Origin of the sequence: Mesorhizobium sp. B3-1-9 (assembly GCF_006439595.1) — a bacterium.
Lineage (GTDB): Bacteria > Pseudomonadota > Alphaproteobacteria > Rhizobiales > Rhizobiaceae > Mesorhizobium.
In genome coordinates, this window is the sequence record NZ_VFTJ01000006.1 from 277568 (window position 1) to 373090 (window position 95523).

117 protein-coding genes, 2 tRNA genes and 2 pseudogenes (1 of these 121 running past the window's edge) are annotated in these 95523 nt (G+C 63.1%); 79 read left to right on the plus strand and 42 right to left on the minus strand.

Going from position 1 to position 95523, the window contains the following annotated elements; genetic code table 11:
• The 11 genes from FJW07_RS13945 to FJW07_RS13985 form a co-directional block, all read right to left on the minus strand.
• Positions 1–579, minus strand: the 5' portion of a protein-coding gene (locus FJW07_RS13945; protein WP_140857011.1) for a hypothetical protein. It extends 609 nt beyond the left edge of the window; the window shows 579 of its 1188 coding nt (coding positions 1–579); it begins with the start codon at positions 577–579; its stop codon lies off the left edge, out of view.
• Entirely contained in the window at positions 572–862 is a 291-nt protein-coding gene (locus FJW07_RS13950) for a hypothetical protein (protein WP_140711134.1), read from the minus strand. The genes FJW07_RS13945 and FJW07_RS13950 overlap by 8 nt, the downstream gene beginning before the upstream one ends.
• The gene (locus tag FJW07_RS13955; protein ID WP_140857013.1) at positions 859–1221 is read right to left on the minus strand and encodes a DUF4326 domain-containing protein; all 363 of its coding nucleotides are present in this window, start codon (positions 1219–1221) and stop codon (positions 859–861) included. The genes FJW07_RS13950 and FJW07_RS13955 overlap by 4 nt, the downstream gene beginning before the upstream one ends.
• Positions 1222–1314: 93 nt before the next feature.
• Positions 1315–1464 (minus strand): hypothetical protein, encoded by a 150-nt coding sequence (locus tag FJW07_RS31720; RefSeq protein WP_181182623.1) that lies wholly within the window; start codon positions 1462–1464, stop codon positions 1315–1317.
• A complete protein-coding gene (locus tag FJW07_RS13960) occupies positions 1464–2396 on the minus strand; it encodes a phage Gp37/Gp68 family protein (protein ID WP_140857015.1) in 933 nt (310 codons plus the stop codon). The genes FJW07_RS31720 and FJW07_RS13960 overlap by 1 nt, the downstream gene beginning before the upstream one ends.
• Positions 2389–2538, minus strand: a complete 150-nt coding sequence (locus tag FJW07_RS31725) for a hypothetical protein (protein ID WP_181182624.1) — start codon at positions 2536–2538, stop codon at positions 2389–2391. The genes FJW07_RS13960 and FJW07_RS31725 overlap by 8 nt, the downstream gene beginning before the upstream one ends.
• Positions 2538–2840, minus strand: a complete 303-nt coding sequence (locus FJW07_RS13965) for a hypothetical protein (protein WP_140857017.1) — start codon at positions 2838–2840, stop codon at positions 2538–2540. The genes FJW07_RS31725 and FJW07_RS13965 overlap by 1 nt, the downstream gene beginning before the upstream one ends.
• Entirely contained in the window at positions 2837–3076 is a 240-nt protein-coding gene (locus tag FJW07_RS13970; RefSeq protein ID WP_140857019.1) for a hypothetical protein, read from the minus strand. The genes FJW07_RS13965 and FJW07_RS13970 overlap by 4 nt, the downstream gene beginning before the upstream one ends.
• Positions 3077–3081: 5 nt before the next feature.
• Positions 3082–3315 (minus strand): hypothetical protein, encoded by a 234-nt coding sequence (locus FJW07_RS13975; RefSeq protein WP_140857021.1) that lies wholly within the window; start codon positions 3313–3315, stop codon positions 3082–3084.
• Between the two features lie 83 nt (positions 3316–3398).
• Positions 3399–3680 (minus strand): hypothetical protein, encoded by a 282-nt coding sequence (locus tag FJW07_RS13980; RefSeq protein ID WP_140711127.1) that lies wholly within the window; start codon positions 3678–3680, stop codon positions 3399–3401.
• A gap of 352 nt (positions 3681–4032) precedes the next feature.
• Complete coding sequence (locus FJW07_RS13985) at positions 4033–4488, minus strand: helix-turn-helix transcriptional regulator (protein ID WP_140857023.1); 456 nt, start codon at positions 4486–4488, stop codon at positions 4033–4035.
• A gap of 77 nt (positions 4489–4565) precedes the next feature.
• Here FJW07_RS13985 and FJW07_RS13990 point away from each other — a divergent pair, with 77 nt between their 5' ends.
• The 52 genes from FJW07_RS13990 (at position 4566) to FJW07_RS14225 (ending at position 43726) form a co-directional block, all read left to right on the plus strand.
• Entirely contained in the window at positions 4566–4757 is a 192-nt protein-coding gene (locus FJW07_RS13990) for a Cro/CI family transcriptional regulator (RefSeq protein WP_140857025.1), read from the plus strand.
• Positions 4754–5176 carry a hypothetical protein gene (locus FJW07_RS13995; protein ID WP_140857027.1) on the plus strand — a complete coding sequence of 141 codons (423 nt, stop codon included), beginning with the start codon at positions 4754–4756 and terminating at the stop codon, positions 5174–5176. Before FJW07_RS13990 ends, FJW07_RS13995 begins: the two co-directional genes overlap by 4 nt.
• A gap of 130 nt (positions 5177–5306) precedes the next feature.
• Positions 5307–5783: a phage regulatory CII family protein gene (locus FJW07_RS14000; RefSeq protein ID WP_140857029.1), complete on the plus strand. Its 477-nt coding sequence runs from the start codon at positions 5307–5309 to the stop codon at positions 5781–5783.
• Positions 5783–6226: a hypothetical protein gene (locus tag FJW07_RS14005; protein ID WP_140857030.1), complete on the plus strand. Its 444-nt coding sequence runs from the start codon at positions 5783–5785 to the stop codon at positions 6224–6226. Before FJW07_RS14000 ends, FJW07_RS14005 begins: the two co-directional genes overlap by 1 nt.
• A 92-nt stretch (positions 6227–6318) precedes the next feature.
• Positions 6319–6582, plus strand: a complete 264-nt coding sequence (locus FJW07_RS14010) for a DUF2312 domain-containing protein (protein WP_246680755.1) — start codon at positions 6319–6321, stop codon at positions 6580–6582.
• Entirely contained in the window at positions 6582–7895 is a 1314-nt protein-coding gene (locus tag FJW07_RS14015; RefSeq protein WP_140857034.1) for an MT-A70 family methyltransferase, read from the plus strand. The genes FJW07_RS14010 and FJW07_RS14015 overlap by 1 nt, the downstream gene beginning before the upstream one ends.
• Positions 7892–8269: a hypothetical protein gene (locus tag FJW07_RS14020; RefSeq protein ID WP_140857036.1), complete on the plus strand. Its 378-nt coding sequence runs from the start codon at positions 7892–7894 to the stop codon at positions 8267–8269. The genes FJW07_RS14015 and FJW07_RS14020 overlap by 4 nt, the downstream gene beginning before the upstream one ends.
• Entirely contained in the window at positions 8266–8658 is a 393-nt protein-coding gene (locus FJW07_RS14025; protein WP_140857038.1) for an HNH endonuclease signature motif containing protein, read from the plus strand. Before FJW07_RS14020 ends, FJW07_RS14025 begins: the two co-directional genes overlap by 4 nt.
• Entirely contained in the window at positions 8655–11555 is a 2901-nt protein-coding gene (locus tag FJW07_RS14030) for a DNA methyltransferase (protein WP_140857040.1), read from the plus strand. The genes FJW07_RS14025 and FJW07_RS14030 overlap by 4 nt, the downstream gene beginning before the upstream one ends.
• Positions 11552–11749, plus strand: coding sequence for a hypothetical protein (locus FJW07_RS14035; protein WP_210239875.1), 198 nt, complete (start codon positions 11552–11554; stop codon positions 11747–11749). The genes FJW07_RS14030 and FJW07_RS14035 overlap by 4 nt, the downstream gene beginning before the upstream one ends.
• Complete coding sequence (locus FJW07_RS14040) at positions 11742–12038, plus strand: hypothetical protein (RefSeq protein ID WP_140857044.1); 297 nt, start codon at positions 11742–11744, stop codon at positions 12036–12038. The genes FJW07_RS14035 and FJW07_RS14040 overlap by 8 nt, the downstream gene beginning before the upstream one ends.
• Entirely contained in the window at positions 12035–12328 is a 294-nt protein-coding gene (locus FJW07_RS14045) for a hypothetical protein (RefSeq protein WP_140711114.1), read from the plus strand. The genes FJW07_RS14040 and FJW07_RS14045 overlap by 4 nt, the downstream gene beginning before the upstream one ends.
• Positions 12325–12621 carry a hypothetical protein gene (locus tag FJW07_RS14050; protein WP_140857046.1) on the plus strand — a complete coding sequence of 99 codons (297 nt, stop codon included), beginning with the start codon at positions 12325–12327 and terminating at the stop codon, positions 12619–12621. The genes FJW07_RS14045 and FJW07_RS14050 overlap by 4 nt, the downstream gene beginning before the upstream one ends.
• Positions 12618–13169: a hypothetical protein gene (locus tag FJW07_RS14055; protein ID WP_140857048.1), complete on the plus strand. Its 552-nt coding sequence runs from the start codon at positions 12618–12620 to the stop codon at positions 13167–13169. Before FJW07_RS14050 ends, FJW07_RS14055 begins: the two co-directional genes overlap by 4 nt.
• Positions 13170–15368: a DNA cytosine methyltransferase gene (locus FJW07_RS14060; protein ID WP_140857050.1), complete on the plus strand. Its 2199-nt coding sequence runs from the start codon at positions 13170–13172 to the stop codon at positions 15366–15368.
• Positions 15365–16486: a helix-turn-helix domain-containing protein gene (locus FJW07_RS14065; protein ID WP_246680749.1), complete on the plus strand. Its 1122-nt coding sequence runs from the start codon at positions 15365–15367 to the stop codon at positions 16484–16486. Before FJW07_RS14060 ends, FJW07_RS14065 begins: the two co-directional genes overlap by 4 nt.
• Positions 16455–17138: a transcription termination/antitermination protein NusG gene (locus FJW07_RS14070; RefSeq protein ID WP_246680750.1), complete on the plus strand. Its 684-nt coding sequence runs from the start codon at positions 16455–16457 to the stop codon at positions 17136–17138. Before FJW07_RS14065 ends, FJW07_RS14070 begins: the two co-directional genes overlap by 32 nt.
• Positions 17139–17251: 113 nt before the next feature.
• A complete protein-coding gene (locus tag FJW07_RS14075; RefSeq protein WP_140857054.1) occupies positions 17252–17545 on the plus strand; it encodes an HNH endonuclease in 294 nt (97 codons plus the stop codon).
• An 84-nt stretch (positions 17546–17629) separates the two neighbouring features.
• Positions 17630–18109, plus strand: coding sequence for an AraC family transcriptional regulator (locus FJW07_RS14080; protein ID WP_140857056.1), 480 nt, complete (start codon positions 17630–17632; stop codon positions 18107–18109).
• Between the two features lie 61 nt (positions 18110–18170).
• Positions 18171–19802: a terminase TerL endonuclease subunit gene (locus FJW07_RS14085; protein WP_246680751.1), complete on the plus strand. Its 1632-nt coding sequence runs from the start codon at positions 18171–18173 to the stop codon at positions 19800–19802.
• A gap of 6 nt (positions 19803–19808) precedes the next feature.
• Positions 19809–21089: a phage portal protein gene (locus FJW07_RS14090; protein ID WP_140857060.1), complete on the plus strand. Its 1281-nt coding sequence runs from the start codon at positions 19809–19811 to the stop codon at positions 21087–21089.
• Positions 21067–21921, plus strand: coding sequence for a head maturation protease, ClpP-related (locus FJW07_RS14095; RefSeq protein ID WP_181182625.1), 855 nt, complete (start codon positions 21067–21069; stop codon positions 21919–21921). Before FJW07_RS14090 ends, FJW07_RS14095 begins: the two co-directional genes overlap by 23 nt.
• Before the next feature lie 10 nt (positions 21922–21931).
• Positions 21932–23167 carry a phage major capsid protein gene (locus FJW07_RS14100; RefSeq protein WP_210239877.1) on the plus strand — a complete coding sequence of 412 codons (1236 nt, stop codon included), beginning with the start codon at positions 21932–21934 and terminating at the stop codon, positions 23165–23167.
• Between the two features lie 69 nt (positions 23168–23236).
• Entirely contained in the window at positions 23237–23395 is a 159-nt protein-coding gene (locus tag FJW07_RS31730; protein WP_181182626.1) for a hypothetical protein, read from the plus strand.
• A gap of 10 nt (positions 23396–23405) precedes the next feature.
• Positions 23406–23996, plus strand: a complete 591-nt coding sequence (locus tag FJW07_RS14105) for a head-tail connector protein (protein WP_140857064.1) — start codon at positions 23406–23408, stop codon at positions 23994–23996.
• Positions 23997–24010: 14 nt separating this feature from the next.
• A complete protein-coding gene (locus tag FJW07_RS14110) occupies positions 24011–24421 on the plus strand; it encodes a hypothetical protein (protein WP_140857066.1) in 411 nt (136 codons plus the stop codon).
• Position 24422: 1 nt separating this feature from the next.
• Positions 24423–24596 (plus strand): hypothetical protein, encoded by a 174-nt coding sequence (locus FJW07_RS31735; RefSeq protein WP_181182627.1) that lies wholly within the window; start codon positions 24423–24425, stop codon positions 24594–24596.
• Positions 24583–24930 (plus strand): head-tail adaptor protein, encoded by a 348-nt coding sequence (locus FJW07_RS14115; RefSeq protein WP_140857068.1) that lies wholly within the window; start codon positions 24583–24585, stop codon positions 24928–24930. The genes FJW07_RS31735 and FJW07_RS14115 overlap by 14 nt, the downstream gene beginning before the upstream one ends.
• Positions 24927–25166: an HK97 gp10 family phage protein gene (locus FJW07_RS31740; protein ID WP_181182628.1), complete on the plus strand. Its 240-nt coding sequence runs from the start codon at positions 24927–24929 to the stop codon at positions 25164–25166. The genes FJW07_RS14115 and FJW07_RS31740 overlap by 4 nt, the downstream gene beginning before the upstream one ends.
• Complete coding sequence (locus tag FJW07_RS31745; RefSeq protein ID WP_181182629.1) at positions 25163–25411, plus strand: hypothetical protein; 249 nt, start codon at positions 25163–25165, stop codon at positions 25409–25411. Before FJW07_RS31740 ends, FJW07_RS31745 begins: the two co-directional genes overlap by 4 nt.
• Positions 25408–25812 (plus strand): DUF3168 domain-containing protein, encoded by a 405-nt coding sequence (locus FJW07_RS14125; protein ID WP_140857070.1) that lies wholly within the window; start codon positions 25408–25410, stop codon positions 25810–25812. The genes FJW07_RS31745 and FJW07_RS14125 overlap by 4 nt, the downstream gene beginning before the upstream one ends.
• A 78-nt stretch (positions 25813–25890) precedes the next feature.
• Positions 25891–26328 carry a phage tail tube protein gene (locus tag FJW07_RS14130; RefSeq protein WP_140857071.1) on the plus strand — a complete coding sequence of 146 codons (438 nt, stop codon included), beginning with the start codon at positions 25891–25893 and terminating at the stop codon, positions 26326–26328.
• The gene (locus FJW07_RS14135; protein WP_140857073.1) at positions 26325–26771 is read left to right on the plus strand and encodes a gene transfer agent family protein; all 447 of its coding nucleotides are present in this window, start codon (positions 26325–26327) and stop codon (positions 26769–26771) included. The genes FJW07_RS14130 and FJW07_RS14135 overlap by 4 nt, the downstream gene beginning before the upstream one ends.
• 122 nt (positions 26772–26893) lie before the next feature.
• Positions 26894–29374: a phage tail length tape measure family protein gene (locus FJW07_RS14140; protein ID WP_140857075.1), complete on the plus strand. Its 2481-nt coding sequence runs from the start codon at positions 26894–26896 to the stop codon at positions 29372–29374.
• Positions 29375–29383: 9 nt separating this feature from the next.
• Positions 29384–30052, plus strand: coding sequence for a hypothetical protein (locus tag FJW07_RS14145; RefSeq protein ID WP_140857077.1), 669 nt, complete (start codon positions 29384–29386; stop codon positions 30050–30052).
• On the plus strand, positions 30052–30648 hold the full coding sequence (locus FJW07_RS14150) for a hypothetical protein (RefSeq protein ID WP_140857079.1): 597 nt from the start codon (positions 30052–30054) through the stop codon (positions 30646–30648). The genes FJW07_RS14145 and FJW07_RS14150 overlap by 1 nt, the downstream gene beginning before the upstream one ends.
• A 12-nt stretch (positions 30649–30660) precedes the next feature.
• Positions 30661–31068 (plus strand): hypothetical protein, encoded by a 408-nt coding sequence (locus tag FJW07_RS14155; RefSeq protein ID WP_140857081.1) that lies wholly within the window; start codon positions 30661–30663, stop codon positions 31066–31068.
• Positions 31065–33203, plus strand: coding sequence for a fibronectin type III domain-containing protein (locus FJW07_RS14160; protein ID WP_246680752.1), 2139 nt, complete (start codon positions 31065–31067; stop codon positions 33201–33203). The genes FJW07_RS14155 and FJW07_RS14160 overlap by 4 nt, the downstream gene beginning before the upstream one ends.
• A 60-nt stretch (positions 33204–33263) precedes the next feature.
• The gene (locus tag FJW07_RS14165; protein ID WP_140857083.1) at positions 33264–36032 is read left to right on the plus strand and encodes a hypothetical protein; all 2769 of its coding nucleotides are present in this window, start codon (positions 33264–33266) and stop codon (positions 36030–36032) included.
• A 189-nt stretch (positions 36033–36221) separates the two neighbouring features.
• Positions 36222–37883 (plus strand): hypothetical protein, encoded by a 1662-nt coding sequence (locus FJW07_RS14170; protein ID WP_140857085.1) that lies wholly within the window; start codon positions 36222–36224, stop codon positions 37881–37883.
• Between the two features lie 54 nt (positions 37884–37937).
• Positions 37938–39134: an N-acetylmuramidase domain-containing protein gene (locus FJW07_RS31750; protein ID WP_181182630.1), complete on the plus strand. Its 1197-nt coding sequence runs from the start codon at positions 37938–37940 to the stop codon at positions 39132–39134.
• Complete coding sequence (locus FJW07_RS32275) at positions 39134–39268, plus strand: hypothetical protein (protein WP_281405334.1); 135 nt, start codon at positions 39134–39136, stop codon at positions 39266–39268. Before FJW07_RS31750 ends, FJW07_RS32275 begins: the two co-directional genes overlap by 1 nt.
• Positions 39265–39558 carry a hypothetical protein gene (locus FJW07_RS14180; RefSeq protein ID WP_140857087.1) on the plus strand — a complete coding sequence of 98 codons (294 nt, stop codon included), beginning with the start codon at positions 39265–39267 and terminating at the stop codon, positions 39556–39558. The genes FJW07_RS32275 and FJW07_RS14180 overlap by 4 nt, the downstream gene beginning before the upstream one ends.
• Complete coding sequence (locus FJW07_RS14185) at positions 39491–39712, plus strand: hypothetical protein (RefSeq protein WP_246680753.1); 222 nt, start codon at positions 39491–39493, stop codon at positions 39710–39712. The genes FJW07_RS14180 and FJW07_RS14185 overlap by 68 nt, the downstream gene beginning before the upstream one ends.
• Positions 39713–39731: 19 nt before the next feature.
• Positions 39732–40073 (plus strand): DUF1515 family protein, encoded by a 342-nt coding sequence (locus tag FJW07_RS14190; RefSeq protein WP_140857091.1) that lies wholly within the window; start codon positions 39732–39734, stop codon positions 40071–40073.
• Positions 40074–40121: 48 nt separating this feature from the next.
• A complete protein-coding gene (locus FJW07_RS14195) occupies positions 40122–40379 on the plus strand; it encodes a hypothetical protein (protein WP_140857093.1) in 258 nt (85 codons plus the stop codon).
• 311 nt (positions 40380–40690) lie between these two features.
• Complete coding sequence (locus FJW07_RS14205) at positions 40691–41575, plus strand: RNA ligase family protein (protein ID WP_140857095.1); 885 nt, start codon at positions 40691–40693, stop codon at positions 41573–41575.
• Entirely contained in the window at positions 41562–41786 is a 225-nt protein-coding gene (locus FJW07_RS14210) for a hypothetical protein (RefSeq protein ID WP_140857097.1), read from the plus strand. The genes FJW07_RS14205 and FJW07_RS14210 overlap by 14 nt, the downstream gene beginning before the upstream one ends.
• A 62-nt stretch (positions 41787–41848) precedes the next feature.
• Positions 41849–42112, plus strand: coding sequence for a hypothetical protein (locus FJW07_RS14215; RefSeq protein WP_140857099.1), 264 nt, complete (start codon positions 41849–41851; stop codon positions 42110–42112).
• An 8-nt stretch (positions 42113–42120) separates the two neighbouring features.
• Positions 42121–42399 carry a hypothetical protein gene (locus tag FJW07_RS14220; protein WP_140857101.1) on the plus strand — a complete coding sequence of 93 codons (279 nt, stop codon included), beginning with the start codon at positions 42121–42123 and terminating at the stop codon, positions 42397–42399.
• Between the two features lie 45 nt (positions 42400–42444).
• Positions 42445–42533 (plus strand) — tRNA-Asp (locus tag FJW07_RS31755).
• Between the two features lie 287 nt (positions 42534–42820).
• Complete coding sequence (locus FJW07_RS14225; RefSeq protein WP_181167124.1) at positions 42821–43726, plus strand: ankyrin repeat domain-containing protein; 906 nt, start codon at positions 42821–42823, stop codon at positions 43724–43726.
• 49 nt (positions 43727–43775) lie between these two features.
• On the opposite strand, the gene FJW07_RS14230 is transcribed toward FJW07_RS14225, so the two are convergent.
• Positions 43776–44732 (minus strand): phytanoyl-CoA dioxygenase family protein, encoded by a 957-nt coding sequence (locus FJW07_RS14230; protein WP_140857103.1) that lies wholly within the window; start codon positions 44730–44732, stop codon positions 43776–43778.
• A gap of 147 nt (positions 44733–44879) precedes the next feature.
• On the opposite strand from FJW07_RS14230, the gene FJW07_RS14235 reads away from it, so the two are divergent.
• Positions 44880–45740, plus strand: a complete 861-nt coding sequence (locus FJW07_RS14235) for an AraC family transcriptional regulator (RefSeq protein ID WP_140783280.1) — start codon at positions 44880–44882, stop codon at positions 45738–45740.
• A 66-nt stretch (positions 45741–45806) separates the two neighbouring features.
• Complete coding sequence (locus FJW07_RS14240; protein WP_140783279.1) at positions 45807–46010, plus strand: hypothetical protein; 204 nt, start codon at positions 45807–45809, stop codon at positions 46008–46010.
• A gap of 16 nt (positions 46011–46026) precedes the next feature.
• On the opposite strand, the gene FJW07_RS31910 is transcribed toward FJW07_RS14240, so the two are convergent.
• The 4 genes from FJW07_RS31910 to ugpC all read right to left on the minus strand — a co-directional run bounded on the left by FJW07_RS31910 (position 46027) and on the right by ugpC (position 48724).
• Positions 46027–46125: a putative RiPP precursor gene (locus FJW07_RS31910; protein WP_210239401.1), complete on the minus strand. Its 99-nt coding sequence runs from the start codon at positions 46123–46125 to the stop codon at positions 46027–46029.
• A gap of 111 nt (positions 46126–46236) precedes the next feature.
• Positions 46237–47181, minus strand: a complete 945-nt coding sequence (rbsK, locus tag FJW07_RS14245) for a ribokinase (protein WP_140783278.1) — start codon at positions 47179–47181, stop codon at positions 46237–46239.
• A gap of 4 nt (positions 47182–47185) precedes the next feature.
• On the minus strand, positions 47186–47638 hold the full coding sequence (locus tag FJW07_RS14250) for an RbsD/FucU family protein (protein WP_140783277.1): 453 nt from the start codon (positions 47636–47638) through the stop codon (positions 47186–47188).
• A gap of 27 nt (positions 47639–47665) precedes the next feature.
• A complete protein-coding gene (ugpC, locus tag FJW07_RS14255) occupies positions 47666–48724 on the minus strand; it encodes a sn-glycerol-3-phosphate ABC transporter ATP-binding protein UgpC (RefSeq protein ID WP_140783276.1) in 1059 nt (352 codons plus the stop codon).
• Positions 48725–49004: 280 nt separating this feature from the next.
• On the opposite strand from ugpC, the gene FJW07_RS14260 reads away from it, so the two are divergent.
• The 3 genes from FJW07_RS14260 to FJW07_RS14270 all read left to right on the plus strand — a co-directional run bounded on the left by FJW07_RS14260 (position 49005) and on the right by FJW07_RS14270 (position 52907).
• Positions 49005–50669, plus strand: coding sequence for a sugar ABC transporter substrate-binding protein (locus FJW07_RS14260; protein ID WP_140647812.1), 1665 nt, complete (start codon positions 49005–49007; stop codon positions 50667–50669).
• A gap of 195 nt (positions 50670–50864) precedes the next feature.
• Positions 50865–51980, plus strand: coding sequence for a sugar ABC transporter permease (locus FJW07_RS14265; protein WP_140646116.1), 1116 nt, complete (start codon positions 50865–50867; stop codon positions 51978–51980).
• Between the two features lie 9 nt (positions 51981–51989).
• Complete coding sequence (locus FJW07_RS14270) at positions 51990–52907, plus strand: carbohydrate ABC transporter permease (RefSeq protein WP_140857105.1); 918 nt, start codon at positions 51990–51992, stop codon at positions 52905–52907.
• A 47-nt stretch (positions 52908–52954) separates the two neighbouring features.
• On the opposite strand, the gene FJW07_RS14275 is transcribed toward FJW07_RS14270, so the two are convergent.
• On the minus strand, positions 52955–53698 hold the full coding sequence (locus tag FJW07_RS14275; protein WP_140709720.1) for a creatininase family protein: 744 nt from the start codon (positions 53696–53698) through the stop codon (positions 52955–52957).
• Positions 53699–53701: 3 nt separating this feature from the next.
• A pseudogene (locus tag FJW07_RS14280) lies at positions 53702–54267 on the minus strand (SIS domain-containing protein).
• A gap of 176 nt (positions 54268–54443) precedes the next feature.
• Here FJW07_RS14280 and FJW07_RS14285 point away from each other — a divergent pair.
• Complete coding sequence (locus FJW07_RS14285) at positions 54444–55466, plus strand: aldo/keto reductase (RefSeq protein ID WP_140857107.1); 1023 nt, start codon at positions 54444–54446, stop codon at positions 55464–55466.
• 69 nt (positions 55467–55535) lie between these two features.
• Here FJW07_RS14285 and hupB read toward each other — a convergent pair whose 3' ends face one another.
• The 4 genes from hupB to clpP all read right to left on the minus strand — a co-directional run bounded on the left by hupB (position 55536) and on the right by clpP (position 60892).
• Positions 55536–55808, minus strand: coding sequence for a DNA-binding protein HupB (hupB, locus tag FJW07_RS14290; protein WP_027166452.1), 273 nt, complete (start codon positions 55806–55808; stop codon positions 55536–55538).
• Positions 55809–56004: 196 nt separating this feature from the next.
• The gene (gene lon / locus FJW07_RS14295; protein ID WP_140646121.1) at positions 56005–58416 is read right to left on the minus strand and encodes an endopeptidase La; all 2412 of its coding nucleotides are present in this window, start codon (positions 58414–58416) and stop codon (positions 56005–56007) included.
• 274 nt (positions 58417–58690) lie between these two features.
• Positions 58691–59965, minus strand: coding sequence for an ATP-dependent Clp protease ATP-binding subunit ClpX (gene clpX / locus FJW07_RS14300; protein ID WP_140646122.1), 1275 nt, complete (start codon positions 59963–59965; stop codon positions 58691–58693).
• A gap of 291 nt (positions 59966–60256) precedes the next feature.
• Positions 60257–60892, minus strand: coding sequence for an ATP-dependent Clp endopeptidase proteolytic subunit ClpP (clpP, locus tag FJW07_RS14305; RefSeq protein WP_140646123.1), 636 nt, complete (start codon positions 60890–60892; stop codon positions 60257–60259).
• 344 nt (positions 60893–61236) lie between these two features.
• Between clpP and FJW07_RS14310 the strand changes: the two genes are divergently transcribed.
• Positions 61237–61824, plus strand: coding sequence for a hypothetical protein (locus FJW07_RS14310; RefSeq protein ID WP_140857108.1), 588 nt, complete (start codon positions 61237–61239; stop codon positions 61822–61824).
• Positions 61825–61959: 135 nt separating this feature from the next.
• On the opposite strand, the gene FJW07_RS14315 is transcribed toward FJW07_RS14310, so the two are convergent.
• Together FJW07_RS14315 and cysE are read right to left on the minus strand one after the other, a co-directional pair.
• Positions 61960–62163, minus strand: coding sequence for a DUF3126 family protein (locus FJW07_RS14315; RefSeq protein ID WP_027166457.1), 204 nt, complete (start codon positions 62161–62163; stop codon positions 61960–61962).
• Positions 62164–62313: 150 nt separating this feature from the next.
• On the minus strand, positions 62314–63162 hold the full coding sequence (cysE, locus tag FJW07_RS14320) for a serine O-acetyltransferase (RefSeq protein ID WP_140646125.1): 849 nt from the start codon (positions 63160–63162) through the stop codon (positions 62314–62316).
• Positions 63163–63283: 121 nt separating this feature from the next.
• On the opposite strand from cysE, the gene FJW07_RS14325 reads away from it, so the two are divergent.
• Together FJW07_RS14325 and speB are read left to right on the plus strand one after the other, a co-directional pair.
• On the plus strand, positions 63284–63889 hold the full coding sequence (locus FJW07_RS14325; RefSeq protein ID WP_140857110.1) for a hypothetical protein: 606 nt from the start codon (positions 63284–63286) through the stop codon (positions 63887–63889).
• 93 nt (positions 63890–63982) lie between these two features.
• Positions 63983–64948: an agmatinase gene (gene speB, locus FJW07_RS14330; RefSeq protein ID WP_140857112.1), complete on the plus strand. Its 966-nt coding sequence runs from the start codon at positions 63983–63985 to the stop codon at positions 64946–64948.
• Positions 64949–64982: 34 nt separating this feature from the next.
• Here the strand turns inward: speB and FJW07_RS14335 are convergent, their stop codons facing one another.
• The 4 genes from FJW07_RS14335 to FJW07_RS14350 all read right to left on the minus strand — a co-directional run bounded on the left by FJW07_RS14335 (position 64983) and on the right by FJW07_RS14350 (position 67492).
• Positions 64983–65483, minus strand: coding sequence for a GNAT family N-acetyltransferase (locus FJW07_RS14335; protein ID WP_140857114.1), 501 nt, complete (start codon positions 65481–65483; stop codon positions 64983–64985).
• A gap of 22 nt (positions 65484–65505) precedes the next feature.
• Positions 65506–66273 (minus strand): alpha/beta hydrolase, encoded by a 768-nt coding sequence (locus tag FJW07_RS14340; RefSeq protein ID WP_140783268.1) that lies wholly within the window; start codon positions 66271–66273, stop codon positions 65506–65508.
• A gap of 16 nt (positions 66274–66289) precedes the next feature.
• The gene (locus tag FJW07_RS14345) at positions 66290–66784 is read right to left on the minus strand and encodes a DUF192 domain-containing protein (RefSeq protein ID WP_140857115.1); all 495 of its coding nucleotides are present in this window, start codon (positions 66782–66784) and stop codon (positions 66290–66292) included.
• 114 nt (positions 66785–66898) lie between these two features.
• On the minus strand, positions 66899–67492 hold the full coding sequence (locus FJW07_RS14350; RefSeq protein WP_140646193.1) for a cold-shock protein: 594 nt from the start codon (positions 67490–67492) through the stop codon (positions 66899–66901).
• 259 nt (positions 67493–67751) lie between these two features.
• Between FJW07_RS14350 and gloA the strand changes: the two genes are divergently transcribed.
• The gene (gene gloA / locus FJW07_RS14355; RefSeq protein ID WP_140857117.1) at positions 67752–68192 is read left to right on the plus strand and encodes a lactoylglutathione lyase; all 441 of its coding nucleotides are present in this window, start codon (positions 67752–67754) and stop codon (positions 68190–68192) included.
• Positions 68193–68414: 222 nt separating this feature from the next.
• Positions 68415–68702, plus strand: a complete 288-nt coding sequence (locus FJW07_RS14360; protein ID WP_140646131.1) for a DUF2218 domain-containing protein — start codon at positions 68415–68417, stop codon at positions 68700–68702.
• 89 nt (positions 68703–68791) lie between these two features.
• Here the strand turns inward: FJW07_RS14360 and FJW07_RS14365 are convergent, their stop codons facing one another.
• Positions 68792–69349, minus strand: coding sequence for a DUF1697 domain-containing protein (locus tag FJW07_RS14365; RefSeq protein ID WP_140857119.1), 558 nt, complete (start codon positions 69347–69349; stop codon positions 68792–68794).
• Positions 69346–70602, minus strand: coding sequence for a threonine ammonia-lyase IlvA (gene ilvA / locus FJW07_RS14370; RefSeq protein ID WP_140857121.1), 1257 nt, complete (start codon positions 70600–70602; stop codon positions 69346–69348). The genes FJW07_RS14365 and ilvA overlap by 4 nt, the downstream gene beginning before the upstream one ends.
• A gap of 232 nt (positions 70603–70834) precedes the next feature.
• On the opposite strand from ilvA, the gene FJW07_RS14375 reads away from it, so the two are divergent.
• Positions 70835–71911, plus strand: a complete 1077-nt coding sequence (locus FJW07_RS14375) for an alpha/beta hydrolase (RefSeq protein ID WP_140646134.1) — start codon at positions 70835–70837, stop codon at positions 71909–71911.
• Positions 71912–72017: 106 nt separating this feature from the next.
• Positions 72018–73181 (plus strand): alpha/beta hydrolase, encoded by a 1164-nt coding sequence (locus tag FJW07_RS14380; protein ID WP_140857123.1) that lies wholly within the window; start codon positions 72018–72020, stop codon positions 73179–73181.
• 6 nt (positions 73182–73187) lie between these two features.
• Here the strand turns inward: FJW07_RS14380 and ade are convergent, their stop codons facing one another.
• Positions 73188–75005: an adenine deaminase gene (gene ade / locus FJW07_RS14385; protein ID WP_140857125.1), complete on the minus strand. Its 1818-nt coding sequence runs from the start codon at positions 75003–75005 to the stop codon at positions 73188–73190.
• Between the two features lie 158 nt (positions 75006–75163).
• Between ade and FJW07_RS14390 the strand changes: the two genes are divergently transcribed.
• On the plus strand, positions 75164–75832 hold the full coding sequence (locus FJW07_RS14390) for an outer membrane protein (RefSeq protein WP_140857127.1): 669 nt from the start codon (positions 75164–75166) through the stop codon (positions 75830–75832).
• Between the two features lie 244 nt (positions 75833–76076).
• Here FJW07_RS14390 and FJW07_RS14395 read toward each other — a convergent pair whose 3' ends face one another.
• Positions 76077–76304 carry a hypothetical protein gene (locus tag FJW07_RS14395; protein WP_140709685.1) on the minus strand — a complete coding sequence of 76 codons (228 nt, stop codon included), beginning with the start codon at positions 76302–76304 and terminating at the stop codon, positions 76077–76079.
• 180 nt (positions 76305–76484) lie between these two features.
• On the opposite strand from FJW07_RS14395, the gene FJW07_RS14400 reads away from it, so the two are divergent.
• Positions 76485–76570 (plus strand) — tRNA-Leu (locus FJW07_RS14400).
• A gap of 65 nt (positions 76571–76635) precedes the next feature.
• On the opposite strand, the gene FJW07_RS14405 is transcribed toward FJW07_RS14400, so the two are convergent.
• Positions 76636–77214 (minus strand): NUDIX domain-containing protein, encoded by a 579-nt coding sequence (locus tag FJW07_RS14405; RefSeq protein ID WP_140857129.1) that lies wholly within the window; start codon positions 77212–77214, stop codon positions 76636–76638.
• Between the two features lie 169 nt (positions 77215–77383).
• Between FJW07_RS14405 and FJW07_RS14410 the strand changes: the two genes are divergently transcribed.
• The 3 genes from FJW07_RS14410 to FJW07_RS14420 all read left to right on the plus strand — a co-directional run bounded on the left by FJW07_RS14410 (position 77384) and on the right by FJW07_RS14420 (position 79197).
• Positions 77384–78487 carry an NADH:flavin oxidoreductase/NADH oxidase gene (locus FJW07_RS14410; protein WP_140857131.1) on the plus strand — a complete coding sequence of 368 codons (1104 nt, stop codon included), beginning with the start codon at positions 77384–77386 and terminating at the stop codon, positions 78485–78487.
• A 166-nt stretch (positions 78488–78653) separates the two neighbouring features.
• Positions 78654–78932, plus strand: coding sequence for a DUF982 domain-containing protein (locus FJW07_RS14415; protein ID WP_140646141.1), 279 nt, complete (start codon positions 78654–78656; stop codon positions 78930–78932).
• 25 nt (positions 78933–78957) lie between these two features.
• Positions 78958–79197, plus strand: coding sequence for a DUF2188 domain-containing protein (locus FJW07_RS14420; protein ID WP_095765137.1), 240 nt, complete (start codon positions 78958–78960; stop codon positions 79195–79197).
• Positions 79198–79261: 64 nt separating this feature from the next.
• Here FJW07_RS14420 and FJW07_RS14425 read toward each other — a convergent pair whose 3' ends face one another.
• Both FJW07_RS14425 and FJW07_RS14430 read right to left on the minus strand, forming a co-directional pair.
• Entirely contained in the window at positions 79262–79534 is a 273-nt protein-coding gene (locus tag FJW07_RS14425) for a hypothetical protein (protein ID WP_140651124.1), read from the minus strand.
• Positions 79535–79715: 181 nt separating this feature from the next.
• Positions 79716–80690: an alpha/beta hydrolase gene (locus FJW07_RS14430; protein WP_140857133.1), complete on the minus strand. Its 975-nt coding sequence runs from the start codon at positions 80688–80690 to the stop codon at positions 79716–79718.
• A 130-nt stretch (positions 80691–80820) separates the two neighbouring features.
• On the opposite strand from FJW07_RS14430, the gene FJW07_RS14435 reads away from it, so the two are divergent.
• From FJW07_RS14435 to FJW07_RS14450, 4 genes are all read left to right on the plus strand, one after another.
• Complete coding sequence (locus tag FJW07_RS14435; protein WP_140857135.1) at positions 80821–81561, plus strand: competence/damage-inducible protein A; 741 nt, start codon at positions 80821–80823, stop codon at positions 81559–81561.
• Between the two features lie 86 nt (positions 81562–81647).
• A complete protein-coding gene (locus FJW07_RS14440) occupies positions 81648–82481 on the plus strand; it encodes a universal stress protein (protein ID WP_140651130.1) in 834 nt (277 codons plus the stop codon).
• Positions 82482–82605: 124 nt separating this feature from the next.
• Entirely contained in the window at positions 82606–83106 is a 501-nt protein-coding gene (gene gpt, locus FJW07_RS14445) for a xanthine phosphoribosyltransferase (RefSeq protein WP_095765134.1), read from the plus strand.
• A gap of 199 nt (positions 83107–83305) precedes the next feature.
• The gene (locus FJW07_RS14450) at positions 83306–83794 is read left to right on the plus strand and encodes an NUDIX hydrolase (RefSeq protein ID WP_140646146.1); all 489 of its coding nucleotides are present in this window, start codon (positions 83306–83308) and stop codon (positions 83792–83794) included.
• A 319-nt stretch (positions 83795–84113) separates the two neighbouring features.
• Here FJW07_RS14450 and FJW07_RS14455 read toward each other — a convergent pair whose 3' ends face one another.
• The 5 genes and pseudogenes from FJW07_RS14455 to FJW07_RS14475 all read right to left on the minus strand — a co-directional run bounded on the left by FJW07_RS14455 (position 84114) and on the right by FJW07_RS14475 (position 90652).
• Positions 84114–85265, minus strand: coding sequence for a hypothetical protein (locus tag FJW07_RS14455; RefSeq protein ID WP_140857171.1), 1152 nt, complete (start codon positions 85263–85265; stop codon positions 84114–84116).
• 311 nt (positions 85266–85576) lie between these two features.
• A pseudogene (locus tag FJW07_RS14460) lies at positions 85577–87383 on the minus strand (ABC transporter ATP-binding protein).
• Between the two features lie 366 nt (positions 87384–87749).
• Positions 87750–88157, minus strand: coding sequence for a GNAT family N-acetyltransferase (locus FJW07_RS14465; protein ID WP_140857137.1), 408 nt, complete (start codon positions 88155–88157; stop codon positions 87750–87752).
• 20 nt (positions 88158–88177) lie between these two features.
• Positions 88178–89857 (minus strand): NAD+ synthase, encoded by a 1680-nt coding sequence (locus tag FJW07_RS14470; RefSeq protein ID WP_140783255.1) that lies wholly within the window; start codon positions 89855–89857, stop codon positions 88178–88180.
• An 81-nt stretch (positions 89858–89938) separates the two neighbouring features.
• Positions 89939–90652, minus strand: a complete 714-nt coding sequence (locus tag FJW07_RS14475; RefSeq protein WP_140857139.1) for a DNA-3-methyladenine glycosylase I — start codon at positions 90650–90652, stop codon at positions 89939–89941.
• 91 nt (positions 90653–90743) lie between these two features.
• On the opposite strand from FJW07_RS14475, the gene FJW07_RS14480 reads away from it, so the two are divergent.
• A complete protein-coding gene (locus FJW07_RS14480; RefSeq protein WP_140857141.1) occupies positions 90744–91307 on the plus strand; it encodes a DUF1003 domain-containing protein in 564 nt (187 codons plus the stop codon).
• Positions 91304–91903 carry a DedA family protein gene (locus tag FJW07_RS14485; RefSeq protein WP_140857143.1) on the plus strand — a complete coding sequence of 200 codons (600 nt, stop codon included), beginning with the start codon at positions 91304–91306 and terminating at the stop codon, positions 91901–91903. Before FJW07_RS14480 ends, FJW07_RS14485 begins: the two co-directional genes overlap by 4 nt.
• 14 nt (positions 91904–91917) lie before the next feature.
• Here FJW07_RS14485 and FJW07_RS14490 read toward each other — a convergent pair whose 3' ends face one another.
• Positions 91918–92277 (minus strand): diacylglycerol kinase, encoded by a 360-nt coding sequence (locus tag FJW07_RS14490; RefSeq protein WP_140627450.1) that lies wholly within the window; start codon positions 92275–92277, stop codon positions 91918–91920.
• A 78-nt stretch (positions 92278–92355) separates the two neighbouring features.
• Positions 92356–92775 carry a GFA family protein gene (locus FJW07_RS14495; protein ID WP_140857145.1) on the minus strand — a complete coding sequence of 140 codons (420 nt, stop codon included), beginning with the start codon at positions 92773–92775 and terminating at the stop codon, positions 92356–92358.
• 323 nt (positions 92776–93098) lie between these two features.
• Between FJW07_RS14495 and FJW07_RS14500 the strand changes: the two genes are divergently transcribed.
• The 3 genes from FJW07_RS14500 (at position 93099) to FJW07_RS14510 (ending at position 95335) form a co-directional block, all read left to right on the plus strand.
• Entirely contained in the window at positions 93099–94169 is a 1071-nt protein-coding gene (locus FJW07_RS14500) for a diguanylate cyclase (RefSeq protein ID WP_140857147.1), read from the plus strand.
• Positions 94170–94233: 64 nt separating this feature from the next.
• Positions 94234–94611, plus strand: a complete 378-nt coding sequence (locus FJW07_RS14505; protein WP_140646156.1) for an MbcA/ParS/Xre antitoxin family protein — start codon at positions 94234–94236, stop codon at positions 94609–94611.
• On the plus strand, positions 94571–95335 hold the full coding sequence (locus FJW07_RS14510) for an RES family NAD+ phosphorylase (protein WP_140857149.1): 765 nt from the start codon (positions 94571–94573) through the stop codon (positions 95333–95335). Before FJW07_RS14505 ends, FJW07_RS14510 begins: the two co-directional genes overlap by 41 nt.
• Positions 95336–95523: the final 188 nt, after the last annotated feature.

A 95523-nucleotide genomic window follows, 5' to 3' on the forward strand; every position in this document is an offset into this window, starting at 1 on the left:
GCGCCAGGCGCCCTTCACCAGCCGCACGACCTCGCCGGCTGTCCAAATCTGGTTGCGGGCATTGGGCGTCTTGCGGCGGATCGCCAGCGACGGATCCGCCTTCGGCGCGCAGAGCTTCATGCCGGCCATGACATTGTAGAGCGCGCGCCACGTCTTCATGGCGCGGTAGGCGGTGTCGACGCCCTTGGCGCGCAGCAGGCGCGCATACCAGTCATCGAGCAGCTCGAGGGTGATGTCTCGCGGCGGCAGGTCGGCGAAGTACGGCTCGATGAAAGCCCAGCCCCGCTCCCAGTCCTCGCGTGTGCGCGGCGGCCGGCTCTTCCAGGCCTCCATGCGCCGGTAGCGCGCGAAGGCGTCGCCAATGGAATCCTTCGGCCAAGCGTCGAGCCGCGGCGGCTCCCTGCCCTTCCTGAAAGCCTGCCAGCGATCTTCCCATTCTTTTGCTATCGCCCATGCGTCGGGACCGTCCAGCCCGCAGGGAATGCATTCGAAGCCGGCTTTCATCATCTTCGGCGTCGGAAGCCAATAGCCGTATTTGCCCTTGCGGATGACGTAGTGCTTCAGCTTGATCTTAACCAAGGGTCGCCAGCCTCGCCTTTGCGATTTCGGCGCTAGACTGCGCGGTCGCGGGCTGCCCGGCAAGACCCGAGCGCCTGTCCTGCCAGGCGTCGATCGCCACCATGTCATAATTGCCGGTGATCGGACAGGCTTTCGGGAACCCCTGCAGCTGCAGCGCCGGCAGCAGCTCGAGGAATTCAGGCAGCGTCAGGTGCAGATAGCGCGCCGCCTTGGCCGGCGGCACCAGGCGCGGCTGCACGGGAAAGCGGACGGATGACGGCTGCGGCGCGTGAGCGTGGGTCACGGCTTGACCTCGCGATTGGCGATCGTGAGCAGAACATCCGCGTGACAGGGCGCGCCTGGCTTGCACCAGCAGGCGAGGTTTTTGCCGCGCAGCTCGCCGGCATTCTCGGCGACGAAGCGGCGCGTACGTTCCAGCGCCTCGACGTCGGGATCGGCGCCGACGCGCATCAGTCCGGCGAGCAGCGCCTTGTGAAGATCGACGCAATAGGCCGCATCGCCGTGCTTGCCGACGATGAATGGATTTCCCCATGGGCCCGGCCGGCCAACATGCACGGCCGGCAGTCCATTGGTCGCAAGCGATAGGGCCTGCAGGTCAAAGCCCTTGGCACGGGAGAGACGAAGGCGGACTGGCTTGGTCATGGCGTATGTCGATGCTTTGCCAGCTGCCGCACAGCGCGATGAAGGTGGCATGCCCATGCCCCTGTTCCTTTCCAGTACACGGCCATCGGGCCCTCATTCGCCGACGACCTTGGCGATCACAAAACCTTCGCTGCGCGCGTCGGACACCATCACGTCGAATTCGTCGGCCTGATAGGTGCGGCGCTGGGCGGCGCCGCATTCGCAGACGATCTGCTGAAGGCCGGCGTGTTTTTCGATGGCCATTAGCGCGCCTCCGGCATGCCGTCGTGCTCGATGCCGTCGAGCAGGCGGCCGGCGGCTTTCTTGCCGAGATGCTCGATGAATTCAGCCCCGGCTTCGGGATAGAGCTCTGCGCGGTGCGGCACGTGGGGATGTGCGGCAAGGCAGCGCCAGCCGGACCGGGGATTGCCTGCCGCTTTCTCCGGTGTTGACGGTGCCCACGCGCCCCATTGCTTGAAGAAAAAAGCTGTGCCAGCGCTGGCGCAATGGTCACGGATCCAGCGAGGCCACCGCGGATGCATTGGTCTGGCTTGATGACCGCTTTCGCCACCGACGATGATCTGGTCGAGCTTGGCGCAAGGCTCGGTCGCACTGTGAACGCCTTCTGGGGCATCGTGATACTTGAAGCCGCGCAGTGCGTCGATGAAGTAGTGGCCAGTGCAGATGCTGGTGAAATCGATCGGCCCGAGCAGCGGTTCGGCGGAGACGAAGCGGATGGCGGCGGGCGTCGACGGCGCAACCTTCGATACGCGCCGGCTGACGCCGCCGCCTCTGTTGTCGCAATACTCCCGCATGCGCCTGGCGCGCTTGGTCAGCACCTGGAATGTGTGATGCGGCGCCCGCGCCATCACGGCGAACACGCGGTCGATCCATGCGTCGGGCACGTCCTCGTGGAAAAGATCGCCCATGGAGTTGACGAAGATTCGGCGCGGCTCTTTCCAGCGCAGCGGCTGGGTCAGGATCCGCCCGGGCGCCAGCGCCAGCTTGCCGGTCCAGACGGCATTGCCGTTCACCTTCTTCGTGGTTCCGGCATAGTGTGGTGCGCCGCCCATCGCCTCGATGCGCGCCGCCATCCTCATGGCGTAGCAATTAGTGCAGCCCGGCGACAGGATCGAGCAGCCGACGATCGGGTTCCAGGTGGCATCGGTCCATTCGATGGGCGATTTGTCAGCCACGGTTCACATCCTTCGCGATCTTGATCTTGGTGACGATGCCGATGTGGCCGGCCTTGGCGGCCTTGCTGGCGGCGTCCTTCGGCGTCTCGGCATCGACGATGAGGCGCTTGCCGTCGGCGTAGTGAATGCGGAAGCTGGTCATCAGCGCAGCTCCGCATAGAGCAGGCCGATGGCGGCGACGGCGATCATCAAGCCGATCAGGATGCGGCGGGCGATCGGCGATTCCGCCGGCCGGTCGATGCAGTCCTCGCCGCACATGCATTCGGGGAAATTGCTGCAGCGGATGACGGTTCCGGCATCCGCCGGCGCGAGGGTGTAGCCCGTGGGCAGGTCGACGTGGCGCATGCCGGAAGACAGCATCGAAAAGACCCGGTCCTCTGGTGGGGGCGGCGGTGGCGGCGCCGCGAAATGCGATTCCGGATTGTAGAATTTCCGCTCGTTCATGGCAGCAGCCAGCCGAGCGCGAAGAAGGGCGTGGCGAAGGCGATCAGGCAGGCGAAGGCGAGGCCTGCCGGGCCGTCACCGCCGATCGCGGCGATAACCTCGGCCGGATCGGTGGCGCGCTGCAGGTCGGCCAGGATTTCGGACGGACGGCGCTGGGCCATGAGCTGGCGCGAAATCCATGCCGTGTGCTCCGGCGATTTCGCGGCCTCGGCGATGAGAAGATCGGCGTTGGTCATGGCCGTCACGCCACCCGGCGGACGGCGCGCGACTTCGCCAGGTCGGCAGCGTCGGCGCCGTGTTCCTTGATCTGGGCACGGGTGAAGCCGGAGTGCTCGGCCAGGCTGTCGGCCGTGACGGCGACGCCGTTCATGCCCATCTGCAGCATCTTGTCGGCCATCCGCTCGACGATGCTGCGCTCGACCAGAGCCGGGCCTTTGCGGGCGGGCATGGTTTCGTGAAGTCCGTAGGTGATCATGGGAATGCCTCCATCGCGGAAATGCGAGTGGCGGCAAACTTAAGTGTGGCTTAATTTTAAGTCAAGCTGAATATCAGTGTCACTTAAGTTTCGGGCGGTCGCCGCTTGGAACTCGGCTTGGCGGCGACAATGGCGAGCGCTGCTTCGGCGAGTTCCATCAGCTTTTCGCGCTGGTTGTCGTCGACCGCGACAAGGAAGGGCCGGAAGATTTCAGCCAGGCGAACGGCCGGGTCGAGACTGAAGGATCTCTCCAGCCGCTCGATGATCTCACGGTTGAGGCTGTTGCGTCCGCGTGCGGCTTCGAGCTGCGCCTTCAGGGCCGGCGGAATGCGGAGATGGAAACTTGGCGGCTCGGGCTGTGGCATCCCCGACTTATGGCCGAAAGCCGATGGTGCCGAAATGGTTCCAGAATGTTCAAATCCGGCACTACCTGTCCCCGCTATCCACAGGGCATTATTACAGGTTGAAACATTCTGTTAATCCGCTGCCAATGCATGTAATCGTACCAAATTGAGACAGGGGGTGTTCCTGCAACGTTCTTGACAGGCCAGAAGGAAATTGTTCCTATTCTGGATACCGCTCCGGGTGGGAATAGAGAAATGATCCAATATAGTCCGCGTGAAAAGACGCGGAGCGAGGAAACCTTACAGCAGCTCTTGAACCTTGGCTGGCCCTTGGACCCGGCGAAGACAATCCAGAAGGATGCCGCCTCGATCGCTAACGCGATGCGCTCGATTCACGGCGGGGATTGGCGAATTCAGATTGATCATCAGGGCGGGTTTGTGATGATCGTCCGGCATTAGCCTGACGGAACCCTTCGATTACCGAAAGCAGCACCGCGACGTTGTCAGGCAGCAAGCCATCGATCCGTTCCAGGCAGGATCGTATCTCGTTCGGCTGCCGGATCGGTCCGGTAGATGCCTCCGCAGCATCTGGCCCCCACAACAGAAGATCGCCCGGCCGGCAATCCAGCGCCTGGGCGAGCGCGGTCAGCGTCGAATCGGTGAAACCCTGCTTCCCGTTCTCAAGTTGCGAGATGGAGGAGGCCGTCAGCCCGATCATATCCGCCAGAGCCTCCTGATTGAGGCCGCGGTGCTTGCGCCATTCCTTGAAAAAATAGGTCTGCTGCACCTGCGCTGCGGGATTCTTCGCCATACTGAATGTATCGCTCATAGCTTAAATTCTCTCCATTCGGCCCGACTGAAAAAATAAGCTTGACTGAAATTCAGTGGGGCTTAAGTTGGCGCGCCATGGAAACGCTTCTGATTTGGCTCGACGAAGAACGTGGCCGGCGCCTATCGCTCGCCTCCCATCTTGGCATCTCGCCTTCCGCGATCTCGATGTGGAAGCAGGTCCCTGTCGAGCGCGTCACCAGGATCGAGCAGTTCACGGGCATTTCGCGCGGCGTCTTGCGGCCCGACATATACGGGGTCGCCGCATGAGCGCGCTCGCCTCCGCCGATTTCGAAGATCGTCTCGTTCCGCGCATGGTTCCCCAAGAGCCTGACCGCGCGGTTGCTGCCGCGCCGGCCGGAAGTTCCTCCCCGGTCGGCGCGGCTTTTTCACATTTCACACAAACCTGTGGCGATGCCCCGCAACAGGCGACGACCGCGCCGGGTGACGTCACCCCCGCATCCGGCGCGGTCCACCTCTCCGAAGCCTCGCGCTTCATCCTGTCGCTGATCGCCGCCCATGAAGGCCGGAGCGAACGCGACACGCTCGCCTGGATCATTGCCGAAGCCGGCAAGGCGATCGGCATTCCGGCGCTGCTTTCGCGCGGCGCCGAAGACATTGGAGATATCGCCGACCTGCCGGGCCATGCCCGAAAGGCGGCAAACCGATTCCGGAGCGGCGGACCATGAAGACATCGACTTGCGGGCCTCCTGTGAACTGACGCCCGCAACCTGAACCTTTCACATCAGTCCCGCCACGGGATTTTTCCCCGGTTTGTCCCGGGGCGGGATTTCTTTTGCCTTACGAGGAACATCGCCAATGACGACAGCTCGCGTGCTTCGCATCAAGTCGGCGCAAAATCAGCTCATCGCGGCCTGCGGCGGCCTCGACGATTCCGCCGACATCAGCCATTTCGGTCGCAGCACGGTCGGCCGATGGGCCGATCTCGGCGACCCGACGCTGATGCCGCTCGGTGCGCTGCTCGCGCTCGAGGCGCATTGCGGTCATCCGATCGTGACGGCTGCGCTGGCGGAAGTGAACAATCGGCGCTTGGCCGAACCGGAAGCGGAAGCCGTCAGCCAAGGCAACGTCATGGCGCGCCATGCCGACGCCATCATCCACGCCGGCGAGCTGATGGCCGCCGGCGCCGCCGCCTTCGCCGACGGAAAGGTGACGCCGAACGAAGCCGTCACCATCGATCGTGCCGCGGCACAGCTTGAGCGCGGCCTTTCCGAATACCGCAAGGCGCTCGCCGGCGTCCGCGCGGCCGGCGGCCTGAAAGTGGTGGGCGAGTGATGGGCGGCAATCTCTCCATGCCCGATCCGGTCGCTCGCCCGGATGCGTTCTACCGCTTCTCGGTCAAATGCGACCGGGCGATGAATGCGCGCCTCGAGACTGCTGCCCGCGAAGCCGGCGTCACCGTCACGACCTTCGTGCAGCGACATTTCGAGACGATCCTCGACGAGCCGGCCGACGGCACGGGGTTTTCGCCGGATGTCTTCGCCAGGAAGCACGGTATCTCGGTCCAGGCGGCGCGCATGTGGAGCGTCATGCGCAAGCAGGCGGACCCGGTCGGTGACGTGACCGGCGCTCTTCGCGATTTTGCCACCGCGGCCAGGATCGGCGCCGGCCAGGGTGGCGAATGCCTGTCCGAACTCGTCATTGCGAACCTGGCACGCATCATCGCGCGGCCCGGCCCAGGGCGCGTCGGCACCTTTCGGATTTCGAAGGTGGCGTGATGAGCGACGAATACGACCCCTACTCGCCGCGTCGCCGCGCGAAGAAAGACGGCAAGCCGAAGGGCGAGCGCCGCTTGGAGGCGACCGAAGAACTGCAGGCGGCTGAAACGACCAGCACGGCTCAGACCGTCGCGGCCGGGCAGCTTCGCACCATCATCGAGCGGATCGAGCTGCTCGAGGAGGAAAAGAAGGACGTCTCCGAAAGCATCAAGGAAGTCTATGCCGAAGCGAAGGGCACCGGCTTCGACACCAAGGCCATCCGCACCATCATCCGGCTGCGCAAGAAGGACCAGGCTGAACGGCAGGAGGAAGAGGCAATCCTCGACCTCTACAAGGCCGCGCTGGGGATGGTCTGATGAAGTATCAGCTGCTGCCCCGCCTGTCGGCCGAAGAATACGCTGCGCTCGAACGCTCGATCATCGCGCATGGCGTGCTGGTGCCGGTCGAATATGACGAGGAAGGCGAGATCATCGACGGCCATCACCGCGTCGAGATCTGCGAAAACCTCGGCCTGGTCGACTGGCCGCGCTTCGTTCGCAAGGGGCTTTCGGAGGTCGACAAGCGCACGCTGTCACGCGAACTGAACTTTGCCCGGCGCCACCTGACGACGGCGCAGAAACAGGCGGTGATCGCCGACCAGCTGCGCGACACGCCGTCGATCTCGTCGCGCGCTATCGCCGCGATGCTCGGCGTCGACCACAAGACGGTTTCTGCCGTGCGCGGCAAGCTCGTGAAGGGTGGGGAAATTCCCCACCATGACGAAGTCGAAGGCAAGGACGGCGTGCGCCAGCCGGCGACCAAGCCAATCAAGACTGCCTTCGTCCCCGACCAGCCGAATGTACGCGAATACATGAAGGGCGCGAAGATCATCCGCGCCGAAAAGCAGAAGCTGTCGCACACCGTGCGCCTGGCGCACATGGATATGGTCGCGGAAACCGGCCGCGCTTCGGCGCCGCAAAAGCTCTCGCGCGTATATCCGGTCTACTATGCCGATCCGCCCTGGCGCTTCGGCGTGCGCTCGGAAGTGACCGGTCGCGAGAAGAGCGCGGAAAACCATTATCCGACGCTGCCGACCGACGAGATTTGCGAGCTTCTTTCCGGCCTGATCGGCGGGGAGCATCCGGCCGTGTGCTTCCTGTGGGCCACCAACCCGATGCTGCTCGACGGCCTGCGCGTGCTTGAGGCCTGCGGCTTCGCCTACGTGCACCACTGGATATGGGACAAGGAAGTCGCAGGCACCGGGTATTGGGGCCGCGACAGGCATGAGCTGCTGCTGATCGGCCGCCGCGGCGACATCGCCGCGCCACTGCCCGGCACCCAGCCTGAAACCGTCTATCGCGAGCGCAAGGGCAAGCACTCGGCCAAGCCCGACTTCTTCGCCGAGCAGATCGAGAAGCTGTTTCCCGGCGTCGCCAGGCTGGAGCTGTTCGCGCGCACCGCGCGGCCCGGCTGGGACGCGTGGGGCTTCGAAGCCGATCCATCGAAAGGTCCAGTGGACCTTTCGTCGGCTGAGAAGGCCGGGAAGATTGCGGAGCAATCGGGGTCGCCGGCGGCGGCGCCTTCGTCGGATTGGAGCGCCGATCCCCGGCTCATCGAGATCGGCCGCAAGGCCTCTGAGGCAGCGGAAGGCAAGCCAAAGCGCCGCGCCAGAAAGGCGGTGCCAGCATGAACCTCACCTGGTCAAAGGGCGCGGTCAAGATTGCGCTGTCGCAGGGCGGTGGGATGACCGTCGACGCCGATATCATCGGCGGCCTTGCGGTGAGTAAAGCCGTCGATGCCGAATTGCTGGATGGAACACCGTGCTTCACCGTCACCCACCTCGCCACGGGCCGGCGAGCGACGCATCATTTCCGATTTGACAGCATGGCCGATGCGAGAGCCTGCGCCGAAGCACTCGCTCATCTTCCGGTCGACTGGGAAGAGGCCAATTCGCCAACGTTCAAGAAGCAGTGGCTTGTGGAGGCTGTCACGGCCATCTCAGCTTTGTGCGGCGGCTTCCTTGTCGAGTCTCCTATGGACGGACCAGCGGGAGGTCACGCATGAGCGACCGCCGCGCCCTTATCCGCGACCGGATATTCGCCTGCGTCGAGATCGTCGACATGGGCTACATCACGCCTTGCCACATCTGGCGCGGTCCCGATTCCGGAAGCGGTCGCGGTGGCGGCTACCCGCGCATGGCGCTCGATGGCCAGACGATGGCCGTCCACAAGGTCAACTGGACCAACGAAAACGGGATCATTCCCGGCAAGAAGCAGCTCGACCACAAATGCCGCGTGCGGCTTTGCATCCGCGAAGATCATCTGGAACTGGTCACGCATCTGCAGAACCAGAAGCGGCGCGACCTGGCCAAAGGCATCGCGCCGAAGCGTAAACGCCGCAAGCGCAGGGCGCTGCCCTCCTCTGCCACGGCTATGGAGGGCATGCCGGCATGAACGCGCCTCTCGCCCACCCGATCGCCGACGATCCTTATCTCGATTTCCTGCGCCGCAAGATGCAGCTCGCCAAGGCGGACGGCTTCGACGTCGCCCCGGAGGACATCAACCCGGCCGGCGCGCCACATTGCCGGGCCGTCGTGCGCTGGGCGCTGAAGGGCGGCAGCCGCGCCATCTTCGCGTCGTTCGGCCTGCACAAGACCTTCATGCAGATCGAGCTGATGCGCCTGGTTGGCCAGTTCGAGCCGGGCCTTCGGCTGATCGTCATCCCGCTCGGCGTGCGGCACGAGTTCTTCGCCGAGGCGGAAGAGCGGTTCCAGGGCGAGTCCGGCGTCACGCTGAAATTCATCAAGTCCAACGTCGAAATCGAAGGCGAGGACCTGATCTATCTCACCAACTACGAGAGCGTCCTCGCCGGCAAGATCGACGTGTCGCGCTTCGTCGCGGCCTCGCTCGACGAGGCGGCGGTGCTGCGCGGCTACGGCACCAAGACCTTCCAGACCTTCCTGCCGCTGTTCAAATCGGTGCGCTTCAAATTCGTCGCCACCGCGACGCCGTCGCCGAACCGCAGCAAGGAACTCATCCACTATGCCGGCTTCCTCGGCGTGATGGACACCGGCCAGGCGCTGACGCGCTTCTTCCAGCGCAACTCGGAATCGGCCGGCGATCTGACGCTCTTCCCACACAAGGAAGACGAGTTCTGGCTGTGGGTGCACAGCTGGGCGGTGTTCCTGCAATCGCCGGCCGACCTCGGCTTCGACGATGCCGGCTATGTGCTGCCGGCCGTGACGGTGAACTGGCACGAGGTGCCGATCGACCATTCGACGGCCGGCTACGGCCGCGACGGGCAAGGCCTGCTCATCCGCAACACGGCGCTCGGCGTCACCCAGGCGAGCGCGGCCAAGCGCGACAGCCTGCCCGCCCGCATCGCCAAGATGTCGGAACTGATCGCGCAGGATCCGGAAGCGCACAGCGTGCTGTGGCACGACCTCGAGGACGAGCGGCGCGCGATCGAGGCGGCGGTGCCGGACGTGCGCTCGATCTATGGCTCGCAGTCGATCGAGGCGAACGAAGAAAATGCCGTCGGCTTCAAGCATGGCCGGTTCCGGCATCTTGCCACCAAGCCGGAGATGTCGGGCGCTGGCAACAATTTCCAGAAGCATTGCCATTGGGCGATCTTCGTCGGCATCGGCTTCAAGTTCCACGATTTCATCCAGGCGGTGCACCGCATCGTGCGCTTCGGCCAGCGCCAAGAATGCCGCATCGACATCATCTATTCGGAAGCCGAGCGCGAGGTGCGCCGCAACCTCGAAGGCAAGTGGGCCGAGCATGAGCGGCTGATGGCGCGGATGGCGGAGATCATCCGCCGCTATGGCTTGGACGGGCTGCCGCTGGACGACGTGCTGCAGCGCTCGATCGGCGTGGCGCGGCGCGAGGAGCGCGGCGACGGTTTCATCATCGCGCACAATGACGCGGTGCTGGAGGCGCGGCGCACGGCCGACGCGTCGATCGGCGAGATCATCACCTCGATCCCCTTCGCCAATCATTATGAATACACGGCGAGCTACAACGATTTCGGCCACACCGACGACAATGCGCATTTCTGGGCACAGATGGACTTTTTGACGCCGGAGCTGCTGAGGATCCTGAAGCCCGGTCGGCTCGCCTGCATCCACGTCAAGGACCGCGTGCTGTTCGGATCGGTGACCGGCGAAGGCGTGCCGACCGTCTCGCCTTTCCATGCCGAGGCGATCTTCCACTACCTGAAGCACGGGTTCCAGTACATCGGCATGATCACCGTCGTCACCGACGTGGTGAAGGAGAACAACCAGACCTACCGGCTGACCTATTCCGAGATGATGAAGGACGCCACCAAGATGGGCGTCGGCTGTCCGGAATATGTGCTGCTCTTCCGCCGGCCGCAGAGCGATCTCTCGCGCGGCTATGCCGATGAGCCGGTGGTGCATGACAAGCCGCTGGTCTACGCGGACGGAACGAAAAGAAAAGGGCTCACCGGCACGCGGGAAGACCACGGCACCGAGCTGACAATGCGCTGGAGCGACGGCGACCGGCGCGCCCAGGTGCCGGGCAGCGGCTATACGCTGGCGCGCTGGCAGCTCGACGCGCACGCTTTCTGGCCGTCTTCCGGCGACCGGCTGATGACGACCGACGAGCTGGTGCGGCTCGGCCCGAAGCCGCTGCGCGAACTGTTCCAGCGCTCATTCGAGGGCGCGATCTACGATTTCGAGAAGCATGTGCAGCTCGGCGAGGAACTGGCCGCGCGCGATGCTTTGTCGAAGACCTACATGACGCTCGATCCGCGTTCCGGCGATCCGGGCGTCTGGCACGACGTCGTGCGCATGCGCACGCTGAATGGCGAGCAGGCTCACCGCAATCTCGAAAAGCATGTCTGCCCGCTGCAGTTCGACATCGTCGACCGGCTGATCGACCGCTACAGCAACGCCGGCGACATCGTCTATGACCCGTTCGGCGGGCTCATGACGGTGCCCTACCGCGCCATCCTGAAGGGGCGCCGCGGGCAGGCGTCCGAGCTTAGCGCGACCTATTTCAGCGACGGCCTGCGGTATTGCCAGGAGGCGGAGCGCAAGCGCGCCATCCCGACCATGTTCGACATGCTCGGCCTCGACGACATCGATGCCGCTATCGCGGCGGAGGCTGGCAAGAAATATCGACAGGCAATCGCGGAAACGATCGCGGAAGCTAAGGCAGGCGACAACCGACGCACGTTGCGTGCGCTTCGCGATCAGTTGTTGGCCTTGTCCGATTCCGACCTCGACCGCGAATGGAACGGTTTCGATGACGGCTTGCTATACGCCTACAGCGAGGACGGCGACGAGCTCGTGATCGGCGACGACATCGCGGAGGCGGCGGAGTGATGCGCGATCCGATCACCGCCTTCGGCCTGTTCGTGCTGGCGCTGTTTCGCCGTCCGCTGCCGTCATATGAGATCGTCACGACGCCGGCGGGGCCGATGATCGTGACTCCGGGCGCCGTGACGGCATCGGACATGGACGCGTTGCGCCAGGCGCTGCAGCGCCAGATCGCCAGCGACGAGGCCCGCCATGCCTGATCCCTTCGACCGCGTCCGCTTCGCCGCCACCGTGCGCCGCCGCCTCGACGGCATCTCGGGCCGGGCTGCCGTGGCGACCTGGCCGACGCTCAACGTCGCCATGATCAGCCGCGCCAGGAATGGCGAGAACCTGACCATCGGCAGCTTCCTGGCGCTCTGCAAGGCGCTGCGCCTTCGCCCGATGGACTTCCATGTCGACGGCGCGAAACGCCGCCGTGTGACTCGAAAAACCATTCTGCAACAGGCTGTTACAGCGTCTGTGCCATGTGAAACACGGAGCGCACCATGACCGACACCATGCTGCCGATGCTGCGCCAGCTCTACAATGCCGACGGCAACCAGGCGCGCGCCGACATCCTTTTGCGCATACCGGATTCTGTGCTGCTCAAATATCGCGGCTCGATCGTCGAAGCGTGCCGGCGGGCATCGTTTGAGGTCGGCTTGGCCTTCGTCGACATGCGTACATCCGCCCTTCTCGCGGTCCGCGATGCGACTGGCCAGGTGCCGCCAGAGCGAGCCGCGATGGTGGAGCGTTATCGGCGCGCGCTGGTGGGTTTCGTCAATGGAGGCGCGTCGTGACCGCGCCTGTCGAAAACCGGATCGAGGGCAAGCTTGCCCGCAAGCTGGCCCCTGTGGTGCGCGAAATGCTGCTTGCCGAGATCGAGCGGCTGGCGGCCTCGACCGTGGCGAAGCCGAAAGCCTCGAAGGCCGATGACGACATCATGGAGGCCTGCCGCATGGTGGCGAGCGCTGCCGACGGGCTGGCGCACGCGAAGTTCGGCCCCGGCGAGATCGCTGCGCGCAAATCGCTGGAGCGCGCCGCCACCGTTCTCGGACGCGCCATGCGCAAGCACGGGCGGATGCCCGGATGAACGCGCATGCGCTCTCGCCCGATGCCACCAGGCTCAAGGCCATCAAGGTCGCGATCGACGCGCTCGGCCCGTGCGACTGGACGCGCGCGCATGACGAGACCGGCGCGCTGATCGAGGCGCGCGGCGATTATGGCGAGCGCTATGTGCTTGCCCGCTTCGGCGATCATGCCAGCGTCGACGAGGTCGCCTTCGTCTGCGGGGCGCCGGACACGGTGCGCTTCCTGCTTCACCTTCTGGCGCGCGCGTTTTCCGAAATCCATGAACTGCGCGGCGAGCCTGTGCGCCGGAACAAGCCCGTGGGTGAGCCGGCAGCGGACAAGAACTTCGCGGCCGAGTGCGCCCTGAAATGCCAGGACGCGCGCTTCAAGGTCTACCTCGAAGAACGGCACGGGCTGGAACGGCCATTGACGGATGACCGCGTGGCGCAGCGCGTGCGCTCGATCCTCGGCGTCACCTCACGAAAACAACTCAACGACGGCGGAGCGCCGGCCGAAGCGTGGAAAGCGCTGCGCGCCGATTTCGCCGCATGGCTGAAGGCGGGACGATAGATGCTTCTGGATTTCGAACCGCGGCTCGCGCAAGCCGACTATCCGCCGCTGATTATGGACAGCTTCGCCGGCGGCGGCGGCGCCTCGACCGGAATCGAGATGGCGCTCGGCCGCTCGCCCGACATCGCCATCAACCACAATCCAGTGGCGCTTGCGCTGCATGCCGCAAACCACCCAGAAACGCTGCATCTGTCGGAAAACGTGTACAAGGTCGACCCGCTCGACCATGTCGCTGGAAGGCATGTCGGCCTCGCCTGGTTCTCGCCGGACTGCAAGCACTTCTCGAAGGCGAAGGGCGGCAAGCCGGTCGAGCGCAATATCCGCGATCTCGCCTGGATCATTCCGGGATGGGTCGATCGCATCCAGCAGAGTGGCGGTAACGTCGACGTGGTGATCCTCGAAAATGTGGAGGAGTTCCGCGACTGGGGCCCGCTGCGCGAGACGGAACGCGGCCTGATGCCGGATCCAGAAGCGCGCGGCGAGACCTTCCAGAAATGGTGCAAGGCGCTGCGCCGCCTTGGCGGCAAGATCGATTGGCGCGAGTTGCGCGCCTGCGACTATGGCGCGCCGACAATCCGAAAGCGGCTGTTCGTGATAGTCCGCTTCGACGGACAAAAGATTGTGTGGCCGAAGCCGACGCATGGCAAGCCTGACGATCCGGATGTGATTGCCGGCCGCAAGCAGCCGTGGCGAACGGCAGCGGAAGTCATCGACTGGTCACTGCCATGCCCTTCGATCTTCGACACCACGGAGGACGTGTTCGCCAAGTATGGCCTTCGCGCCGTGCGCCCGCTCGCCACCGCGACGATGAGCCGGGTCGCGCGCGGGGTAGATCGTTATGTGCTGAAGGCGACGCGACCGTTTCTGGTCGACGTCGCGCACGGCGAAGTATCACCATCCGGCGTGAAGCGCTGGGGTCATGGCTTTCGCTCTGTCGATGATCCGCTCTCGGTTGTGACGGCTGGCGGCATAAACCACGCTGTCGTGTCGCCGTCCGTCATCCGCTTCAACACTGGCGCGACCGGCCACGACGCGCGCGAGCCGATGGCGACCGTCACCGCCAACAGCTTCAAGAAACGGCCTGGCGGCGCGGCGCCGCTCGGCGTCGTCGCGCCCGTGCTGACTTATGGCCAGCAGGGTGGCGGCATTCGCAGCGTGGAAGATCCTGCGCATACCATCACCGCCAGCGCCAAGGATCAGAATGCGGTGATCGCGCCGACGCTGATCCAGACCGGCTATGGCGAGCGCGAAGGCCAGTCACCGCGTTCTCTCGATATCGACGCACCGCTCGGAACGGTCGTCGCAGGCGGCGTGAAGCATGCGCTTGCGGTTCCGACCTTGATCGGCTGCGGCGGACGCGCCGGGCAGAGCCGCCCACGCGGCGGCGACGAGCCGACGGCTACGGGAACGGCAAAGGCGGACGTCTGCCTCGCAACAGCGTTCCTGACCCAGAACAACTATCAGGAAACCGGCCACGACGCACGCGAGCCGGTCTCGACCATCGTCCAGAAGGGCTGCACGCAAAGCGTGGTCGCGGCCCATCTTCTCAACATGAAGGCCAGCGATCGGCGCGACGGGCCTCTCGATGCACCGCATCCGACAGTGACCGCCGGCGGAGGCAAGGGCGGCGGCACCGCCGTCGTCGCGCCGCACCTGATGACGATGCGCAATGCGCAGAAGGCCTATTCGTCCCCCGACGAGCCTGCGCATACGGTGACGGCCGGCGGCGCCGGGCTGACAGTCGTGGCGCCGTTCATGCAGAAATATTACGGCACCGGCGACGGCGCTCGCGTCGACGAGCCTTGCCATTCGGTCACCACGAAAGATCGCTTTGGCTTCGTCGAGGGCGAGATCGGCTGGCCGCCGTTTAGCGAAGCGCAATCGGCTCGCGCCCGTCAGGTCGCCGACTTCATGCGCGAGCAGGGTTTCTGGGACGAGCGCGAGTTCGTCACCGTCGAGATTGAGGGCGAAGTCTTCACCATCGTCGACATCGGCATGCGCATGCTGACGCCGCGCGAGCTGTTCTGCGCGCAAGGCTTCCCGGCCGATTACATCATCGACGTCGACTATGCGGGCAGGCCGCTGGCCAAGAGCGACCAGATCGCCTGCTGCGGCAACAGCGTGGCACCGCCGATCGCCGCCGCCCTCGTCGCTGCCAACTGCGGCCACCTGGCGCGCTACCGGGAGGCGGCGGAGTGACTGGCCCTCGCCTATCCATCATTCCAGCGCGCGCGGCGACCGACAGGTCGCTGAAACCGCGCGACCTGCAGGTGCTTTGCGTGCTTGGGCGCCATACCGACGATCTCGGCTGGTGCCGCAAGAGCCAGGTCAAGATGGCCGACGAGATGGGCTGCGCGCGCTCGACGGTGTTCGAGGCGATCGAGCGGCTGGTCAAGGCCGGCTATCTTGAGCGCTACGAGCAGGAGGAGGAAAACGGGCGCGACAGTCCGCATGTCTATCGCGTCATCCTCGATCCGAAGCATGCCGATCCGCGCAGCGTGAAAGAGGCCGATTGCGACCAGGATGACCCCTGCCGACAGCCCGGCACCCCTGCCGGTATATCGGCACCCCCTGCCGGTCCAGAACCGGCACCCCCTGCCGGCCCAGAGCCGGCACCTAAGAACGACCCTCTTAGAACGACCCACCAGAACGAATCCGAGAGAGAGCGCACGCGTGAGGAAGAAAAGGCAATCGAGCGCTGGCTGAAGAAAACGCATCCGGCCTGGCCGAGCTATATCAGCGACAGCGGGCCGAAGGCGCTGGCCGAGGCTCGAAAGCTGACCGACGCGGAGCGCGACGCCGCGGCCGACCGCATGGCCGATTACGTGGCCAGCGCCAAGGTCGGCGGCCGGACCGTGATCTGCACCTTCGCCGTCTACCTCGCCGAGAAGCGCTGGGAGAAGCTGCCGCCCAAGGCGCAGCCGGCAGCGGAGGCCGACGACTATGCGCCGCCATTCGGGCCGGTGTGGATGGCATGGGTGATGGCGCACATGCTCGACGGCCCGACCAATCCTGCGGCGACGGCGTTCGCTGAACGCTGGCCGCACCTGTTCAAGCTGTTCGGCATGGCGCGCAGCGGCAAGGGCTATCGCTTCGGCGAGCGCTGGCATGCGCTGAAAGGCCAGATGGTCGCGGTGCCGGTCGACATGCCGCAGTGGAACGACTGGAAGGCGCTGTTCCAGCAGCGCGGCTGGCCATGGCTGCCTGACCCTGGCCGCGTGGCCTACTTCCCGGTTGGCGGACCGGTCGGACTGGCAGCATTCGAACAGGCATTGCGAGGGAACCATGATGCGGGCGGACGTGCAGCGGCTGAGTGAGCGTGAACACGTCTTTGTCGATCGCTCGACGGGAGAGATCATCAATGTCGATCGCGCCTGGCAGAAGAGCGACAAGCGAATCGCATTGCGCCGGCGGGAGCAGGCGATGCTCGCGGCGGCGGGGATGGATGGCCCGGAAGCGCATTGGTATGTGCTGCAGGTGAAAAAGGGCCTCGACATTGCTGTGGATAAGTCGCTCGAAGATGCAAAGATCGAGCGATGGATGGCACAGGAAACCGTCGTGGTCCGTCGTCGTGGCCGCTACGGAATGATGCGTCCAAAGACCAAGACGGTGCCGTTCCTGCCCGGCTACATCTTCGTGAATGTGGTGTGGTGCCCGCCCTGCTGGCATGCGCTTTCCGGCATCAAAGGCGTTGAGGGCGTGCTCGGTGGCGCTGAACGTCCAGCTCCAGTTCCTGAGGCTAAGATGTTGAAACTTCGTGCTGATGTCGAACACGATCCAGAGGCCATCAAGGCGATGATCAGGTCGTTCGATGTTGGCGATCAGGTCAGCGTCGATGACGGTCCATTCGCCTCGTTCCCTGGCGTGGTGAAGTCGGTAGACGACAGAGGCCGAGCGCAGATCGAGGTAATGCTCTTCGGCCAATTTGTCTCGGTCGACCTCGACCTTGCGCAAATCAGCAAATCGTAATAGCGAGTCTGTCCCTAGGACGAGCTGAAAGTGTCGCACTCCCGAAAGGGCTGGAAGCGCCATCAGCCCCAGGCGAAGCACCCCAGCTTCGCCGCAATGGATAAGATTCCAGCATGAGCAGCAACGCAGCGCCTTGGCGGCGCTGGTATAAGACCGAGCGTTGGCAGCGGCTGCGCGAGCGCATCCTGGTGCGCGACCTCTACACCTGCCAAAAGACTGGCGTGCTGCTGATAGGCAAGCACCCCGCACCCAACAGCCCGGTCATCCACCACGACAAAGAGCATCGCGGCAACGAAGCGCTGTTCTGGGATGAGGCCAACCTGATCGCAGTCTCGAAGGAATGGCACGACAGCGAGGCGCAGAAGGCAGAGCAGGCCAGCTTGCAGCAACGCGGCGTCTGGCACTGACGGTCGACCGGAGGGGGTGGGTCGAAAGTCTGGGAGCCCCTCCCCGCCGGACCCGCGTCCCCCACATTCGGAGATTTTTTTTCGATGGAGCCGAATTTTGACCTGTTCGGTCATCCGGTTCGTGAGGGCTTCGGCAATCGCGGCCGTCCGCCGTATGAGCCGACCGAGAAAGATCGCAACAAAGTCAAGCTCTTGCTGGCTTTGGGCTGGGCAAACCAGCGGATTGCCAATGCGCTCGGCGTCTCCCCGGCGACTTTGAAGCGGTATTTTAGAGCCGACATGCGCGAGCGTGACGCCATGCGCGATCGGCTCGATGCTCGCCGCTTCGAGATCGCACTGGAGCAGGCGAACGCCGGCAACGTCACCGCCCTGCGCGAGCTTGGCGCGATGATCGACCGCAACGACCGCATGTCGATCGAGGCTTCCATGGGCAGGGGTCGCGACGAGGACAAGACGAGCGAGAAGGTCGGCAAGAAGATCGTCGACGAGCAGCGCGCCCATGCGGCCGACGCCGATCTGATGGCCGAGCTGGAAAGCGAAGCGGCGCAGAATGCCCGCCATTGAGGCGTTGCCGCGCTTTGCCTGTCCGGACTGGTGGGAGCGCATTCAAGCCGGACAGACGCCGATGGCAGACGTTCCGCTCAACCAGGAGAAGGCGGCCAAGGCGCTGGCTTTCTTCAACCGGCTGAAGCTACCGGATGTGCCGGGCACTCCGCCGCTTTGGCAGGCCTGCGGCGAGTGGTTTCGCGATATCCTCGTCGCCTTCCTCGCCAGCGAGGATCCGGAGACGAAACAGCGCCTGGTCTGGGAACTGCTCTGCATGGTTCCCAAGAAGAACTCGAAGACGACCTATGTGGCGGCGCTCGGACTGACCGCGCTGTTCATGGAGGAAGCGCCCAACCGGCAGATGCTGATCGTGGCGCCTAGCCAGAATATCTCGGAGCGCTGCTTCAACCAGGCGCAGGGTATGATCAGGTTGGACCCTCGCCTCGATGCGATCTTCAAGGTGCAGGATCACATCAAATGCATAACCCGGCGCAAGACCGGCACCGAACTGAACGTCAAGACTTTCGATACCTCGATCGTCACCGGCGAAATCCCGGTTTTGACGATCATCGACGAGTTGCACGAGCTGGGTAAGAAGGCGAAGGCCGCGGCCGTCATGCAGCAGATACGCGGCGGCGGCATCACCATGCAGGGCGGCCAGACCCTGATGATCACGACCCAGTCGGACGAGCAGCCGGCCGGCATCTGGAAGACGGAACTCGACAAAGCGCGCAGGATCCGTGACGGCAAGGGCGGCAGCGCGCCGATCATGCTACCGGTCCTCTACGAGTTCCCGGCCGAGTTGCAAAAGGATCAGTCCTACTGGCGCGACCAGCGGCACTGGAAATACCTATTGCCGAATATTGGCCGCTCGATCAGCCCGCAACGCCTGATCGAAGACTATGAAAACAACGGCTCGGCCACCAAGGAAACCGAGCAGATATGGGCAAGCCAGCATCTCAACATCGAGATCGGCGTCGGCCTCTCCGACGAGGGCTGGCGCGGCGCCGATTATTGGGAGCAGCGCGCCGATCCGTCGCTCACCCTGGAATCACTGATCGCCCGCTCCGAGGTCGCCGTTGTCGGTGCCGACGGTGGCGGCCTCGACGATCTGTTCGGCATCTGTGTCATCGGACGCGAGAAGGTCACGCGTCGATGGCTCGTCTGGGCGCACGCATTCGCGCACCCGAAAGTCCTCGAGGTGCGCAAGGAAATCGCGCCGCGGCTGCTCGACTTCGAAGCGGAACGTTCGCTGACGATCTGCGAGGTCTCGGTTTACATCGCGCGGATTGCGGAAATTGCAGCGCAGGTGCGCGACGCCGGTCTCCTGCCGGAGAAGAACGCCGTCGGCTTCGACCCTAACAACATCGCCGCCTTCGTCGACGCGCTTGCTCTGAAGAAGATCGAAGGCCTGATGCTCCATCGCTTGCGCCAAGGCCCGGCGCTATCGCCGGCGCTCTGGGGCCTCGAGCATAAGCTGAGCGACGACACGATCAGTCATGACGGATCCGACATGATGGCCTGGTCGGTCGGCAATGTGAAGATCGAGGTCAAGGGCAACGGCAACATGGCGACCAAGCAGGCCGCCGGCCGCACGAAGATCGACCCCGTAATCGCCATGCTGTGCGCGGCGATCCTGATGAGCTGGAACCCGGAAGCTCACGGCGGCCCGTCCGTCTACGAAGAGCGCGGCATCTTGATGGTGGGATGAGAGCGGATGAGCATTTTTGACTGGTTTCGCCGCTCCGGGCTGGCGCCGGAGGCCGCAAGCTCCGCCGTCCATGCCATGGCAGGCGAGGCCGCGCAGTTCTACGGCATGGACGATCCGCGCCTGCTGGAATTCATCCGCAATGGTGGCGAAGGGCTGACCGAGGCGGGCCTGTCGATCACTGCAAAGGCGGCAATGAAGAACCCGACGGTTCTCCGCTGCGTGTCGCTGATCTCGTTTTCCATCGGCATGCTGCCGCTGCATCTTCACCGCAAGGCGGACAGCACGATGGCCGACGACCATCCGCTGTTCCGGATCCTGCATCGGAGGCCGAATGCCTGGCAGACGGCCTTCGAGTTCCGGTCGCTGATGCAACAGAACGCGCTCGGCGCGAGCGGTTCCGGTCAGCGCGGCGACGCCTTCGCGCTGATCGTGCGGAGCGGCACCCGCATCATTCAGCTGGTCCCTCTGCCTACCGATCAGGTGACGACGCGGCAGAAAACCGACTGGTCGCTGGAATACGTGTACAACAAGCCGAACGGCGGCCAGGTCGTTCTGCCGCAGACGGATGTCTTTCATCTTCGCTACGGCCTGTCCGAGGACGGCATAAGCGGCCTTTCGCTGGTGAAACAGGCAGCCGAGGCGATTGCGCTGGCGATCCAGACGGAAAAGGCCGCAGCGCGGCTTTTCCGCAACGGCATGGTTGTCGGCGGCGCGCTGAAGCACAAGGATAAGCTCTCGCCGGAAGCCTACGAGCGGCTGAAATCGAGCATGGAAGCTCGCGAGGGCGCGGCCAACGCGCATAAGTGGCTAATCCTCGAAGAGGGCATGGATATAACTCCTGGCGGCACAAGCGGCCGTGACAGCCAGGCCATAGAGCAGCGCAAATATCAGGGGGAAGAGATTTCCCGCCCCTTCGGCGTACCGCGTCCCTTGCTCAATCTCGACGAGACGAATTGGGGCACGGGCGTCGACGTGCTTGGTCAGTTCTTCGTCCGGTTTGGCCTCAATCCATGGTTCGAGGCGTGGCAGCAGGCGATCGTGCGCTGCCTCCTCACCGAAAAGGAAGCAGAACTCTACGAGCCGAAATTCAACGCCGGCGCTCTTCTGCGCGGTTCGATGAAGGACCAGGCCGAGTTTTTCGCCAAGGGCCTTGGCGCCGGCGGCCAGCAGCCCTTCCTCGAGGTCGACGAGGTGCGCGGCTGGCTCGACCTCCCGCATAGCGACAATCTTCCACCGCCTCTTGGCCAATCGAATGGAGCGGCAAATGAGCCTGCGAAACCTGCCTGAGATTCAGGCCTTCCAGAAGCCGGCTTGGCTCAACTTCGAGGCGCCGGATCAGAACGTCGAGGCGTTCGATCCCGCCATCGTCGCGGCTGGGGAAGCCGACGACGGCGTCATCTCGATCTATGGCCAGATCGGCCTCGACCCGATCACCGGAACCGACAACAGCGAACGCCGGATCACCGCCGCGCTGCGTTCGATCGGAAAGCGTGACGTGACATTGAATATCAATTCGCCAGGCGGCAACTTCTTCTCCGGCCTTGCGATCTACAGCGTGCTGCGCGCGCATCCGGCAAAGGTAACCGTGAACGTGCTGAGCATGGCCGGCTCAGCCGCCTCCGTGATCGCCATGGCTGGCGACAAGGTGCTGATGGCCGACGGCTCCTTCATCATGGTCCACAACGCATCTGGCGTCGTCATCGGAAACAAGTTCGACGCGAAGGATGCGGCCGATCTGCTCGGCCAGGTCGATGACTCGATGGCCGAGATTTACGCCGCGCATGCAGGTGTCGAAAAGTCCGTTGCGGCCGGCTGGATGGACAGTCGCCGCGGCGACGGCACGATGTTCAATGCCGCCTCGGCAATCGAGAAAGGCCTCGCCGATGGCAAGCTTGCCGCCGGCGCCGTCAAGGTAAAGGCGGAACTTGCAAAGCCAGTGCCACGCGAGCGCATCGCGGAGAACGCGCTTATGGCAGCAACCAACATGTCTGCGCAGGAGGCAAAGGCCTTCATCGCAGAGCTGAAATCCGGGACGCGAGATGCTCCGGTAAACGTCACGCGCGACGCTGACGATCTCATGGCTGCCATCGAGCAGCTTCGATCCACAATCCGGTCATAGGAGACAGAGAATGACCAAACATTTTGCGATGCCGCGCCGCGGCATTGTCGCCGTGCGCGCGGATGCAAGCGGCGACGTCAAGGCTCTTATCGGTGAACTCAGCAAGGACTGGGAAACCTTCAAGGCCACGATGGCCGAGAAGGACAAGGAACTCGCCAAAAAGTTCGACGATGTGGTCACCACGGAAAAGCTCAACAAGATCAATTCGAGCGTGTCCGAGCTGCAGGCAGCGGTCGACCAGGCCAATGCCAAGCTGGCGGCAATCCAGGTCGGCGCCGGCAGCGGCGCGCGCGAGGTGAAGGACAAGGAATATTCCGACGCCTTCCGCGCGCATTTCCGCAAGGGCGATATCCAGGCATCGCTCAACAAGGGCGCCGATTCCGAGGGCGGCTTTCTCGCTCCGGTGGAGTGGGACCGCACCATCACCGACAAGCTCGTCGAAGTCTCTCCGATGCGCCAGATCGCTGCCAGCCAGACGATCTCGACGGCGGGGTTCAAGAAGCTGTTCAACCTTCGCGGCACCTCGTCCGGTTGGGTCGGCGAAACTGCGGCACGCCCGCAGACCAACACGCCGACTTTCGGCGAGATGACCTTCGCGCCGGGGGAAATCTACGCCAATCCGGCCGCGACCCAGCAGATGCTCGACGATGCCGAGGTCAACCTGGAAGCGTGGCTGGCGAATGAGGTAGAGACCGAGTTTTCCTACCAGGAGGGCCTCGCCTTCATTTCCGGCAACGGCGCCAACAAGCCCTATGGCCTGCTCACCTTCGTGACTGGTGGGGCCAACGCTGCGGTGAACCCGCTCGGCGCGATCGAGCTGAAGACCACGGCTGCCGCCGCGGCTATCGATTCCGACGAGCTGCTCGACCTGATCTATCTGCTGCCGTCGGGCTTCACCCAGAACGCTCGCTGGATCATGAACCGCACCACGCAGGGCGTGATCCGCAAGCTGAAGGACGGCGACGGCAATTATCTCTGGCAGCCGTCCTATGTTGCCGGCCAGCCGGCGACGATCGCCGGTTATCCGGTGACCGAAATGCCGGGCATGCCCGATATCGCTGCATCGGCGCTGCCGATCGCCTTCGGCGACTTCCGCCGGGGCTATCTGATCGTCGACCGCACCGGTGTCCGCGTGCTGCGCGACCCGTTCACCAACAAGCCCTACGTGATGTTCTACACCACGAAGCGCGTTGGCGGCGGCGTCCAGAACCCGGAGACCATCAAGGTCCTGAAGATGTCCGCCTGATCGAGTTCGGCTCGTCACGGGGAGCGGCCCAAGCCGGGCCGCTCTCTCAATGAACCGAAGGAGAGTGCCATGACTGAAAAGACCGACGAGACGAAAGACCAGAAGGCCTCGGCCAAATCCGAGACCTCCAAAAAGACGACGGTGAAAGCCGCCGGCAAGCAGAAGTTCACCCAGGAAGAGCTGAAGCAGAGAGGACTTGATCCTGCCTGCTACGGCTACGTGAAATAGAAGCAGACCGATGTACCGTCCAGTCCTCGTCACCGCGCCGGCCGCAACGCCAATCATCCTGGCGGAAGCCAAGGCGCAGCTGCGCGTCGATTTTCCTGACGACGACGCACTGATCGGGTCGTTGATTTCAGCCGTTACCGACCATCTTGACGGCTGGACGGGCATCCTCGGCCGCTGCCTGGTGGAACAGGAATGGCGGCAGGACTTCGACTGTTTCGCGCGGTGCCTTCCGCTGCCGCTTGGTCCGGTCACGTCCGTCCTCAGCGCGAAATGGCGCGATAGCGCTGCGGCGGAAAGCACAATCGACCAGGGCGAATACACCCTTCTGACGGATGCCGGAGGGCGGTCGCATGTACGGTTCAATGACGGCTTCACTGCGCCAAGCGATCTCGCCGAGAAGGCGGCGGTGAGCGTCACCTATAAGGCCGGCTATCCAACTGTTAACGGCGTGAGCACGGTTCCGGCAGCCATCAAGGCTGCGATCCTGCTGCACGTCGCGCATCTCTATCAAAATCGCGAGGCGGTCGCGGAGACCTCGCTCGCGGAACTGCCGATGGGCGTTGACGCCCTTCTGGCTCCCTATCGCGCAATGAGGATTTAACGGAGACCTCTCCCATGGCTGATCTTGTGATCACTCCCGAAAATGTCATCGCCGGCGCTGATGCCGGAACCGAAACCGGAGCCGCCGGCGAAACGATCATCGCTGGGCAGCAGCTTTATCGATCCAGCGCCACCAAGAAACTGATGAAGGCGGATAACAATGCCGCCAGCGTCGAGGCTCGGACGGCGATTGGCACCGCTCTCAACGGTGGAGCCCTCGATCAGCCGATCAAGTTCCAGAAAAGCGGCGACGTCAACGTGGGCGCTATTTTGACGCCTGGTGCCACCTATTTCCTGTCGGACACACCTGGTGGAATTTGCCCGGCTGCTGATCTCGGCGCCGGCGAATATGTGCAACTGATCGGCATTGCCAAATCGGCGTCAGTTTTGACGCTCGATTATAAGTACACCGGCGTTTCGAACTGACATGTGGGTCCGCTTCACCGCTGACTTCGACTGGAAGCCGACGCCGCAATCCATCATCGCCTACAAGGCGGGGATGGAGCAGAACGTCACGCGCGTCTGCGCGGCGGCGGCGCTTTCGGTCGAAAAGGCGGTGAAGTGCAAGCCGCGCAAGGGCACCGACGATGCCGAAGCCTAATGCCGGCTCCCTGCGCGAGCGCGTCGCCTTCGATGCGCGTGCCCAGATCGACGACGGATACGGCAACACCGTTGCCGGCGACTTCGAGGAGCGCTTCCAGTGCCGCGCCGAGTTCCGCAGCCGGGGCGGCTCGGAGGCTGTCATGGCGGCGCGGCTCGAAGGCCGCAACACTTTCGGCGTCTACGTGCGCTCTTCCTCGCAGTCGCGGCGGCTGACGACCGATTGGCGCATGCGCGATGTCAGGACCGGCACCGTCTACGCGGTCATCGCCGTCGACATCATCACCGATCCGGCCTGGGTCTATCTCACCGTGCAGTCGGGCGTGGCGGCATGAGACCTAAGGTGAAATGGCAGGGGCGCGAGGCGCTCTATCGCCGGCTCAACCAGCTTCTTCCGAATGTGGAAAAGGAGGTGGCGGTCGAGCAGCTGGAAGGTGCGAAGGAACTCGCCAACAGGATCCGGCCGCGCGCGCCGCGCGATACCGGACACTACGCCCATACCATCCAGGCGGATCGGGCGATCGGCGGGTTGGCGGCAAAGTCAAAGCGACTTCAACCGGCAAAGCTTTGAACGCGACCAAGGATCCGAATGCCACCGGCATCTTCGCTGAATTCATCTGGCGGTTCCTCGAATTCGGCACGGTCAAGATGGCGGCGCGCCCGCACATCTTCCCGACATACCGCGCATACCGCAAAAAGCTTCGCCGTCGCATTGCCGGTGCCGTCAATAGAGCCGTTCGCAAGGCAAAGGCCGATGAACAGCTTCTCATAGATCAGAATGATGAACTGATCGACGCTATTGAGAGGTCTAGATGACTTCGCCAAGCCTGGAATTGCAGGGCGCAATCGTGGCGCGGCTGAAAGAAGTCGCCGGCGTGACGTCGCTCATCGGCCAGCGGATCTACGACACCGTGCCGCCCAACCCGATCTTTCCCTATGTGACGTTCGTCCCGATGGACGAGCTGTCCGACGACGCCGACTGCATCAAGGGCTTCGCCATCACCTTCGACATCAACGTCTGGTCGCGCGCGGTCGGCTTCCCCGAAGCGGAAAAGATCGGTGACGCCGTCCGGATCGGCATCCTCGAACCTGAGCTGGCCCTGGCGGAAAACGCCCTGGTCTATCTGCAGCACCGGCAGACCGTCTTTTCCCGCGATCCGGACGGCCTGACCAACCGGGCTCGCATGAGCTTCGAGGCCTTCGCGGAACAGCCGTGAAGTAGGCCGCGATTTCAACAGCAGGTGGCGCGCCTGCCGGCATCCGCCGCGCCGTTCAAACGACATGGAGAAAATGCGATGGCATCCCCCACGACAATCAAGGGCGGCAAGGTCAAGGTCATGCTCGGCGACGGCGCGACCCCGGAGAACTTCGCCGTTCCCTGCGGCTTCACCTCCCGCTCGATGACGCTGACCAAGGCGCTCAATGAATTCCAGCTTCCGGACTGCGACGATCCCGATGCCGTCGACTGGCTTGGCCGCGATGCCACTTCGCTGTCGATGTCGATCAGCGGCGAAGGCGTGCTCGCCGCCGAATCGGTCGAGACCTGGCTCAATGCCTGGGAAAGCGTCGATTCCGTCCATGTGAAGGTCGTCTGGGAGTTCCCGGCGAAAACGATCACCTGGACCGGGTCGATGCATGTCGAGACCTTTGCCGCCACCGCGCCGAACGCACAGCGCGCCACGGCGAACGTCTCGCTGCAGTCCGACGGCGTCATGACCCGGGTTGTTTCGTGAGCCGAGACGCGTCGACCACACAGACCTTTGCGGATGACGACTATGTCTTCCGCATGGGCTGGGGCGAGCTGGAACAGCTGCAGGAAGCCTGCGATGCCGGGCCTTATGTGGTGCTCGACCGTTTGGTTTCCGGCCGCTGGCGCATGGGCGACATTTCCAATGTCATCCGCCTTGGGCTGATCGGCGGCGGCATTGAGCCGGTCAAGGCGCTGAAGCTGGTCCGCGCCTATGTGCAGGACCGGCCGCCGCTCGAAAATCTCGTGCTGGCGCAGCTCGTCCTTGGGGCCGCCGTCGCCGGCGCGCCGGAGGAGGAAGTCGGAAAAAAATCAGAGGCTCCGGGTCAGAACGATCCGACGAACTCCCCAACGGAAAATTCCGGTTCGGAGCCATCTACGGCAACGGAGCCGTCCTCGGCTTCACCCCCCAGCAGGTCCGGCGAATGAGCATGTGGCAGTACCTCGCCGCGCTCGAAGGCTACCAGAAGGCCAATGATCCGGACGGGGACAAGGCGCTCACCTCCAAGGAAGTCGACGAACTCTGGGACTGGATCAGGGAATAAAGTTTCATGGCCGGCGACACCGAAGACCTGATCCTGTCGATCTCTGCCGACACCAAGCAGATACAGCGCGCGCTGCAGCGCCTGACCGGCGACACGCGCGCCACAACGACTGCCATCCAGCAGCAGTTCGACGATCTCGGCAACCGCACGGCCGGCGCCTTCGACAACACCGCGACGCGCGCCAGGCAGTCGTTCCGGGTCATCCAGGGCGGCGCCAAGGACATTCAGACCGCCATGAAGGCCTCGTCATTTCAGACGGCCAATCTTGGTGCGCAGCTGCAGGATATCGCCGTGCAGCTGAAGGGCGGCGCGTCGCCGCTCACGATCGCGCTGCAGCAGGGCACTCAGATCAACCAGGTGATCGGGCAGGCTGGTGCCGCCGGCGCGGTCAAGGCGCTGGGCGGCGCCTTCACCTCGCTGATCAACCCGGTGTCGCTCGCCACCATCGCGACCATCGCCCTGGTCGGCTATGCGGTCGAATATTTTTCGGAGGTCGTCAGCGGCGGCGACAAGAGCGCCGAGACCCTGAAGCAAGAGGCCGAGCTGCTCGACAGGGTCGCACAGAAATGGGGCGACGCCCTGCCCGCCGTCAAAGCCTATGCCGACGAGCGCAAGCGCGCGCTCGAGGAAGGCGATATCCGGCAGGCCACACAGTTGACGATCGATGAGCAGTTCAAGGAAGCGCGAGAAACCGTCAAGGCGCTGACCGTCGATATCGCCGACCTGGTGAGCCAACTGCGGCTGGCCGGCGCGCCCAACGAAGAGATCGTTGCGGTCCAGCGCGCGTTCACTGCGCTGCAGAAGGCGGTGGAGGACGGCAAGGATTCGACGAAAGAGAACAAGGCGCTCCTCGAGGCGCTTTCGACCGCTTATTTCAATCGCGGCGTGCCGGCGGCCGATGCCTTCGCACGCAAGGTCCACGACATCGCGGATGGCTTCGCCGCGGTCGCCAAGCAGGCTGACGAGGCGCGCAAGGCGCAGGATGAGGCGCTGAACGCTGAACGATTTCGCGGCTTCAACGGGCCGCCAGGCGCGTTTGTCAATCCGCAAGGCATCCACCTTCCGACCACGGCTCCGACCCCGGACCAGCGTCCGTCGTCCGAGGATGTTGGCCAGTCGATCAACAGCCTCAATTCGGCGATCGATGCCTTTGTCCGGCGTGTCGATCGCGCCGAAGGCCGTGGCGACAATCCAAATTCGAGCGCGTCCGGCGTCGGTCAGTTCATCGAATCGACCTGGCTCAACCTGTTCAAGAAATACTATCCGCAGCAGGCGGACAGCATGTCCCGTGACGCCATCCTGGCGCTGCGCGACAATGCCGATGTCTCCTATGACCTCATCCGCAAATATGCCGCCGAGAACGCCAAGGTGCTGCAGGATGCCGGCGTGCATGTCGACGAGGCGGCGTTGCAGCTGGCGCACTTCCTCGGCGCCGGCGACGCCGCGAAGGTGCTCAATGCGGCGCCGGGCACGCCGCTTGCCGGGCTGATCTCGCCGGCGTCCATCAAGGCCAACCCGACCATTCTCGGAGGCGGACGGACGGTCGACGATGCCATCGCATACGCGCAACGCCGCGCCGGCGCCAGCACCAGTTCGGCAAAGACTCCGAGCGACATTTTCCAGGGCAGCATGGAGGATATCCAGCGCCGCATCGACCTGCTCAACGCCGAGGCGCAGGCGCAGGCCGGGCTCAATCCGCTGGTCAACGATTATGGCTTCGCGCTCGACAAGGCCAAGATCAAGCAGCAACTGCTCAACGACGCGGCGAAAGCCGGCGTCGAGGTCACGCCGGAACTGGCCGCCAAGATCGACGAGCTCGCCGGCAACTACGCCAAGGCATCGTCCAGCGCCGATCAATTCAAGGCCAGCCAGCAGAAGATCCTCGATCAGCAACGCGAGCTCAACGACTTCGGCCGCGGCGTGCTCGGCGGGATCATCGACGATCTGCGAGCGGGCAAGGATGCCGGCGAGATCTTCGCCAATGTTCTGAACAAGATCGCCGACAAGCTGGAAGACATGGCGCTGAACGCGCTGTTCCCGGCGGGGGGCGGTGGCTTGTTCAGCGGTCTTTTCGGCGGCGGCGGTGGCGGCCTGCTCGGCGGCTTGCTTATCCCTGGCATCCTCCATTCCGGCGGTGTCGCCGGCGTCGACGGCTACGGCCACGGTCGCGCCGTGGCGGCATCCACCTTCGCCGGCGCGCGCCGGATGCATGGCGGTGGCGTCGCCGGCGGCCTCCAGCCTGGCGAAGTTCCGGCAATCCTGCAGAAGGGCGAGGTGGTGCTGCCGCGCGGCGCTCGCGGCGCCGGGTCCAGCGACATGGTGCGCGTCGTGCTTCAGGACGATAGCGGGCGCATGTCCGACATCGCCGACCAGCGCATCAAGACGCATTCCGGCACGATCGTCGAAGTTGCCGTCCAACGCAGCACCAAGGCTGTCCGCAGGGGCATGCCCGGCTATCTCGCCGAAGCGCAAAGCCGGTCTTTGTAAGGGGCACCGATGACCATCCGTTGGCCGTGCGAGGTCCTGGTCCCGCGGGACGTCGCCTTCGATCTTGCGCCGCGTTCGCTGGCCGGCCCAGCGTCGGTCAGCGGCGCCACGCAGGTCGTGTCGAGCGATGCCGGCATCTGGAAGGCGACTTATGGGTCGATCGTCGTCAACAACCGCAACGCCGTCCTGGCGCACCGAGCTATCGCATCGCTCCTCGAGGGACGGCTTGGCTCCATCCTCGTCCCTCTGTGCCGCGGCTATCAGCCGGTTCCGGCCGGCGCTGTCGCGGCCGGCCTCTATGACCAGGTACCGCACAGCGACGCCGCCCTGTTCGATGACGGAACCGGCTATGTCGGCGAAGTCGTCGACGTCGTCGCGGCGGCTCCTGCCGCACTGCGCGCCACGACGATGACCGTCACCGTGAACTATGCCGGCGACATCCAGCCCGGCCAACATTTCTCGGTCGGCGAGAGGCTTTACCGGATCCGGACGTTCGATCAGGAAACTGGCACGATGACGTTCCGGCCGCCGCTGCGCGAAGCGGCAAGCGCAGGCGATAGGCTGGAATTCGACGATCCGGTCTGCCGCATGCGGCTTGCCAGCGATGACGGCATGGACCTGCAGCTCAGCCTGCGCCGCTTCGGCACGCCGACCGTGCAGTTCATAGAGGACGTCTGATGTCGGCCGATTTCTTCACGCCCGAGCAGCTTGCGCTGCTGACGGCTGGCCGGGTCTATGTGAGCATCCTGGTCAAGTTCGATTTCGCCTCCGGCGCGGAATATGCCTGGAACGGCAACACGAAGCTGACGGTCAACGGCAACACCTATCTTCCCATGCATGGCACGGCGCAGATCGAAGGCCTTGGGCTGTCCGGCAGCGGCGCCAGCGACAGCGTCACAGTCACGGTCGACGGCCTGCCTGACCAGGCGCTCGGTTTTCTGGCCAAGGCCCTCGAGGATACGCCGCTGATCGACCAGCAGCTGATGACCGTCTACCTGCAACTGTTCGATTCCGAATGGCAGACGGTCGGCAATCCGATCCCGATCTTCTGGGGCTTCATGCAGCCGCCAAAGGTCGGACGGACGGAGATGCAGGACGACCAGGGCGCCATCCAGTCGATCGCGATCGTCGCCGAGAACGCCTTCTTCAACCGGTCGCGCCCGCCCTATGGCCGGTACACCGACCGCGACCAGCAGGCGCGTTCGCCCGGCGACAAGTTCTTCGGCTTCGTCAGCTCGATCCTGATGAAGACAGTGACTTACCCCGACTATTGACGAGGTGGAGACGTGACCGAGGCCGAGCGCCTGCATGCGGTGCGCGACTACATCGCCGCCGAGATGCAGCGCCCTTACGAGAAGGGCGTCACCGATTGCGGCGGAACGATCGACCGCTGGGTCAGGCAGATCGCCGGCGTGTCGCCTGTCTCGGCGTTCGGCCGCCAGCTTCGCAATGCCGAGGATACTGCCGAGTGGGTTGCCGTGCCGCAAATGTTCGCGGTGCTCGTCAACCGGGCGGCGCGCGCCGGCGGCTTCAAGAAGACTAAGACGCCGATCGCCGGCGATGTCGGGCTTATCTTCACCGACAAAGGGGTGATGGCTCCGGCCATTCATGCCGGCGACAGCTGGTTCACGCGCCACGACACCGGGGCGATTGCCGTTCCAATCGACAGGTTCTGGAAGGCCTGGTCCGTATGAGAACCAGATACATCTCGAACACGCTCAATCAGGAAGACGACCGGTCGCTCTTCGGTCGTGCCAGGATGGGTCTGGAAAGCCTGGTCCTCCTGGCCGTCGTCTCGGCTGGCGTGAGCGGCGCGACGGCAATCGCCATCACCGTCGGCGCGATCGTCGGCACCATCCAGATCGGCGTCGCCGTCGGCCTGTCCTACCTCGCCAGCTCGTTGTTCCGGCCGGATCCGCCGAAGCCGCAGGACGTGCAGACCTCGGTCAAGAACCCGGTCGCGCCGCGCGTGCGCCACTATGGCCGCGTGAAGCCGTCGGGACCATGGGCCTTTGTCGAAAGCAAGAACGGCGATCTCTACAAGGTCATCGCGCTCGGCACCGGACAGCTCGACGCGATCGAGGAATACTGGGTCGACGACAACCTGGTCACCCTGGACGCCAATGGGCAGGTCCAGGAAGAGCCCTATCACTACAGCGACAAATACAAGGTACGCATCAGTTCGAGGCTCGGCCTGCCGACCGAAACCTCTTACGGCGAGCTCACCGCCGAGTTCCCGGAATGGGACGTCAACCATCGCGGCGACGGGGTCTCGTCGCTCTTCACCAGGCAATTGGCGACGCCATCGGATAAGGTGACGAAGCTGTTCCCCAATCTGACCAACACGCTTTATCGCGTGGTGGCGCGCGGTTCGATCGTCTACAGCCTTGGCACAAACACGTCGATCTGGTCGGAAAACGCCTCCGACATCATCCGCGATTATGTCCTTCATGCCGATGGCATGAGACTGCCGCAAAGCGTCATCAACACGCCACTCGCATCCGCCGGCTGGCTCGCCGCTTACAACCGCTGCAACGAGGCGGTGACGCTCAAGGCGGGTGGCACGGAAAAGCGCTACCGCATCTGGGGCTCCTATCAGCTCAACGAGCGTCCGGCTGACGTGCTTTCACGCATGACGGCCGTCTGCGACGGCCGGCTCGTGCCGACGCCGGATGGTGGTCTGACCCTCGATATCGGCACATGGGCCGATCCCGTCGTCACGCTCGATGCCGACGCGATCACCGGTTTTTCGGAAGTGGCGCGCGGCCGGGACGTTTTGACCACCGCCAATATCATTCGCGCCACCTACACGTCGCCGTTCCACGATTACCAGTCGACCGACGCCGATCAGTGGATCGATGAGGATGACGTCGCCCTGCGCGGCGAAATCGCGAAGGATGTTCCCTTCAACATGGCGCCTTCTCACAGCCAGGCGCGCCGGCTGATGAAGCTAGAAGCTTACCGGGCGAACCCGTCATGGGTGGGTGTATTCCAATGCAACCTGCGCGCCATGGCCGCCTTCGGCAAGCGCTTCGTGCGCATCACCTATCCATTGTTCGGCATCGACGAGGTGTTCGAGGTGCAGGATTTCCGCTTCAACGTCGCTGACGGCGGGATCCTGACCGGGGTCTCGCTGCAGGTGCAGTCCATGCCCTCGCAGGCCTATGACTGGAATGCCGCCGCCGAAGAGGGCACCGCGCCGATCTCGGAGGAGACGACGGTCGACAAGACTATCCCTTTGCCGACCGGCTTTTCCTTCGGCGTCTCCCGTATCACGGTCGGCGGCCAACAGGTGCCCTATGGCGTGCTCGCCTTCGATGCGTCGCCTTCCGATGCGCTGATCATCCAGGGCCAGTACAAGAAGGTCTCCGACGCTGACTGGCAGGTGGTGCCGATCAGCGACGATGCGACGACGGCCAACACCACCGCCTTGTCCGACGGCGTTCAATATGAGGCGCAGGTCCGTTTCATCACGCTCACGGGTCGCGAAGGCGCCTGGACGCCAAGCCAGTTCGTCACGCCGGTCGCCGATCCGACGGCGCCTGGCGTGGTGACAAACGTCACGAAAACCGGCGGAGCCGGCACGGTCGACCTCGGCTGGAAATCGCCGAACAGCGCCAATTACGTCGCCGCCAACATCCGCCGCAACACGGTGAACACCGAAGGGACGGCTGTGCTCGTGCGCACCGAATACGGGCCTCCATCGACCAATGATTCCTACCAGGACGGTGGCCTCGCCGCCGGCACCTATTACTACTGGATCAAGGCCGCCAACGCCTCCGGCGTCGAATCGGCCAGCGTCGCCACCGGCGCCGTGACCGTTACCTGACACCCTGCCGCATCCGTCGCGGCATTTCCCCTGAAAATCTGCGCATTCTGGAGAATTGGCATGGTCGATCTGGCCAACACAATCTTTCGCGACTTCGTGACGGACGGCGTTCCCGCAAGCGGAACAAACAAGCCGCGCAAGAGCAAGATTCGCGAATGGGGCACATGGCTTGAATCGATCGTGACGGCGTTCACGTCGAACGGCGGCCTGATCTACGGCTCGAAGGCGAGCATGGACGCCGATCTTGCACATGGCGCCAATTCGTCGGCGTGGGTCATCGGCGATGCCACGGTCGCCAACAATGGCGTTTATCAGAAGCTCGGGGCCAGCGGCGCCGGCTCGTGGTCGCGGATTGCGGATCTTCCCTACAGCTTCATCCGCGCAACCGACGCTGGTGCAGGGACGGCTAATGCGATCCAGGCCACGACCAGCCTTCCTTTGCCGGCAGCGGATGGCGTGGCGCTGATTGCGTTGAATATTTTTCGCAACAATACCGGTGCGGCGACGGTCTCGTTCAATGGTGCGGAGGCGCTCACGATAAAGACTGCGAACGGCAATGATGTGTCCGTTGATTATCTGGTGGCCGGCGCGATCATCTCTGGCTACGTCTCCGGCACGACCTTCAGATTGATCACCGAGGTTGGCACGGCCGCGGACAAGGCCGCAGCTGAGGCCGCGGCCGTTGCGGCCGAGAATGCGCAGGCCGCTGCCGAGGCGGCGGCGGCAAGCATTGTCAACGTGCCGATCTATGTTTCTGACCTGGCTGCGCTGGCACTTGTGGACCAGACTCTGCGCAAGGTTGCCATAGTCTATGACTCTGGCGGCAAGAACGGGCGTTTCGCTTGGGTTAGCGGCAACTTGTCGGCTTTTGTCGCTGCCGACACATTGAGGGCCATTTATGTGCCGCCGGCGAGCGCACCGACCGGGGCAAGCGGTTGCTGGGTCAGGCAAGGCGACTGGGCGGTTTATGGAGCCAACGCCGAATGGGGCGGATATACTACGGACTATAACGACGCCACTGGTGCCGGCACGGAAAATGGTTCGATCATTGCGGCGATGCTGGCGATATCGACAGTGCGGCATGTCAAATGCCCGGCCGGTTTTGCAAAGATGGACGGCCTGGTCATCCCGAAAAATAAGACGGTGTCCGGGGTTAAGCCGACGCTGCAAACGTTCCTCAACAGTACGGCTAAGCCTTCTACCTTCACAAGTGGAACCGTGTGGTGCAGCCGCGTCGCCGCTGTCATGGGCGTTTCTGTCGGGACCATAACGGCCTCCGGCTCCGGTGGCACGAACGGAACGGGCTTTTCACTTGCTTTCACTGGTGGCACTGGGGCTGGCGCGGCTGGCACCTTCGATGTCAGCGGCGGTGCAGTTACCGGCATCACCATCACCAACGGCGGCAATTACACGGTCGCGCCGTCTTTCTCTTTCGCCTCGAATGCGGGGCTGACCGGGGCGAATATCAGCACCGTGCTCCGCCCGACCAACGAGTTGGTGCGACTAAGCCAGCACAGCGGCCTCAAGGACGTAATGCTGTTCTGGGACAACCAGCCGACGCCCGCCGCGGCGTGGGCACCGAACAACACACCCTGGGCTGTTCGAGCCGGGCGCTTCACCGACAACGCCCGCACCGATCGCGCCGAGAAAGCCTGGATGGAAGGTGTAATCGCGCTGGCTTTCTCCTATGGAATAGAGTTCCAGCGAGGCGGGGAAGGCGGATACATCCGCGATTGTAAATGGCATGCCTTCAAAGTCGGGCTCTCGATCGATGGCGTCCACCATATCCTCATGCTCGACAACGTCGAGGCGTACCCATACTGGAGCGTCGACAGCAACGTCGTGCTGTACATGCTCGACAACTATATCGCCTATGAGTTTGGCCGCATCGACGGACTAAGGACAAAGGGCGGTCTGTTCTCGATCTACACAAATGTCGGGGTTGGTTTCATACCGTCTCGATCCTACGACTTCATGGGGCAACCGACATACTTTGCTGATATTGACGCCATATACTCGGACAGCTGCACCCATGGCCTCATGGTTTATCCCGGTATCGTCGCCGTTCCGGTCACTGGCAAGATCGGGCATCTGATCATCCACCGCACCAGTCAGGCGGGAATCGCGGTCGTTGCTGCATCTGATTATGGTTTCCGGCTCCGCGGCCTGTGTGACCTTTCCGTTGAAAAGTTCGAAGGATCCGGATCGGGGTTCGCTCGGCCCGGAGGGCACGGTGTTGCCACAGTTTCCGGCGCGCGAATGACCATCAACTACGCGCGCATCTGTCAGTGGGACACAGACGCGCAGAGCAAGCCCGCATTCTCTTTCGGTGTTGCCGGAACACATCTGACCGTCAAGCATGTCGAGTTCCATAACGGTGCGAGTTGGTGGGCGCCAGGCGTGCTGCGTGTCTTCCAGGGCGTGACGGCTTCCGGCGAAGACAATATCGATACCGGCAAGCGCATGTATATCGACGGCATTGGCAACGCCGCGAGCAAGGCCGTGACGATCAACAGCACCGGCCAGACCCTTGCAGCCTCGATCCCGGTGAAGATGGTTTCTGCAGGCTTCAGGGAATTCCGGGTTCGGATGCGCGTACAGGCGCATGCAACAGCGACAAGCTTTACGGTGCGGTCGGGGGGAAACGTCGGCACGATCACCGACGTCCAGACGCTCGCCATTGCAGCCGCCACCGTCGACGTGGATGGCAATTGGAAGACCATCAACCTGACACCAACAAGCGAGGCAGAATTCGGAGCGCTGGTCGCTGTTGGAACTCCGGGCGACGCTACCCTGACGTTCGAGCGGTTAGGGATGGAAGTCCGCTGAAAATTGTTGCGGTAGACAAACTGGGGTGAGCCCTTGCCCACCAATGCGACATGTGATTGATAGCGGCAATGGAAAACGCGTCGAAATGGAAGAAAGCCGTCGAATTCATGGTCTCCGTGGCCCTGATCGTGACGATAGCCTATTTCACCGCGGTGTGGCTTGGGTCCTTGGGGAACATGTGCGGGGCGGATGCTAACGGAATGCACATCGTCGACTGCTGAAGTACGGTGGTCGTGGATCGCGGTCTTCTCGATAGCTCTATTTGTTTTCCTGCGGTATGTTACCGAGAGCGCGGCTGTTCCGATCGTTCCTGACGAAGTAGGGTACCTTGCCATTGCCAAATACTTGGCGATTGGACAGGCGCTCAATCTAGCAGAGACGTCAAACTACAGCTTCGGACACCCGCTTCTGTTGATTCCGGCCTTCTGGTTCTCGCGCGATGCGTCGACCATCTATCAAATCGGGGTGGCAATCAGTTGTCTCGCCACGGCGCTGGTGCCATTGGCCATGGTTGGAATCGCCACCAATTCTGGGCTTCCGAGATCCTTGTTCCTGATCGCAAGTGCTTTCCTTGTTGCTGTGTTCCCGGCCTACATCTACCACAGCGCGCTGGTGTGGTCGGAGGCAACGTTCCGGCTGGCGTTTCTGCTTGTCCTTCTTGTTTTTGCATGGGCATGGCGCTCCGGCAAAACATGGCGGTGGCTCCTGTTCGCCGCATCGGTGATGGCGCTCTATGCCATTCATGCCCGCGCCTTGGGTGTTATCCCTGTTGCGGTCGTGACATTGATGGTGGCGCGAGCCATGCAGAAGGCCACATGGACCGGTGTCTTCGCGGCGGCGACATTGATGGCCGCGTGCTGGCTCGGTATTCATGAAATCAACAATCATTTGGAGGTGGCGATCTGGGGCGGCAGCGTTTCCGAGAGCGGCAAGATTGGCGACTTCCTCGGCGTTCTTACGACGCTCCCCGGGCTCAAATCCGCAGTCGCTGTTTCTCTCGGCCAATTCTGGTCGTTGCTGGCGTCGTCTCTCGGCTTCTTCGGCATTGGCCTCTACGCCGGATGGCAGATCACGAAAGTGAACCCGACCGTGCGCCCCTTGATAGCCTTTGCTACCATTGCATTACTGGCAGTCGGGGCAGCATCGGTCTTGCAGATGATGCAGCCGTCGCGCATCGATCATGTCATATACGGCCGGTATCTTGACGGAGCGTCGACCATCGTTGTCTGGCTGGGCTTGCTGTGGCTTGGCCAGCACGAAAAGAGAGCCGGCGCCGTAGCCTTAAACGCAAGCCTGATCGCGGTCTCGGCTCTGGCGACACTCAAGCCGTTTATCCATGCGCCTCTCTCGCCTGTCGTGACACCGAATATCTCAGGGCTGCTTTGGATCGATAACACCGGGATAGCGATCGGCACGGCATCCCTGCTTACCATCATGGTCATGGGGTCGCTGGTGGCGTTAGCGGTGTCTTCGTCGGCGCTGGCAATGTCTTCACGACCGTGGCTTGCTCTCTGCAGCGTGGCGACGATTGCGGCTGCCACGTCGGCGAGCGCTCTCTGGCAGCAGGACCAAGCGCACATGGGCCGCGCGGGGTATGTTCAGATATCGACGGCAGCCTATGCGAAAGCAGCCGGTCGCCCGGTTCATTGGGACGTTTCCGCGGCCAGCAACGGCAATACCATGATCGATCAGTTTGCGGCGGCGTCTGGCGCCATGCAGCCCTCGAATATCGCTGAAGAAGACATTCCGATCGATGATGCCGCCGTGGTGGCGGATACTTTCGAGAAGAATGGATATGCACTTCTGGGCGATCTACCCGACGAGACGAAGCTGGTAGTCAAGTCGCGTTAACCTGGCCGCCTCTGAGCGGGCCATTTCCTTCGCTATAACCCAAGAGGTCACCCCATGGACACCACGTTCAAGGGCGCCGGCGCGCGCCTGAAAGATATCGATATTCCGCGGATCGGCGCCGAGATTGGCGTGGGCGAAGACGAGCTGCACGCCTTCATGCAGGTCGAGGCGGCAGGATCCGGATTTGACACGGCCGGCCGGCCGAAGATGCTGTTCGAGCCGCACGTGTTCTACAGGCTGCTCGGCAAGGGCGCGAAGCGCGACGCCGCAGTCAAGGCAGGCCTCGCCTATCCGAAATGGGGCATGAAGCCCTATCCCAAGGATAGCTATCCGCGCCTAATCAAGGCCCTTGCGATCGACGAGACGGCAGCACTTATGTCGGCCTCTTGGGGTTTGACCCAGATCCTCGGCGAAAATCATCGCGACGCCGGCTACACCTCGCCGCAGGCGATGGTCGCGGCCTTCATGGCGTCGGAAGCCAATCACCTCGAGGCGACGGTCCGATTGCTCGTCGCGTGGAAGATCGACGACGATCTAAAGGCGCATCGCTGGCCTGTCATAGCCAGGACCTGGAATGGGCCGGGCTACAAGCAGAACGCCTATGACCGGAAGATGGCAGCCGCCTTCGCCAAATGGCAGAAGATCAAGGATACGCCGCTGTGGCCAATGGAGGCGCCGGATGCTGCTCAAGCCGCACCGGAACCGCAGCCGATGGCGGCTGAGCCTGTTGTCGCGGCGCCCGACAAGGCCACTGTCGAGCGCGTGCAGCAGCAGCTGAAGGATCTCGGCTATACCGAAGTCGGCGCCGTCGACTGCAAGATCGGCACGATGACCGCGACGGCCATCCGAGCCTTCCGCGCCGATAACGGCCTGCCGGCCGGCGACGGCATCGACGACGACATGCTGCTTGCCCTGCAGAAGGCCAAGCCGCGTGCCATCGCGCCAGAGCGCGCCAATGCGGCGCCGGAGGTCGTGCGCGACAAGGTGCCGGAGGTCAAGGCGAACTGGCTGACCAAGATGGGCGGCTATATCGTCGGCATTCCGGCCGCCGTCGGCGCCGGCGTCAAGGGCATCCTTGGCAACCTCGACGCTGCCAAGGGCTATGTCGAGCCGCTGACGTCGTTCGCCAGTGACGTGCCCGGCTGGGTCTGGCTCGCCGGCATCGCCGGCATCGCCGGCGTCCTGGTGCTCGTCTCGCGGCACGGTGAGGCCAAGGGCGTCCAGGCGTTCCAGACCGGGGCGCGGCGCTAATGGGCGGCGGCGGCAACAATCCCGATTTCTGGGCCGATCTGGCGCTCGACGTGCTGTGCAGAAGCAGGATCGTGCTTGCCGTCGTGTTCGGCCTCGGCTGCCTCGCCGGCTTCGCTGTCGGTCACCTGCTATGAGCGCGCTCATCACCATCATTGCGGGCCTCGTCGGCGGCAACCGATTGCTCGCCGGCGTCATCGCGTGGGGCGTCATCGCGCTCGCCGTCTCGGGCGCCGCCGTCGGCGTCTATGAACTGATCAAGCACCAAGGCGCCGACGAGGTCCGCGCCCAAATCGAAAAGGAGAACCAGGATGCCGTCAACAAGGGCATTGAGGCCAGCCGGTCTTTTCGCGATTGCAATGACGCTGGCGGGCTGTGGGACTTCCGGCGTCAGCGGTGTTCCCGCCCTGCGCTCGGCCATCGGTAGCAGCCTCGCCGGGGCGCAGGGCAAGACGCTTGTCGACCAGAACAAGATCGACGAGACGCTTGCCGCCGGCTGCGCCGTGAAGTTCTACACGCCGGCCGAATGCGACCGGCAAACGAAGGCCAGCGCCGAGCGGCGCGCCGAACTGAAATCCTAGCAGTGCATCGGGCGGGGACATGTCGACAACCAGCGTCGAGCGCACGCTCGGAATCCTTTTGGGAAAGCTTGAGGCGATCGAGGATCGGCTTGAGCGAGCCGACGAGAGCCGGGCAAGCATTCACCGGCGTCTCGATGAGGTCGTGATGCGCACAACGCATCTCGAGGCGGACGTGTCCTCGGTAAAGAACAAGACCGAAGCCATCCAATCCGTGACCGATGATGTCGTGACCCTGCGCAGCCAGGCGCAAGGGGCCGGCACGCTCGGCCGATGGCTGATCCGGATCGGCATAGGCGTGGTGACTGCCGCCGGCTGGCTGCTCGGCGCCTACACCTATCTCACCGGCCGACCGCCGCCTTAGCAATCCCGCGCCCGGCGGTTCCGGGCATATCACGAAAGGACCAGTCCAATGACCAGAATGCGCGCCAAGATGCGCATCACCGCCGTTACGCCCTATCCGGCCGAAGGCGATGCAAGCCAGGAAACGCTGCAGTTCTATGCCGTCGCCAAGGATGGCCCTTACCCCTCCGACGGCAGCGACGAGGACAACAGCTACGCCAAGTTCTCGCCGTCGGGCGAGCTGAAGCTGACGGTCGCCAATCCGGCGCTGATCGGCAAATACAAACAGGGCGATACGTTCTACGTCGACTTCACGCCGATCGGCTGATGGCCCTTCACAGGCTAGAGCCCGCCCGTCTTTGGACGCGCGGGCTTTTTGTTGCCCGGCGCCGACCATGGCCCGGTGTTTCGTGCAGCATGACCTGGCGAAGGTCGCGCATGTCGACCGGCATTCCGCATGTTGGACAAGCGTAGAAATGCCGGCGCTCGTCGCCGATGTCACTGCCTGCCGGCTTTCCCCTGATCGGCGGACCCAATGTGAAATCTCGTGCCATAACCATTCTCACATACAATTTCACTAAAATGCCCGGAACCGTATAGCAGCGCGCGGCTTCTAATCGCGGTTGTTGGGTGTTGTGCATGCGTAACGCCGTCGAGCGTCTGAAGTTCATCAAGCCGATGGAGCCGGAGCGGTTCGACAATCCGCCGGCCGGCGCGGAGTGGAGCCACGAAATCAAGTTCGATGGCTATCGGACGCAAGCGATCAAGGACGCCGAGGGTATCCGTCTCTACACGAAGAGCGGCATCGACTGGACGGCGAAATACCGGCCGCTCGCCACCGAAGCCGGGAAGCTGAACGCCGAAAGCTTCATCCTCGAGGGCGAGGTAATCGTGCTCAACGACAAGGGCCTGTCGGACTTCCATGCGTTGCGCTCGGCGATCACGCGCCGTCCTCAGGATCTCTACCTGGTCGCTTTCGATCTTCTCCACATCAACGGCCACGACCTCCGCGACATGGCGCTGAAGGACCGGCGCGAGGTGCTGCAGGCGCTCATCCCGGCCGGCGGGCACATCCAGTTCTCGGAGGCGCTGCCAGGCACTGGCGATGCCGTCTACCATCTGGCCTGCGAGGCGAACCTCGAAGGCATCGTGTCGAAACGGCTGGACAGCGTCTATCGCAGCGGCCCGACGATGATCTGGCGCAAGATCAAATGCTTTGACGAAAAGGTCATGGAGATCATCGGCGTGCAGCGCGAGCGCGGCAAGCCGGCGATGGTGCTGATGGCGGACAAGGGCCGCTACATGGGCGGCGCCTTCGTCACCTTCAAAGCGGACAAGCGGCAGCGGCTATGGGACAGGGTGCAGGGCAAGGTCGGTGCGCCGCCGCCCAAGGGGCTCAAAAAGGAAAAGGCAGAGTGGCTGAAGCCAGGCCTTTCGGGCAAAGTGCGGTTCCTGAAAGGCGAAGAGCAGCTTCGCCACGCGATGCTCAAGGATTTCTGGGAGGACGACGATGGCCGTGGCTAAGAAGGACCAGGAGCGCGTCACCTATGCCTGGATGTATGGCCAGCAGGCGCGCAAGGACGGCAAGGAACGTGTCGTACCCGAATATTGGGCCGAGCAGGCTGAAGCCTGGCTGCAGGGGTTCGACGGCGTGCCGCTGGGCAGCGCGCCGAAGCCGGTGAGCGAGACACTGGAAGCCGAGCTCGACGAGAGCGCGGTTGGCAAGCCGCGATAATCCCTTGACGGCACGGACAGGAATTTGTTCTTATTTCGTTCTACCGGAAAAGGAGAACGAAAATGCCGCGCCGCCGACGTCACGATGACATTTCCGAGGGCCAGCTCGCGCTGATCGAACGCCAGATGTTCAGCCTGGACAGGGCCTTGGACAGCGCACAGCTCTCACTGACGCCGTTCAAGCCTCACTATGATGCGATCAGCGGCCTGAAAAAACACATGCGCGAGGCGATGAACCTGCTCATGGACAGGCCGATAGACTATGAGCGGCCGCACGCCGCGCCCATGTCCGGAGCGGTGCCGCCGCCGAACTTCAAGAGAAGCTGACCGATGTCATGGCGATCGAGACGGTCAGGGACGTCTGGCAGGCGGGCGGACGTATCCATTTCCGCTGCACCTGGGGCCGGCGCGCCGGTCTGAAAACAATCCGCGAATGCGGCTTCCGCTACGATCTCGACCTGATGACCTTCATGATCACGCGCGGCCGGGCATGCCTGGTCTCCGACCTCAAGGACAAGGTCCGTTGCCCGATGTGCGGCTCGCGCGACGTGACTATCGGGATCACCCTGCCGGGTAGTGCGGATGCTGGTGCGATGGTGGCGTCTGACAGGTAAAGCGGTTTCAACTTTGCCTATTTTTGCCGGCAATTCGAAGGTGTCGCGAGTCGAAACCTTCGCCTGAACCTGTTCGGCTTTTCACTGGCCTGTCACGCCGGAGGTCGCGGGTTCGAGCCCCGTCACTCGCGCCATTCATTTCCCAAAATGGCTATATTCCAAAGTGACTCCTGACACTGGCGGGAGAAAGAACGGGACCTTGTAGGCAGCCGAACGAGAGCGCTTCGGCCGTCCGCTTGGCCTTTATATAAGCATCTGCTAAAGTTAATTTTTACAAGAGTCCGAGCCGCCGTGCGAGCCAACCTTCCGCGCTTTTCCCAGCAGTGGGTCGGCCGCGTGATTGCACGCCAGCCAATGCTGGCACTGCCGATTGATGCTGTCTCGCAGTTGGAGGGGCGCAAAACTCATCACGGAGGATGCGATGACCAGTCCAAGCATGTGGATAATATGGGCTTCGTGGTTTCTTTGGCTTTTTACCCTGCCCGTCCAAGCAAGCAGCTTGGGTGACCTTGTCAGACACGGCGACACCGCGAGGGTGGCTTCTGCCTTGGACAAAGGCGCCGCCGTCAACGAAGTTGACGGTGTTACGGCGCTCTATATCGCCTGTGAGGGCGGGAATGTCGAAATAGCAAAGCTTCTGATAGATCGTGGGGCGGACGTTAACATGCCCGTCAGCTGGCAAAGAACGCCCCTCTACGCTGCCAACAATGGTGGCTACCCAGACATCGTGAAGCTGTTACTGGATAACGGAGCCGACCCAAATCAGGTGGCGAAATCGCAATCCCCGCTGCACGTGGCTGCCGAGAAAGGCTGTCTTCGTTGCGTAATCCATCTCGTGGACGCTGGAGCAGACGTCAACGCGCTGACATCAAATGGAAATCCACCCATACACCTGGCCAAGCTCGGTGGTCACGAAGACGTCGTCGCCTACTTGCGGGATCACGGCGCCGGACGACCGGCCATTGCGCCGATTTCGGCGCGACTTGCATCGGCAAACGTTGAATCGGGCAAGGGGATTTTCGACCAAACATGCGGGGTCTGTCATCTTTCAGCGCCGGGCCTCAAGGTTCCCAAACGGGTCAATCTTTGGGGCGTTGTAGGGCGACCAAAAGCTTCACAAGGCGATGTCCCGTATTCATCGGCTCTAAAGGAAGCGGGCGGCACATGGACCTTTGAAGATCTCAATTCCTTCATCTCAAACCCGGCATTCGCATTGCCTGGAACAGACATGATTTTCCCGGGCCTGCGGGACGAGAACCAGCGAGCAAACCTGATTGCTTACCTGCGGACCCTGAGTGACAAGCCGTCGCCGCTTCCCGAGAATTGATTGCTCCTGCGGTGCTGCATGGTGGAGGAGCGGACCCCTAAAAACGCCATCATCCGTTCCAGCTGACCAGCCCCAGCAACCTTTCGCCGAGCGGCGTCAGCTTTGCCGTCTCGGCGTTTCTCTTCTCCCACCCGCGCGGATCGCCCGCAAAGCCGGCGCGCCGCGGCGCCTCGCGCTCGCGCCAGGATCGGATCCGCGCCTCGCGCTCGCCGAGATTGCCCTCATCGGCCGGGAACATGGAGATGTACTGCGCCATCCTCACCCTGCCGTCGGACGTGTTCGGCGCCACGCCATGCGCCAGGAGCGAATTGAAGATCATCAGGTCGCCCGGGAAAAGTTCGAGCTTCTCGATCCTGTCCTCGATCCCCCTCATGTCCGGGTGGTGCGGATCGCGGCCGGCTGGTTGGGTTTTGACCCATTCATCGAAATGCTCGAACAGATAGGGCACACATTGGAAACCGCCGATATCACCGCCGTCCTGGTGAACCAGCGAAAGCACACCCTGGACCGAGATCGGCTTGGGCTCGAGCGAGGTGTCGGCGTCCCAGTGGATGAAACCAGGGGATGCGCGTCTGCCCTTGTTGGGGGTGTTGAGGTTGGCGCGGTCGATCGCGACCCACAGATCCTCCATGTCCCAGATGTCGACAAAGGCGTCGTAGACGCGGCGCGCCATGCGATTGTCCCACAGGAACTGGTGGTTGTAGATCTCGACCATGCCGGCGTTGTTGATTTCCTTCAGGGCATAGTCGCGCCGCTGGGTGACGTCCCAGGTCGCCGGATCGCTGGGGTCCTTTTCCTCGAATTGCCAAAGCAACGCCTTGAGGCGCTCGACATTTGCCTGCGGCACGGCATTGCGCACGATCACGAAGCCCCGCTTTTGCCAGTGGGCGAAATCCTCATCTGAAAGCACGCGCAGCGGAAGCATTTTCTTGATCCTGGACAATTGGGTCGTTACCCGGCTGGACGTCGGGTGATCGTCCTTGGTGATGTCCTTCGCGTGGGCCATCGATTTCCTCCTCGATCTTGTCTTGTCGAACACGAGGCTAACCGAACGGCGGACCTGCATGTTGTCCCTGACAGGCCCTCAATGATACTATTCTGGCGTCCATCATTCTTTCTATGCCGTTCGAGGCAAATTCCTTAGTGGCACGCCATGAAGCCGTATCTTGAGAAAGTCACAATCGCCGATGACGCCTCATGGTCGATGGTAAGGGTCCCGCGCGACCCGACCATTCCCTTCGAATGGCACCATCATCCGGAGTATGAATTGACGTTCACCCTGAACTCGCGCGGGCGCCGCTTCGTCGGCGACCATGTCGGCAACTATGACGATGGCGATCTCGTGCTGCTCGGCCCGAACCTGCCGCACACCTGGTCTTCTTCGGACAAGATCGACGTGAGCAGGCCGCATCTGGTCATGGTCATCTGGTTCCGGCCCGAATGGGCACGTGGATTGACCGGGCTCCTGACGGAGCTGCGACCGGTCGGCGGCCTGCTGGAAAGATCGGCGCGCGGGCTGAAATTCTCGCAAGGCGCGACCGGGCGCGTCAGGGCGCGTATCGAAGCAATCTTCGACAAGCCGCCCGCGGAGCGGCTGCTCGACCTCATTTCGGTCCTGCTGACGCTTGCCGGGGATGACGAGGCCGAGCCACTGACTGCGCCGTCCCGCTCGCCCTCGCCCATCGCCTCGAGCGGATCGCGCATAGATCGCGTGCTGGACTATCTGCACGCGCACTACACCGACGATCTGAGCATCGACCGTCTCGCCCGCCTCGCCGCGCTCAGCCCGTCAGGCTTTCACCGCATGTTCACGCGGCACACGCGCTTGACCCTGGTCGAGTATGTGACACGGCTGCGCATCGGCGAAGCCTGCGCCCTTCTCACAGAAGAAGACAAGCCGATTGCCTACATCGCCGAGCTTGTCGGCTATCGCTCACTGGCCAATTTCGGCCGTCAATTCAAGGCGTTGAAAGGGCTTACGCCGCGCGAATATCGCGACAGCTTCGCCAGCTGAGGTCTTTCTCGGAACCATTCCAACCTTGTCCCGTTCAGCCCACGGGCGAAAAAACGGGAGATAAAGATGGCTGTGAGATGCCGGATTTCCATCGACGACGAGACGGATGTCGACGAGCTCGCCTTCCAGGAATTGCCGCGGGTGGGCGAAAGCGTGTCGATGCCGGTCGAAGGATCGAGCAGGGACCTGCGGGTGCTGCGCGTCGTGCATATGCCCGGCAGCGAGCAAGGTGCAACGACGATGCTGGAACTGACCAGCAGGATTCTGTAGCGCTGTCCTTGGAAAATCATTCGCCCAGGACAACCCCGGACGCGATAATCTGGGCCGTCCGTTCGGTGAGCTTCTGACGCTTCACCAGCGTGGGCTTTTCGTAAGGCTTTTTCATCCTACCGTTCCAAATCGGCGCCGCCGACAGGACGATGAACGCGCTCGCCTCAGTAGCGTTCCGGAATAAGCGGCCTCTAACAAAGCCGCGAAAAATGGACCGCGGAAGGTCTCAGGCCCTAGCGAGCAGCGCTTCGACCTCTTTGAGGGTCGGCATGGACGGCGCAGTGCCGGGGCGCGTCACCGAAATGCCGGCGACCGCGCAGGCAAAGCGGATGGCCTCCAGCGGCTCGACGCCTTTTGCCAGGGCCGCGGCCAAGCCGCCATTGAACGCGTCACCTGCCCCCGTGGTCTCGACCACCGGGCCGGCATTGACCGCGCCGACATGCTCGGATCGTTCCTTGGTGTGCAGCAAGGCACCCTTCTCGCCGAGCGTCACGATGACGGCGCCGACACCCTTGGCCAGCAGAGCGTCGGCGGCGCGGCGGGCGTCGTCGATCGACGAAACCTTGATGCCGGTCAGTCCTTCGGCTTCGGTCTCGTTGGGCGTGACATAGTCGCAGAACGCGTAGATGCGGTCGGGCAGGCTGGCGGCCGGCGCGGGATTGAGGATGGTCGTCACCCCTGCTCCACGCGCGATCTGCAGCGCCTTCAATGCCGCGTCGATCGGCTGTTCGAGTTGGGTGACGAAAACGCCGGCGGACCGGATGAGTTCGGCATGCGCTTCGATGTCGGCCGGGGAAATCAGCATTGCAGCGCCCGGGCTGACGATGATGGCGTTGTTGCCGCTGCCTTCCTCGACGAAGATGTAGGCAGCGCCCGTATAGCTGTCCGGCGTGTCGATGACGGCGCTTTTCACGCCCGCATCCTTCCAGGTCTGCTTGGCCATGTCGGCGAAAGCATCGACGCCGAGGCGCGTCAGGAAGGTGATGTCGGCGCCGAGCTTGCCGGCGGCCACGGCCTGGTTCGATCCCTTGCCGCCCGGGCCGAGCTTGAAGGAATTGCCGAGGATCGTCTCGCCCAGGCGCGGCTGGCGGTCGGCGCGATAGGCGGTATCGGCGACGAACACACCCAGGATCACAACGGGCTTCATGACAACAGGCTTGCCGGTGGCCATGTCCTTACTCCGCATCCGGCGGCACGACGCCCTTGCGGAAGGCAAAGCAGCCATAGAAGCGGCGCTCACCGGTCTGGATCACGCAATAGGCTTTCTTGGAGCGCTCGTAGAAGGCATAGCGCTCGATCGAGATCATCGGCCAGGGCTTGCCCTCGGCCGCGTCGATCTCCTTCTGCACCTCCCTCTGCACCGGCGGGATTTCGTTCGGCTTGCCGACGATCTCCATGCGCGCCGCCGCATCGTTGACGAAAGTATCCAGCGGCAAGACCGACAGCACCGCCTTCACCACTTCGGCCGCCGTCGCATCGATGCGCAACAGCTTGCCGAGCACGGTTTGCCGCGCCACCGAATCGGACGGGAAATTGGTGTCGGCGATGATCAGGTCGTCGCCATGGCCCATCGCCCGCAGTGCCTGGAGCACATCTGCATTGAGCAGCGGATTGATCCCTTTGAGCATGGTTTCCTCTTGAAGGGTTGTGTGCGGTCAGAGACGCTTGCCGGTCCCGGCGTCGAAGAGGTGGACCTGGTCGAGACGCGGCTTGAGCTTGAGCGTGTCGCCAGGCTTGAAGTCGTGGCGCTCGCGAAACAGCGCCACCATCTCGCCCTCGCCGAAGCGCACGAAGGCCAGCGTCTCGGAGCCTGTCGGTTCGACCACCGAGACGGTGGATGCGACGCCGTCCGGATGGATCTCCAGATGCTCCGGCCGCACGCCGTAGATAACGGGCTGGCCATCCTCGGCAGCAACTCCCGACGGCATCGGGAATGCCGTGCCCGCGATCTCGACGACCGGCTTCTCAGCCTTCTTCACGGTGCCCTTGAGCAGGTTCATCGAAGGCGAGCCGATGAAGCCGGCGACGAAAAGGTTCGCCGGCCGATCGAACAGCTCAAGCGGGGCGCCGACCTGCTCGATGCGGCCGTCGCGCATCACGACGATCTTGTCGGCCATGGTCATGGCCTCGATCTGGTCATGGGTGACGTAGATGGTGGTCGTCTTCAGCCGCTGGTGCAGCTCCTTGATCTCGGTGCGCATCTGCACGCGCAGCTTGGCGTCGAGGTTGGAAAGCGGCTCGTCGAACAGGAACACCTGCGGATTGCGCACGATGGCGCGGCCCATGGCGACGCGCTGGCGCTGGCCGCCGGAAAGCTGGCGCGGGTAGCGCTTGAGGTAGGGCGCGAGGTCGAGGATGTCGGCGGCGCGCTTGACGCGTTCGGCGACGACGGCCGGATCGGTGCCGCGCAGCTTCAGCGCGAAGGCCATGTTCTGCTCCACCGTCTTGTGCGGATAGAGCGCATAGTTCTGGAACACCATGGCGATGTCGCGCTTCGCCGGCGGCAGGTTGTTGACGACGCGGTCGCCGATCGAAATCGTACCGCCGGAAACGGTCTCCAGCCCGGCCACCATCCTCAAAAGCGTGGACTTGCCGCATCCTGACGGACCGACCAGAACGACGAACTGTCCGTCGGCAATATCGACGCTGACCTCATGCAGGACCTTGACGGTTCCGAACGCCTTGGCCACACTGCTGATCGCGACTTGAGCCATCGTCTCCCCTTTATCGTTTGCGGTGAAGCTAGCCATTGCCAACGGCGACGGCAAGTCGGTATCTTATAGATAAAAAGCCAATCTTGTTGACAAGGTAATCGATTACGCGAATAGTGGCGAGTGCCAATCCGAGAGCAGGCCTGTTACCCTGAAATCGGAGCTCCGGCGACGCAGGGTGGGGTCCCACGTCCGGTATGATCGAGGAGAACCGAGAGACGTTTCGACGTCCGAGAGATTGGCACTTCAATTCAATGGCTGTTGTTCTGGGAGGAACCTGTAGATGAGAGTCGATCTGTATGAAAAACTGATGCGCGCCGGAGCGAACCGCCGCGATCTGCTGAAGGGCGCGGCCAGCATGGCCGCGATCGCCGCCGCCTCCGGCGCCGGGCTCGGCGCGCTGACGAGGCCGGCCGCTGCCGATGACGACCTGCGCAAGAAGATCCTGCAGATCCCGGGCGTCGGCAAGGGCCAGCCCACTGACGCCGACTTCCAGAAGGTCGGCGAGCTCTGCCTCGAAGCGACCAAGGCCAATGTCAAGGAAGGCGAGTTCGCCGGTGTCGAGCTGACCTTCATGGGCCTCAACAACCAGAACCTGCACAATGTGCTGTTCCGCGGCTTCCTGAAGCCATGGGAGGCCTATACGGGCGCCAAGATCAGCTGGATCGACCTCGCCCAGGCCGACTACAACGCCCGCCTGCAGCAGTCGATCGCCACCGGCACCGTCGATTTCGACATCATCGAGATGGGTGCGCCCTTCGAAGGCGATGTCTGCGGCAAGGGCCTCACCTCCGAGATGCCCGACTGGGTCAAGAAGCAGATCGACTTCGACGACCTCGTCAACTACCTGAAGCCGCCGGTCGGCACCTGGGACGGCAAGCAGTATCGCGTGACCATCGACGGCGACACGCACAACTTCAACTACCGCACCGACGTGTTCGCCGATGCCGATCTCGCCAAGCAGTGGAAGGACAGCGGCGCCACCACCGAATGGGGGGTGCCGAAGACCTGGCAGGAAGTGCAGGCCGTCACCAAGTTCCTCAAGGGCAAGAAATTCAAGGGCCAGGACGTTTATGGCTATCTCGACGCGCCCAAGCCCTGGGGCGGTTTCGGCTTCTACTTCCTCGGCAGCCGCGCCACCGCCTACGCCAAGCATCCCGACGACAAGGCCTGGCTGTTCGATGCCGACACCATGAAGCCGCGCATCAACAATCCAGCCTGGGTGCGCGCCATCCAGGACGTGATCGACGCCCTGCCGTCCGAGCCCGCCGACCAGATCAACGCGGATCCCAACACCACGGCCTTCCAGCAGTTCCTGGCTGGCACCGGCTCGATGATCCCCTGGTGGGGCGACGTCGGCTCGAACGTCAAGACCAATGACTCCTCGGTCATCGGCGACGTCACCGGCTTCTCGATCCTGCCGGGCTCCGACGACGTCTACAACTCCAAGACCGGCAAGTGGGACAAGCTTGCCAGCGGCCCGAACTATGCGCCGAACTGCGCCTATCTCGGCTGGGGCGTCTATGTCATGGCCCGCGTCGACAAGGACGAAAAGAAGAAGAAGGCGGCATGGTCGGCCGCCGCGCATCTCGGCGGCAAGGACCTGTCGATCTGGACGGCGATGTATCCGTCGGGCTTCCAGCCCTACCGCAACTCCCATTTCAACATTCCGGAATGGGTGGCGGCCGGTTACGACGAGGCCTTCATCACCTCCTATCTCAAGTCGGAAGGCGATTCCTACAACCACCCGAACGCCGCGATCGAGCCGCGCATCCCCGGCATCTTCCAGTACTACTCCGCCGCCGAGGACATTCTGGCCAACACCTTCGCCGGCAAGATGAAGGCACAGGAAGGCGCCGACGCCATCGCCGCGGCCTGGGAAAAGCTGACCGACCAGATCGGCCGCGAAAACCAGGTCAAGCTCTACAAAGCCTCGCTCGGCATGTAGGCTGGCTTGTGAGACGTCGCGGCCCGGTGGCACATCGTCACCGGGCCGCGTCTTTACCGGCTTGGCCGGTTTGATGCGTTAGAGCAATTCCAGGAAAAGTGTGAGCGGTTTTCCGTCCGGAATTGCGTAAAAACAAAGAGATAGAGCGGTTCACCGTTTCCGTGAAACGGTGAAGCGCTCTAGAAGGCGAGAGGCGTGGCTGAGCAGATTTCGACCGCGAATGCGTGGCCGGCGAATCCGGCCGATCTGATCCCGGCAGGCCGCAAGCGCCTCGGCTGGGGCCTGCTGGCCCTCGCGACGCTTGGCCTGCTGGCGATCATCATCGTGCAGGTCCTCTACAAGACCGAAATGTCCACGGTCGGTTTCGACACCTGGCGACCGGTGATCTACGCTTACATCTTGTGGGGCGCAGCGCTCGGCGCCTGGCAGGTGCTGACGCGTGGCGAGGACGGGCAGCGCGCGCTGTTCCTTTTGCCGGCGCTGCTCTTCACCATCGCCATGGTGATCTTCCCGACCCTGTTCGGCTTCTACATCGCGCTCACCGACTGGAACCTCAGCTCGTTTACCGGACGCAGGTTCAACGGCCTCGACAATTTCTGGCAGATGCTGGCCGATCCCTACTACCGCAATGCGCTGTTCAACATGGTGCTCTACGTGCTCGCGGTGCTGGTCGAATATGTCATCGCCTTCGGCCTGGCGCTGCTGCTCAACGCGCAGATCCGCGCCCGCAAATTCTTCCGCGTCGTCTTCCTTTTGCCGCTGATGCTGTCGCCGGTCGCGGTGTCCTGGATGGTCGGCAAGTCGCTGATGGAATACCGGTTCGGACCGGCGGCGACGCTGGCGCGCCATCTCGGCTGGGACAATCCCGCCTTCTTCTCCGATCCGATCACCGCCCGCATCTCGATCATGATGCTCGACGCCTGGACCTTCATCCCGTTCATGATGATCATGCTGCTTGCCGGCCTGCAGGCGATGTCGCGCGAGGTTCTGGAAGCCGCCCGCGTCGACGGCGCAACCGCATGGCAGACCTTCTGGCAGGTCACCTTCCCGCTGATGCTGCCGGTGTCGGTGACGGCCGTGATCCTGCGCATCATCTTCAAGCTGAAGCTCGCCGACATCATCATCACCTTGACCTCCGGCGGCCCCGGCGGCGCCACCGATTCCGTGTCGAGCTTCATCTATCGCGAATATCGGGACCGCTCGAATGTCGGCTACGGCACCATGCTGGCCATGGCCTATCTCATCATCATCGTCGTGTTCGTGACCTGGCTGCTGAAATTCGCCAGTCGCTTCGTGCGCAACGTCAACTGAGCGGCCGTCATGAGCGTCCAGACCACCGACTACACCGTTTCCGAAATCCGCTCGCCGGCGGCCTTCATCGCCAGCCGCGTCTTCATCTATGGCGCGCTTATCTTCTGGGCTTTCGTCTGTCTGTTCCCGATCTACTGGACGATCACCACCTCGTTCAAATCGGCGGTCGACGTCACGCAAGGGCATCTCATTCCCTTCGTCGACTTCCAGCCGGACTGGAAAGGCTGGCGCTCGCTCGGCCTGTCGCCGGATTCGATCTTCCAGACATCGACCGTGCGCGACGAATTTCTGAAACGGTTCATGAATTCCGTCATCACCTCTGTCGGGGCATCGGGCCTCGCCATCATCATCGGCAGCCTCGCCGCTTATGGCCTCACCCGCTATCGCTACAAATTCGCCTGGTTCAAGAACGAGGACATCTCTTTCTTCTTCCTGTCGCAACTGATCCTGCCGCCGGTCGTGCTGGCGCTCCCCTTCCTGGTGCTCTACCGCGAAGTCGCCCTCCTCGATACGCGCATTGGGCTTGTGCTCCTCTACACGCTGATGGTGCTGCCGATCGTCATCTGGATCATGCGCGACCAGTTCAACTCTATTCCCGTCGAATTGGAGGAGGCCGCTTTGGTCGACGGACTGTCGATCTGGGGCGCCTTCTTCCGCATCGTCATGCCGATCGCCCTGCCCGGCATGGTCGCCGCATTCATCCTGGCGATGGTGCTGTGTTGGAACGAGTATTTCTTCGCCGCCCTTCTGACGTCGACGGACGCCAAGACAATCCCCGTCATGGTGGCGAGCCAGACCGGCTCGCAAGGCATCAACTGGTGGTCGATGGCGGCCTTGGCCACGGCCGCGATCACGCCGCTGGCGATCATCGGCATCGCGCTCGAGCGCTATCTGATCATGGGCATGACGGCCGGCTCGGTGAAATAGGCGCCTTCCCCTTCTCCCCTTGTGACCCCTTGTGGGAGAAGGGAGAGCTAGGCCTGCAGGATCGACCGCAAATGGTCGAGGATCATGGCGACGCCGATCTTGCCGAGACCCGCGGAGGCTTCCGCGGCGCCTTTAGTGTACCAGCCGGTGTTGTCGGCGAAATGCTTCTCGTCCACCGCCTCCGGGCATAGGGCTAGCATCAGCGATGTCTCGCCGATGCCGGCATGGTCGAACGGGTATTTGCCGTTCATCGCGGCTGGCATCAGCGGATGCACCTGCACCCAGTTGAAGACATTCTCGCCCTGGGCGTGGCCGGCATAGTAGTCGGCCATGGTGTTCGAGCCCCACCAGCCCTCGCCGCGCTCCTTTTCGAGGAAGCGAAAGATCGCCTGCCGGCCGGCGGTCTTGAAGGCGAGATCGGTCGGCATGCCGGCCGCGAAATTCTCGGTCTGATGATGGATGATGGCGTGGATGTTGCGGAAGCCGATGCGCAGCAGGCCGTAGAACAATTCCTCCGCGAAAGGCGAAAGCGCCGGACCGCCGACCTGCACCGAGCCGCTGCCTTCCGGCGGAGCCACCGCATAGCTTGCCGCGCCGTAGTAGAAGGGCGGCAAAATGACGATGTCCCTCTCCTGCTCGATCAGTTCCACCGTCTTGATGACGGCCAGCGTGTCCATGCCGACTGCCATGTGCTCGCCATGGTATTCGAGCACGCCGAGCGGCAGAACGACCGGCCAGTTCTCCTCGATCGCCTTGCGGATCTGGTGCGGCAGCATCAGCTCGTAGCGCATCCCCTACTCCATATTGGTGTGCCTGGCGCGCATCGCTTCCGGTGTCGCCCCGGTCAGCGCCTTGAGCTTCAGCACCATGATTTCGAACAAAAGGAACAATGCGCCTTCGAACAGCGAGCCCATCGGCAGCACCGAGGTTCGGGCGGCGCCCTGATCGCTGGCCATCGTCTGCGCGGGATGAGCAGCGTGAAGTCGGCAAACTTCGCGGCGCTGCCTTCCGGTTCTGCGGTCAAGAGCAGCACCTTTGCCCCAGCCGCGCGGGCAACCCGCATCAAGGTCAGCACCGTGGTGGTCTCGCCCGGCCCTGAACTCGCCAGGAAGACATCGCCCTGCCCCAATGGCGGCGTGGTCATGTCGCCGACGACCGAGACCGACAGGCCGAGATGGTAGAGCCGCATGGCGAAGCCCTTGACCTGCAGCGCCTCGCGGCCGCAGCCATGGACGGCGATCCTGCCGGCGCCGGCAAGCATTGCGCAGGCGGCGTCGATTTGGGCTTCATCCGTGCGCGCCAGCACCGCGCCAAGCTCATTCAGCGCGGTCGCGAACATACCTGATCCGGCTTTGGTCATGATGGCTCACCCTGCCTGCGGAGGTATCGCTTGGCTTTGTGATGTGCTGCCGCGAAAGGCTTGTTTTGTTTATGCTACCACCGCGAAAATCGCTGTCCAACGAGCCTCGGCACTTTTGCTGGGCCACGAGCGTGATAGTGTCAAGTCAGACAAATCGCTCCGGGACATCGTCAGACATGAAGACACGGCATTTCGACCGCATCGGCAATGGCGGCATCACCTTCACCGAGCTCGGTTTCGGCACGGCGCCGCTCGGCAATCTCTACCGCGCCATCTCCGACGAGGACGCCAACGCCACCCTGCAGGCGGCATGGGCGACCGGATGCCGCTACTATGATACGGCCCCGCTCTACGGCCTTGGCCTGTCTGAAACCCGCCTCAACCCGTTCCTGCGCGGCAGGAAGCGCGACGACTATGTCTTGTCGAGCAAGGTCGGCCGCATCATGCGCGTCTCTGCGCCTGACCAGCGCACCGGCATCGGCAAGTTCTTCGACACGCCGTCGCGCCGGGAAGTCTACGACTACAGCTATGACGGCGTCATGCGTTCCTTCGAGGCCTCGCTGGAGCGTCTGGGCGTCGACCGCATCGACATCCTCTTCGTCCACGACGTCGACGTCTTCACCCATGGCAGCAAGGAGGCCTCCGACGCCCGCATCGAGGAGTTCATGTCGTCGGGCTATTACGGGCTGCTTTCGCTGCGCGACCAGGGCGTCATCAAGGCCTTCGGTGGCGGCATCAACGAGTGGCAGGTCGCTCAAACCCTCGCCGAACGCGGCGACTTCGACCTGTTCCTGCTCGCCGGCCGTTACACGCTGCTCGAGCAGGAGGCGCTGCAATCCTTCCTGCCGCTTTGCCAGAAGCGCGGCATCGGTATCGTGCTGGGCGGCCCCTACAATTCCGGCGTGCTTGCGACCGGACCGAAGCTCGGAGCCTTCTACAATTACAGCGAGGCGCCGAAGGAGATCCTGGATCGCGTGGCGCGCATCGAAGCCGTCTGCAAGCGCCACGACGTGCGCCTGATCGAGGCGGCCCTGCAGTTCCCGCTGCAGCATCCTTCGGTGATGTCGGTAATCCCCGGGGGCCAGCGGCCAGCCGAGGTCGAAAGCAACCGGGCGCTGCTCAACACCAAAATACCTGCGGCGCTCTGGGTGGATTTGAAACAGGAAGGCCTGATGCGCGCCGACGCGCCGACTGCCTGAGCCGCTGCGAACAGCCGAAAAAAGAAAAGCCGGGCAAGCCCGGCTTTTCTGCTCTTAAAAGAAAAGGTCTTAGTTGACCGCGTCCTTGAGGCCCTTGCCAGCCGAGAACTTCGGCACGGTGCGGGCCGGAATCTTCACTTCCGCGCCGGTCTGCGGGTTGCGGCCGGTCGAAGCAGCGCGTTTTGACACGGTGAAATTTCCGAAGCCGACAAGCCGGACATCGCCGCCCTTCTTCAGTTCGCCAGTGATCACGGAGAACACCGCATCGACGGCTGACTGCGCATCAGCCTTCGAAATGCTTGCGGAGTCGGCGACGGCGGACACCAGTTCGTTCTTGTTCATAAAAATTCCCTTCCATGAGAAAACCGGAACTTACGACTCATCCGGCAGGAAACGGACTTTAGAAAGAAGCGCTCCGGAACCCAAGCCGAAAACCGCGGAATTCCGGGCTTTTTTCCATTTTTTCATGGCTTTTTCACATGAAAGAGCCGGGCTCAAGGCCCGGCTCTCTCTTTGTGCGCTGCAATGTTAGCAAATACTAATGAGCAAGCGACTTTCCGGCATCGTCGCCGCTGTCGACCGGAGCGGGCGCATTGACCGGCTCGACCCACTCGATCGGCTCCGGCATCCTGGTCAGCGCATGCGCGAGCACCTCGCCGACCCGCGAGACCGGGACGATCTCCATGCCGTTCTTCACATTGTCCGGAATGTCCGCCAGGTCCTTGACGTTCTCTTCCGGGATCAGGACCTTCTTGATGCCGCCGCGCAGTGCCGCGAGCAGCTTCTCCTTCAGGCCGCCGATCGGCAGGATACGGCCGCGCAGCGTGATCTCGCCGGTCATCGCCACATCGGCCCGCACCGGGATACCCGTCAGCACCGACACGATGGCCGTGGCCATCGCGGCACCGGCGGACGGGCCATCCTTCGGAGTCGCGCCTTCCGGCAAGTGGACGTGGATGTCGCGCTTGTCGAACAGCGGCGGCTCGATGCCGAAATCAATAGCGCGGGAGCGGACATAGGATGCCGCCGCCGAGATCGATTCCTTCATCACGTCGCGCAGATTGCCGGTCACCGTCATGCGGCCCTTGCCGGGCATCATGACGCCTTCGACCGTCAGCAGCTCGCCGCCGACTTCCGTCCAGGCAAGACCCGTGACCACGCCGACCTGATCGTCCGCCTCGACCTGACCGAAGCGGAAGCGCGGCACGCCGAGATAGTCGGCGAGGTTGTCCGCCGTGATCTTCACCGTCTTCTTCTTCGTCCGCAGGATCTCGGTCACCGCCTTGCGCCCGAGCTTCATCAGCTCGCGCTCCAGGCTGCGCACGCCGGCTTCCCGCGTGTAGGTCTGGATGATGCCGCGGATCGCGTCCTCGCCCACCGAGAATTCGTTCGGCTGCAGGGCATGGTCGCGGATCACCTTGGGCATCAGGTGCCGCTTGGCGATTTCGATCTTCTCGTCCTCGGTGTAGCCGGCGATACGGATGATCTCCATGCGGTCCATCAGGGGCGCAGGGATGTTCAGCGTGTTCGCCGTCGTCACGAACATCACGCTCGACAGGTCGTATTCGACCTCGAGGTAATGATCCATGAACGTCGAGTTCTGCTCGGGATCGAGCACCTCGAGCAGGGCCGAAGACGGATCGCCGCGGAAGTCCTGGCCCATCTTGTCGATCTCGTCGAGCAGGAAGAGCGGGTTGGACTTCTTGGCCTTCTTCATCGACTGGATGACCTTGCCGGGCATCGAGCCGATATAGGTCCGCCGGTGACCGCGGATCTCGGCCTCGTCACGCACGCCGCCGAGCGCCATGCGGATGAACTCGCGGCCGGTGGCCTTGGCGATCGACTTGCCGAGCGAGGTCTTGCCGACGCCGGGCGGACCGACGAGGCACAGGATCGGCCCCTTCAGCTTCTTCTGCCGGCTCTGCACGGCCAGATACTCGACGATGCGCTCCTTGACCTTGTCGAGGCCGAAATGATCGGTGTCGAGGACGTTCTGGGCGAAGGCCAGGTCCTGCTTGACCTTGGAATTCTTGCCCCACGGGATCGACAGCAGCCAGTCGAGATAGTTGCGCACGACCGTCGATTCAGCCGACATCGGCGACATCGAGCGCAGCTTCTTCAATTCGGCTTCCGCCTTTTCGCGGGCCTCCTTGGAGAGCTTGGTCTTCTTGATGCGCGCCTCGATCTCGGCGGCTTCGTCGCGGCCGTCCTCGCCCTCGCCGAGCTCCTTCTGGATCGCCTTCATCTGCTCGTTGAGGTAGTACTCGCGCTGCGTCTTCTCCATCTGGCGCTTGACGCGCGAACGGATGCGCTTTTCCACCTGGAGCACGGAGATTTCGGCTTCCATGAAGCCCATCGCCTTCTCCAGGCGCTCCTTGACGGAAAGTGTTGCGAGCATCTCCTGCTTCTCGGGGATCTTGATGGCGAGATGCGAGGCAACCGTATCGGCGAGCTTGGAATAGTCGTCGATCTGGCTGGCGGCGCCCACCACTTCGGGCGAGATCTTCTTGTTCAGCTTGACGTAATTCTCGAAGTCGGTGACGACCGAGCGGGCAAGCGCCTCGATCTCGACCTCTTCCTCTTCCGGTTCGGCGAGCGCGGTAGCGCGGGCTTCGTGGAAATCGGCGCGGTCGGTGAACGAGACGATCTTGGCGCGCGAGGCGCCCTCGACCAGAACCTTCACGGTGCCGTCGGGCAGCTTCAAGAGCTGCAGCACATTGGCGAGCGTGCCGATGTCGAAAATCGCATCGGGCTCAGGATCGTCGTCGGCTGCATTCATCTGGGTGGCGAGCAGGATCTGCTTTTCCTGACCCATCACCTCTTCCAGCGCCTTGATCGACTTTTCACGGCCCACGAAGAGCGGAACGATCATATGCGGGAACACGACGATATCGCGCAGTGGGAGGACTGCGAAAACGCCGTCGCCGGAAGCCTTGGATATCTTGGCCATTGTCCAACCTTTCATGTCGCGGCCGCTATTTTAGCCAACCGCGAATCTCATATTAACGACCGAGTGTCGTTCCGCCTACCACCGTTTGTGACGGGAGTTTTACAGCACAGAATTCGGCGCCTCGGCCTTCTGCTGTTAGGTGGATGCAGCCGAGGCAAAGATCAAGGGTTAACACGGTCACTCGACCTGTTCCATCGCATGCCTTCCCGCCTTTCACAGCAAAACGGCGCCACGCGGGCGCCGTTCCATGAAAATTATGGGGTCAAACGCCATTTCAGGCGCTGACATTGCCCTTCTTTTCCTTCTGCTCGGAATAGATGTAGAGCGGCCGGGCGTTGCCGGACACCACCTCTTCCGAGATCACCACTTCGCGCACGCCTTCCAGCGCCGGAAGCTCGAACATCGTGTCGAGCAGGATCGCTTCCATGATGGAGCGCAGGCCGCGGGCACCGGTCTTGCGCTCGATGGCGCGCTTGGCGATCGCCGACAGCGCGTTCTCGTGGAAGGTCAGGTCGACATTCTCCATCTCGAACAGCCGCTGATACTGCTTGACCAGTGCGTTCTTCGGCTCGGTCAGGATCTGGATCAGCGCCGGCTCGTCGAGGTCTTCCAGCGTCGCCAGGACCGGCAGGCGGCCGACGAATTCCGGGATCAGGCCGAATTTCAGCAGATCTTCCGGTTCGACCTGGCGGAACAGGTCGCCGGTGCGCCGATCCTCGGGCGAGGCGACGGTCGCGCCGAAGCCGATCGAGGTCTTGCGGCCGCGGTCCGAGATGATCTTGTCGAGACCCGCGAAGGCGCCGCCGCAGATGAACAGGATGTTGGCGGTATCGACCTGCAGGAATTCCTGCTGCGGATGCTTGCGGCCGCCCTGCGGCGGCACGGAAGCCACCGTGCCTTCCATGATCTTCAAGAGCGCCTGCTGCACGCCCTCGCCCGACACGTCGCGGGTGATCGAGGGATTGTCCGACTTGCGCGAGATCTTGTCGATTTCGTCGATATAGACGATGCCGCGCTGCGCCCGCTCAACATTGTAGTCGGCCGACTGCAACAGCTTCAGGATGATGTTCTCGACGTCCTCGCCGACGTAGCCGGCCTCGGTCAGTGTCGTGGCGTCGGCCATGGTGAACGGCACGTCGATGATGCGGGCGAGCGTCTGCGCCAACAGCGTCTTGCCGCAGCCGGTCGGACCGATCAGCAGGATGTTCGACTTGGCCAACTCGACGTCGTTGCTCTTGCCGGCATGCGCCAGGCGCTTGTAGTGGTTGTGAACCGCCACCGACAGCACGCGCTTGGCGTAGGGCTGGCCGATGACGTAGTCGTCGAGGACCTTGAGGATTTCCTGCGGTGTCGGCACGCCTTCGCGCGACTTCACCATCGAGGTCTTGTTCTCCTCGCGGATGATGTCCATGCACAGTTCGACGCACTCGTCGCAGATGAAGACCGTCGGCCCGGCGATCAGCTTGCGGACTTCGTGCTGGCTCTTGCCGCAAAACGAGCAGTAAAGCGTGTTCTTTGAATCACCGCCGCCGTTGCTGACCTTGCTCATTTTTCTGTCCTTTCACCAACGCCCGCCGGTGGTCTGGCTTTGAGTGACGTCTCACCAATCTATCGCGGGAATCCGCCACCGCCAGTGTCCCGGCTCACACAGCGCATTCCGTACGAAACACAAATCAGAAAACGCGGCAATGATTCGCAGCAACCCCACGCAAAGCTAAGCCGTCGAAAATCAACATAGCCTTAACGTAGGCAATCCCAACGCCTGTGGGAACAGCCAAATGTGGCCGAAATGCCGCAAGACGCGCCAAAACCGCGTTACGCTGCCATTTGCCGTCGATGCTCAGGCGGAAGCCGTGGCTGTCTCGACGGCTTCGCGGCTGGAAATGACCTTGTCGATCAGACCGAAGTCCTTGGCCTCGTCCGCGGTCATGAAATGGTCGCGGTCGAGCGTCTTCTCGATCTCGTCATAGCTCTTGCCGGTGTGCTTGACATAGACCTCGTTCAAGCGGCGCTTCAGCTTGATGATGTCCTGCGCATGACGTTCGATGTCCGAAGCCTGGCCCTGGAAGCCGCCGGACGGCTGATGGACCATGATCCGGGCGTTCGGCGTGGCAAAACGCATGTCCTTGTGGCCGGCGGTCAGGAGCAGCGAACCCATCGACGCGGCCTGGCCGATGCAGAGCGTCGACACCGCCGGCTTGATGAACTGCATGGTGTCGTAGATCGCCATGCCCGAGGTGACGACGCCGCCCGGCGAGTTGATATAGAGGTTTATTTCCTTCTTGGGGTTTTCCGCCTCGAGGAACAAAAGCTGTGCACAAACCAGCGTCGCCATCCCGTCCTCGACCGGACCGGTGATGAAGATGATGCGTTCCTTCAAGAGGCGCGAGAAAATGTCATAGGCACGCTCGCCGCGATTGGTCTGCTCGACCACCATCGGAACGAGGTTCATGTAGGTTTCAACGGGGTTCTTCATGGACTACCCTTGTTGGAGATGGATTCCGGCGCCTCGGTATATCAGCAATCGCGCGGAATCGTTCTGGATTGGTTACGACCTAAATAGGATGTCGGCTCACCCTAGCGCAAGGCCGCCTCTCCTAGCCATCTGGTCAAGTCGAGTAAAGCGCGGCAAGCCCGCAAAGCACGGGCGGCTTGCCCCCGTGAGGTGGGTCCGGTCGAGGTTGACGACCAAAGCCATTCGCAAGGTAGCAATTCCTTAACCGCGCCGCTTAACGAAAAGCCTTGAAATCGCTGTCCGCCCCCGGAGCTTCCGCTACAGTCCTGCGTTGTGAAGGCGTCCTTTTTCAACGGGGGAATGTCATGATCCGCAAAAGCTCCGCATCGCTGGCGGCAGTCGCGATGCTTGCCACCGTCTCTGAAACCGCCGCCGGCGGCCGCGCGCTCGAATGCTATGAGCCGATCCACAGGCCGGCGCTCTACGACACCGTTTACGAGGATGTGATGGTGAGCCCCGGCGGACAGGTCGTCGATTACGACGCGCCGATCTACGGCACCTACCAAAGCGTGGACCAGATCGCGCCGGCGCGCGTCACCTATGAGACCGTCCCGGCGGTGACACGCACGGTCTACCACACTTTCAAGGTCGACGATGGCGGTTATGCCTGGGAGTGGCGCGTCATCCACGGCCGCAAGGTGCTGTGCAAGGTATGGCGCAAGGCCCGCTATGCGCGCGTCGCCGAAACGGTCGTGGTCCAGCCGGAGCGCGTCCGGCGCGTCGTTCAGCCGGCGGAATATGAAGCGGTTGCCCACGAAGTGCTGGTGCGGCCGCAGCAAGTCCGCATCCGGGAAATCCCGCCTTCATACGGGACGGTGACGCGCCGAGTGGTGGTGCGGGAAGGTTCTACAAGCTGGCGGCGGGTGCATATCCCGCGGTACTGCCAGGATTAGAGCAATTCCAGGAAAAGTGCTTCGCGGTTTTCCGTTCAGAAATGCTTCAAAACAAAGCCCTAGACGGAATTTCACCTGTGGGCTGCAACCGGCCGGGCGGCGGTGTTCCGCTCCTCGGCCAGAGCTGTTGCTGGCTTAGGCCAGGTCGATGTCGAGAATGGCCATCGAGAAATTATAGTCGCCGTCGTCCTCATCCTTGAAGACGATGCCCAGGAACTCGTCGCCGACATAGACCTCGGCCGAGTCTTCCTTGCGCGGACGCGCCTTGACCTGCAGCTTGGGGTTCTGGAAGACGCGCTTGAAATAGGCGTCCAGCTTTCTGATTTCGTCAGGCTTCAAAAGTCTTCTCCGAAATGTCGGCCTCATGCGTTGGAAGGCGCTTCTGACACGCCAACAATGGCCATGTAAAGGCAAGCCGGCACAATTGCATAGGACAGGTCGGCCGAAAACCGGCGGCCGGATTTCGGCGGTTCCCGACGACGGCGGAAATCAGATGTCGAAGCTGACCACGTGGTCCATGCTCTGCGACGGCAGGAGCTGGTCCATCTGCCGCGAAGGCTGGTCGCAGCCGGTTTCCCCCACGACCCGGGCGGGCACGCCGGCGACCGTCTTGTTGTGCGGCACGGGCGACAGCACGACCGAGCCGGCGGCGATCTTGGAGCAATGGCCGATCTCGATATTGCCGAGGATCTTGGCGCCGGCGCCGATCAGCACGCCGCGGCGGATCTTCGGATGGCGGTCGCCACTGGCCTTGCCAGTGCCACCCAGCGTCACCCCATGCAGGATCGACACGTCGTCCTCGATGACGGCTGTCTGGCCGACGACCAGGCCCGTGGCATGGTCGAGGAAGATGCCCTTGCCGATGCGGGCGGCTGGATTGATGTCGGTCTGGAATACCGAGGACGAACGGCTCTGAAGATAGAGCGCGAAGTCCCTGCGGCCCTGGTTCCACAGCCAATGCGCCAGCCGGTGCGTCTGGATCGCGTGAAAACCCTTGAAATAGAGAACCGGCATGATGAAGCGGTCGCAGGCCGGATCGCGGTCGTAATAGGCCTGGATGTCGACGCGAACCGTCGTGCTCCACTCCGGATCGTCGTCCAGCATCGCCTTGAAGGTCTGTCGGATGAGATCGGAACCGATGTCCTGATGCGCCAGCCGTTCGGCAAGTCGGTGGATCACCGCTTCTTCCAGGCTCTCCTGGTTGAGGATGGTCGAATAGAGGAACGCCGCGAGCAGCGGATCGCGGTTCACCGCCTCCATCGCCTCGTCGCGGATCGACCGCCAGATCGGATCGACCGGCTGCACCATGCTGGGACGGGCAATCGTAATGCTGTTCATCGACGCTCTCCGGCCTTACTCATTCTGCGGCGGCACATATAGGCTAGATCATACCACGGTTGAACTCAATTTTCCTTAGTGCTTTGTCAAATGGACATGGTTCACGCAGATTCAAGCGACGATGGAAAACGAACCCTTGATCGACGAAGCGCTGAAAAGCGAGCTTGCAGCGCTCTACCAGGCTGCGGATCGCCACTATCACGGCTTGGCTCACATCGAAGCGATGCTGGCGCTGGCAAGCGAATACCGGCACCTTCTTGATGACCCGGAGGCCGTCGAAGCGGCGATCTGGTTCCACGACGCCATCTATGACAGCCGCGCCAAGGATAATGAGGCAAAAAGCGCCGAACTGGCCGAGAAAAGGCTCGCCGGGCGCGCCAACCCCCATCGCCTCGCTTGCATCGCGGCCATGATCAACGCCACCGCCACCCACCAGTTGCCGCCGTTCCGCGACGAGGACGCGCTCAACGATGCAGCTCTTTTGCTCGACATGGATCTGGCGATCCTCGGCGCCAGACCTGCGGTCTTCGATGCCTATGAGAAGGCGGTCCGGCGGGAATATGGCTGGGTGGAGGAGCCGATGTGGCGCGCCGGTCGAGCCGCCGTCCTCAAGAGCTTCCTGGCCCGCCAGCACATCTTCTATACGACGGAGTTTCGGGATCGGTTCGAGGCGCAGGCGAGGGAAAATCTCGGTCGTTCCCTGCAAGCCCTGCAAGACCAGCGCTGATAGGCCCATACTCCCGCTGGGCTTTGCCCCTATGCCTGAATTCCAGGCCCTGCGATCACTACGGAACGTGAACCGCTCCGGATGGCCGCCAGCATGGAAAACAGCTTCCACCAACCCGTCGACGCCGCGCAGGTACCGCGATTTGCCGGGCTTTCCACCTTCATGCGGCTGCCGGCCGTACCGACCGCGAAAGGGCTGGACATCGCCCTTGTCGGGATTCCATGGGATGGCGGCACGACCAACCGGGCCGGCGCCCGCCACGGCCCGCGCGAAATCAGGAACCAGTCGAGCCTGATGCGTCGCGTCCACCACGTCTCGGGAACCGAACCGTTCAGCATCGCCAATGTCGCCGACGTGGGCGATCTGTCGGTCAATCCCATCAACCTGCTGGACGGGTTGAAGCGCATCGAGGACGGCATTGCCGCGATCGTGGCGGACGGTGCCCTGCCGCTGGCCGCCGGTGGCGACCATCTGACAACGCTGCCGGTGCTGCGCGCCGTGGCCCGCAAGGCGCCTGTTGGCATGGTTCACTTCGACGCGCATTCCGACACCAACGATCGCTACTTCGGCGACAATCCCTATACGCACGGAACGCCTTTCCGCCGCGCGATCGAGGAAGGGCTGCTCGACCCCAAGCGGGTTGTCCAGATCGGCATCAGAGGCTCGATCTACGAGCCTGGCGAGCATGAATGGGCAACGTCACAGGGCGTGCGCATCATCTATATGGAAGAGTTCGTCAGACGCGGCGCCGCTTCCGTCATGCAGGAAGCGCGCGATCTTGTCGGCGACAGCCCGACCTATGTGACGTTCGACATCGATTGCGTCGATCCGTCCATGGCCCCCGGTACCGGAACGCCGGAACTCGGCGGCTTCACGACGCGCGAGGCGCAGGAGATGGTTCGATTGCTGGACGGATTGAATTTCGCCGGCGCCGATGTCGTCGAGGTCGCGCCTCCGTTCGATCTTGCCGGCATGACGGCGCTGGCCGGCGCAACGATGATGTTCGAGCTGCTGTGCGTTATGGCGAGGTCCCTCGCCGACAGGAGAGCGCGCGGCTAGGGCGATTCCAGGAAAGGCGCGCAGCGCCTTCCGACTAATCCGGAAAGGTCTCGACCCGCTCGGCGTAGCCTCTGAATCCCGCGCGCCCGTAAGCCGACTGGGCAGCCGGATGATCATAGGTATCGGTGTGAAGCCAAAGCCTTTGCGGCCCGTGCGACCACGCCGAGCGCAACGCCCGGTCGAGCAGGAACGGCCCCAATCGCTTTCCTTGAAAAGCCGGGACCAGTCCGAAATGAACGAGCTCGATAGCCGCTTCGCCGACATTGTTGAATTCGCAGAAGCCAGCGGCTTCGCCATCGACGCGCAGCACATGGATATGCGTGGCGTCATCGGCGAGCAGCGTTTCGAGTTCCGCTTCCGGCATGCGCAGACGCTGGTCCCATTGCACCGGTCCGCCGACCGCGCGGTAGAGATGGAGATAGCTTGAAAGACCGATACTCTCGCGCGCCACGATGGCGCCGGGCGAAGGTGACGCAAGCGGAGCGCCCTGAGGCGGCGCCGGCATCTCCATATAGGTGACGAGCAGATCGACCATTGTGAGCCGAGGAGCGCCGCGCTTAGAGCGGGTTTTCGGCGTAGAACTCGAGCACGCGCTGCTTGAAGCTCTTGTCGCCGACGGCGAGCATGTGGTCGCGGCCCTCGATGTGAAAGGCCCTTGCGTTCGGCATCAGGGCTGCGAGTTCGTCGGGCGAGCCGCCGATGTCGTCCTTCGTGCCGACGGCGATCAGCGTCGGCTGGGCGATGCGGGCCATGTCGTCCTCGCTGAGCAGCTCGCGCGACTTGGCGATGCAAGCCGCGAGCGCGCGGCGGTCGCTGCGCGTCTGGTCGGCGAAGGCGCGGAACGAGCGGCCGCGCGGATGCGTGGTCTGGGAGGGGTCTTCCGCCAGCAGGGCGGCCGCGATCGGATCCCAATCGCCGACGCCGTCGACCATGCCGATGCCGAGGCCGCCGAACACCAGCGTGGCCACCTTCTCCGGATCGGAGAGCGCCAGGAAAGCCGAAACGCGCGCGCCCATCGAATAGCCCATGACATGCGCGCGCTCGATGCCGAGATGATCGAGCAGCGCGGCCGCGTCGGACGCCATCTTTTCTGGCGTGTAATCGGCCTCGTCATAGCTCTTCGACGACGAGCCGTGGCCGCGATGGTCGAAGGCGATCGCCCGGTAGCCGGCGTCGTTCAGCGTCTTGAACCAGCCCGGCGAGACCCAGTTGACATAGTGGCTGGAGGCAAAGCCGTGGATCATCAGCACGGGGTCGCCCTGCCCCGAGGCCGGCTGGCGATCGAGATAGGCGAGTTCGAAACCGTCATGGGAAAAGAACTGCATCGGCAGATTTGCTTTTTCAGTTGGCGCCAGTGCCAATAGCCGGGTGGCGCAATAGATCGCCTTCCTTGATGCCATCCCGGGCGGCTGTGCCGGCCTTGAGTTCAAGCACGAAGCGCACGGGTTGTCCCGGCGAGATGATCGCTTCGGATTCGGGCTCGCCGCGCTTGATGGCTTTGATCCTGCCGTCCTGGCCGATGAAGATGAGGTCGAGCGCCATTGGCGTGTTCTTCATCCAGAAGTCCACCTCATCCGTTCTTTCGAAGACGAACAACATACCGTGATCGTCTGCCATGGTCCGGCGAAACATCAGTCCCGCCTCGCGTTCGGCCGAGGTATCGGCGATCTCGATGGAGAAGGAACGCTCGCCCGAACCGGTCGACACCACAAGCGGTGTCCGGTCGGTCGGCAGCAGCATCGCATCCGCCGAACTCGGCTTCGCAGCGATGAAATAGGCGGCGAAAACGATCGCGGCGCAGAATACGCCCGCGGTCAGCCAATTGCGATGAGCCATGGGTTACCTCGTCCAGACGCTCGTCCTAAACCATGATCCGGACAAGTGGAACCGGTTTTCGGACAAGATGGTCGCGCCGCGGCAAAGGGACTTTTCGACTGCGTCGAGAAGCCCTCAGTGCGAGACCGACAAGGTACCCATATCGGGGTGGATTTCGGCGGCCATAAGGCCTTTGTCGCCGCGTCCGAAGCGGACGAGCACGACCTGCCCGGGCCGGAGCTCGGTTATGCCGTAGCGCCGCAGCGTCTCCATGTGGACGAAGATATCTTCTGTCTCCTCGCCCCTCGTCAGGAAGCCGAAACCCTTGGTGCGATTGAACCACTTGACCAAGGCCCGCTCGAGGCCGCTCTCCGGGTTGACGGTAACGTGGGTGCGCTGTTCCTGCTCTGCCGGGTGGACAGCCGTCGAGGCATCCATGGAAAGGACGCGGAAAGCCTGCAAGCCGCGCTCGCCCTGTTTGACCAGGCAGACGACCCGCGCGCCCTCGAGCGCCGTCTGGAAGCCGTCCCTTCGAAGACAAGTCACATGGAGGAGAATATCGCCCGAGACGCCGTCGTCCGGAAGAATGAAGCCGTAGCCCTTCGCCACGTCGAACCATTTGATAGCGCCGGCGATTTCGACAAGCTCGGCGGGGTCGCCGCCATTGTCCCGCTGCAAGGCGTCGTCAAGGCTTCCGTCCCGCCTCGTAAAAGAGGCTTTTTCCCCCATAAGAATGCCCCCCTTTTCAACTGAACCGCAACTGATTCTTGCCAAGAGATTAACACTGCGACTTCCGGGGTGTGCAAGGGCTGACGTGCCTTTTTTCACCGTTCAGCACCGGAAAGGCTGAAATGTCGTTTGCCGGCGCTTCCGGAATCCGAAATCGCAAGGCCTGAAATCGATCGCGCCGCCGCTATTGTCGGACGATTGCCCTTTCCCCGGACGGCCCCTATGGTGCCCCGCAACCCAACACTTTGAGGAAGCCGCCATGCGTTACCTGCACACAATGGTCCGCGTCGCCAATATCGACCAGTCGCTCGATTTCTACTGCAATAAGCTCGGCCTGAAGGAGGTGCGCCGCTACGAGAACGAGCAGGGCCGCTACACGCTTGTCTTCCTCGCCGCGTCGGAAGACGAGCAGAGCGGCATCAATGAAAAGGCGCCGCTGGTCGAGCTGACCTACAATTGGGACCCGGAAGACTATAAGGGCGGCCGCAATTTCGGCCATCTCGCCTACGAGGTCGACGACATCTACGCCACCTGCCAGAAGCTGATGGACAATGGCGTGACCATCAATCGTCCGCCGCGCGATGGCAACATGGCGTTTATCCGCTCGCCGGACGGCATCTCGATCGAACTGCTGCAGAAAGGCCCGGCCAAGGCCAAGGCCGAACCATGGGCCTCGATGCCGAACACGGGGGCTTGGTAAGGCGGGCGATCCGGCGCCGATTTGACCGGCGACCGCCAGAGCAATTCCAGGAAAAGTGTGGGCGGTTTTCCGTTCGCAATTGCGTCAAAACAAAGAGATAGAGCGGTTCGCCGTTTCGGCGAAACGGTGGACCGCTGGCATTCCGCCAGGCCTTGCCTATCTATCTGCAACTGGCGCCAGCCTCATCCAGGCTGGCGTTTCTTCATCCGTCAGGAGAATTTCATGCCGATCAGCCGCGCCGATGTCGCCACGGAACATGCCAGCCGCTACCTGCAGCAGCTCTGCAAGCACTGGTCGCATAAATTCCCGGTCGAGTTCGACCCGCAGCACGGCGCCATCCAGCTCTCGATCGGCCGCACCGTGATGGACGCCGACGACAAGGCCCTGCACATCGCTCTGGCCGCCGACGACGAAGCTTCGCTGGGGCGGCTGGAGAGCGTCGTCGCCGACCATATCAAGCGCTTCGCCTTCCGCGAGGAATTGAGCTTCGACTGGCAAAAGGCCGCTTAAGTTCCGAAGCAATTCCAGGAAAAGTGCTTCGCGGCTAGGCTCGGCGACTTCGCCGTAGCCTTCCGTCCGGAATTGCGCACAATGATTGGTCAGCCGCCGGCCTTGCCGGCCATTTCGAGCAGCGCCATCACACTGCGCCAGTTGCGTGCCGTGCCCGGCACCTTCAGCGTGCGCGCAATGAGATTGGCGAAGACCGATTTGCCGAGCCCGTCCGGCGCATGGAGGTAAAGCACGTCGCCCTTGATCTCGAAGCGTTCGGGGCCGGTGCATTTGTCGGAGAGCCGCTGTGTCTCCTCTGCGGTCGGCTCGCGCTCCAACGCATAGGCATGGAGCTTGGTCGGTTCGCCGGCGACCTCGGGATAGGGATTGTCCTTCACCAGCCGCTCGAACCAGCCGGCATCGCGCACCATGATGCGCGAATGAAAGCCCCATTTCTTCTCGAAGGCCGCCTCGATCTCCCTGGTCAGCGTCGTCGCATCCTCCTTCTTCGCCCGGAACACGACATTGCCGCTCTGCACATAGCTCGCGACGTCGGCGAAACCGAGGCGTTCGAAGAAGGCCTTGAGCTCCGCCATCTTGACGATGCGGTTGCCGCCGACATTGATGCCGGAAAACAGCGCAACGAAAACCGTACCCTTTGCGCTCATATGATGAACCCCGCCAGCGTCTCGTTGTCGGTGATGTCTTGATATTGCACGCCTTCGGCGTCGAAGTTGGCTTTCAGCAGGTCGAAATTGCGCCGGTCCTTGGTTTCGATGCCGATCAGCACCGAACCGAAATTGCGCGCCGACTTTTTCAGATACTCGAAGCGGGCGATGTCGTCGTCGGGGCCGAGCATTTCGAGGAAATCGCGCAGCGCGCCCGGCCGTTGCGGGAAGCGGATGATGAAATACTTCTTCAGCCCCTCGAAGCGCAGCGCCCTCTCCTTTACGTCTGGCAGCCGCTCGAAATCGAAATTGCCGCCGGAGACGACAGCGACGATGGTCTTGCCCCTGATCTCCTTGCGCGAAAAATCCTTGAGCGCGTCGATCGCCAGCGCTCCGGCCGGCTCCAGCACGACGCCCTCGACATTGAGCATCTCGATCATGGTGGCGCAGAGCCGGTTCTCCGGGACCAGGCGGACGGCATCGGCGGTGAAGTCCTTGAGATGGCGCAACGGCTCGCGGCCGATCTCGGCCACCGCGGCGCCGTCGACGAAATTGTCGACCTTGGCGAGCTTGACCCGCTTGCCGCCGGCAAGGCTCTCGCGCAGGCTTGGCGCGCCCGCCGGCTCGCAGAACACGAAGCGCGGATCGCGATGCTGGTCGGCGAAATAATGCGTCACCCCGGCAGCCAGGCCGCCGCCGCCGACCGGCAGCATGACGATGTCGGGCACGCGGGCGCTCGGCATCTGGGACGCGATCTCGTAGGCGACCGTCGCCTGGCCCTCGATGATGTCCTTGTGGTCGAAGGGCGGCACCATATGCGCGCCGGCGGCCTCCGTGAATTCGAAGGCGGCGCGATAGCAATCGTCGAAGAAGTCGCCGACCAGCCTGATTTCGACGAAATCGCCGCCGAACAGCCGCGTCTTGTCGATCTTCTGCTGCGGCGTCGTCACCGGCATGAACACGACGCCCTTCTTGCCGAAATGGCGGCAGACGAAGGCAAAGCCCTGGGCGTGATTGCCTGCCGAGGCGCAGACGAACAGTTCGGCATTGTTGCCGGCGGCGAGCGCCTTGCGGAAGAAGTTGAAGGCGCCCCTGATCTTGTAGGAACGCACCGGCGTCAGGTCCTCGCGCTTCAAAAGGATGCGGGCGCCTGTCTTCTTCGACAGATAGTCGTTCTCCTGCAGCGGCGTTTCCGGAAAGATTTCGCGGATCGCCTCGGCGGCAGCAGCGACGCGAGAAGAGAAGCTGTTCAACAGAAGTCCCTCATTTGGTCTCGGCGGTACGCCAGGACAGCCATGTCCCGTGCCGGCAGACCTTCCTGCCGCCCTTTTGGCTTTCGCGCAACACTGCGATGACGGTCGCGCGTCACGGAGCGGATTTCCGCTGGATGCGACTTACTTTAGCCGCACTTCGGCTGTCCGGGAGATTTCCGCGGAGGTGGACGGCCAATTGTGGCTGCGGTGGAATTGCAGTGAAAGTGTCGACGTGCGGTTGAAGACAATTCTGATCATTGCCTTTGCCCTGCTGATAGCAGGCTGCGCGGGCCACCAGACGCAGGAAATCCTGGGCAGCGTCGTCGTGCCGACGACGGCGACCGAGATCGCCGGCAACCACTCGATCTTCATCGCCACGACCCGCAAGCGCTCCGACGACCCGAACAAGGTTTTTGACGGCGAACGCTCGGCGACGCTCAACTATGCGCGTGTCAACGTCACCGTTCCCCCCATTCACCAGACCGGCCAGATCGAGCGCCGTTCGCGCGGCAAGTCGAACGACCCGACGAAGTATTTCATGGCCTCCGAAGTCGTCGGCTACGACACGCAGCCGAAATTCGCCAGCGCCCTCAACGCCGACATCGACGCCCGCGGCGGCCGCGTCATGGTTTTCGTCCACGGCTACAACACCGGCTTCGACGACGCCGTCTACCGACTGACCCAGATCGTCCACGATTCCGGCTATCCGGGCACGCCGGTGCTGTTCTCCTGGGCTTCCGGCGCCAAGACCACCGACTATGTCTATGACAAGGAAAGCGCCGCCGCCGCCCGCGACCAGCTGGAGGTGACGTTGCGGATGCTGGCGCAGACCGGCGCCCGGCGCATCGACATCGTCGCCCATTCGATGGGAACCTGGGTGACGATGGAGACGCTGCGCCAGCTCGCCATCACCGGCGATCGCGATCTCAGCGGCAAGCTCGGCGACGTCGTGCTCGCCTCGCCCGACATCGATGTCGACGTCTTCAAGAGCCAGATGCGCCGCTATGGCAAGCCGGACAAGCCCTTCATCCTGCTCCTGTCGGACGACGACCGGGCGCTGAGGCTCTCCGGCCTGATCGCCGGCTCGCGGCCGCGCGTCGGCGATTATCGGGATGCCGCCGATCTCGCCTCCTACGGCGTCACCGTGGTCGACCTTTCCAAGGTCAAGGGCGCTGACAGCTTCAACCACACCAAATTCGCCGACAATCCGATGATGGTGCAGATGATCGGACAGCGTCTGCGCGAGGATGACGGTTTTGCCAGCGATCGCGATGTGACCGATCGAATCCGACAACTCGCCGCGCAGTAACCGTATCCGCGCGGGTTCCGCGCCCGCAGGGACTTTGAACTGGACCCGGCCGCTCTCTGGCTTTATCGGAGTAGCAAGAGAGGTTGCCGCCCTTGGGGGATCCCGGGTGACTGTGCATGTGAAGATCGTTGTCGGCCTTGCCTTCACGCTCGCCCTCGCCGGCTGCGCCGGTCCCACGCACGACCTGCTCAACCGCAAGGCGGTCGCGGCGTCTGCCTCCGACATAGCCGGCACACACGAGATCTTCGTCGCCACGACCCGCCAGCAGGCGACCAAGGATCCGCGCCAGGTCTTCGACGGCGACCGTTCGCTGACCACCCTCTATGCCCGCGTCGACGTCACCGTGCCGAAGATCCATCAGGTCGGCGCGATCGAGCGCGCCAAGGGCTCGGCCGACTCCAACCCGGCCAAGCAGTTCACCGCCACCGATGTCGTCCACTATGGCGACGCGCAGCAATTCGCCAAGGCGGTCGGCGCCGACATTTCCATGCGCGGCGACCGCGCTTTGGTGTTCGTGCACGGCTTCAACAACGGTTTTGACGACGGCATCTATCGGCTGACGCAGATCGCGCACGACACCAAATATCCGGGTACGCCGGTGCTGTTCTCATGGGCGTCGAGCGCCAAGGCGACCGGCTACATCTACGACAAGGACAGTTCGACCGCCGCGCGCGACGACCTCGAGGCGACGCTGCGGATGCTTGCCAAGACGAAGGTCAAGAGCATCGATATCATCGCCCATTCGATGGGCACCTGGCTGACGATGGAGGCGCTGCGCCAGCTTGCCATCACCAGCGACCGCGATCTCAATGGCAAGCTCGGCTACGTCATCCTCGCCTCGCCCGACATCGACGTCGATGTCTTCAAGAAGCAGATGATCCGCTACGGCAAGCCCGACAAGCCTTTCGCCATCCTGCTTTCGGGCGACGACCGGGCGCTGAAGCTGTCGAGCTTCATTTCCGGCGACAAGCCGCGCGTCGGCGACTACGGCAACGCGGCCGATCTCGCCAATTATGGCGTGACGGTCGTCGACCTGACCCAGGCCAAGGGCGGCGACGGCGGCCTGAACCATGCCAAATTCGCCGACAACCCGATCCTGGTGCAACTGCTGGGCAACCGGCTGCGCACGCCGGCCGGGCTTGCTTCGGATGAGCCCGACCCGGCGCAGCTCAACAATATCGGTCAGGGCCTCGGCAAGGCGGTCGGCTCGGTCGCCGAGGTCGTTATCACTACGCCGTTCAAGGTGCTGACCATCGCCACCGGCGGATGACTTGCCCTAGATAAAAAGATCGACCTTCTGGAACGTCGTCACGTCGACCAGGCCGACGTCCGATATCCTGAGTTCCGGAATGACCACCAGCGCCAGCAGCGAGTGCTGCATATAGGCGTTGTTGAGCGAGCAGCCGGCCTTGCGCATCGCCTCGGTCAGTTGCTCGGCTTTGGCCGCGACGATCTCGGCGCGTTCGTCGGACATCAGGCCGGCGATCGGCATCTCGACCAGCGCCAGTTCCTTGCCCTTGGAATAAAGCACGACGCCGCCGCCCACCTCGCTCAGCCGGTTGACGGCCAAAGCCATGTCCTCCTTGTTGGTGCCGACGACGATGATGTGGTGCGCGTCATGCGCCACGCTGGACGCCATCGCGCAGTCTTTCACATAGCCGAAGCCGGAAACGAAGGCGTTGGTGACGCCGCCGGTGCCGCGATGCCGCTCGACCAGGGCGATCTGGCAGATGTCGTTGCGGCGATCCATGGCGACCAGCCCGTCCTCGACCGGCAGGTCGGCTTCCAGAGCGCGCGTCGGCGCCTGGTTCTCGATCACGCCGATCACCCGCGCCCGCACCTCGTTGGCGCCCTGCGGCGCGGGAATGTCGAAGTCCTTCGCCGCGAGCTTCTTGCCGAGCTTGACCGTATTCTTCGCCGATTGCGGATAGTCATAGGCCGCAATGTCGATCTCCAGCTTGCCGCCCTTCGCCAGCCGGACACCGCGGGCATAGACTTCATCTATGGTCATCTGGGCAAGGTCCGAAACGATCAGCAGATCGGCCAGCCGTCCGGGCGCGATGGAGCCGATCTCGCGCTCCAGCCTGAAATGCTGCGCGGTGTTGAGCGTCGCCATCTGGATCGCCGTCACCGGCTTCAGGCCCTGGCTGATGGCGTGCCGCACCACCCGGTCCATATGGCCTTCATGCACGAGCGTGCCGGAATGGCTGTCATCGGTGCACAGGATGAAGCTACGCGGGTCGATGCCGCCTTCCGTCACCGCCTTGATCTGCGCCGCGACGTCGTACCAGGCCGACCCCAGCCTCAGCATCGCCTTCATGCCCTGGCGCACACGCGCGATCGCATCCTCGGCACGCGTGCCTTCATGGTCGTCCTCCGCCCCGCCCGCGACATAGCCATGGAACGGCAGGCCGAGATCAGGCGATGCATAATGCCCGCCGACCGTCTTGCCGGCCTTGACCGTCTCGGCGATCTCGCCCGACATCACCGGATCGTTGGCGGCGACGCCCGGGAAATTCATCACCTCGCCGAGGCCGATGATGTTTTCCCAGGTCATGGCCTCGGCCACGTCGGCGACCGTCAATTCGGCGCCGGCATGTTCCAGCCCCGGCGCCGAGGGCACGCAGGACGGCATCTGCACATGCACGTTGATCGGCATCGCGACCGCCTCGTCATGCATCAGCCGCACGCCCGGCAATCCAAGCACATTGGCGATCTCGTGCGGGTCGATGAACATCGAGGTCGTGCCGTGCGGGATGACCGCGCGGCAGAACTCCGTCACCGTCACCATGCCGCTCTCGACGTGCATGTGCGCGTCGCAAAGGCCGGGCACCAGATAGCGCCCGCCGGCATCGACGACCTTCGTCCCTTGCCCGATGGCATGGCCGGCGTTCGGCCCGCAATAAGCGAAACGGCCGGCGGCGATCGCGATATCGGTGCCGGGGATAATCTCGCCCGAATGGACGTTCACCCAGCGACCGTTGCGGATGACCAGATCGGCCGGCTTTCGGCCCATCGCGACGTCGACCAGATGTGTCGCCACCTCCGTCCACGGCTTTGGCTTTGCGGCGCTTGTCGGCTTGGCGTTCGTCATCGGCGAGTCCTCTGCATGGGCCACTTTGGCAAATGTCGGCGTCCGGAGCCAGAGCGTCAGGTCGTAAACCACTGTTGCAGAGATGCAATTCCGTTTCGTGGCGAATGGAGCTAGTCTGTTGCGAGGAGTTGTTCGAAACCGCCATTTCGGAGCGCTCGATGCGTCGACTGACGTTCGCCAGTGCTGGCTTTCTTGCCCTGCTGTCCGGATCTGCCCGGGCGGCGGATCTGGGTAGCGATCTGCCGATGACCGCAGCCGGCTTCGACTGGACCGGCTATTATGCCGGCATGCAGGCCGGCTATGGCTGGGGCCGGTCCGAAATCACCGGCGACGATGGCGGCCCGTTTTCGGTGAAGCCCGACATCGACGGCGGTTTCGTCGGCGGCCATGTCGCGGGGCTCTGGCAGTTCGACCAGGCTGTGATCGGCGCCGAGGCCGATCTCAACTACGCCTCGATCGACGGCACCGCCGGCGCCGGGCCGGGAAACACATTCGGCACCGACGTCAAGTGGTTCGGATCGATCAATGCCAAGGCCGGCTACGCCATGGATCGCGTGCTGATCTATGGCATCGGCGGCGTCGCTTTCGCCGGCATCGAAACCTCCCAGGCGGCGGCAGGCTCGGCCTTTGCCCGAACCCGCACCAGCACCGGCTGGACCCTCGGCGCCGGCGTCGACTATGCCTTGACCAACAATGTCGTCGTCGGCGCGCAATACCGCTACTACGATTTCGGCAAGGAGCATTTCGATGCGCCGGACACCTTCGCCGACCGCGATCAGGACGTGAAGCTGCAGACGCTTGGCGTGAATTTCAGCTATAAGTTCTGAGGCTTGCGGCGCCGCGACGATGCGGAACACCCCTCCCGCATCTCTTGAAAATTCAGGTGGCCGGCGCCCGCAGGGGGCGGGGGAATGGGTAGGGGCCTGATAGACGCCGGCCTCGGCGGATCGATCCGCCGCGTGGCCAAACCTAGCGCTCCTTCAGCAATCCGTAATTCCGCGATCGCGCCACTTTGCCACCTTGCGGACGAACATGGCTGATATGCTTCGCCGAAAGGTTGCGGGCGACCGGTCAGGATCGGCGCGAGACGGTCTTTCCCTCCGGCATCGCCTCGAGGCATTCCTCCAGCCGCCGCAGCCGCGCTTTTTGCCAGCGCAGCGTGTGCGCGACTTCATGCAGGTTCCATTTGGCCTTCGAATTGGCGGCCTCGATCAGTCCCCGCTCGAGCCGATCGATCTCGGAGCGCAGCTGCCGCGCCTCCGCCTCCCGTAGCCCTCTGATCCAGCCCGCCCCACGCATGGTTCCACCATCAAAGCCGGCCACATGCTCGCAGACAAACGCTAATGAGATCGGTTTGGAGAGCTTTGTATTTTAAACATCACTAATATTAAACCTGCGCGATGGCCGCCCGCGCAAACTGCGGACGATCGGAAACATCGCTTGACGGCTCATATCAGGCATTTGAAAAGGGGCACGCCTGCGGACGTGGCGGAATTGGTAGACGCAAGGGACTTAAAATCCCTCGATCTCTGATCGTACGGGTTCGATTCCCGTCGTCCGCACCACCCCTCGCTATTCGAGCTTCGGGTGGCAGGCCACCGAACGCCGAAGCATCGCAGCCGAGACAGAGTCAAACCTTGATCGGATTGAGCTTCAGATGCTGGATCAGGATGATCGTCTTGGCGTCGACGATGCGGCCGTCGGCGATACCGGCCAGCGCCTCGTCCAATGGCATTTCCAGAACCTCGATGTCCTCGCCTTCCTCCGGTGAACCGCCGCCGTCGGAAATGCGGTCGGCCGGCGAATAGCGCGCGGTGAAGAACCAGAGCCGTTCCGTCACGCTGCCCGGGCTCATGAACGGCGAAAACAGCCGCTCGACATCCTTCAGGTGGTAGCCCAGCTCCTCCTCCGCTTCCTTGCGGATGGCGGTTTCGGGGTCGTTTTCGTCGAGCAGCCCGGCGCAGGCCTCGATCAGCGGCTCGCGATGGCCCACGGCGTAAGCCGGGAACCGGAACTGCCGCACCAGGAGCACGGTCGAGCGCTGCGGATCGAAGGGCAGGATCACCGCGCCGTCGCCGCGATCGTAGGTCTGGCGGGTCTGTGTCTCCCATCGCCCGTCGCGGCGGCGATAGTCGAGCACTGTCTTCTTCAGCACCGCCCAGTCGTCCGAAAGGACCTCCTCGGAACGGATGCGAACGCGATCTTCCATGACGATCTCCGTATTCGCGGCAAAGGGGTAACGATGAAAGGTGACGCACGCAATCCAGGAAACCAATTGGCCTCGAAACCGACTGGTCCAGCGGGCGTTTCACCGGCTCGTGTCTGGCGCGACGCGCCGCGACTGCCTAGATAGCGGTATCTTCCCAGGAGCCCGTTTCATGACGTCATCGCTTTTCCAGCCGATCACCCTCGGCGGCCTCACCTTCTCCAACCGCATCGCGGTCGCCCCCATGTGCCAGTATTCGGCCGAGGACGGCTCGGCCAGCGACTGGCATCTCTATCATTGGATGAACCTGGCAATGTCGGGCGCGGGCATGGTTACCGTCGAGATGACCGATGTCGAGCGGCGCGGGCGCATCACGCACGGCTGCCTCGGGCTTTATTCCGACGACAACGAGGCGGCCGCCAAGCGCACGCTCGACGCCGCCAGGCGCGTCGCCGCGCCCGGCACGAAATTCGGCGTCCAGCTCGCTCATGCCGGCCGCAAGGCCTCCAACCGCAAACCTTGGGAAGGCGGCGGTCCGCTGCAGCCTGGCGAAGACCCCTGGCAGACGGTTTCGGCCTCCGCCATCGCCTATGACACGGGCTGGAATGTGCCGCATGCGCTGGAGGATGACGAGATCCTGGAACTCATTGCGCGTTTTGCGCAGTCGGCCGTGCGCGCCGAGCGCGCCGGCTTCGACTTTGCCGAGCTGCACGCCGCGCATGGCTATCTGATCTTCCAGTTCCTCTCGCCGCTCTCCAACCAGCGCACCGACCGCTGGGGCGGGTCGCTGGAAAACCGCATGCGCTTCGTGGTCGAAATCGCAAGGGCCGTGAGGAAGGCCGCCCCGTCCATGATGCTGGGGGCGCGCCTTTCGGTGAAGGAATGGGTCGCAGGCGGTTTCGACATCGAGGACGCGATCGAGGTGGCCAAGGCGCTGAAGGCCGAGGGCGTCGCCTATTTGTGCTGCTCCAGCGGCGGCAATTCGCCCCTGCAGCAGGTGCCGCCCGGCCCCGGCTACCAGGTGCATCTGGCGGAAGCCGTGCGCAAGGGCGCCGGCATCCCGACGCGCGCCGTGGGACTGATCGACGACCCTAGCCAGGCCGAGGCGATCGTTGCCGACGGTCGTGCCGACATGGTGGCGCTGGCGCGTGCATTCCTCGCCGACCCGCGCTGGGGCTGGCGCGCGGCGGCGGCGTTCGGCGAGGAAATCCATCCGGCGCCGCAACTGGCGCGCTCGGTCACGACGATGCGGCATTGGATGAAGGCCGTCGGCTAAAGCAATTCCAGGAAAAGTGCGACACGGTCAGGCTCGGCGGTTTCGCCGTGGCCTTCCCTGCGGAATTGCGTCAAAACAAAACCGGAAATCGCCAGGGTCCTGAGACGTTTGGGCGCAGGGTCCTCGTCACAACTGCAACCAATTTGGCCGCTTTACGTTGGCGGCCATGATGGACAACAAACCCTTTGAAAAGCCGGTGGTGGTCGAACTCGGCCATGTCGGCAAATACCGCCATATAAGCAGCACCCGCGAGGCCGCCGAGTGCCTGATGACCGTTTGGCCGCTCAATCGCGGCGATCGCCATCGTGATGCTCTCGACACTTGCCTCAAAGCGCTAGAAGGTTATCGTTCGACAGCGGACGCACGTCGCGCCCTCGTCGAGGCCGCCAGGGAATCGGAAGTTCTGGTTCCCGACGACAGGCTGCCCGACGGAAAGCTGCACTGAGCATGCTTCTTAACCGGAGGATTCCATGGCGAAGCTGACTTACAAGATCGTCGAGCATGATGGCGGCTGGGCCTACAAGGTCGGCTCAACGTTTTCCGAGACTTTCCGCACGCACCAAGAGGCGCTGCGCGCCGCCGAGATCGCCTCGTCCGAGCAGCAGGTCGCCGGTACCACCGACGGCATCCAATATGAGGACGCCGAAGGCACGTGGCATGACGAGCTTGCCGACGGCCGCGACCGGCCGCAGACCGAAGTCTCCGACTAAGGAACCGCCCCGCGACCGGCAAAGCCCTATGGGCTTCATGCCGGCCGCCGGTGGCTATGCGGCGCTACTTTCCGCAATAATGGTCGTTGACGTTCTGTTGCGAGTTGGCATCCGGACCGGGTGTGGTGTCGGCGCATGGCCCGATAGCACCGGTGCTGCCGTAGGTGGCCAGCCCGGAGCTTCCGTTGATGCTGCCTGTGGTATAGGGATCCACCTGCTCGCTTACGTCGGGACGATGGTCGCGGTGCCACCACCACCAGTCATCTGATGACTGCGCCATGGCCGCGCCACCCATGGCCAGCACCAGCGCCGAAGCTGCAATAAGTCTTGTAAGCATCGGATTTCTCCATTCTCTTGATCGCAAAGTTCGTGGGACCGCAGCCCCACAGCGACAAAAACGAAACCCTGGGTTGGGTGGGAAGGTTCCCCTGGAAATTCCGGGTGGGACAGAATGTCCGACACTTTTGCGTGACGCCGCGTGAAGAGCCGCGAGGCATTGCTGTAGCCGCCGGCCGAAATCAATCCACCTTGGCGAAGGCGCGCTCGGCGATACGCTGGATAAAGCCGACGACCCGTTCGGGGTCCGCAAATTGCGGCATGTGGCCGAGACCTTCGACCCGTTCGAAGTCGAGGCCCCCGATCTTGTCCAGCATCGGTTCGCCATGCACGGCCTCGGCGATCACCCGGTCGCCGGTGCCGAACAGAATGCCTGCCGGTATCGCTATGTCGCGGTAACGCTTTTCGATCTGGTCAAGGTCCCGCTCCACGGCCACGACATCGGTAGATGTGGCGAAATAGTGGGACGGACGCAAGCCGAGCCATCCGCCGCCGCCGATCATGTAGTCCGCGGGAACCGCTTGCGGCGCGAAAATGAACCGCAGCGTCGGCTGCGCGTAGCGAAGGCTGACCGGTATCGCCACCGTATGGGCCAGGGCGCGGCGCAGCAGCCGGGACGGAACATAGAGCAGGTCAAATCCCTGACGACCCGTCGCTTCCAGATGCGTCAGCGGCGAGAGCAGCGCAATGCCGGAAATCGCTGTCGGATGCCCGGTCGCAAGCGCAAGCGCGATGGCCCCACCGAGCGAATGGCCGACGACCAAAGGCCGCTCCAGGCGCAATTCCTCGATGAAGCGCCGCACGATGTCCGCCTGTTCGGGCAGCCGGCCGGTGGCGCCGCTTGCTCGAACCGAATAGCCGGAGCCCGGCCGGTCGAGCGCGATCAGCCGGTAGCCGGCGCCGAAGCGCCCGAACAGCGTGTGGCGGAAATGGTGGAGTTGGGCGCCGAGCCCGTGCACAAAGACGATCGGCCTGCCGTCGCCCTCTTCCACATAGTGGATGCGGTTGCCGTCGATCTCGACGAATTTCCCGCAAGCCGGCACCAGTCTCTCGGCCTTTGCCGCGATCCGCCAGGTCGCAACCATCAGGGCAAGCACGACGATGGCCACCGCAACGAGCAAGCCGGCAACCAGCCACGAGACAACCCATATCAGCATGCTTTCACCCCAGGCCGACCGACCGCACCATATCCGCAACGGCCGCCGCCACAAGCGGATATCCGGCTTTCACATTGCGGCCGACCGCCGGCCGCGTTATCTCAGGCGACCTTTTGCGCCGGAGCCCGCTATGCCTGAAATCGTCACCGCCGCCATGCTCGTCATCGGCGACGAAATCCTCTCCGGCCGCACCAAGGACAAGAACATCGGCCACCTCGCCGATATCATGACCGCGATCGGCATCGACCTGAAGGAAGTGCGCATCGTCCCCGACGAGGAGGACGAGATCGTTGCCGCGGTGAATGCCGTGCGCGTCCGCTATACCTATGTCTTTACGACCGGCGGCATCGGCCCGACGCATGACGATATCACCGCCGACTCCATCGCCAAGGCCTTCGGCGTGCCCTGCGAATACGACGCCAAGGCCTACGCGCTGCTCGAGGCAAGCTATGCCGGGCGCGGCATCGAATTCACCGAAGCGCGCAAGCGCATGGCGCGCATGCCGCGCGGCGCCGACCACATCGACAATCCGGTCTCCGTCGCGCCGGGCTTCCGCATCGGCAACGTCCATGTCATGGCCGGCGTGCCGTCGATCTTCCAGGCCATGCTCGACAATGTGGTGCCGACGCTCAAGGCCGGCACAAAAATGCTGTCGGCCACCGTGCATTGCCCGTTCGGCGAAGGCCTGATCGGCGGGCCGCTGGCCGATATCCAAAAAGCGCATCCCGACACCATCATCGGCTCGTACCCCAAATATGGCGACGGCAAGTTCTGGACCGAGCTCGTCGTCCGCGCCCGCAGCGAGGAAGCCCTCGAGGCTGCCCGCAAGGACGTCGAGGCGATGGTGGCGAGGTTCGCGGAGGCGGGCTGACCCGGCGGTTCGGCTGGAACCAGTCAACGCGCTGAGGCGTTCCCTTTGCCGCGCGGATGCACAGGCAAGACAATGAGGGACCGGCCATGCGCTTCAAGACAATCGTCGCCATTTTGCAGAACGAACAGGACGCCGAGCGCGTGCTCGATTGCGCCATTCCGCTTGCCGACAGGTTCGAGAGCCACCTCGTCGGCATCCATGCCGAGGCGCTTCCCGTGCCCTACACGTCGGCCACCGGCTTCCCGGATACCGAATTCCTGCAGGTCTCGGCCGAGATGAACAAGGAACGCGCCGACAAATTGCAGGCCTATTTCCTGCAGCGGATCGAGGAATCCGGCCTGTCCTTCGAATGGCGAAGCCTGGAGAGCTTCTCCGGCGACAGCGCGCTGACCGGCATATCGAGCGTGCGCGCCGCCGATCTGATCATCGCCGCGCAGCGCGATGCCGGCGGCGACCCGAGCGCCGACGTCGACACGCTGGTCTACGACGCCGGCCGGCCGGTGCTGGTCGTGCCCCATGGCGGGCCGCTGGTCACCACCTTCAGACGTGTGCTGCTTGCCTGGAACGGCAGCAAGGAAGCGGCCCGCGCCGCGTTCGATGCCCTGCCCTTCATCGCCGAGGCCGACAAGACCGACATTCTCGTCATCGATCCGCCGGAGACGCTGGATGAATCTCCGGAAGCCGCCGGCGCTGAGATCGCCGCGGCGCTGTCTCGCCACGGCGCCAATGTCAGCGTCTGCGTGCAGAAATCCGGCGGCACTTCGGTCGACGACATGATTCAGGCCAGGATCGCAGAATCCGGTGCCGATCTTCTGGTGCTAGGCGCATACAGTCACTCCTGGCTGCGCCAGCTTCTGTTCGGCGGCGTCACCCGCACGGTGCTGCGCACCACGAACGTGGCGGCTTTCCTGTCGCGTTAGGGTGTATTTCCTGAGTCCACAGCCATCGCCGGCCCTGCCCTTGCCAAGCCTGGCGCTTTCCGGCTAATTCCGCCTGCATTCCAGTGTTTCTGCGCGCCACGGCGCGCCTTGCGGAGTGCGAACCATGTCCCTTCCCGAAAAAGCCTTTCCCGTCTCCTGGGACCAGTTCCACCGCGATGCCCGCGCGCTTTCCTGGCGGCTGTCCGGCGCCAACAAGGGACAGTGGAAAGCAATCGTCTGCATCACCCGCGGCGGCCTGGTGCCCGCGGCCATCATCGCGCGCGAGCTCGGCATCCGCGTCATCGAGACGGTGTGCGTCGCCTCCTATCATGACTATACCAGCCAGGGTCAGTTGCAGGTCCTCAAGGAGATTTCGCCTCCGCTGCTCGCCGATGACGGGGCCGGCGTGCTCATCATCGACGACCTGACCGATACCGGCAAGACCGCCGGTATCGTGCGCGCCATGATGCCCAAGGCGCATTTCGCCACCGTCTATGCCAAGCCGAAGGGCCGGCCGCTGGTCGACACGTTCGTCACCGAGGTCAGCCAGGACACCTGGATCTACTTTCCCTGGGACATGGGCTTCACTTATCAGAAGCCGATCGCGGACGATCACGCCGGCTGAACGGCCATCATATTTTCCAGAGAATCTGCCTCAAACGGCGTCGCGTGGTCGAGTTGACGGGCACGACTACTTTGCGAGACTGACTTTTTCTGGTGGGGTTTTCCGGCGGAGTGAAGTTTTTTACTTTTAAAGCCCACAATTCGTCCTAAGATTCGTAAGGTGGCAAAACGATTCTGGAGGCTTGGGGCAGCTTCTTACCATGTTGACGAGGCCAACGACGCACAACCAGATGGCCGAAAGAGTCCGGCGGCTCTTCGGCGTCGCGCCTTGTCGCCTGCAGGTTGCCGCCTTGCCGTGGCGCGAGGGCGAGAACGGCGTCGAGATCATGCTGATCACCAGCCGCGACACCGGGCGCTGGGTGCTGCCCAAGGGCTGGCCGGAGGCCAGGGAGCCGCTTTGCGAGGCGGCTGCCCGTGAAGCAGGCGAGGAAGCCGGGTTGCGCGGCAAGGTATCGCATCTTGAAGCCGGTCGCTATTTCTATGCCAAGGTCCTCGCCTCCGGCGAGGAAGTGCCTTGCGAGGTCCTGGTCTTTCCGCTGCATGTCGACCGTGTCGCGGATCGCTGGAAAGAGAAGCGCGCACGAACGCGCAAATGGGTTGGCCCGAACGAAGCCGTCCGCATGGTCAACGAACCCGACCTTTGCCAAATCATCGCCAGCTTCTGCGCCGCGCCGCGCAAATTCGCCTGATTCAAAGCAATTTCAGGAAAAGTGTGAAGCGGCTAGTTCCCCGACACAGGGATTTTGAAGGGCTGTCGTTGCCTTGTGCAGGATTTCAGCGCAAACGCCGGGGATTGTCGAAGCCGCCCCAACCTCGTCATTCCAGGGTCTTCGCGACGGAGCTTCGCTCCTGCTTCGCCCTGGAATGACGATCGCGACGGGCGTTTAGGCCAATCTCCAACGCATGCCCCTGCCAAACGCAAACAGAGCCGACGGGTCAAAATCCCTCTTCTGGGGAACTAACTTCGCCGTGGCCTTCCATCCGGAATGGCGTCATATCGCAAGATCATCAGACGCGGCCGAAATCATCGGAACTGAGCCGGGTCCAACGATCGCCCATCAATCCACCGATGAAGATGTCGCCGGAGCGGACCGCTTCCGCGACCTCGGCAATGCGCGAGCGGACCATCGTTCCGCCGGCATAGCGGAAGAACACATGCTGGTGGCCGAAGAGCTGCGGCATGAATCGGCTCTGGGACTGCCCGGCAATGCCCACGCAACCCATATCCCGCGCCGCCGCGATGAGAGCATCCAGCGTCGCGCCCCAGTGGGATCCGGATGCCTGGATTTGCAGCAGGTTCGCGACGCCGCCGGCTTGGCCATAAAAAGCGTAGCAGCCCAGCATCTTGCCCGTTTCGTCGTAGGTCCCACCGAAATGGAGTGGCCCGTCGGCTCGTTTCTCGGCCGCCAGCGCAAGCAGCCGCGGCAACTCGCCCTCCTTCCAACTCGGGCGCAGGGAGAAATCGGTCATGAGGATTGGCAGTCGCTCCGCAAATCGGACCGCATCGATCGGCTCCCGGTGGATCCGTTGGGAAGACGAGTGCTGGGCCGATGGCTCGAACCTTCTTCTTGCAAGAGCGTCGAATGCTCTCACGCAGGGATCGAGCGCAAGGCGGGGCAGCCCAGGCCATCTACGGCGCAGCGCGGCGGCGGCCATGGCGCCCGGCTGGAAAACACAGGTCCATTCCAGGCAGTGCACCGGCAGGAGCTGATACTTCATCGGACGCGCGAAGGCCAAGGACGTGCGATTGGCGGAGTCGGTCAGGTAGAGATCGAATTCGCCTTGATGCAAGGTACGCAGCAATTGCGGCCCGGCCCAACCGTGATCGGTATTTGAGTCGGTCATGAAGGGACCGATGATGGCCGCGTTCAATGCGCTTCCGTTGAGCTCGTAGCGGGCTTTCAGAACGCCCATGAAGCCACCTAGGCGGCCCTGCGGATCGATCTGGACAAGAGCCTTGCTCTCATCCCCATCAAGGTAAAGCTCCCTCATGTAGTCGGCCGTCTGCGCGATCGCGCGATCGCGCTGGAGGCGACGATGGCGGAACTTCATCAGGAATAGCGCGGCGACGTGCTCGAGATCCCCGGCGGCCAAAGGCCGAACCGAGCCATGCTGGGACTCCAGCGTCGACGGCGCGGCCACCTTTCCCGGGCCGGTCATGTTTCCCAAAGAAAATCTCCGTTCAACCGGCATTCCTACAGAAACAAAAAATCCTGGAGGCCAGCGCCTATCGCATCCGATTTGCTTTTCTGTAAATATACGACGAATGTTGCTTCAAAAAGCGCGAGACGATCAAATTTAAGAGAGCAACTACTAAAATATTCAATGTATAGAAAGAAAATTGAATAGAACATTATGCAGCCATATCCGCATAACGTGAAGGCGGTTGTAACAGTCGAGTTGGCAGGCGGATCGCTCCGAAGACGATGCTCCGGCTGCGCCCGGCCGGGGCCGGGCGCAGTCCCCTTTCCTCAGGCCACGAGGCCCTTGGTCAATTCGAGCGCCTGACGCTCGAACAGCCGCCGGTAGATGCCGGCGTTCAGCCGGATCAGGTCGTCATGCGAACCTTCCTCGGCGATACGCCCGCGATCGAAGACCAGCAGCCGGTCGAGCGCCCGCACCGTCGAGAGCCGGTGCGCGATCACCAGGGTCGTGCGCCCGATCATCAACCGCTCCATCGCCCTCTGGATCAGCACTTCCGATTCCGAATCCAGGCTCGACGTCGCCTCGTCCAGGATCAGGATGCGCGCGTCGGCCAGAAAGGCGCGGGCGATCGCCACGCGCTGACGCTCGCCGCCCGACAATTTCACGCCACGCTCGCCGACCAGGGTTCCATAGCCCTTGGGCAGGTTGGTGATGAAATCATGCGCGCTGGCGAGTTTGGCCGCATGCTCGATCTCGGCCTGGCTGGCGCCGGGCCTGGCATAGGCGATGTTCTCGGCAAGCGAGCGGTGGAACAGGATCGGCTCCTGCTGGACGATGGCGATCTGGCCGCGCAGCGACGCCTGCTCGACCTGCGAGATATCCTGGCCGTCGATCAGAATCCGCCCGGCATTCACGTCATAAAGCCGCTGGATCAGCTTGACGAAGGTCGTCTTGCCCGAGCCCGAATGCCCGACCAGTCCGACACGCTCGCCGGCCCCGATATCGACCGAGAAATCGCGATAGAGCGGCAGAAGGTGACTGCCATAGTGGAACGTCACTTTGTCGAAGGCAATGTGCCCATCGGTGATCCGGATTGGCTGAGAACCGGGGGCGGTCCTCGATACCGAGCGGCTCGGACTGGAAGTCGACCAGTTCCTCCATGTCGTTGATCGAGCGCTGCAGGTTGCGGATATGCGTGCCGATGTCGCGCAGATAGCCCTGCAGCACGAAGAACGAGGTCAGCACGAAGGCGACGTCGCCGGCGCTTGCCTGGCCCCAGGCCCACAACATCAGAGCAAGACCGATCACCGCCGCACGCATCAGGAGCAGCAGCGCCCCTTGCGTGGTACCGTTGGCGGTGCCGCGCATCCAGGTGCGTCCGGTGCGCAGGCGCCATTTGGCGACTACGCGCGCCAGCCGCGCTTCCTCGCGCGCCTCCGCGCCGAAGCCCTTGACGACGGCATTGCAGCTCACCGCGTCAGCCAACGAGCCGCCCAGCCGCGTGTCCCAGCTGTTGGCGAGCCGCGCGGCAGGCGCGACATAGCCGAGCGACAGCATCGCCGTGACCGCGATGAACAGCACCGAACCGGCGGCCACCACAGCCCCCATCAGCGGCCAGAACCAGCCGAGCAGCAGCGTCGAACCGACGAGCATGACGACCGACGGCAGAAGCGCGATCAGGATCGTGTCGTTGAGCAGGTCCAGCGCCCACATGCCGCGCGTTATCTTGCGCACCGTCGATCCGGCAAAGCTGTTGGCGTGCCAATCCGTCGAGAAGCGCTGCACCCGATGGAAGGCATCGGCGGCAATGTCCGACATCATCTTCAGCGTCAGCTCGACGATCCACAGGAAGGCGGCATTGCGCAGCACGACGCCTGCCAGCGCCAGCGCCATCAGGGTCGAGAACGCCGTCATCGCCGCATTCCAGGCGACTGCGTCGGTTCCGGCGCCGCTGGCCACCGCATCGACCAGGCGGCCTGAATAAAAGGGTGTCAGCACGTCGGCGAGCGTCGAGAGCAGGAAGGCGCCCATGATGAGCGAAAGCCGCCACGGCTGGTGGCGCCAGTGACTGAACGTAAAACCAAGCACACTGCGAAAGGCGCTCGCGCGCAGATCGATCTTGAAACGAGCCATGATGTCAAACGGGCGCAAACGAGCCCGGTCCCGGTAAAATCAAATTGGAAACCCGCGTCCGCGCGTTGCGGCGTCTCTGAAAGCGGGAGGTTCAGTATGGTAGGCCGCCCGCCCGAAGGCGGCGACCGGCAGCGGCAAACGCCTGTTCCTGGCTCTCCGAGAAACCCTCGGAGCGCCGGCGCCGACCTAGGCCTCGCGGCCTCGCGTAACGATGTCAAATCCTGCCATACGGTCCTCCCGGAAGGGAATCGCGGAAACGCCCTTATAGGGAGGCATCAGCCGATCGCCAAGTCAGCCCGTCACGGAAATGGCATCTGGTCCAAGCACTGAGACGAATTTGCAACAACGGCGGGTTGTGGCCAGGCCTCAGGCAGCGGGTGAGCGATCCAGTCGCATGTAGCGCCCTTCCGCCCGGAATCCGAACTTCTGGTAGAGGCTGTGAGCGTCGCTGGTCGTGAGGCTCCAATGAGAAACCGTCTTCATATCGGGATGATCTAGCAGTGCCTGCACAAGCCGTTTGCCGATGCCATGCCCACGACGCTCCGGCCAGACGATGACGTCGGCAAGATAGGCAAAGACCGTGTAGTCGGTGATCGCGCGGGCGAAGCCGGCCTGCCTGCCGTCGAGATAGGCGCCGACGCAAAGCGAATTGTCGAAGGCGCGACGGTTCGCCTCGTCGGTTCGCGACGCTCCCCAATAGCTTTGCATGAGCTGGTCGGAGGTCGCCCGGAAATCGATCCGCGACAGGTCGAAGCTGATTTCGATATCCTGCATGCGCGGCGCAATCTCGCGGACTAGCCGCGATCCCGGAACCGGTTGGTGATCGGATAGCGGCGGTCGCGGCCGAAATTCTTCCGTGTGATCTTGACGCCGGGCGCCGCCTGGCGGCGTTTGTATTCGGCGATGTAGAGCAGGTGCTCGACGCGTGCCACCGTGGCCCGGTCGTGGCCGCGCGCGACGATGTCGTCGACGCTCATCTCGTTCTCCACCAGGCATTCCAGAATGTCGTCCAGCACCGGATAGGGCGGCAGCGAATCCTGGTCGGTCTGGTTCTCGCGCAGCTCCGCCGACGGCGCCTTGTCGATGATGTTGTTCGGGATGACCTCGCCAGAGGGTCCGAGCGCGCCCGGCGGCACGTGCGAATTGCGCCAGCGCGACAGCGCATAGACCTGCATCTTGTAGAGATCCTTGATCGGGTTGAAGCCGCCGTTCATGTCGCCGTAAAGCGTGGCGTAGCCGACCGACATCTCGCTCTTGTTGCCGGTGGTGACCACCATCGAGCCGAACTTATTGGAGATCGCCATCAGGATCGTGCCGCGGGCGCGGCTCTGCAGGTTCTCCTCGGTGATGCCTTCCTGGGTGCCTTCGAAGAGCTGGGTCAGCGCGTGCTTGAAGCCTTCGACCGGCTCGGAGATCGGCACGATGTCGTAGCGGCAGCCGAGCGCTCTGGCGCAGTCCTCGGCGTCCTTCAGCGAATCCTTCGACGTATAGCGGTAGGGCATCATGACGGTCCGCAACCGCTCTTCGCCCAGCGCATCGACGGCCAAAGCCGCGCAGATCGCGGAGTCGATGCCGCCGGAGAGACCGAGCACGACGTTCTTGAAACCGTTCTTGTTGACGTAGTCGCGCAGGCCGAGCATGCAGGCGCGATAATCGGCCTCTTCGCGCTCGGGGATCTTCGACATAGGACCTTCCGAGCAGACCCAGCTGTCTCCCTTTCTTTTCCAGGTGGTGACGTCGACCGCGTCCTCGAACTGGCTCATCTGGAAGGCGAGCGTCTTGTCGGAACCTATTGCAAACGACGCGCCGTCGAAGATCAGCTCGTCCTGTCCGCCGAGCTGGTTGGCGTAGATCATCGGCAAGCCGGTTTCGATGACCTGCCTGATGACGATCTGGTGGCGGACGTCGATCTTGGCGCGGTAATAGGGCGAGCCGTTCGGCACCAGCAGGATCTCGGCGCCGCTCTCGGCCAACGTCTCGCAGACAGCGATGTCGCCCCAGATGTCCTCGCAGATCGGAACGCCGATGCGCACGCCGCGGAAATTGACCGGCCCCTGCAGCTCCGGTCCGGCCTGGAACACGCGCTTCTCGTCGAACTCGCCATAGTTCGGCAGATCGAGCTTGTAGCGCTCGGCGATGATCTTGCCACCGTCGGCGAAGACGATGGAATTATGCGTGCCGGTCTTGCGCTTCAGCGGCGTGCCGATGATGACGCCGGGGCCGCCGTCGGCCGTGTCCTTGGCGAAATCCTGCGCCGCCTTCTCGCAGGCCTTCAGGAAGGACGGCTTCAGCACCAGGTCTTCCGGCGGATAACCGGCGAGGAAGAGCTCGGTGTAGAGCACCAGATCGGCGCCCTGGCGCGCCGCGTCCGCCCTCGCCTCGCGCGCTTTGGCCAGATTGCCGGCGACGTCGCCGACGGTCGGGTTGAGCTGGGCGACGGCGATGCGCAGGATGTCGGGAGCGGTCTTGGTCATGGAACGGATTTAGCGTGGCTGAAATCGCCCCGCAATGGCGATTGCTTGTGCCAATCCAAGGTGCGCACGAATGCGCTCAGGCTAATCGCCCATGTACTCGCGCAACGCCTCTGCCGACCGGTTCTCGCCGATCGACATCGCCAGGATGCGCGAGATGTGGCGGCGCGGCAGGCCGGTCTCGGCCGACCATCGGTTGATCTGTGCCTGGATTTTGTCGAGATCCCGCTTCGAGGTCGGGTTTTCGGCGATATCGAGGCCGGCGTCGCGCAAAGCCGCCGCCATGTCGGTGGAGACGACAAACGTGTCCCATTCCATCCAGCGCAGAAAATACTGTCCGGTGTTGCCGCCGAGCCGGCTGCCATGCTTGGCCAGATAAGCGGTCAGGCCGACCTGATCGTCCGCGGGCCAGGAGGCGATGAATTTGCCGAAGCCGCCATTCTCCTTCGAGACGCGATCGACGAAAGCGGCATTGTCGCGCACCGATTTGATCTTCTGCGGATTGCGCACGATGCGGCTGTCGGACGCCAGCTCGTGCCAGAAATCGTCCGGCTGGAACAAGAGCCGCTTCGGCTCGAAGCCGAGGAACGCTTCCTCGAAACCCGGCCATTTCTGTTCGATGACGCGCCACACGAAGCCGGCGGCGAAAATGCGCTCGGCCATGGTCGAGAGAATGCGGTCGTCAGGGATTTTCGCCACCGCGGTATTGTCGGGCGTCGGGCCGAGCATCAGCGCCAACACGGCCTCCCCGCCCTTGCGCTTTGCCGCGCGCGCATGGATTTTCTGGAATTCGAGCATCGTTTTCCTCGCCTGTTCGCCGCAATCTAGCACTTCACGTCCGGCCGGGCAGCCTCTACCTCTATCGACGCCCGGCCGAAGGAGAAGGCAGATGAACAAGATCGTCGAGGACATGGCGAACCGTTTGCTCAAGCGAAAGCCGGACGGTTTCGGTCCGCTCGAGAGCCGCGTGCTGCAGTCGACGCTCGAGCGCACCACCATCGCGCGCGACACCAACAAGGCCGTCGCCTTCCACGAGACCTATGGCGACCGCGTCGCCGACAGCATCGCCAGGATCGGCGGCTCCTGGTCGTTCATCCTCGGCTTCCTTGCCTTTCTCGTTATTTGGACCGTAGGCAATGCCTGGCTGCTCACGCGCGACGCCTTCGACCCCTACCCTTTCATATTCCTCAACCTTGTTCTGTCGATGCTGGCGGCGATCCAGGCGCCGGTGATCATGATGTCGCAGAACCGCCAGACCGAGCGCGACCGCATCGACGCCGCGCATGACTACGAGGTCAATCTGAAGGCCGAGATCGAGATCATGGCCCTGCATGAAAAGCTCGACGAGTTGCGCCACAGCGAGATCATCGGCATGCGTGACGAAATCCTGCGCATGGCCGAGCAGATCAGGCGTATCGACGAGAAACTGTCCGCGCGGTCCGCAACAGAATGAGCGAGACCATCCACCACCTCATCGAGCAATACGGGCTGATCGCGGTCTTCCTAGGTTGCGTCGCCGAAGGCGAAAGCGCCGCGATCCTCGGCGGCTTCTTCGCTCATCAGCATTTTTTCGTGTTGTGGCAGACTTTCCTCGCCGCCTTTGTCGGCGCCTTCGCCGGCGACACCTTCTTCTTCACCATGGGGCGCAGCTTCGCCGAACATCGCTATGTGAGACTGTTGCGCAGGCGTCCGGGCTTCAGCCGCGCCTACCGCCTGCTCAACATCCATCCCAACATTTTCGTGCTGACCAACCGCTATATCTACGGCATGCGCCTGGTCGGCGGCATCGCCGCCGGCCTGTCGACCGTGTCCATGCCGCGTTTCGTCATCCTGAATGCCATCTCGTCCGCGGTCTGGGCGGCTCTGTTCAGCGGCATCGGCTATGTCTTCGGCCTCGGCGCGGAGCACATTGTGGGCCAGGCGTTTGCTCGCCATGAGCGCCTGCTCATCGCCCTTGGGGTCGGCATCGTTATCGCCGTGGTCGCCTGGTTGGTAGGCCATCACTTCGCGAAGCGCGAACGCGCCAGGGAAAACCGGGCGGGATCGTGATCAATCCGCGAGGATCAGATCGGCGCGCCGACAAGGCGTTCGATGAGGGCGACGCCCCAGACGCCGCCGGCGATCACGATCGAAATCAGCACCGCCAGCGAGCCGCAATCCTTGGCAAGCTGGATGTCGATATGGAACTCGCGCGAGATCGCGTCGCAGGCCGCCTCGATACCGGTGTTGAGCACTTCGACCATGATCAGCAGCAGCACCGCGCCGATCAGCAGGGCATAGCCGCGCCAGGAGACCGAGATGAACCAGCCGGCCGGCAAGGCAAGAGCAAGCAACAGCAATTCCTGCTGGAACGCCTTTTCGTGGGCGGCCAGCTTGCGAAAAGCCCGCACCGAATTGATGAAAGCATCGATCAGCCGCTGCATGCCTCTGCCCCTTTGCGAGTCACCGGCAGGGGATATCGCAATGGCGGGATCAAGGGAATAAGGCAGCCGCCGCAAAATTCATCCGTCCGCGACCTTTATCGACGGCGTCGATTTCTCGAACTGCGGCAACCCATCCTCGATCGAATAATAATCGCCCTTGTCGCCGACGAAGATGTGGCTTTCCGCCGAGAGGCCGCTTGGCCTCTCGAAGGATCCGGCCATGATGGAGATCGTCTCCAGTTCATTGTGCTTCCAAAAGAGCAGCGAGCCGCAGGTGCGGCAGAAGCCGCGTTTCGCCACGTCGGAGGCGCCGTACCAGGTGAGCGCGGCGGCGCCCTCTATGACGATATCGGCGTCCTTGGAGGCGGTTGCCGCGACGAAATGGCCGGTTTGCCGACGGCACTGCGAGCAGTGGCAATAGACGACGCCGCGCAACGGCCCGCTCGTCCTGAAACGCACCGCCCCGCACAGGCACGATCCGCTATGGTTTTCGTCCATTCCGGCCTCCGTCGACATCATCTGCCCCGTTCTTTGCCGAATAGAATTTCAGTTTTGAAATGGCTGGGCACCGGCAAATGCGACACCGGAGCGACGCGTTTCAGAAGCCGCGGCTGCACCCGCTTTGCACCCTGTGGTAGCAGAGACAATGAGGAAATGCCGGCTATTAAGGAAACTTTAGCGGGACCGCATTTATGCTTCCCACAAGCAATGGTCGTGTTGGGGACGCGCCGTCGCAACCGCAATTCTGATTCAAATCCCCGCGTGAGCGACTCCCGGCGGTGGCAGGTCTCCGGTCGCACTGAAGGGGAAGTGAACACAACATGCAGCCGGCAGCCATTCCGACCGACAGGAATACCGACATCGCCAGCACCGTCGTGGCGACGATGCGACAGCTCGGCGTCCTCGGCCTGCCGCGCAACTATGAAATCTTCTACGAGGCGCTGAGCGGCAGCAATCGCGAGCTCAGCCTTGCCGTCGTCTCGTTGAACAACCGTCCCACCCAGGAGGACCTCGATCGCATCGGGCGGACCTTCTTCCCGCAGCACCACGGCCCCACCATTGTCGAGCACGCCCGCGAGATGGTGGCCAAGGAGCTTGAGGACATTGCCATGCTGTTGCGCAATGAGCACTCGCATATCGAGAAGTACGGCCGCATCCTCGACGAGACATCGAGCGGCCTAAGCAATCGCAGCTTGCTCTCGCAAGAGCTCCTGCAAAAGATCGCCGGCGCTATGTCGGCCGCCACCAGCTCGACGATCGACCACGGCCGCCAGATCGCCAGCACGCTCAGCGAAAAGACGGCCGAGCTTGAAAGCGTCAAGTCGAAGCTCGAGGAATACAAGCGGCTGGCCGACACGGATCCGCTCACGCAGCTGTGGAACCGCCGCGCCTTCGACAAGGAGATCACCCGGATCTACAACAGCAATCGCGGCATCCTGTTCAACGCCTTGATCCTTGCCGATATCGACCATTTCAAGGATATAAACGATCGCTACGGCCATCCGGTCGGCGACAGGATCCTGCAGATCATCGCCGAGATCTTCCAGTCCAGCGTGCGTTCCGACATATTTGTCGCGCGCACCGGCGGCGAGGAGTTCGCGCTTATCGTCGAGGGCGCCAGCGAGGAAGCCACTTACGAGATCGCCGAGCGCATCCGCGCGCTCATCGAGCAGACCCCGTTCGCCAGCAGCCAGAGCGGCATCAACTACGGCACCGTTACCGTATCGCTGGGTATCTGCATGGCTTCGGAGGCGGAAAGCCCCGAAGACCTCTACACCAAGGCGGACCGGGCACTTTATCGCTCCAAGGTCGGCGGCCGCAACCGCGTCACCAGGCATTCGACGACGGCGGGCCGCCCCGCCAAGGGCTGGCTGCTTTACAAGAAAGACTGACACGCCTCTTTCCAGACGAATTTTTGTGGACTATATTTTCCACAGAAATGAAAAGGGTGCGCTCATGCAACGTCCAGTCGCGGCCGCGACGGCGGCCGAAAACGCCGTCATCACCAAGGCCACGCTGCGCGCGGCCGACCTGCTCGACATCACCGCCAGGACGCTCGCTTTGGTCATCGGCGTGTCGGAAGCGACGGTCTCGCGTATGCGCCGGCAGGAATTCCTGCTTGAACGCGGCACCAAGCCGTTCGAGCTGGCGGTGCTGTTCGTTCGCCTGTTCCGCTCGCTCGACGCCATCGTCGGCGGCGACGAGACCGTCGCCCGGGCGTGGCTGAAGAGCCCCAACACCACGCTCGACGGCACGCCGCTCGAGAAAATCCTGACGATTGCCGGACTTGTCGATGTCATTGCCTACCTGGACTCCCGGCGCGCTCTCGTCTGAGGCCGTCAAGCTCGAAGGCAAGTACTGGCGGATGGTCGAGGCGCAGCACCGTGTCTCGACCCTCAAGCTCATCGACACACTCGACGAGCAGGCGCTGCTGGAGGACCTCATCGAGGACACCAAGCCGCAGATCCCGATGGAATGCCGCCATCTCCATTACCTGCTGGCGACGCCTTTTCGCTATGGCTCCGTCTACCCGTACGGCTCGCGCTTCCGCCGCGCCGGCAAGACCAAAGGCGTCTATTATGCCGCCGAGACGGTGCTGACGGCGGTGGCGGAAATGGCCTTCTACCGCTTGCTGTTCTTCGCGGAATCGCCCGCGACGCCATGGCCGAACGACGCCGCGGAATACACCGCCTTCGCCGCCGCGATAAAATGCGATCGCGCGATCGACCTGGCACGGCCGCCGCTCGATCGCGACGAGAAGGCCTGGACGCACGCCACCGACTACACCGCCTGTCAGGCGATCGCCGATGTCGCCCGCGAGGCCGAACTGCAGGCGATCCGCTATCGCTCGGTGCGCGATCCCAAGGGCGCCAACATCGCGCTGTTGACATGCAAGGGCTTTGCCAAGGCCAAGCCGCTGGAGCCGCAGACCTGGCGCATCCGGATCGGCTCTTTCGGCCTGCAGGCAATCTGCGAATTCCCGGACAGGCGGCTCGAATTCTCGCGCACCGCCTTTGCCGATCCAAGGCTTGCCGGAATGCGCTGGGAGCGCCGCTGAAGTTCCTGCGAATGCATGTCGCGCAAAAATGACCTCGGTTTTGCGACAACGACAAGCATCAAGCAACGACCTAAAGCGCGTCGCATGAATCCGTTTCGACGCGACGCGCTTTAGGGCTTGTTGAGATTCATCGTGAGTTTATGACGGCGGCAGCGAGATGGATGATGGCACTGAAACTCTGGTCGGTT

Bases quoted from the DNA above. Each gene is read 5' to 3' on its own strand.
- FJW07_RS13995 (WP_140857027.1), top strand. From the start codon at position 4,754: ATGAGCGCGCTCGCCTCCGCCGATTTCGAAGATCGTCTCGTTCCGCGC.
- FJW07_RS14285 (WP_140857107.1), top strand. From the start codon at position 54,444: ATGAAGACACGGCATTTCGACCGCATCGGCAATGGCGGCATCACCTTC.
- FJW07_RS14500 (WP_140857147.1), top strand. From the start codon at position 93,099: ATGCAGCCGGCAGCCATTCCGACCGACAGGAATACCGACATCGCCAGC.
- FJW07_RS14130 (WP_140857071.1), top strand. From the start codon at position 25,891: ATGGCATCCCCCACGACAATCAAGGGCGGCAAGGTCAAGGTCATGCTC.
- FJW07_RS13955 (WP_140857013.1), bottom strand. From the start codon at position 1,221: ATGACCAAGCCAGTCCGCCTTCGTCTCTCCCGTGCCAAGGGCTTTGAC.
- FJW07_RS14465 (WP_140857137.1), bottom strand. From the start codon at position 88,157: ATGCAGGATATCGAAATCAGCTTCGACCTGTCGCGGATCGATTTCCGG.
- FJW07_RS14140 (WP_140857075.1), top strand. From the start codon at position 26,894: ATGGCCGGCGACACCGAAGACCTGATCCTGTCGATCTCTGCCGACACC.
- FJW07_RS14360 (WP_140646131.1), top strand. From the start codon at position 68,415: ATGCCGATCAGCCGCGCCGATGTCGCCACGGAACATGCCAGCCGCTAC.
- FJW07_RS14225 (WP_181167124.1), top strand. From the start codon at position 42,821: ATGACCAGTCCAAGCATGTGGATAATATGGGCTTCGTGGTTTCTTTGG.
- hupB (WP_027166452.1), bottom strand. From the start codon at position 55,808: ATGAACAAGAACGAACTGGTGTCCGCCGTCGCCGACTCCGCAAGCATT.
- FJW07_RS14220 (WP_140857101.1), top strand. From the start codon at position 42,121: ATGGCGATCGAGACGGTCAGGGACGTCTGGCAGGCGGGCGGACGTATC.
- FJW07_RS14505 (WP_140646156.1), top strand. From the start codon at position 94,234: ATGCAACGTCCAGTCGCGGCCGCGACGGCGGCCGAAAACGCCGTCATC.
- FJW07_RS31910 (WP_210239401.1), bottom strand. From the start codon at position 46,125: ATGAAAAAGCCTTACGAAAAGCCCACGCTGGTGAAGCGTCAGAAGCTC.
- clpX (WP_140646122.1), bottom strand. From the start codon at position 59,965: ATGAGCAAGGTCAGCAACGGCGGCGGTGATTCAAAGAACACGCTTTAC.
- clpP (WP_140646123.1), bottom strand. From the start codon at position 60,892: ATGAAGAACCCCGTTGAAACCTACATGAACCTCGTTCCGATGGTGGTC.
- rbsK (WP_140783278.1), bottom strand. From the start codon at position 47,181: ATGGCCACCGGCAAGCCTGTTGTCATGAAGCCCGTTGTGATCCTGGGT.
- FJW07_RS14070 (WP_246680750.1), top strand. From the start codon at position 16,455: ATGATGCGGGCGGACGTGCAGCGGCTGAGTGAGCGTGAACACGTCTTT.
- FJW07_RS14045 (WP_140711114.1), top strand. From the start codon at position 12,035: ATGACCGACACCATGCTGCCGATGCTGCGCCAGCTCTACAATGCCGAC.
- cysE (WP_140646125.1), bottom strand. From the start codon at position 63,162: ATGAACAGCATTACGATTGCCCGTCCCAGCATGGTGCAGCCGGTCGAT.
- FJW07_RS14190 (WP_140857091.1), top strand. From the start codon at position 39,732: ATGTCGACAACCAGCGTCGAGCGCACGCTCGGAATCCTTTTGGGAAAG.
- FJW07_RS14240 (WP_140783279.1), top strand. From the start codon at position 45,807: ATGGCTGTGAGATGCCGGATTTCCATCGACGACGAGACGGATGTCGAC.
- FJW07_RS14325 (WP_140857110.1), top strand. From the start codon at position 63,284: ATGGAAAACGAACCCTTGATCGACGAAGCGCTGAAAAGCGAGCTTGCA.
- FJW07_RS14490 (WP_140627450.1), bottom strand. From the start codon at position 92,277: ATGCAGCGGCTGATCGATGCTTTCATCAATTCGGTGCGGGCTTTTCGC.
- FJW07_RS13985 (WP_140857023.1), bottom strand. From the start codon at position 4,488: ATGAGCGATACATTCAGTATGGCGAAGAATCCCGCAGCGCAGGTGCAG.
- FJW07_RS14025 (WP_140857038.1), top strand. From the start codon at position 8,266: ATGAGCGACCGCCGCGCCCTTATCCGCGACCGGATATTCGCCTGCGTC.
- FJW07_RS14335 (WP_140857114.1), bottom strand. From the start codon at position 65,483: ATGGTCGATCTGCTCGTCACCTATATGGAGATGCCGGCGCCGCCTCAG.
- gloA (WP_140857117.1), top strand. From the start codon at position 67,752: ATGCGTTACCTGCACACAATGGTCCGCGTCGCCAATATCGACCAGTCG.
- FJW07_RS14040 (WP_140857044.1), top strand. From the start codon at position 11,742: ATGCCTGATCCCTTCGACCGCGTCCGCTTCGCCGCCACCGTGCGCCGC.
- FJW07_RS14075 (WP_140857054.1), top strand. From the start codon at position 17,252: ATGAGCAGCAACGCAGCGCCTTGGCGGCGCTGGTATAAGACCGAGCGT.
- FJW07_RS14080 (WP_140857056.1), top strand. From the start codon at position 17,630: ATGGAGCCGAATTTTGACCTGTTCGGTCATCCGGTTCGTGAGGGCTTC.
- FJW07_RS14410 (WP_140857131.1), top strand. From the start codon at position 77,384: ATGACGTCATCGCTTTTCCAGCCGATCACCCTCGGCGGCCTCACCTTC.
- FJW07_RS14100 (WP_210239877.1), top strand. From the start codon at position 21,932: ATGACCAAACATTTTGCGATGCCGCGCCGCGGCATTGTCGCCGTGCGC.
- gpt (WP_095765134.1), top strand. From the start codon at position 82,606: ATGTCCCTTCCCGAAAAAGCCTTTCCCGTCTCCTGGGACCAGTTCCAC.
- FJW07_RS14090 (WP_140857060.1), top strand. From the start codon at position 19,809: ATGAGCATTTTTGACTGGTTTCGCCGCTCCGGGCTGGCGCCGGAGGCC.
- FJW07_RS14005 (WP_140857030.1), top strand. From the start codon at position 5,783: ATGGGCGGCAATCTCTCCATGCCCGATCCGGTCGCTCGCCCGGATGCG.
- FJW07_RS31730 (WP_181182626.1), top strand. From the start codon at position 23,237: ATGACTGAAAAGACCGACGAGACGAAAGACCAGAAGGCCTCGGCCAAA.
- FJW07_RS14215 (WP_140857099.1), top strand. From the start codon at position 41,849: ATGCCGCGCCGCCGACGTCACGATGACATTTCCGAGGGCCAGCTCGCG.
- FJW07_RS14020 (WP_140857036.1), top strand. From the start codon at position 7,892: ATGAACCTCACCTGGTCAAAGGGCGCGGTCAAGATTGCGCTGTCGCAG.
- FJW07_RS14350 (WP_140646193.1), bottom strand. From the start codon at position 67,492: ATGGGGGAAAAAGCCTCTTTTACGAGGCGGGACGGAAGCCTTGACGAC.
- FJW07_RS14390 (WP_140857127.1), top strand. From the start codon at position 75,164: ATGCGTCGACTGACGTTCGCCAGTGCTGGCTTTCTTGCCCTGCTGTCC.
- FJW07_RS14405 (WP_140857129.1), bottom strand. From the start codon at position 77,214: ATGGAAGATCGCGTTCGCATCCGTTCCGAGGAGGTCCTTTCGGACGAC.
- FJW07_RS14170 (WP_140857085.1), top strand. From the start codon at position 36,222: ATGCTAACGGAATGCACATCGTCGACTGCTGAAGTACGGTGGTCGTGG.
- FJW07_RS14115 (WP_140857068.1), top strand. From the start codon at position 24,583: ATGCCGAAGCCTAATGCCGGCTCCCTGCGCGAGCGCGTCGCCTTCGAT.
- FJW07_RS14000 (WP_140857029.1), top strand. From the start codon at position 5,307: ATGACGACAGCTCGCGTGCTTCGCATCAAGTCGGCGCAAAATCAGCTC.
- FJW07_RS32275 (WP_281405334.1), top strand. From the start codon at position 39,134: ATGGGCGGCGGCGGCAACAATCCCGATTTCTGGGCCGATCTGGCGCTC.
- FJW07_RS14180 (WP_140857087.1), top strand. From the start codon at position 39,265: ATGAGCGCGCTCATCACCATCATTGCGGGCCTCGTCGGCGGCAACCGA.
- FJW07_RS14260 (WP_140647812.1), top strand. From the start codon at position 49,005: ATGAGAGTCGATCTGTATGAAAAACTGATGCGCGCCGGAGCGAACCGC.
- FJW07_RS14430 (WP_140857133.1), bottom strand. From the start codon at position 80,690: ATGCTGATATGGGTTGTCTCGTGGCTGGTTGCCGGCTTGCTCGTTGCG.
- FJW07_RS31735 (WP_181182627.1), top strand. From the start codon at position 24,423: ATGTGGGTCCGCTTCACCGCTGACTTCGACTGGAAGCCGACGCCGCAA.
- ade (WP_140857125.1), bottom strand. From the start codon at position 75,005: ATGACGAACGCCAAGCCGACAAGCGCCGCAAAGCCAAAGCCGTGGACG.
- FJW07_RS14195 (WP_140857093.1), top strand. From the start codon at position 40,122: ATGACCAGAATGCGCGCCAAGATGCGCATCACCGCCGTTACGCCCTAT.
- FJW07_RS14165 (WP_140857083.1), top strand. From the start codon at position 33,264: ATGGTCGATCTGGCCAACACAATCTTTCGCGACTTCGTGACGGACGGC.
- FJW07_RS14310 (WP_140857108.1), top strand. From the start codon at position 61,237: ATGATCCGCAAAAGCTCCGCATCGCTGGCGGCAGTCGCGATGCTTGCC.
- FJW07_RS14055 (WP_140857048.1), top strand. From the start codon at position 12,618: ATGAACGCGCATGCGCTCTCGCCCGATGCCACCAGGCTCAAGGCCATC.
- FJW07_RS14030 (WP_140857040.1), top strand. From the start codon at position 8,655: ATGAACGCGCCTCTCGCCCACCCGATCGCCGACGATCCTTATCTCGAT.
- FJW07_RS14435 (WP_140857135.1), top strand. From the start codon at position 80,821: ATGCCTGAAATCGTCACCGCCGCCATGCTCGTCATCGGCGACGAAATC.
- FJW07_RS14235 (WP_140783280.1), top strand. From the start codon at position 44,880: ATGAAGCCGTATCTTGAGAAAGTCACAATCGCCGATGACGCCTCATGG.
- FJW07_RS14485 (WP_140857143.1), top strand. From the start codon at position 91,304: ATGAGCGAGACCATCCACCACCTCATCGAGCAATACGGGCTGATCGCG.
- FJW07_RS14425 (WP_140651124.1), bottom strand. From the start codon at position 79,534: ATGCTTACAAGACTTATTGCAGCTTCGGCGCTGGTGCTGGCCATGGGT.
- FJW07_RS14440 (WP_140651130.1), top strand. From the start codon at position 81,648: ATGCGCTTCAAGACAATCGTCGCCATTTTGCAGAACGAACAGGACGCC.
- FJW07_RS13980 (WP_140711127.1), bottom strand. From the start codon at position 3,680: ATGCCACAGCCCGAGCCGCCAAGTTTCCATCTCCGCATTCCGCCGGCC.
- FJW07_RS14480 (WP_140857141.1), top strand. From the start codon at position 90,744: ATGAACAAGATCGTCGAGGACATGGCGAACCGTTTGCTCAAGCGAAAG.
- FJW07_RS14475 (WP_140857139.1), bottom strand. From the start codon at position 90,652: ATGCTCGAATTCCAGAAAATCCATGCGCGCGCGGCAAAGCGCAAGGGC.
- FJW07_RS13990 (WP_140857025.1), top strand. From the start codon at position 4,566: ATGGAAACGCTTCTGATTTGGCTCGACGAAGAACGTGGCCGGCGCCTA.
- FJW07_RS14105 (WP_140857064.1), top strand. From the start codon at position 23,406: ATGTACCGTCCAGTCCTCGTCACCGCGCCGGCCGCAACGCCAATCATC.
- FJW07_RS31725 (WP_181182624.1), bottom strand. From the start codon at position 2,538: ATGACCAGCTTCCGCATTCACTACGCCGACGGCAAGCGCCTCATCGTC.
- FJW07_RS13965 (WP_140857017.1), bottom strand. From the start codon at position 2,840: ATGAACGAGCGGAAATTCTACAATCCGGAATCGCATTTCGCGGCGCCG.
- FJW07_RS31740 (WP_181182628.1), top strand. From the start codon at position 24,927: ATGAGACCTAAGGTGAAATGGCAGGGGCGCGAGGCGCTCTATCGCCGG.
- lon (WP_140646121.1), bottom strand. From the start codon at position 58,416: ATGGCCAAGATATCCAAGGCTTCCGGCGACGGCGTTTTCGCAGTCCTC.
- FJW07_RS14250 (WP_140783277.1), bottom strand. From the start codon at position 47,638: ATGCTCAAAGGGATCAATCCGCTGCTCAATGCAGATGTGCTCCAGGCA.
- FJW07_RS14110 (WP_140857066.1), top strand. From the start codon at position 24,011: ATGGCTGATCTTGTGATCACTCCCGAAAATGTCATCGCCGGCGCTGAT.
- FJW07_RS14470 (WP_140783255.1), bottom strand. From the start codon at position 89,857: ATGACCAAGACCGCTCCCGACATCCTGCGCATCGCCGTCGCCCAGCTC.
- FJW07_RS14395 (WP_140709685.1), bottom strand. From the start codon at position 76,304: ATGCGTGGGGCGGGCTGGATCAGAGGGCTACGGGAGGCGGAGGCGCGG.
- FJW07_RS14205 (WP_140857095.1), top strand. From the start codon at position 40,691: ATGCGTAACGCCGTCGAGCGTCTGAAGTTCATCAAGCCGATGGAGCCG.
- FJW07_RS14185 (WP_246680753.1), top strand. From the start codon at position 39,491: ATGACGCTGGCGGGCTGTGGGACTTCCGGCGTCAGCGGTGTTCCCGCC.
- FJW07_RS14160 (WP_246680752.1), top strand. From the start codon at position 31,065: ATGAGAACCAGATACATCTCGAACACGCTCAATCAGGAAGACGACCGG.
- FJW07_RS14125 (WP_140857070.1), top strand. From the start codon at position 25,408: ATGACTTCGCCAAGCCTGGAATTGCAGGGCGCAATCGTGGCGCGGCTG.
- speB (WP_140857112.1), top strand. From the start codon at position 63,983: ATGGAAAACAGCTTCCACCAACCCGTCGACGCCGCGCAGGTACCGCGA.
- FJW07_RS14095 (WP_181182625.1), top strand. From the start codon at position 21,067: ATGAGCCTGCGAAACCTGCCTGAGATTCAGGCCTTCCAGAAGCCGGCT.
- FJW07_RS14085 (WP_246680751.1), top strand. From the start codon at position 18,171: ATGGCAGACGTTCCGCTCAACCAGGAGAAGGCGGCCAAGGCGCTGGCT.
- FJW07_RS14230 (WP_140857103.1), bottom strand. From the start codon at position 44,732: ATGGCCCACGCGAAGGACATCACCAAGGACGATCACCCGACGTCCAGC.
- FJW07_RS14275 (WP_140709720.1), bottom strand. From the start codon at position 53,698: ATGCGCTACGAGCTGATGCTGCCGCACCAGATCCGCAAGGCGATCGAG.
- FJW07_RS14450 (WP_140646146.1), top strand. From the start codon at position 83,306: ATGTTGACGAGGCCAACGACGCACAACCAGATGGCCGAAAGAGTCCGG.
- FJW07_RS14015 (WP_140857034.1), top strand. From the start codon at position 6,582: ATGAAGTATCAGCTGCTGCCCCGCCTGTCGGCCGAAGAATACGCTGCG.
- FJW07_RS14060 (WP_140857050.1), top strand. From the start codon at position 13,170: ATGCTTCTGGATTTCGAACCGCGGCTCGCGCAAGCCGACTATCCGCCG.
- FJW07_RS13975 (WP_140857021.1), bottom strand. From the start codon at position 3,315: ATGATCACCTACGGACTTCACGAAACCATGCCCGCCCGCAAAGGCCCG.
- FJW07_RS31750 (WP_181182630.1), top strand. From the start codon at position 37,938: ATGGACACCACGTTCAAGGGCGCCGGCGCGCGCCTGAAAGATATCGAT.
- FJW07_RS14345 (WP_140857115.1), bottom strand. From the start codon at position 66,784: ATGGCTCATCGCAATTGGCTGACCGCGGGCGTATTCTGCGCCGCGATC.
- FJW07_RS14415 (WP_140646141.1), top strand. From the start codon at position 78,654: ATGATGGACAACAAACCCTTTGAAAAGCCGGTGGTGGTCGAACTCGGC.
- FJW07_RS14510 (WP_140857149.1), top strand. From the start codon at position 94,571: ATGTCATTGCCTACCTGGACTCCCGGCGCGCTCTCGTCTGAGGCCGTC.
- FJW07_RS14455 (WP_140857171.1), bottom strand. From the start codon at position 85,265: ATGACCGGCCCGGGAAAGGTGGCCGCGCCGTCGACGCTGGAGTCCCAG.
- FJW07_RS14150 (WP_140857079.1), top strand. From the start codon at position 30,052: ATGTCGGCCGATTTCTTCACGCCCGAGCAGCTTGCGCTGCTGACGGCT.
- FJW07_RS31720 (WP_181182623.1), bottom strand. From the start codon at position 1,464: ATGGCCATCGAAAAACACGCCGGCCTTCAGCAGATCGTCTGCGAATGC.
- FJW07_RS14365 (WP_140857119.1), bottom strand. From the start codon at position 69,349: ATGAGCGCAAAGGGTACGGTTTTCGTTGCGCTGTTTTCCGGCATCAAT.
- FJW07_RS14495 (WP_140857145.1), bottom strand. From the start codon at position 92,775: ATGGACGAAAACCATAGCGGATCGTGCCTGTGCGGGGCGGTGCGTTTC.
- FJW07_RS14270 (WP_140857105.1), top strand. From the start codon at position 51,990: ATGAGCGTCCAGACCACCGACTACACCGTTTCCGAAATCCGCTCGCCG.
- FJW07_RS14420 (WP_095765137.1), top strand. From the start codon at position 78,958: ATGGCGAAGCTGACTTACAAGATCGTCGAGCATGATGGCGGCTGGGCC.
- FJW07_RS14210 (WP_140857097.1), top strand. From the start codon at position 41,562: ATGGCCGTGGCTAAGAAGGACCAGGAGCGCGTCACCTATGCCTGGATG.
- FJW07_RS13970 (WP_140857019.1), bottom strand. From the start codon at position 3,076: ATGACCAACGCCGATCTTCTCATCGCCGAGGCCGCGAAATCGCCGGAG.
- FJW07_RS14145 (WP_140857077.1), top strand. From the start codon at position 29,384: ATGACCATCCGTTGGCCGTGCGAGGTCCTGGTCCCGCGGGACGTCGCC.
- FJW07_RS14340 (WP_140783268.1), bottom strand. From the start codon at position 66,273: ATGCAGTTCTTTTCCCATGACGGTTTCGAACTCGCCTATCTCGATCGC.
- ugpC (WP_140783276.1), bottom strand. From the start codon at position 48,724: ATGGCTCAAGTCGCGATCAGCAGTGTGGCCAAGGCGTTCGGAACCGTC.